This is a genomic window from Paractinoplanes rishiriensis (assembly GCF_016862375.1).
Taxonomy (GTDB): Bacteria; Actinomycetota; Actinomycetes; order Mycobacteriales; family Micromonosporaceae; genus Actinoplanes; species Actinoplanes rishiriensis.
This window is the reverse complement of the sequence record NZ_BOMV01000089.1, coordinates 1-114,041: the sequence shown is the minus strand read 5'-3', so window position 1 is coordinate 114,041 and position 114,041 is coordinate 1. Positions and strand designations below refer to the sequence as shown.

97 protein-coding genes and 3 pseudogenes (1 of these 100 running past the window's edge) are annotated in these 114,041 nt (G+C 72.2%); 49 read left to right on the top strand and 51 right to left on the bottom strand.

All coding sequences use genetic code 11. The annotated features are described in order from the left end of the window. The 3 genes in view from Ari01nite_RS40940 to Ari01nite_RS40930 are tightly spaced (at most 57 nt apart) and all read left to right on the top strand, a layout consistent with a single transcriptional unit that may run on beyond the window. Positions 1-2,983 carry the 3' portion of a putative bifunctional diguanylate cyclase/phosphodiesterase gene (locus Ari01nite_RS40940; RefSeq protein ID WP_203788863.1) on the top strand. 71 nt of this gene lie to the left of the window's left edge, so the window shows 2,983 of its 3,054 coding nt (coding positions 72-3,054); the start codon falls outside the window, past its left edge; its stop codon occupies positions 2,981-2,983. 57 nt (positions 2,984-3,040) lie between these two features. Further along, a complete protein-coding gene (locus Ari01nite_RS40935; RefSeq protein WP_203788861.1) occupies positions 3,041-3,700 on the top strand; it encodes a GNAT family N-acetyltransferase in 660 nt (219 codons plus the stop codon). Between the two features lie 48 nt (positions 3,701-3,748). Continuing rightward, the gene (locus Ari01nite_RS40930; protein WP_203788858.1) at positions 3,749-4,900 is read left to right on the top strand and encodes a cellulose binding domain-containing protein; all 1,152 of its coding nucleotides are present in this window, start codon (positions 3,749-3,751) and stop codon (positions 4,898-4,900) included. 15 nt (positions 4,901-4,915) lie between these two features. Here the strand turns inward: Ari01nite_RS40930 and Ari01nite_RS40925 are convergent, their stop codons facing one another. The 3 genes from Ari01nite_RS40925 to Ari01nite_RS40915 are packed head-to-tail and all read right to left on the bottom strand — an operon-like array spanning position 4,916 to position 8,526. Beyond that, positions 4,916-6,712 carry a cellulase family glycosylhydrolase gene (locus Ari01nite_RS40925; protein ID WP_203788856.1) on the bottom strand — a complete coding sequence of 599 codons (1,797 nt, stop codon included), beginning with the start codon at positions 6,710-6,712 and terminating at the stop codon, positions 4,916-4,918. A gap of 21 nt (positions 6,713-6,733) precedes the next feature. After that, complete coding sequence (locus Ari01nite_RS40920; protein ID WP_203788854.1) at positions 6,734-7,390, bottom strand: response regulator transcription factor; 657 nt, start codon at positions 7,388-7,390, stop codon at positions 6,734-6,736. Next, complete coding sequence (locus Ari01nite_RS40915; protein ID WP_203788852.1) at positions 7,387-8,526, bottom strand: sensor histidine kinase; 1,140 nt, start codon at positions 8,524-8,526, stop codon at positions 7,387-7,389. Before Ari01nite_RS40915 ends, Ari01nite_RS40920 begins: the two co-directional genes overlap by 4 nt. A 72-nt stretch (positions 8,527-8,598) precedes the next feature. On the opposite strand from Ari01nite_RS40915, the gene Ari01nite_RS40910 reads away from it, so the two are divergent. From Ari01nite_RS40910 to Ari01nite_RS40890, 5 genes are all read left to right on the top strand, one after another. Continuing rightward, positions 8,599-9,189, top strand: coding sequence for a TetR/AcrR family transcriptional regulator (locus tag Ari01nite_RS40910; protein WP_203788850.1), 591 nt, complete (start codon positions 8,599-8,601; stop codon positions 9,187-9,189). A gap of 64 nt (positions 9,190-9,253) precedes the next feature. After that, on the top strand, positions 9,254-10,414 hold the full coding sequence (locus Ari01nite_RS40905; RefSeq protein ID WP_203788848.1) for an alkaline phosphatase PhoX: 1,161 nt from the start codon (positions 9,254-9,256) through the stop codon (positions 10,412-10,414). A gap of 10 nt (positions 10,415-10,424) precedes the next feature. Further along, a complete protein-coding gene (locus Ari01nite_RS40900; protein WP_203788846.1) occupies positions 10,425-11,684 on the top strand; it encodes an alpha/beta fold hydrolase in 1,260 nt (419 codons plus the stop codon). Between the two features lies 1 nt (position 11,685). Further along, positions 11,686-12,240 carry a GNAT family N-acetyltransferase gene (locus tag Ari01nite_RS40895; protein ID WP_203788844.1) on the top strand — a complete coding sequence of 185 codons (555 nt, stop codon included), beginning with the start codon at positions 11,686-11,688 and terminating at the stop codon, positions 12,238-12,240. Positions 12,241-12,760: 520 nt separating this feature from the next. Then, complete coding sequence (locus Ari01nite_RS40890; protein ID WP_203788842.1) at positions 12,761-13,291, top strand: RBBP9/YdeN family alpha/beta hydrolase; 531 nt, start codon at positions 12,761-12,763, stop codon at positions 13,289-13,291. Positions 13,292-13,300: 9 nt separating this feature from the next. Here the strand turns inward: Ari01nite_RS40890 and Ari01nite_RS40885 are convergent, their stop codons facing one another. The 3 genes from Ari01nite_RS40885 to Ari01nite_RS40875 are packed head-to-tail and all read right to left on the bottom strand — an operon-like array spanning position 13,301 to position 16,461. Continuing rightward, complete coding sequence (locus Ari01nite_RS40885; protein WP_203788840.1) at positions 13,301-15,172, bottom strand: ABC transporter permease; 1,872 nt, start codon at positions 15,170-15,172, stop codon at positions 13,301-13,303. Positions 15,173-15,175: 3 nt separating this feature from the next. Continuing rightward, on the bottom strand, positions 15,176-15,895 hold the full coding sequence (locus Ari01nite_RS40880) for an ABC transporter ATP-binding protein (RefSeq protein WP_203788838.1): 720 nt from the start codon (positions 15,893-15,895) through the stop codon (positions 15,176-15,178). Then, the gene (locus Ari01nite_RS40875; RefSeq protein ID WP_239163449.1) at positions 15,892-16,461 is read right to left on the bottom strand and encodes a PadR family transcriptional regulator; all 570 of its coding nucleotides are present in this window, start codon (positions 16,459-16,461) and stop codon (positions 15,892-15,894) included. The genes Ari01nite_RS40880 and Ari01nite_RS40875 overlap by 4 nt, the downstream gene beginning before the upstream one ends. A 125-nt stretch (positions 16,462-16,586) precedes the next feature. Between Ari01nite_RS40875 and Ari01nite_RS40870 the strand changes: the two genes are divergently transcribed. Then, the gene (locus tag Ari01nite_RS40870) at positions 16,587-17,081 is read left to right on the top strand and encodes an SRPBCC family protein (protein ID WP_203788836.1); all 495 of its coding nucleotides are present in this window, start codon (positions 16,587-16,589) and stop codon (positions 17,079-17,081) included. Positions 17,082-17,092: 11 nt separating this feature from the next. Here Ari01nite_RS40870 and Ari01nite_RS40865 read toward each other — a convergent pair whose 3' ends face one another. Beyond that, the gene (locus Ari01nite_RS40865; protein WP_203788834.1) at positions 17,093-18,730 is read right to left on the bottom strand and encodes a PAS domain-containing protein; all 1,638 of its coding nucleotides are present in this window, start codon (positions 18,728-18,730) and stop codon (positions 17,093-17,095) included. A 113-nt stretch (positions 18,731-18,843) separates the two neighbouring features. On the opposite strand from Ari01nite_RS40865, the gene Ari01nite_RS40860 reads away from it, so the two are divergent. Beyond that, positions 18,844-19,311, top strand: coding sequence for an NUDIX domain-containing protein (locus Ari01nite_RS40860; RefSeq protein WP_203788832.1), 468 nt, complete (start codon positions 18,844-18,846; stop codon positions 19,309-19,311). 100 nt (positions 19,312-19,411) lie between these two features. After that, on the top strand, positions 19,412-19,945 hold the full coding sequence (locus Ari01nite_RS40855; RefSeq protein ID WP_203788830.1) for a GNAT family N-acetyltransferase: 534 nt from the start codon (positions 19,412-19,414) through the stop codon (positions 19,943-19,945). Here Ari01nite_RS40855 and Ari01nite_RS40850 read toward each other — a convergent pair. From Ari01nite_RS40850 to Ari01nite_RS40835, 4 genes are all read right to left on the bottom strand, one after another. Continuing rightward, positions 19,925-20,635, bottom strand: coding sequence for a GNAT family N-acetyltransferase (locus Ari01nite_RS40850; RefSeq protein ID WP_203788828.1), 711 nt, complete (start codon positions 20,633-20,635; stop codon positions 19,925-19,927). The genes Ari01nite_RS40855 and Ari01nite_RS40850 overlap by 21 nt on opposite strands. 38 nt (positions 20,636-20,673) lie before the next feature. Next, the gene (locus Ari01nite_RS40845) at positions 20,674-21,672 is read right to left on the bottom strand and encodes a hypothetical protein (RefSeq protein WP_203788826.1); all 999 of its coding nucleotides are present in this window, start codon (positions 21,670-21,672) and stop codon (positions 20,674-20,676) included. A gap of 134 nt (positions 21,673-21,806) precedes the next feature. Further along, on the bottom strand, positions 21,807-22,445 hold the full coding sequence (locus tag Ari01nite_RS40840; protein WP_203788824.1) for an adenylate/guanylate cyclase domain-containing protein: 639 nt from the start codon (positions 22,443-22,445) through the stop codon (positions 21,807-21,809). Between the two features lie 139 nt (positions 22,446-22,584). Next, the gene (locus Ari01nite_RS40835) at positions 22,585-25,158 is read right to left on the bottom strand and encodes a CHAT domain-containing protein (protein ID WP_203788822.1); all 2,574 of its coding nucleotides are present in this window, start codon (positions 25,156-25,158) and stop codon (positions 22,585-22,587) included. 370 nt (positions 25,159-25,528) lie between these two features. Here Ari01nite_RS40835 and Ari01nite_RS40830 point away from each other — a divergent pair, with 370 nt between their 5' ends. From Ari01nite_RS40830 to Ari01nite_RS40820, 3 genes are read left to right on the top strand one after another with little or no spacing between them, the layout of a single operon-like run. Then, positions 25,529-26,155 carry an RNA polymerase sigma factor gene (locus Ari01nite_RS40830; protein WP_239163447.1) on the top strand — a complete coding sequence of 209 codons (627 nt, stop codon included), beginning with the start codon at positions 25,529-25,531 and terminating at the stop codon, positions 26,153-26,155. Further along, on the top strand, positions 26,127-26,624 hold the full coding sequence (locus tag Ari01nite_RS40825) for a hypothetical protein (protein ID WP_203788884.1): 498 nt from the start codon (positions 26,127-26,129) through the stop codon (positions 26,622-26,624). Before Ari01nite_RS40830 ends, Ari01nite_RS40825 begins: the two co-directional genes overlap by 29 nt. 27 nt (positions 26,625-26,651) lie before the next feature. Then, positions 26,652-28,079, top strand: a complete 1,428-nt coding sequence (locus Ari01nite_RS40820; protein WP_203788820.1) for a S8/S53 family peptidase — start codon at positions 26,652-26,654, stop codon at positions 28,077-28,079. On the opposite strand, the gene Ari01nite_RS40815 is transcribed toward Ari01nite_RS40820, so the two are convergent. The 3 genes from Ari01nite_RS40815 to Ari01nite_RS40805 all read right to left on the bottom strand — a co-directional run bounded on the left by Ari01nite_RS40815 (position 28,076) and on the right by Ari01nite_RS40805 (position 35,281). Beyond that, positions 28,076-29,467 carry a WD40 repeat domain-containing protein gene (locus Ari01nite_RS40815; protein WP_203788818.1) on the bottom strand — a complete coding sequence of 464 codons (1,392 nt, stop codon included), beginning with the start codon at positions 29,465-29,467 and terminating at the stop codon, positions 28,076-28,078. The genes Ari01nite_RS40820 and Ari01nite_RS40815 overlap by 4 nt on opposite strands. 81 nt (positions 29,468-29,548) lie before the next feature. Continuing rightward, a complete protein-coding gene (locus Ari01nite_RS40810; protein WP_203788816.1) occupies positions 29,549-34,231 on the bottom strand; it encodes a PDDEXK-like endonuclease domain-containing protein in 4,683 nt (1,560 codons plus the stop codon). A gap of 27 nt (positions 34,232-34,258) precedes the next feature. After that, complete coding sequence (locus Ari01nite_RS40805) at positions 34,259-35,281, bottom strand: oxidoreductase (RefSeq protein ID WP_203788814.1); 1,023 nt, start codon at positions 35,279-35,281, stop codon at positions 34,259-34,261. A 63-nt stretch (positions 35,282-35,344) separates the two neighbouring features. Between Ari01nite_RS40805 and Ari01nite_RS40800 the strand changes: the two genes are divergently transcribed. Further along, positions 35,345-35,689: a MerR family transcriptional regulator gene (locus tag Ari01nite_RS40800; protein ID WP_203788812.1), complete on the top strand. Its 345-nt coding sequence runs from the start codon at positions 35,345-35,347 to the stop codon at positions 35,687-35,689. Positions 35,690-36,047: 358 nt separating this feature from the next. Here the strand turns inward: Ari01nite_RS40800 and Ari01nite_RS40795 are convergent, their stop codons facing one another. Further along, positions 36,048-37,151: a winged helix DNA-binding domain-containing protein gene (locus Ari01nite_RS40795; RefSeq protein ID WP_239163446.1), complete on the bottom strand. Its 1,104-nt coding sequence runs from the start codon at positions 37,149-37,151 to the stop codon at positions 36,048-36,050. A 46-nt stretch (positions 37,152-37,197) separates the two neighbouring features. Between Ari01nite_RS40795 and Ari01nite_RS40790 the strand changes: the two genes are divergently transcribed. The 3 genes from Ari01nite_RS40790 to Ari01nite_RS40780 all read left to right on the top strand — a co-directional run bounded on the left by Ari01nite_RS40790 (position 37,198) and on the right by Ari01nite_RS40780 (position 39,233). Then, on the top strand, positions 37,198-37,482 hold the full coding sequence (locus Ari01nite_RS40790) for a hypothetical protein (protein ID WP_203788810.1): 285 nt from the start codon (positions 37,198-37,200) through the stop codon (positions 37,480-37,482). Between the two features lie 61 nt (positions 37,483-37,543). After that, the gene (locus Ari01nite_RS40785) at positions 37,544-38,041 is read left to right on the top strand and encodes a hypothetical protein (RefSeq protein WP_239163445.1); all 498 of its coding nucleotides are present in this window, start codon (positions 37,544-37,546) and stop codon (positions 38,039-38,041) included. 22 nt (positions 38,042-38,063) lie between these two features. Continuing rightward, positions 38,064-39,233, top strand: coding sequence for a hypothetical protein (locus Ari01nite_RS40780; RefSeq protein ID WP_203788806.1), 1,170 nt, complete (start codon positions 38,064-38,066; stop codon positions 39,231-39,233). 14 nt (positions 39,234-39,247) lie between these two features. Here Ari01nite_RS40780 and Ari01nite_RS40775 read toward each other — a convergent pair whose 3' ends face one another. Next, a complete protein-coding gene (locus Ari01nite_RS40775; protein ID WP_203788804.1) occupies positions 39,248-40,684 on the bottom strand; it encodes a flavin-containing monooxygenase in 1,437 nt (478 codons plus the stop codon). Positions 40,685-40,724: 40 nt separating this feature from the next. After that, on the bottom strand, positions 40,725-41,486 hold the full coding sequence (locus Ari01nite_RS40770) for an alpha/beta fold hydrolase (RefSeq protein WP_203788802.1): 762 nt from the start codon (positions 41,484-41,486) through the stop codon (positions 40,725-40,727). 60 nt (positions 41,487-41,546) lie between these two features. Between Ari01nite_RS40770 and Ari01nite_RS40765 the strand changes: the two genes are divergently transcribed. The 4 genes from Ari01nite_RS40765 to Ari01nite_RS40750 all read left to right on the top strand — a co-directional run bounded on the left by Ari01nite_RS40765 (position 41,547) and on the right by Ari01nite_RS40750 (position 47,307). After that, complete coding sequence (locus Ari01nite_RS40765) at positions 41,547-43,199, top strand: FAD-dependent oxidoreductase (protein ID WP_203788800.1); 1,653 nt, start codon at positions 41,547-41,549, stop codon at positions 43,197-43,199. 240 nt (positions 43,200-43,439) lie between these two features. Then, on the top strand, positions 43,440-44,432 hold the full coding sequence (locus Ari01nite_RS40760) for a neprosin family prolyl endopeptidase (RefSeq protein WP_203788798.1): 993 nt from the start codon (positions 43,440-43,442) through the stop codon (positions 44,430-44,432). Between the two features lie 242 nt (positions 44,433-44,674). Next, the gene (locus Ari01nite_RS40755; RefSeq protein ID WP_203788796.1) at positions 44,675-46,105 is read left to right on the top strand and encodes a cellulose binding domain-containing protein; all 1,431 of its coding nucleotides are present in this window, start codon (positions 44,675-44,677) and stop codon (positions 46,103-46,105) included. Continuing rightward, the gene (locus Ari01nite_RS40750; protein WP_239163444.1) at positions 46,102-47,307 is read left to right on the top strand and encodes a cellulose binding domain-containing protein; all 1,206 of its coding nucleotides are present in this window, start codon (positions 46,102-46,104) and stop codon (positions 47,305-47,307) included. Before Ari01nite_RS40755 ends, Ari01nite_RS40750 begins: the two co-directional genes overlap by 4 nt. Before the next feature lie 40 nt (positions 47,308-47,347). Here Ari01nite_RS40750 and Ari01nite_RS40745 read toward each other — a convergent pair whose 3' ends face one another. Both Ari01nite_RS40745 and Ari01nite_RS40740 read right to left on the bottom strand, forming a co-directional pair. Continuing rightward, entirely contained in the window at positions 47,348-47,848 is a 501-nt protein-coding gene (locus Ari01nite_RS40745) for an RICIN domain-containing protein (RefSeq protein ID WP_203788794.1), read from the bottom strand. After that, positions 47,821-48,264, bottom strand: a complete 444-nt coding sequence (locus tag Ari01nite_RS40740; protein WP_203788792.1) for a hypothetical protein — start codon at positions 48,262-48,264, stop codon at positions 47,821-47,823. The genes Ari01nite_RS40745 and Ari01nite_RS40740 overlap by 28 nt, the downstream gene beginning before the upstream one ends. Here Ari01nite_RS40740 and Ari01nite_RS51740 point away from each other — a divergent pair. Continuing rightward, a pseudogene (locus Ari01nite_RS51740) lies at positions 48,263-48,982 on the top strand (DUF7134 domain-containing protein); the annotation flags it as partial. The gene Ari01nite_RS40740 and the pseudogene Ari01nite_RS51740 sit on opposite strands and share 2 nt — an antisense overlap. 78 nt (positions 48,983-49,060) lie before the next feature. On the opposite strand, the gene Ari01nite_RS40730 reads toward Ari01nite_RS51740, so the two are convergent. From Ari01nite_RS40730 to Ari01nite_RS40710, 5 genes are all read right to left on the bottom strand, one after another. Next, on the bottom strand, positions 49,061-49,852 hold the full coding sequence (locus Ari01nite_RS40730; protein ID WP_239163452.1) for an inositol monophosphatase family protein: 792 nt from the start codon (positions 49,850-49,852) through the stop codon (positions 49,061-49,063). Positions 49,853-49,864: 12 nt separating this feature from the next. Next, positions 49,865-50,305 (bottom strand): VOC family protein, encoded by a 441-nt coding sequence (locus Ari01nite_RS40725; protein ID WP_203788788.1) that lies wholly within the window; start codon positions 50,303-50,305, stop codon positions 49,865-49,867. Positions 50,306-50,394: 89 nt separating this feature from the next. After that, positions 50,395-51,345: a helix-turn-helix transcriptional regulator gene (locus Ari01nite_RS40720; RefSeq protein WP_203788787.1), complete on the bottom strand. Its 951-nt coding sequence runs from the start codon at positions 51,343-51,345 to the stop codon at positions 50,395-50,397. Between the two features lie 8 nt (positions 51,346-51,353). After that, positions 51,354-52,352 (bottom strand): AraC family transcriptional regulator, encoded by a 999-nt coding sequence (locus Ari01nite_RS40715; RefSeq protein ID WP_203788785.1) that lies wholly within the window; start codon positions 52,350-52,352, stop codon positions 51,354-51,356. 92 nt (positions 52,353-52,444) lie between these two features. Then, positions 52,445-53,131 (bottom strand): TetR/AcrR family transcriptional regulator C-terminal domain-containing protein, encoded by a 687-nt coding sequence (locus tag Ari01nite_RS40710; RefSeq protein ID WP_203788783.1) that lies wholly within the window; start codon positions 53,129-53,131, stop codon positions 52,445-52,447. 54 nt (positions 53,132-53,185) lie between these two features. Here Ari01nite_RS40710 and Ari01nite_RS40705 point away from each other — a divergent pair, with 54 nt between their 5' ends. The 5 genes from Ari01nite_RS40705 to Ari01nite_RS40685 all read left to right on the top strand — a co-directional run bounded on the left by Ari01nite_RS40705 (position 53,186) and on the right by Ari01nite_RS40685 (position 62,769). Next, a complete protein-coding gene (locus Ari01nite_RS40705) occupies positions 53,186-53,866 on the top strand; it encodes a DUF4386 domain-containing protein (RefSeq protein WP_203788781.1) in 681 nt (226 codons plus the stop codon). A gap of 52 nt (positions 53,867-53,918) precedes the next feature. Further along, the gene (locus Ari01nite_RS40700) at positions 53,919-54,437 is read left to right on the top strand and encodes a PadR family transcriptional regulator (protein ID WP_203788779.1); all 519 of its coding nucleotides are present in this window, start codon (positions 53,919-53,921) and stop codon (positions 54,435-54,437) included. After that, positions 54,434-55,162 carry an ABC transporter ATP-binding protein gene (locus Ari01nite_RS40695; RefSeq protein WP_239163443.1) on the top strand — a complete coding sequence of 243 codons (729 nt, stop codon included), beginning with the start codon at positions 54,434-54,436 and terminating at the stop codon, positions 55,160-55,162. The genes Ari01nite_RS40700 and Ari01nite_RS40695 overlap by 4 nt, the downstream gene beginning before the upstream one ends. A 3-nt stretch (positions 55,163-55,165) precedes the next feature. Then, entirely contained in the window at positions 55,166-56,953 is a 1,788-nt protein-coding gene (locus tag Ari01nite_RS40690; RefSeq protein WP_203788775.1) for an FtsX-like permease family protein, read from the top strand. A 131-nt stretch (positions 56,954-57,084) separates the two neighbouring features. Beyond that, positions 57,085-62,769, top strand: a complete 5,685-nt coding sequence (locus Ari01nite_RS40685; RefSeq protein ID WP_203788773.1) for a hypothetical protein — start codon at positions 57,085-57,087, stop codon at positions 62,767-62,769. A 218-nt stretch (positions 62,770-62,987) separates the two neighbouring features. Here Ari01nite_RS40685 and mmsB read toward each other — a convergent pair whose 3' ends face one another. The 3 genes from mmsB to chvE are packed head-to-tail and all read right to left on the bottom strand — an operon-like array spanning position 62,988 to position 66,891. Further along, complete coding sequence (mmsB, locus tag Ari01nite_RS40680) at positions 62,988-64,235, bottom strand: multiple monosaccharide ABC transporter permease (protein WP_203788771.1); 1,248 nt, start codon at positions 64,233-64,235, stop codon at positions 62,988-62,990. Beyond that, positions 64,232-65,764 (bottom strand): multiple monosaccharide ABC transporter ATP-binding protein, encoded by a 1,533-nt coding sequence (mmsA, locus tag Ari01nite_RS40675; RefSeq protein ID WP_203788769.1) that lies wholly within the window; start codon positions 65,762-65,764, stop codon positions 64,232-64,234. Before mmsA ends, mmsB begins: the two co-directional genes overlap by 4 nt. After that, positions 65,761-66,891: a multiple monosaccharide ABC transporter substrate-binding protein gene (gene chvE / locus Ari01nite_RS40670; RefSeq protein WP_239163442.1), complete on the bottom strand. Its 1,131-nt coding sequence runs from the start codon at positions 66,889-66,891 to the stop codon at positions 65,761-65,763. Before chvE ends, mmsA begins: the two co-directional genes overlap by 4 nt. Positions 66,892-67,128: 237 nt before the next feature. Between chvE and Ari01nite_RS40665 the strand changes: the two genes are divergently transcribed. Together Ari01nite_RS40665 and Ari01nite_RS40660 are read left to right on the top strand one after the other, a co-directional pair. Next, on the top strand, positions 67,129-67,626 hold the full coding sequence (locus Ari01nite_RS40665) for an ArsR/SmtB family transcription factor (RefSeq protein WP_203788766.1): 498 nt from the start codon (positions 67,129-67,131) through the stop codon (positions 67,624-67,626). Then, entirely contained in the window at positions 67,623-68,651 is a 1,029-nt protein-coding gene (locus tag Ari01nite_RS40660; protein WP_203788764.1) for a serine hydrolase domain-containing protein, read from the top strand. The genes Ari01nite_RS40665 and Ari01nite_RS40660 overlap by 4 nt, the downstream gene beginning before the upstream one ends. Here Ari01nite_RS40660 and Ari01nite_RS40655 read toward each other — a convergent pair. Then, entirely contained in the window at positions 68,648-69,154 is a 507-nt protein-coding gene (locus Ari01nite_RS40655; RefSeq protein ID WP_239163441.1) for a TetR/AcrR family transcriptional regulator C-terminal domain-containing protein, read from the bottom strand. The two genes, Ari01nite_RS40660 and Ari01nite_RS40655, sit on opposite strands and share 4 nt — an antisense overlap. A 41-nt stretch (positions 69,155-69,195) precedes the next feature. Here Ari01nite_RS40655 and Ari01nite_RS40650 point away from each other — a divergent pair, with 41 nt between their 5' ends. Continuing rightward, a complete protein-coding gene (locus Ari01nite_RS40650) occupies positions 69,196-69,411 on the top strand; it encodes a hypothetical protein (RefSeq protein WP_203788871.1) in 216 nt (71 codons plus the stop codon). On the opposite strand, the gene Ari01nite_RS40645 is transcribed toward Ari01nite_RS40650, so the two are convergent. The 4 genes from Ari01nite_RS40645 to Ari01nite_RS40630 form a co-directional block, all read right to left on the bottom strand. Next, positions 69,393-70,667 (bottom strand): APC family permease, encoded by a 1,275-nt coding sequence (locus Ari01nite_RS40645; RefSeq protein WP_203788763.1) that lies wholly within the window; start codon positions 70,665-70,667, stop codon positions 69,393-69,395. The genes Ari01nite_RS40650 and Ari01nite_RS40645 overlap by 19 nt on opposite strands. Before the next feature lie 46 nt (positions 70,668-70,713). Continuing rightward, positions 70,714-71,640, bottom strand: a complete 927-nt coding sequence (locus tag Ari01nite_RS40640) for a sensor histidine kinase (protein ID WP_203788761.1) — start codon at positions 71,638-71,640, stop codon at positions 70,714-70,716. Continuing rightward, on the bottom strand, positions 71,637-72,494 hold the full coding sequence (locus Ari01nite_RS40635; protein ID WP_203788759.1) for an MEDS domain-containing protein: 858 nt from the start codon (positions 72,492-72,494) through the stop codon (positions 71,637-71,639). The genes Ari01nite_RS40640 and Ari01nite_RS40635 overlap by 4 nt, the downstream gene beginning before the upstream one ends. Before the next feature lie 101 nt (positions 72,495-72,595). Continuing rightward, positions 72,596-73,759 carry an LCP family protein gene (locus tag Ari01nite_RS40630; RefSeq protein ID WP_239163440.1) on the bottom strand — a complete coding sequence of 388 codons (1,164 nt, stop codon included), beginning with the start codon at positions 73,757-73,759 and terminating at the stop codon, positions 72,596-72,598. Between the two features lie 162 nt (positions 73,760-73,921). Here Ari01nite_RS40630 and Ari01nite_RS40625 point away from each other — a divergent pair, with 162 nt between their 5' ends. From Ari01nite_RS40625 to Ari01nite_RS40605, 5 genes are all read left to right on the top strand, one after another. After that, the gene (locus tag Ari01nite_RS40625; protein WP_203788755.1) at positions 73,922-74,866 is read left to right on the top strand and encodes a glycosyltransferase family 2 protein; all 945 of its coding nucleotides are present in this window, start codon (positions 73,922-73,924) and stop codon (positions 74,864-74,866) included. Beyond that, positions 74,856-75,971 (top strand): glycosyltransferase, encoded by a 1,116-nt coding sequence (locus Ari01nite_RS40620; protein WP_203788753.1) that lies wholly within the window; start codon positions 74,856-74,858, stop codon positions 75,969-75,971. Before Ari01nite_RS40625 ends, Ari01nite_RS40620 begins: the two co-directional genes overlap by 11 nt. Before the next feature lie 493 nt (positions 75,972-76,464). Beyond that, positions 76,465-76,977 (top strand): glycosyltransferase, encoded by a 513-nt coding sequence (locus Ari01nite_RS40615; protein WP_203788751.1) that lies wholly within the window; start codon positions 76,465-76,467, stop codon positions 76,975-76,977. After that, complete coding sequence (locus Ari01nite_RS40610) at positions 76,962-77,624, top strand: glycosyltransferase (RefSeq protein WP_203788749.1); 663 nt, start codon at positions 76,962-76,964, stop codon at positions 77,622-77,624. Before Ari01nite_RS40615 ends, Ari01nite_RS40610 begins: the two co-directional genes overlap by 16 nt. 246 nt (positions 77,625-77,870) lie before the next feature. Continuing rightward, positions 77,871-78,392: a nucleotidyltransferase domain-containing protein gene (locus Ari01nite_RS40605; protein ID WP_203788747.1), complete on the top strand. Its 522-nt coding sequence runs from the start codon at positions 77,871-77,873 to the stop codon at positions 78,390-78,392. A 4-nt stretch (positions 78,393-78,396) separates the two neighbouring features. On the opposite strand, the gene Ari01nite_RS40600 is transcribed toward Ari01nite_RS40605, so the two are convergent. After that, positions 78,397-79,110 carry a DinB family protein gene (locus Ari01nite_RS40600; RefSeq protein ID WP_203788745.1) on the bottom strand — a complete coding sequence of 238 codons (714 nt, stop codon included), beginning with the start codon at positions 79,108-79,110 and terminating at the stop codon, positions 78,397-78,399. Positions 79,111-79,178: 68 nt separating this feature from the next. Here Ari01nite_RS40600 and Ari01nite_RS40595 point away from each other — a divergent pair, with 68 nt between their 5' ends. Beyond that, a complete protein-coding gene (locus Ari01nite_RS40595) occupies positions 79,179-79,871 on the top strand; it encodes a 4a-hydroxytetrahydrobiopterin dehydratase (RefSeq protein WP_203788743.1) in 693 nt (230 codons plus the stop codon). 26 nt (positions 79,872-79,897) lie between these two features. On the opposite strand, the gene Ari01nite_RS40590 is transcribed toward Ari01nite_RS40595, so the two are convergent. Both Ari01nite_RS40590 and Ari01nite_RS40585 read right to left on the bottom strand, forming a co-directional pair. Further along, positions 79,898-81,325 (bottom strand): hypothetical protein, encoded by a 1,428-nt coding sequence (locus Ari01nite_RS40590; protein ID WP_203788741.1) that lies wholly within the window; start codon positions 81,323-81,325, stop codon positions 79,898-79,900. Then, a complete protein-coding gene (locus Ari01nite_RS40585) occupies positions 81,325-82,158 on the bottom strand; it encodes a hypothetical protein (RefSeq protein WP_203788739.1) in 834 nt (277 codons plus the stop codon). Before Ari01nite_RS40585 ends, Ari01nite_RS40590 begins: the two co-directional genes overlap by 1 nt. A 192-nt stretch (positions 82,159-82,350) precedes the next feature. Between Ari01nite_RS40585 and rho the strand changes: the two genes are divergently transcribed. After that, positions 82,351-83,478, top strand: a complete 1,128-nt coding sequence (gene rho / locus Ari01nite_RS40580; protein WP_203788737.1) for a transcription termination factor Rho — start codon at positions 82,351-82,353, stop codon at positions 83,476-83,478. On the opposite strand, the gene Ari01nite_RS40575 is transcribed toward rho, so the two are convergent. Both Ari01nite_RS40575 and Ari01nite_RS40570 read right to left on the bottom strand, forming a co-directional pair. Beyond that, on the bottom strand, positions 83,468-84,082 hold the full coding sequence (locus Ari01nite_RS40575; RefSeq protein WP_203788735.1) for a putative glycolipid-binding domain-containing protein: 615 nt from the start codon (positions 84,080-84,082) through the stop codon (positions 83,468-83,470). The two genes, rho and Ari01nite_RS40575, sit on opposite strands and share 11 nt — an antisense overlap. Positions 84,083-84,240: 158 nt before the next feature. After that, positions 84,241-86,124, bottom strand: a complete 1,884-nt coding sequence (locus Ari01nite_RS40570) for a pectate lyase-like domain-containing protein (protein WP_203788733.1) — start codon at positions 86,122-86,124, stop codon at positions 84,241-84,243. Positions 86,125-86,308: 184 nt separating this feature from the next. Here Ari01nite_RS40570 and Ari01nite_RS40565 point away from each other — a divergent pair, with 184 nt between their 5' ends. Together Ari01nite_RS40565 and Ari01nite_RS40560 are read left to right on the top strand one after the other, a co-directional pair. Further along, positions 86,309-87,262 carry a LacI family DNA-binding transcriptional regulator gene (locus Ari01nite_RS40565; protein WP_203788731.1) on the top strand — a complete coding sequence of 318 codons (954 nt, stop codon included), beginning with the start codon at positions 86,309-86,311 and terminating at the stop codon, positions 87,260-87,262. Between the two features lie 40 nt (positions 87,263-87,302). Further along, on the top strand, positions 87,303-87,899 hold the full coding sequence (locus Ari01nite_RS40560) for a GNAT family N-acetyltransferase (protein WP_203788729.1): 597 nt from the start codon (positions 87,303-87,305) through the stop codon (positions 87,897-87,899). Here the strand turns inward: Ari01nite_RS40560 and Ari01nite_RS40555 are convergent. Beyond that, positions 87,872-89,233 carry an FAD-binding oxidoreductase gene (locus Ari01nite_RS40555; RefSeq protein WP_203788727.1) on the bottom strand — a complete coding sequence of 454 codons (1,362 nt, stop codon included), beginning with the start codon at positions 89,231-89,233 and terminating at the stop codon, positions 87,872-87,874. The two genes, Ari01nite_RS40560 and Ari01nite_RS40555, sit on opposite strands and share 28 nt — an antisense overlap. 235 nt (positions 89,234-89,468) lie before the next feature. Between Ari01nite_RS40555 and Ari01nite_RS40550 the strand changes: the two genes are divergently transcribed. Further along, positions 89,469-90,071 (top strand): hypothetical protein, encoded by a 603-nt coding sequence (locus Ari01nite_RS40550; protein WP_203788725.1) that lies wholly within the window; start codon positions 89,469-89,471, stop codon positions 90,069-90,071. 1 nt (position 90,072) lies between these two features. Continuing rightward, positions 90,073-91,482 carry a hypothetical protein gene (locus Ari01nite_RS40545; RefSeq protein WP_203788723.1) on the top strand — a complete coding sequence of 470 codons (1,410 nt, stop codon included), beginning with the start codon at positions 90,073-90,075 and terminating at the stop codon, positions 91,480-91,482. Here Ari01nite_RS40545 and Ari01nite_RS40540 read toward each other — a convergent pair. From Ari01nite_RS40540 to arsM, 3 genes are all read right to left on the bottom strand, one after another. Beyond that, complete coding sequence (locus tag Ari01nite_RS40540) at positions 91,434-92,216, bottom strand: metallophosphoesterase family protein (protein ID WP_203788721.1); 783 nt, start codon at positions 92,214-92,216, stop codon at positions 91,434-91,436. The genes Ari01nite_RS40545 and Ari01nite_RS40540 overlap by 49 nt on opposite strands. Further along, positions 92,216-93,559 (bottom strand): diacylglycerol/lipid kinase family protein, encoded by a 1,344-nt coding sequence (locus tag Ari01nite_RS40535; protein WP_239163439.1) that lies wholly within the window; start codon positions 93,557-93,559, stop codon positions 92,216-92,218. Before Ari01nite_RS40535 ends, Ari01nite_RS40540 begins: the two co-directional genes overlap by 1 nt. A 91-nt stretch (positions 93,560-93,650) precedes the next feature. Further along, positions 93,651-94,415: an arsenite methyltransferase gene (arsM, locus tag Ari01nite_RS40530; protein ID WP_203788719.1), complete on the bottom strand. Its 765-nt coding sequence runs from the start codon at positions 94,413-94,415 to the stop codon at positions 93,651-93,653. A 133-nt stretch (positions 94,416-94,548) separates the two neighbouring features. Here arsM and Ari01nite_RS51735 point away from each other — a divergent pair, with 133 nt between their 5' ends. Together Ari01nite_RS51735 and Ari01nite_RS40520 are read left to right on the top strand one after the other, a co-directional pair. After that, complete coding sequence (locus Ari01nite_RS51735; protein ID WP_203788717.1) at positions 94,549-94,773, top strand: ArsR family transcriptional regulator; 225 nt, start codon at positions 94,549-94,551, stop codon at positions 94,771-94,773. Positions 94,774-95,035: 262 nt separating this feature from the next. After that, on the top strand, positions 95,036-95,566 hold the full coding sequence (locus Ari01nite_RS40520; protein WP_203788715.1) for a P-loop nucleotide/nucleoside kinase family protein: 531 nt from the start codon (positions 95,036-95,038) through the stop codon (positions 95,564-95,566). Here Ari01nite_RS40520 and Ari01nite_RS40515 read toward each other — a convergent pair. The 7 genes and pseudogenes from Ari01nite_RS40515 to Ari01nite_RS40480 form a co-directional block, all read right to left on the bottom strand. Beyond that, positions 95,538-96,272: a hypothetical protein gene (locus Ari01nite_RS40515; RefSeq protein ID WP_203788713.1), complete on the bottom strand. Its 735-nt coding sequence runs from the start codon at positions 96,270-96,272 to the stop codon at positions 95,538-95,540. The genes Ari01nite_RS40520 and Ari01nite_RS40515 overlap by 29 nt on opposite strands. A gap of 22 nt (positions 96,273-96,294) precedes the next feature. After that, a complete protein-coding gene (locus Ari01nite_RS40510; RefSeq protein WP_203788711.1) occupies positions 96,295-96,750 on the bottom strand; it encodes a hypothetical protein in 456 nt (151 codons plus the stop codon). 232 nt (positions 96,751-96,982) lie between these two features. Beyond that, positions 96,983-97,180, bottom strand: a complete 198-nt coding sequence (locus Ari01nite_RS40505; protein ID WP_203788709.1) for a hypothetical protein — start codon at positions 97,178-97,180, stop codon at positions 96,983-96,985. Between the two features lie 61 nt (positions 97,181-97,241). Continuing rightward, a complete protein-coding gene (nrfD, locus tag Ari01nite_RS40500; protein ID WP_203788707.1) occupies positions 97,242-98,177 on the bottom strand; it encodes an NrfD/PsrC family molybdoenzyme membrane anchor subunit in 936 nt (311 codons plus the stop codon). Between the two features lie 73 nt (positions 98,178-98,250). After that, positions 98,251-99,102 carry a 4Fe-4S dicluster domain-containing protein gene (locus tag Ari01nite_RS40495; RefSeq protein WP_203788705.1) on the bottom strand — a complete coding sequence of 284 codons (852 nt, stop codon included), beginning with the start codon at positions 99,100-99,102 and terminating at the stop codon, positions 98,251-98,253. Between the two features lie 13 nt (positions 99,103-99,115). Then, positions 99,116-102,331, bottom strand: a pseudogene (gene fdh, locus Ari01nite_RS40490) (formate dehydrogenase); the annotation flags it as partial. Between the two features lie 10 nt (positions 102,332-102,341). Beyond that, complete coding sequence (locus Ari01nite_RS40480) at positions 102,342-103,838, bottom strand: FAD-dependent monooxygenase (RefSeq protein WP_203788699.1); 1,497 nt, start codon at positions 103,836-103,838, stop codon at positions 102,342-102,344. Positions 103,839-103,999: 161 nt separating this feature from the next. On the opposite strand from Ari01nite_RS40480, the gene Ari01nite_RS40475 reads away from it, so the two are divergent. Both Ari01nite_RS40475 and Ari01nite_RS40470 read left to right on the top strand, forming a co-directional pair. After that, the gene (locus tag Ari01nite_RS40475) at positions 104,000-105,418 is read left to right on the top strand and encodes a hypothetical protein (RefSeq protein ID WP_203788697.1); all 1,419 of its coding nucleotides are present in this window, start codon (positions 104,000-104,002) and stop codon (positions 105,416-105,418) included. A gap of 46 nt (positions 105,419-105,464) precedes the next feature. Next, positions 105,465-108,725 (top strand): NACHT domain-containing protein, encoded by a 3,261-nt coding sequence (locus tag Ari01nite_RS40470; protein ID WP_203788695.1) that lies wholly within the window; start codon positions 105,465-105,467, stop codon positions 108,723-108,725. Here Ari01nite_RS40470 and Ari01nite_RS40465 read toward each other — a convergent pair. Then, a pseudogene (locus tag Ari01nite_RS40465) lies at positions 108,719-109,303 on the bottom strand (radical SAM protein); the annotation flags it as partial. The gene Ari01nite_RS40470 and the pseudogene Ari01nite_RS40465 sit on opposite strands and share 7 nt — an antisense overlap. Positions 109,304-109,786: 483 nt before the next feature. Here Ari01nite_RS40465 and Ari01nite_RS40460 point away from each other — a divergent pair. Beyond that, complete coding sequence (locus tag Ari01nite_RS40460; protein ID WP_203788867.1) at positions 109,787-110,563, top strand: alpha/beta fold hydrolase; 777 nt, start codon at positions 109,787-109,789, stop codon at positions 110,561-110,563. Then, positions 110,560-111,354, top strand: coding sequence for a MerR family transcriptional regulator (locus Ari01nite_RS40455; protein ID WP_203788693.1), 795 nt, complete (start codon positions 110,560-110,562; stop codon positions 111,352-111,354). The genes Ari01nite_RS40460 and Ari01nite_RS40455 overlap by 4 nt, the downstream gene beginning before the upstream one ends. Positions 111,355-111,634: 280 nt before the next feature. Here Ari01nite_RS40455 and Ari01nite_RS40450 read toward each other — a convergent pair whose 3' ends face one another. Next, on the bottom strand, positions 111,635-112,240 hold the full coding sequence (locus Ari01nite_RS40450; protein WP_203788691.1) for a TetR/AcrR family transcriptional regulator: 606 nt from the start codon (positions 112,238-112,240) through the stop codon (positions 111,635-111,637). 80 nt (positions 112,241-112,320) lie between these two features. On the opposite strand from Ari01nite_RS40450, the gene Ari01nite_RS40445 reads away from it, so the two are divergent. Then, the gene (locus Ari01nite_RS40445) at positions 112,321-113,484 is read left to right on the top strand and encodes a serine hydrolase domain-containing protein (RefSeq protein WP_203788689.1); all 1,164 of its coding nucleotides are present in this window, start codon (positions 112,321-112,323) and stop codon (positions 113,482-113,484) included. Here Ari01nite_RS40445 and Ari01nite_RS40440 read toward each other — a convergent pair. Continuing rightward, entirely contained in the window at positions 113,432-113,938 is a 507-nt protein-coding gene (locus tag Ari01nite_RS40440) for an RCC1 domain-containing protein (RefSeq protein WP_203788687.1), read from the bottom strand. The two genes, Ari01nite_RS40445 and Ari01nite_RS40440, sit on opposite strands and share 53 nt — an antisense overlap. Positions 113,939-114,041: the final 103 nt, after the last annotated feature.

Sequence of the window (114,041 nt, the reverse complement as noted above, 5' to 3'; positions counted from 1 at the left end):
ACCGGACAGCCACCTCTACACCTGGGCACTGCTCGGCTACTCCAGTGCCGTCGCGGTGCTGGTCGGCGTACGCCTCAACCGGCCCGCCCGCCGCCTGCCGTGGTATCTGATCTCGGCGGCGCTGGTGTGCTTCACCACCGGCGACACCTGGTACAACCTGGTCCTCGCGCTCGGTGACACACCGGACTTCCCGGGCTTCGCCGACCTGTTCTACCTGATGGTCTATCCGCTGCTCACCGGCGCCTTTCTGCTGTTCGTGCGACAGCGCTCGGGTGGCGGCAGCAACCGGGACGCGCTGCTCGACGCGCTGGTGCCGACCGTCGGCCTGGGCCTGCTCTCCTGGGTGTACTGGATCGCGCCGTTCACCCGCTCGCACGAGCTGACCGTCGCCCAGAAGATCGTCTCGGTCGGCTACCCGTTCGGCGACGTGCTGGTGCTGGCCATGATGCTGCGCATGCTCACCACCTCGGGCCGCAAGCCCCGGGCCCTGGTGGCCGTCGGCATCGCCATGGTGGGCCTGCTGATCTCGGACATCTTCTACGGCCAGTCCCAGCTCAACAGCGACTGGTCGCTGGGCGGGCCGGTCGACCTCGGCTGGATCGTCTTCTACGCCACCATGGGCTTCGCCGCGCTGCTGCCGTCGATGCGCGGGCTGACCGAGCAGACCGGCACCGGCGGCGTGGACACCAGCCCGCACCGGATCATCTGGATGGCCGCGGCCGCCATGATCGCCCCGGCCGTGCTCTACATCGAGTGGTTCAACGGCCGGGACATCGAGACCATGCGCGACGGCGTGGTCGACGCGCCGGTCATCGCAGCCGCCGCGGCGGTGATGTTCCTGCTGGTCCTGGCCCGGGTGAACGGACTTGCGCTGGCCCAGCGCCGGGCCCGGGCCCGGGAGCGCGCGCTGCGCGAGGCCGGTGCCAAGCTGTTCTCGGCCGCCACCATCGAGGAGACCGTGCAGGCCGTCGAGGACGCGGTGGCCACCCTCATGCCCGCCGACCGCCCGTACGTGCTGGACCTGGCCACCGACCTGCCGGACGGCCCGGACCGGGGCGAGATCCGGCTGGTGCCCGCGGCCGACCTCCCGCCCGGCGTGTCCGCGCACGGCTTCGACACCGTGCTGTTCGGGGCGCTGCCGCTGCCCGGCGAACCGCCGACCCACGCGTACGGCCTGCTGGCCGCGTCCGGCGATGTGCTGCGCGACCTGGCCGGCTCGCTCGAGACGCTGTTCGCCCAGGTCGAGGTGGTCGTGGAGCGGATCGGCCTGACCGGCGAGGTCAACCGCCGGGACAGCGAGGCCTACTTCCGGACCCTGATCCAGAACGCGTCGGACGTGATCCTGATCGTCGGTGACGACGACGGCATCCGCTACGCCAGCCCGTCCGCGGCCACCGTGTTCGGTCACCCCGACCTGGCCGGCACCCCGCTCGCCGCGCTGGTCGCGGTCAGCCACCACCGGACCATGCACGAGGTCCTGGCCGCGGTCCGCTCCGGCCGGGGCACCCAGGACGCCCCCGACCTGTCCGCGCTGTGCGCCGACGGCCGGCTGGTCCAGGTCGAGGTGGACGGCCGCGATCTGCGGCACGACCCGACCGTCCGGGGGCTGGTGCTGACCATCAGGGACGTCACCGAGCGCCGCCGCCTCGAGGACGACCTGTCCCACCTGGCCTTCCACGACGGCCTCACCGGGCTGGCCAACCGGGTGCTGTTCCGCAACCGGCTCGAGCAGGCCTTCGCGGCCGCCGAGCGGGACGGCAGCACGCTGTCCGTGCTCTTCGTCGACCTCGACGACTTCAAGGAGGTCAACGACACCCTCGGGCACGCGGTCGGCGACGAGTTGCTGGTCACCGTCGGACAGCGGATCGCGGCCATCCTCGGTGCCGGCGGCGCGGGCACGGCCGCCCGGATGGGCGGCGACGAGTTCGCCATCATGATCGAGCGCAGCCGGGCGGCCGAGGCCGAGGACGTGGCGTCCCGGATCGTCGCGGCGCTGGCCGTGCCGGTCGAGGTCGCCGACGGCCTGGGCGGCACCCACATCATGAGCGGCGCGGCCAGCGTGGGCGTGGCCGCCAGCACCGACGCGTCCAGCGCCACCGAGCTGCTGCGGCACGCCGACCTGGCGCTGTACCAGGCCAAGGGCGAGGACAAGGGCACCTGGCAGCGGTACCGGCCGGAGCTGCACAGCGCCATGGTGCAGCGCCTCGAGACCCGGGCCGCGCTGCACGAGGCGATCGAACTCGAGCAGTTCACGCTCATGTACCAGCCGATCGTCGACCTGGAGACCGGCCTGGTCTCCGGCGTGGAGTCGCTGGTCCGCTGGCAGCACCCGCAGCGTGGGCTGCTCAGCCCGTACGACTTCATCGAGGTGGCCGAGGAGAGCGGCACGATCGTCAGCATCGGCAGCTGGGTGCTGCGCGAGGCGCTCGCCCAGTTCGCCTACTGGCGCCGGACCGAGCCGGCGGCCTCGCTGGCATACGTGAGCGTGAACGTCTCGGCCCGGCAGTTCCGCACCCCCGGCTTCGTCGACCACGTCCGGCAGGCCATCGAGGACGCGCACGCCCGGCCCGAGTGGCTGCTGCTGGAGATCACCGAGAGCCTGGTGCTGCGCGACGCCGACCAGGTCTGGGCCGACCTGCGGGTGCTGCGCGCCATGGGCGTGCGGATCGCGATCGACGACTTCGGCACCGGGTACTCGTCGCTGAGCTACCTGCGGCAGATGCCGGTGGACGTGCTCAAGCTGGACAAGTCCTTCATCGACGACATCCTGGACAGCGAGCAGCAGCACATCATGGTGGACACGATCGTCTCGCTGGCCCGCAACCTCGACCTCGCGGTGGTCGCCGAGGGCGTCGAGGACCTGGGTCAACGGACCGCCTTGGCCCGGATGGGCTGCCCGTACGGCCAGGGCTATCTGTTCTCCAAGCCGGTGTGGCCGGCCGACGTGATGCCGCTCGTGCACAACGTACGAGCTCTCGTCTGAGGGGTTTTGACGGATATTCACTAGCGGCGGCGCCCGGCACGCGGCAGGGTCAAGGGCGTGCTGGAAAATCCCGTGTGGGCCGCCCTCTCCGGGCCACAGGCCTGCTATGCCGAGGCGTCCGGCGACGCCGCCCGCTATCAGTCCGACATCTCACCGTTCGCCGCCCTCGCCGACAACGGCGACCCGGCGGCCTGGCGTGACCTGGCCACGCTGACCGACTACGCGCTGCTCACCGGCCCGTCCATCACGCCCGGCCCGGGCTGGGAGATGGCCGTCTCGGTGCCCGGCGTGCAGATGGTCGGCCACGGCATGACCGGGGTGGACGACCCCGAGGCCGTGGTCCTCTCCGAGACCGACGTACCCGAGATCCTCGACCTGGTCGAGCGGGCCAAGCCCGGCCCGTTCCGCAAGCGCACCATCGAGCTCGGCCGCTACCTGGGCATCCGGGAGAACGGCCGGCTGATCGCGATGGCCGGCGAGCGGTTCCGGCAGCCCGGCTGGACCGAGGTGAGCGGCGTCTGCACCGACCCCGAGCACCAGGGCCGCGGGCTCGGTGCCCGGCTCACGCTGGCGCTGGCGGCCAGCATCCTGGGCCGCGGCGAGCTGCCGTTCCTGCACGCCGCCGCCGACAACGACCGTGCCATCCGGCTCTACGAGCGACTCGGCTTCGAGCCCAGCCACGACGTCATCTTCGCCTCCTACCGCTATGTAGGCTGACCTGTTCGGACGTTGACACGCTTCGATGGCTTCGGAAGCGTCGTTGGCATGTCTCGACTCCGCCCTCTGGCCTGGTCGGCCGCGATGCTCCTCGCGGCCGGCGCAGTGCTGACCGCCGTGCCGGCCGGCGCGGCCACCACGCCGACACCCAGCCCACCACCGGCCAGCCCCACCCCGCCCAGCCCCACCCCGCCCAGCCCGACGCCGCCCAGCCCGACGCCGCCGTCCGAACCACCGACCTCACCCCCGCCCGGCTCGCTGCCGCCAACCGGACCCGCTGACCTGCGCGTCACGAAGGCGACCACCACCTCGGTGACCCTCGCCTGGAGCGCGGCCACGCCGGGCAGCTTCCCGATCGCCGGCTACGACATCAGCCACAACCGGGCGTTCGACGACATCATGCGGTTGCAGAAGGTCGGCAACGTCACCACGGTGACCATCACCGAGGGCATCCGGGCCACCGGCAACTACAGCTTCCGGATCATGGCCCGGGACACCGCCGGGGGCTGGTCCACCACCGGCTCCAGCGTCAGCGTGGTCACCCCCGCCTCGGACACCGCGGCCGACCAGACCCCGCCGTCGCGGCCCACCGGCCTGGTGGCCGCGAACAGCCCGGAGGGCATCGCGCTGAGCTGGTCGCCGTCCACCGACGACGTCGGCGTCACCGGTTACGACGTCTATGTGTTCGACGGCCTGTGGTACTCGGCGCTGTACACCACGGTGTCCGGCACGACCGCCACCGTGCGCCCCATCCCCGCCATGTCCAGCCTGTACGTCCGGGCCCGGGACGCGGCCGGCAACCTGTCGGCCGAGTCGAACGCCGTGCGCTCGCCGAACGTCAGCAGCCCGACTCCCCCGCCGTCCAGCAGCCCGCCGCCGGCCCCGATCTGCTCGGTCGTCTACCGCAACAGTTCGCAGTGGAACGGCGGCTTCGTGGCCGAGATCCAGATCCGGAACAACACCGGCGCCCCGATCGAGAACTGGACGTTCGGCTTCCACTTCGGCGGCGACCAGGTGGTGCAGAACGCCTGGGGCACCGGCACGTTCACCCAGGCCGGCCGCACCGTCACCGCCACACCGGCCACCTGGACCCGGGTGATCCCGCCGAACGGCACCGTCACCATCGGACTGCTGGGCCGGTGGACGACCAGCAACGCGACGCCCACCGGCTTCACCCTGAACGGCTCTCCCTGCAGTTAGGTCAGGCGGCCGGCCTCACCACGTGATGCCGGCCGCCCAGTTCAGCAGTTCGGTGCGGGCCGCGGCCAGCGCGGCCGCGTCCACCGGGCGGGTGTCGGCCGCGCCCACCACCAGCGCGACGTGCACCGTGCCCGCCGCCGAGCCGGACGCGTCCAGCAGCAGCCGCCGGGCACTGGTCGCGCCGGGCTCGGTGGTCGCCGCGATCCGGCCGGACCCGGGCGGGCCGACCACCGTGCCCAGGTCGCTGACCACCACGGTGCGGGCGGCCGGGAACGTGCCGGGCAGGTGCAACTCGGTCGGCGCCGCGATCGCTGCGGCCGGTTCGCGCCACACCAGCACGCCGTACTGGCGGCCGGACACCAGCGCCGCGATGGCCGGCAGCCGGGACGGGACGGTCAGCCACGCCTGCTGGGTGCCGGCCCCGGCCAGGCCGCTGCGGGCCAGGTCCTCGTAGCCGAAAGCCAGGGTCCGGCCGGCCACCGCGGCCGGGTAGAGCCGGTCCAGCACCCGGCGGTCCAGGCGCAGCGCCCCGTTCGCGATCACCGAGTGGTCCTCCTCGTTCCAGCCGTCGCCCTCGGTCTGCACCTTGTCCGGGTTGCCGTTCATCAGTTCGGCGTGCCGGCCACTGTAGATGTCCCAGTGCCACTGGGTGCTGGACAGCACGGTGCCGGCGCCGGCCGCACCGTTCCAGAACGAGGCACCGGACAGCCGGGAGTCGAGACCCTGGTACATGGCGCGGACCATCCACGGCGTACGGGAACTGCTGCCGGTGCCGGTCAGCGCGTTGCCGAACTCGGAGACGAAGGCCGGTGTGTTCAGCGCGGCGGCGCGGTCGCGGATGCGGTTCATGGCGGAGACGTACGTGCCGTCGCGCGCCGCGGACGGGTCGAGCGTCATCCGCGCGCCGTCGTAGTAGTGGCTGTTGAAGACGTACCGGCTGCCCAGCGGCGCGATCGTGGACAGGCCGCCGGCCTCGCCGAAGGTGGTGTTCCAGAAGACCAGCGGCTCGGCGTACAGCGGCCGGTCGGCCCAGCCGGCACCGTCCATCACCTGCCGGAACCGCTGGTAGAACGGCAACAGCCAGGTGGCCTCCCAGGTGGTGCCGGACGCGCCGTCCAGCCCGCCGTCGAACGGCTCGTTGAACGGGTCGACACCCAGCATCATCGCGAACGACGAAGCCGGCAGCCGACCGGCGAGGTAGCTCAGGGCGCTGCGGGCCTGGGCCAGGTAGGCGTCCTGGACACCGTTGCGGTTGCGCCAGAAGTCGTACATGGCAGCGCGTACGGCATTGTTGTTGAGCATGTTCTGGCCCCACAGCAGACAGATGCCGCAGGACTCGGTCGGATAGTCGACGAGGTCGATCACCCATTTCGGGGCGCCGTCGCCGGTGTACCAGCTGTCCGCATGGAACAGATGTGCGGAGTAGAGATCCTGGTGCCAGTCGAGCAGCACCCGGATGCCGCGGCTGGTGAACTGCTGGATCTGCGCGGCCGCGCGGTCCAGGTAGGCGGTGTCGATCCGGTCCCGGGCCGGCTGCACGCCCTCCCAGGCGATCGTGAAGCGGATGGCGTTGGCGCCGGTGAGTTCCCGCATCGCGGCGGCCGACGTCGCCGCGTCGGCGGTGGACTTGAACGGGAGGAAGCCGGTCTCGCGCAGCTTGGCGCTGCCCGAGACGTTGAAGCCGCGCAGGGTGACCTCGCGGCCGTGCTGGTCGAGGAAGACGGGAACGGCCGCAGCGGCCGCCGCCGGTTGGGGGGCCGCCAGGCTCGCACCCAGCAGAGTGAACACGAGTAACGCTCGCATTACCGTCATGGATAGACGGTAATCATTTGATTACGTGATGCGGTAGCCCACGCCGGGGGTCGTGTTGATGACGCCCGGGTCGCCGAGCTTGCGGCGCAGCCGTCCGATCGTCACGGTCACCGTGTTGGTGAACGGGTCGGCGTGCTCGTCCCACACCTGCTCCAGCAGATCTTCGCTGCTCAGATACCCGGGTGCGGCCCGCAGCAGCGATTCGAGGACGGCGAACTCCTTGACCGAGAGGGCCAGCGGGCGGCCGGCGCGGGTGGCGGTGCGGCCGACCGGGTCCAGTTCGATCTCGCCGGCCCGCAGGATCCGGGGCCGGGCGGCGGGCTGCCGGCGGGCCAGCGCACGGATCCGGAGCACCAGTTCCGGGAAGTGGAACGGCTTGGCCAGATAGTCGTCGGCCCCCGCGGTGAGCCCGCGCACCCGGTCGTCGGCCGAGCCCGCCGCGGTCAGCATCAGCACCATGGCCCGGCCGTCCCGCGCCGTGATCATCTGGCAGAGCGTGTCCCCGTGCAGTCCGGGCAGATCACGATCCAGAACCACGACGTCGTACGCGTTGACGTCCAGTTTCCCGGCGGCCTCCAGGCCGTCGTAGGCAAGATCGACGGCCATGCCCTGATCGCGCAGGCCCTCGGCGACGACCGCGGCCAGGGCGCGGGCGTCCTCCACCACGAGCACCCTCATCGCGGCACCTGCACGGTCGCGATCAGGCCGCCGCCGTCGCGGGCAGCGAGGTCGAGGGTGCCGCCGTGCGCCTCGGCGATTGCCGCGACGATGGAGAGGCCGAGGCCGGTACTCTCGCCGGTGCGGTCGGGGCCGAGACGCTGGAACGGGCGGCCGAGCCGGGCCACCTGCGCGGGGTCGAGGAGCGGGCCGGTGGACTCGACGGTCAGGGTGGTGGCGCGGACGGTGACCCGGATCCGGCCGCCGGGGACGTTGTGGCGGAACGCGTTGTCGACGAGGTTGCCGACCATCCGGGCCAGGAGGACGGGGTTGCCCCTGACTACCGCGTCGCCCGGGGTCAGGTCGGCGTGAATTTTGACGGCGGCGGCCCGCGTGTCAGCGATGGTTCGCCTCCTGCCGAACATTTCCGATTTGTCCGTTAGGGCGCCAGTTTCTGTCTCGGCGGGTTTGTCGGTTACGGCGGCGAGGGCCAGGTCGGCCAGGGAGACCTCGGTGCGGTCGTCCAGGGCGCCGTGCTGGGCGCGGGCCAGCAGCAGGAAGCCCTCCAGCAGGCGGTCTACCTGGTCCAGTTCGGTGCGCAGGCGGCCGGCCAGCCGGTCGGTCTCGGGCGGGATCGGGCCGGGCTTGGCGAGCGCCACGTCCAGCGAGGCGCGCATGGTGGCGAGCGGGGTGCGCAGCTCGTGCGAGGCGTCCGCGACGAACCGGCGCTGCGCCGCGAACGACTCCTCAAGCCGGCCCAGCAGGTCGTCGATGGTGTCGGCGAGCGCCTTCACCTCGTCGGCCGGGCCGGTCACGGCGAGGCGCTCGTGCAGGTTGTCGGCCGAGATCCGGCGGGTCGCCGCGGTGATCACCCGGAGCGGGCGCAGCACCCGGCCGGCCAGCAGCCGGCCCACCAGCACCGCGAGCACCAGCATCACCAGCAGCGCCAGGGTGACTCCGGCGAGCAGCTGGCGGTTGCGGATCTCGTCCTGCTCGGCCAGCATCCGGCCCACCTCCTCGCGGGTGGGCGGCTGGCCGTACGGGGTGGCCCGGGTGGTGTTGCGCAACCCGAACGCGGCGACCAGGACGAGAAGCCCGGCCGAACAGATCAGGAACATCGCGCCGTACAGCAGGGTGTAACGCAACCGGACGCCCATCCGCCCAGCATGCACGGCCGGGCCTAACAGCGGCATGACGTCGCGCGGACCTGTGTGTAGCCTGTCAGGCCCATGGGGGACACACCGTCGTACCGTGAGTCGAATCGCGCCCGGTTACGCGAGGCGCTGATCGCTGCCGCCCGCGACCTGACGGTCGCCCGCGGCTGGGACGGCGTGCGGATGGTCGACGTGGCGAAGGCGGCCGGGGTGAGCCGCCAGACGGTCTACAACGAGTTCGGCGGCCGGGGCGGGCTGGCCGAGGCGATCGCGATCAGCGAGGTCGACAGCTTCGTCGGGCGGGTCCGCGACGAGCTGCGGCGGCACGGCTCCGACGCGTACGCGGCCTGCCGCGCCGCCAGCGTGCTGACCCTGCGGGAGGCGGCCGCCAACCCGCTGGTCCGGGCCATCCTGACCAGCGGCCGGGGCGGCGCCGACGAGCTGCTGCCGTTCCTCACCACCCGCTCCGACATCGTGCTGAACGCGGGCGTCGCGGTGCTGACCCAGTGGGCCCGGGAAAGCCTGCCGGCGACGCCGCCGGAGACGCTGGCCCGGGCCGTCGACGCCGTGGTGCGGCTGACGGTCAGCCACATCATGCTGCCCCGGGACACGCCGGAGGGCACCGCGGCCACGCTCGCCGGGATCTTCGTACGCCTGCTCCATTAACTCGCCGCCCGATGTTAATCGCACGCTCAGCCATTGGACGATCACGCACAGCTACGGTCCAGCCATGGACCGACGTACTCTCCTGCGCGCCACGGTAGCCGGCGCCGGCGGCCTGGCCCTGCCGTTCACCGCCTGGCCGGCCGCCTACGCGGGACCCGCACAGACCGCCACCGGACCCTACGGACCGCTACTGCCCGCCGACGCCAACGGCATCCAGTTGCCGGCCGGCTTCACCAGCACCGTGATCGCCCGCTCCCGGCAGACCGTACCCGGCACCTCGTACGTCTGGCACGACGCCCCCGACGGCGGCGCTGTCATCCCGAACGGCAGCGGCTGGGTCTACGTGTCCAACGCCGAGGTCAGCTCGCCGGCCGGCGGCGGCGCGTCCCGGATCGCCTTCGACAGCACCGGCAAGCCGATCGGCGCGTCCCGGATCCTGTCCGGCACCAACAACAACTGCGCGGGCGGCAGCACGCCGTGGAACACCTGGCTGTCCTGCGAGGAGGTCACCCTCGGCCGGGTCTTCGAGACCTACCCGCTGGGCGGCACCGCGGTGGTCCGCCCGGCGATGGGCCGCTTCAAGCACGAGGCGGCCGCGGCCGACCCGGTGCGCAAGGTGATCTACCTGACCGAGGACGAGACGGACGGCCGCTTCTACCGGTTCGTGCCCTCGGCCTGGGGCAACCTGTCGGCCGGCACGCTGCAGGCGTTCGTGGCCGGGACCGCCACCTCCGGCACGTTCCGCTGGGTCACCGTGCCCGACCCGGACGGCTCCCCCACCGCGACCCGCCACCAGGTGTCCGGCGCCAAGGTGTTCAACGGCGGCGAGGGCTGCCACTACGCCGGCGACAAGGTCTGGTTCACCACCAAGGGCGACAACCGGGTGTGGCAGGTCAACCTCACCGCGGGCACGTACGAGCTGGCGTACGACGACAACCTGGTGAGCGCCGGCAGCGCCCCGCTCACCGGTGTCGACAACGTCACCGGCAGCACCTCGGGCGACCTGTACGTGGCCGAGGACGGCGGTTCCATGGACATCTGCGTGATCACCCCGGCCGGCAGCATCTCGGTGTTCCTGCGGCTCACCGGCCACGGCTCGTCCGAGATCACCGGCCCGGCGTTCACCCCGGCCGGCAACCGCCTGTACTTCTCGTCCCAGCGCGGCACGTCCGGCTCGTCGTCCGGCGGCATCACCTACTGCGTGACCGGGCCGTTCCGCACCTAATCTGGGAGGCATGATCGCCAACCCGGGACTCCGCTTCACCGATCACACCGTCACCGTGCCGCTCGACCATGGGCGGCCCGGTGCCGGCACCATCGAGGTCTTCGCCCGTGAGGCGGTGGCCGCCGACCGGGCCGGGGACGACCTGCCCTGGCTGCTCTTCCTCCAGGGCGGGCCGGGCGGCAAGTCGCCGCGGCCGGTCCGGGCCGAGAGCTGGATCGCCCGCGCCGTGCGGACCCACCGGGTGCTCCTGCTCGACCAGCGTGGCACCGGGCGCAGCACCCCGCTGGTCGGGCGCACGGTGCGCGGCATGTCCGGCGCGCAGCTGGCCGCGTACCTCAAATGGTTTAGAGCGGACAGCATCGTGGCCGACGCCGAAATCCTGCGGCAGCGAGTGGCCGGCGGCGTCGCCTGGGACACGCTCGGCCAGAGCTACGGCGGCTTCGTCACCATGACCTACCTGTCCCAGGCGCCGCAGGGCCTGCGGCACTGCTTCGTCACCGGCGGGCTGCCGGGCATCACCGCGACCGGCGATGACGTGTACGCGCGCACGTATCCGCGGGTGGCGCGGCGCAACGCCGAGTATTACCGGGCCTACCCGGAGGACGCGGCGGCGGTGCGCCGGATCGCCGACCACCTGACCGCGGAGGATGTACGACTGCCGGACGGCGACCGGCTCACCGCCGAGCGGTTCCGGTTCCTCGGCAACCTGTTCGGAATGAGCTACGGCTTCGCCCAGGTGCACTGGCTGCTCGACGAGGCGTGGCACGGCGACGAACTGTCGGACACCTTCCGCTACGAGGTCATGCGGCTCACCGGCTTCATCGACACACCGCTGGCCGCGCTCCAGGAATTCACGTACGGCCAAGGCAGTGCACCCACCGGATGGGCCGCGGCCCGGGCCATCGGACGCTACCCGGAGTTCGCGGCCGGCGCCGACCCGCTGCTGTTCACCGGCGAGATGATGTACCCCTGGATGTTCGAGCAGATCGCCGCCCTGCGCCCGTTCGCGGGCGCCGCCGACATCCTGGCCGCCACCACCGACTGGCCCCCGCTCTACGATCCGGAGAGGCTGGCCGCGAACGAGGTGCCGGTCTGCGCCGCGGTCTACTTCGAGGACCTGTACGTGGATGCCGGCCTGTCGCTGGACACCGCCGCCGCGGTCGGCAACGTGCGCACCTGGGTGACCAACGAGCACGAGCACGACGGCCTGCGCACCGGCGGCGAACAGGTGCTGGGCCACCTGATGGACATGGCCGCCGGGCTGCGCTGAGATGTCCCTCCTCTTCCGACCGGCGACGGGCGCCGACGCCGACCGGGTCGCGGCCCTGCACACCGACAGCTGGCAGCGGCACTACCGCGGCGCCTACACCGACGACTACCTCGACCGGGCCGCCGCGGACGACCGCCGGCAGGTGTGGACGGCCCGGCTGGGGACGCCCTCGCCGGCCACCGCGACGATCCTGGCCGAGCAGGACGGCGAGCTGGCCGGCTTCGCGCACGTAATCTTCGACGACCACGCGACCTGGGGCAGCCTGGTCGACAACCTGCACGTGGTGGCCCATCGGCACCGCGGCGGCATCGGCCGGCAGTTGCTGTCCCGGGCGGCCGCGGCGGCGGTGACCGGTGCGTCCGCCGCGGGCGTCCACCTGTGGGTGCTGCGGCAGAACACGGCGGCGCAGGCCTTCTATCGCGCATGCGGCGCGGTGTGCGTGGAGACCGGGGTGGCATCGGCACCGGGCGGCGATCCGGCGCATCTGCGCGGCGCTCCCGAGAAGCTGCGGATGGCCTGGCCGGACGCCGCGGTGCTGGCAGCCGGCGCGGGCTAGCTCGCAGGCCCGGAAGGGCGGGCCGACGACGACCCAGCGACACGTACGTGATTGTCGCGGGCTCACTCTCCTTGCGAACCATTTGCAGTTCGCAATGTTCTGGGTATGGCGCCGGGAAGAATGCGATGATTCAGCGAATTCTGGAGAACACCGGGCTTAACGAGCGTGATCGCGCTTTCATCAACGCCCAAGAAATCTGGCATTATTGAGGACTGGCTTCCCCGCGGTCGGCGGGGAGATAATTGGCCATGACACAACTCTCATTGTTCAGCCGGGTTGAATTAGCCGCAATGCGCGTCCACGCAAAGTCTGGCGAGCGGAGTTCGCCTGCCGATATCCTCCGGCGCGACCAGCAGCGTCGCCGCGACCATGGCAAGGCGCGACGCCACGCCGCGCGTATTTACCAGACATTTCAGCAGTCCTGCAGCGGTGAAATGCCCCGCATTCCGGGAGAGGCGGGCTGCGGGCCGCAGTAAGGGCTGATTCGCGGTCGGCTCGCGCAGGCTTTAAGATCGGCGCGGTGACGCGACATCTTCTTGTGCCGGGGCGTGGGATTCCAGGGCCGGAGCATTGGATGCGCCGGTGGGCGGATGCACGTCCCGGATATCGGTGGGCGCCCGAGCCTCCGAAGCCGCCGCTCGTTCTTCGGCAGCGGGTCGCGGCGCTGGATGCGGCGGTCAGCGGATCGGACGAGCCGGCGATACTCATCGCGCACAGCGCCGGCTGTATCACCACCGTGGTGTGGGCGGCTCGCCATACCGGACCGGTGCGCGCTGCCTTGCTGGTCACGCCGCCGTACATCGACGGGGCTGAGCCGGACGAGCCCGGCGACGTTCCGTGGGTGGTGCCGCGTGGCCGATTGCCGTTTCCCGCGGTGCTCGTCGCCAGCCGGACCGATCCGTATACGTCCTTTGCACAGTTCGAGCAGTTCGCTGCGGACTGGGGTGCGGAGCTGGTCGACGCCGGCGACGCCGGCCACCTCGACACCGCCGGCGGCTTCGGTCCGTGGCCGGACGGCGAACGGCTGGTCACTGAACTGGGAGACCGATGACGCGAAGCCTCAAGTGCTCTGCAGGATCTCGCCGGCCGGGCGGCTGGCGCCGAACCGGGCCGGCACGGCCGTGCAGATTGCGATCACGCTCACGGTGCCGAGCAGCACCGCGGTCAGCTGCCACAGTGGCGGTACGGCCAGCGGGTCGTCGTCGAGGATCTGGGCCAGGCCCAGGCCGCCGGCCACGCCGAGCAGTGCCCCGGCCAGCGCGGGCAGCAGCTGCGCCGCCGACAGGCCGGCGCTCACCTGGGCCGGGGTGGCGCCGAGCGCCCTGGCCAGCGCCGCGGGCCGCCGGGTGTCCAAGGTGGTGGCCCAGGTCAGGCAGATCGTGTTGACGATTGCCTGCACGGTCAGCATCAGCGTGACCACCAGCAGGCCCTGGGTCACCGCGATCCGTGGGTCGGCGCCGGGTGCCGCCTCCGCGAAGCGGTTCGCCCGGACCGCCAGCGCGCTCACGATCCCGGTGACGGTCACCGCCACCGCGAAGACGCTCAGCCACGTGCGGCGCGGGCGGCGGGCCGCGATCCGGATGCCGAGCAGCAGCGGCACCGGCAGGCGGGCGGAGAGCGCGATCAGGCGGCCGTTGCGGGTGGGCGGGCGGGCACTGTCGGCGAGTGCCTCGATGGTGCCGGTCCGGGCTGCCCGGACGGCCGGGACGAAGGTGGCCAGCGCCGCGATGCCGACGGCGGCCGCCATCACCAGGGCGATCGTGGCCGGCGTGAACGGCGCAGGGTCGGCCCGGCCGAGCAGGCCGGCACCGGGTTCGGTGAGCAGCGGGGCGAGCAGCCGGCCGGCGGTCAGGCCGGTGCCGGCGGCCAGCACGGCGATCACCAGGTGTTCGGCCAGCAGCACCGCGGCGACCAGGGCCGGGGTGGCACCGACCGCCTTGAGCAGGCCGACCCGGCGCACCTGGTCGGCCATCCGCCCGCCGACCAGCACCACGATGCTGGCCAGCGCCAGTAGCACCAGCAGCCAGCTGCCGACCAGCAGGCTGAACCGCTTGGCCTCGAACACCCAGGCGTTCGCGCCTTGGATGTCCTGCCAGGTCACGGGCGCCATGGCGGTGGTGTCACCGGCCGCGACGTGCGCGGCGGCGAAGGCCGGCGCGGCGTCCGGGTCGGCGAGGCGCAGGTTCAGCAGATAGCCGAGCGGGCGATCCGCGGCCAGGGCCTGCGTGTCCGCCTCGGTGAGCCAGATCAGGCCGGCCGGGCCGATGAAGAAGCCCTCCTGCCCGGCGCCCGCGGTGCGCGGCTTCGTGACGTTGCCCGGCCGCGCCGTGCCGTCCGGCGGCTCCGGTATCGCCGGGTGTGCGGATCCCCAGAAGCACGGCGAGAGACAAAATTTCGGGTACGGGGTGGCCGCCGCGCTCACCGCGACACCGGCCACGGTGAACGGGCGCCCCCCGATGTCGATCCGGTCGCCCACCTCCGCGCCGATGGCCCCGGCGAAGCTCGCCTCCAGCACGGCGCCGCCCGGTGCGGCCCAGTCGCCGGCCGTCAGACTCGGCGCGTCGACCGGGGCCGACCTGGTGTCCCGGCCCTGCAGCCAGGCGTGCACGCTCAGGCCGTCGGTGGTCACCCTCCGTTGGGTGTACGGGTATGGCCCGCTGGACGCTGTCACGCCGGGCTCGCCGGCGAGCCGCGCCAGCTGGGCCGGGTCCACCGTGGCGCCGGGCCGGGGCGCGAGCCCGACCTGGACGTCCGGCCCGGCGGTGGCTGCCCGGGTGCTGTGGTACGGCTCGTCGGTCACCCCGCGCAGCATCAGCCCGAGGCTCAGCGTGGTGGTGGCGGCCGCGATGGCGAGCAGCAGCAGCGCCGCCTCGCCCGGCCGTTTCCGCAGGTCGCGCAGGGCCAGCCGGCAGATCACCAGGATGCGTCCCATCGCTCAGCTCTCCAGCCCGGCCAGCCGGCTCAGCCGCACCCCGGTGCCGTGCGTCAGCCGGGTCTCCTCGACGAACACGCCGTCCCGCATCGAGATCAGCCGGTCGGCGGTGGCCGCGACCCGCGCGTCATGCGTGACGATCACCTGGGTCTGTCCCTCCGACCGCAGTGACTCCAGCAGCCGCAACACGTCCACGGTGGCCGCGCTGTCCAGGTTGCCGGTCGGCTCGTCGGCCAGCACCACCAGCGGCGCGTTGCTCAGCGCCCGGGCCACCGCCACCCGCTGCCGCTCGCCGCCGGAGAGCGCCGCCGGCAGCCGGCCGGCCAGGTCGGCGAGCCCCACCCGCTCGAGCAGCTCACCGGCCCGGCGGCGGGCGCCGGCGGGCGGCTGACCCGCCAGCAGGGCCGGCAGCTCCACGTTCTCCACCGCGGTCAGCTCGTCGACCAGGTGGAAGGCCTGGAAGACGAAGCCGATGGTGGACTGCCGCAGCTTGGCGAGGGCCCGCTCGCTCAGGCCGTCGACGCGCCGCCCGTTCGCCCAAACCTCGCCGGCCGTGGGTCGCTGCAGCCCGCCGAGCAGGTGCAGCAGCGTGGACTTGCCGCAGCCGCTCGGCCCCATCACGGCCACCGTCTCGCCCGGCGCGACCTCCAGGTCCACGCCCGCCAGCGCGGGCACCAGCCCGTACGTCATATGGAGGTCGTGCCCCCGCAGCACCGCCCTCATGATCGCTGCCCACCCCAGAACCGCGCACACGCCTCCAGCCAGTGCAGATCGGCCTGCAGGCGAAGGACCACGCCCTCCAGCAGCAGCCCGGCCACCGACCCCGGCGGTTCGGCGAGCGCCGCCCGCTGCACCGCGGCCAGTTCGGCGAGCACCGCATGCCGCTGCCCGTCCACGATCCGCGCCGGATCACCCAGCCTCGCCGCGGCCGCCGCGACCAGCTTGAGGTGGAACTCGGCCGGCGCCGGCTTCGGCCAGCTGGTGTCCGCCAGCCAGCCGGCCACCCGGTCGCGGCCGGCGCCGGTCAGCGAATAGACCTTCCGCTCCGGGCGGTCACCCTGCCCGACCCGTTCGGCACCGACCAGCCCGGCCCGCTCCAGCCGGTTGAGGGTCACGTAGACCTGACCCTCCTTGAGCGCGTCGGCCAGTGGCCCGAGCACGAGCTGCAGGTGAGCGCGCAGCTGATAGGCATGGCTGGACTCCTTGGCCAGCAGCGCGAGCAGCACCTCCTGCACCACGCCGAGCTGGACACCATGCGACGGCTCCGCCGCAGCCACATTTCCGGGCACGGACACCCTCCCTAACCGTTAGGGATAAGCTAAACCGTTAGGGGTGCCTCGTCAACGCCCGGCTGGAACCTCGCCTGCCGGTTCCCGATAATGACCGTCCTCCCTCGAGAACCTGGAGCGTCGCCATGAAGTACACGGTGTCGATCGAGATCGCTCTGCCGCTGGAGAAGGTGGCCCAGCTGTTGGCCGACCCGGCACACCTGCCGATGTGGCTGCGGGGCCTGGTACTGCACGAGCCGCTCCACGGCACGCATGGACACGTCGGCACCAAGTCACGGGTCGTGCTGCAGACGGGGCAGCAGCAGTTCGAGGGCACCGAGACCGTCACGCGCCGGGAACCGGAGGACCTGAGTGCGATCCCGAGCGGCAGCATCGTCCATTTCGAGCGCGAGATCGTCGGCAAGGGCATGTGGAGCGCCGCGCGCGAACGGCTGACCGAGGCCGGTCCGGAGAAGACGCTCTGGACGAGCGAGAACGAGTACCGGTTCAGCGGCGTGCTGATGCGGCTGGTGGGACTTCTGATGCCGGGCGCCTTCCGCAAGCAGTCGCTGCAGCACATGCAGGACTTCAAGGCGTTCGCCGAGCAGGGCAAGGACGTCCGCGAAGAAGCGGAGGGCTGACCGGCTGACCACTAGTAGCGGAACTTGTGCCGAGCGCTGCGCCGGTTGACCCGGGCCGGTAACTCGTCCAGGTTGTCGCCATGGGACCGCTGCTCGTCCGGCTCATGGCCCTGGGTGAAATCCCGCATGGTCACCACGAAGCCCTGGACCAGCCGGTCCTCGCGCAGGTCGCGGTACGTGGCCTCGACCAGCACCTGGCTCTCGTCCGCCCGCAGCAGCGAGCAGTACACCACCCCGTCGCCGGAGCCGCGGAGGGCCTGACGCAGCTGGTCGCGATCGTCCGGATGCACCAGATCGTCGAGGGTGGCCAGCGGCGGAAGATCGTCGGTGCCGAGCAGCTCGCGCAGCGACGGACTGGCGTACCGGATGCGCTGGTCCTCGTCGATCACCACCATGATGTCCGCGCTGTTCCGGATCACCGCACGCAGATAGAGGTCACTGTCGCGGCGGCCGACCGCCTCCACCAGGGAGACGCGGTCCAGCGCGAGCGCCGCCTGACCAGCCAGCACCTCGAGGGTGTCCCGGGTGGCGGTGAGGGTGTCCCGGCGGCCCACCAGGATCAGGGCGCCGCCGCTGGGCCGGGCGACGGCGAGCGGCTCCAGCCAGAGCGGGCAGACCAGCGTGACGTAGTCGCGGTCCGCGCCCTCGATCCACCAGCTGCGGGACGGCGGGCCGGCGCCGGGGCCGGGCACCGTATCGGGCGTGAACTGGCGGTCGTCGACGGCGAATTCGGTGCTACGGAGCGCCTCCGGCGGCATGAGCTGGGCGATCGCGGCTCGGACGGCCTCGTCCACGGCCGCGGTGTCGGCGGCGGCGACCAGCGCGGCGCTCGCCTGCCGCAGGCCGCGCTCACGCGTCAACGCCTGGCCGTTCAGAGTCACCGAGTCGGTCAGCCGCGTGATGGTCAGCAGAAGCGTGATCGCACCGGCCACGGCGATCACCACGCCGTCGCCGACCGTGCCGTTGACCGCCTCGATCAGCAGGACCACCGGCGGCGTGGCGACGGAGATGCCCAGCAGCGCCGCCCAGTGCCCGCGCCACGGGCTCGGACGCGGCGCCGCGGGCTCGGTCAGCCGCACCATCGACGGGTGCAGCGCGGCGGCGCCCCAGGCCAGGTAGAGCACCACGAACCCGGACTCGCTCAGCCGGCCCGGCCACAGCGGCTGCACGATGTCACTGACCAGCACACCCACCGCACCGATGACCAGCAGCGCGGCCGACAGATTGCGGCCCACGGCGACCAGCACGCGGGCGACAACCGCGAGGAGCAGCAGGGCTCCGATGACGTACGCCCCGGAGATCTGTCCGATCCGGCCCGCGTCGCCGACGACGAACACCCAGACCACCAGCAGCGTCGAGCACCCGAGTGCGAGCAGGTCGATGAGCCGGGCCCGGTCGACGAGAATCGCACCGATCCGGGTCAGCTGCAGCAGACCGCAGGCGACCAGCACGAACATGGCGTAGAAGCAGACGTCGGCCACGCCGGGCCGGCCCAACGCGGTCAGCACGTCGCCGGCGGTGCTCGCCACGATGGCGCCGGCGAGCAGCAGCCAGGGACCGATCCGGGCCGGTCGGTGACGGCGGACCCCGTAGGCGATGGCGGCCGCGCTGCCGAAGCCCAGCACGGCCCATTCGATGGCCCTCAGCACGCCTAACTAGTACCAGTGGGGTCGCTGTGTGTCCATGTCGCTATCTACGTAGCGCTATGACTCGCGGCATTGGCACACTTACGGGTGGAGCAGAACGCGGCTATTGTTCCGTAGTGGTTATCTCCTCGCACCTGGCCCGGCTGCGGGCGATGATCGGCCACGAGTTGATTCAACTACCGTCGGTGTCGGTCATCGTGGTTGACGATCGGGCGCGGCTCCTGCTGGTGCGTCATGCCGGGCACCGGGACGGGTGGGCGGTGCCCGGCGGCGCGGTCGACATCGGCGAGTCCCCGGCGCAGGCGGCCGTACGGGAGATCCGCGAGGAGACCGGCTTCCAGATCGGCCGGCCGCGGCTGCTGGACGTGCTCGGCGGCGCCGACTACGAGGTGACCTATGCCAACGGCGACCGGGTCGCCTACGTCACCGCCGTTTACCAGGCAGGCATCGCCGGCGGGACGCCGGTCCCCGACCGGGAGGAGATCAGCGAGCTGGGCTGGTTCACCCCGCGGGAGCTCCCCGGCACGGAACTCAACCGGTTCGCCCGGGCGTTGTTGCGGGCCACCGGCCACCTCGCCACCTGACGGCACCGCCGGCCATCGCCCGGGAGTTGCGCAGCCTCGCCGGCGCGTGAGCCGGGAATATCGATGTCCCCGGCCGGCGACCTGCGCTACGTTCGCCGCCATGCTCTTTCGCCTGGAACAGCCCGGTGACCATGACGCGGTCGGTGAGCTGCACCGCGCCGCCTTCGGCGACCACGGCACCGTGGTGGCCGAACTGGTCGGCGCGCTGCGCCGCGACGACCCGGCAGCGCTGTCGCTGGTCGCCGAGGAGGACGGCGCCGTCGCGGGGCACGTCATGTTCAGCCGGGCCTGGCTGGACGCGCCGCGGCGGATCGTGCCGGTGCAGACCCTGAGCCCGATCGCGGTGGCGCCGCAGCGGCAGCGCCGCGGCCTCGGTGGCGCGCTGATCCGGGAAGGGTTGAGCCGGGCCGTCGTTCCGCTGGTGTTCCTCGAGGGCGACCCGCGCTACTACTCGCGGCACGGCTTCCGGGCGGCCGGCGAGCTCGGTTTCCGCAAGCCGTCGCTGCGGATTCCCGATCCGGCGTTCCAGGTCCATCCGCTTCGGGGGTACGAGGAGTGGATGACCGGGACCTTCGTCTATCCCAGCACCTTCTGGGAGCACGACTGTGTGGGGCTACGCGATCCGGATGCTTAGCTGCGTGCCCAGTTCGCGGAAACCGAGTGCCAGCGCCACCCGCCGGGAGTCCGCGGGGCGGGCCCGCCACTGCGGCAGCAGGCCGGCGGCCAGCGCGTCGGCCACCGCCGCGGCGCCGACGATCTTGGCCAGGCCGCGGCCCCGGTGTCCGGGGACGGTGAGCACGCTGACGTGGGCCGTGTCGCCCGGCCAGCGACGGTGTCCGGCGGCGGCCGTCAGCCGGTCGCCGTCGCGGACCACAAAGGCCGGTGAGGTGATGTCGGCCAGGCCGCATTCCTCGGCGTCGGCCACCGGCACCGCGGTGAGCAAGGTCCACATCGCCGGGTCGGCGGCGGCCAGCACCTCGAAACCGCCGTCCGCGGGCGGGCGGAACTCCGCCGCGCCGCAGTAGGCGAGGGTGGCCGGGCCGAGCACTTCGGCCAGCGGTATCCGGCCGGCCAGCACCGCCGGATCGGTCCAGGCCGCGGCGGGCAGTCCGGCCAGGGCCTGCCGCACGACCGCGGCGGTGGCGTCGTCGGGCGCCGTCAGTATCGCCTCGTCGCCGAGGGTCACGATGCCGGCCCAGCCGGGCGGGCACAGCGCCGACCGCGGCGACACCGCGACGCCCGGGATCGAAGCGCCGAAGGACACGGGCACACCGGCCAGCCGGACCCAGAGCTCGCGGGCTCGGCGCAGGACGTCATCGACCATGATCATCATGATGGCACGGCGCGGGCACCCGAACCGGCTCAGATCAGCGCGGCCGGCAGGTCCGAGGGAGCGGACCAGAAGCCTGCCCGCAGGCCGGGCACGACCTTCGCGCGGATCTCGGCCTCGGTCATGCGCTCGCCGACCGCCTCCTTCACGGCGCCGACCACGAAGTCCTCCTTCTTCTGATCCGGCTCAGGGTTGAGGCCCTTGATCAGGTTTTGCCGGACCGATGTGACCGCGTAGCCGGCCAGCAGCAGCAGGGCCACCACCATGCCGGTCGACAGGACCACCTGGGTGGTCCCGGTGACCAGCGAGGAGACGCTCAGGGCGATGACGATGACGAGGCCGCCCGCGGCGCCCACCGCGATCATCGCGGAAACGAGCAGGCCCACGACGAGGACCTGGCTCCGGTCATCCCGCACCGCCTGGAGCACCAGAGGGGCCACGCCCACCAACGCGACGGCCAGCGCGCTGCCGATGGTGATGACCGACAGAACCCCCGGCGTGTCCTCGCCGGTGACCGACTTCAAGAGGTCGGCGGTGCCGAACAGCCCCGTGAACACGGCGGTGACCAGCGTGACGTTGGATGCCCAGCTCTCCTGGAAGCTCCACTTCGCCCCCAGACCCGGCAACGGTCTGAGCCAGGACACCCATTCGCCGGCCGGTTGACCCGGCAGCTTCAGCTTGATCAGCTTGTACGACGCCCATCCCGTCACGACTACGCCCAGGCCGCCCAGCAACGACCACAGGAAGAAAACCATCAGTCCCCAGTCGGGGTCGGCCGCTTTCGGACGCTCCGCTGACACGAGGAAGGAAGAGTCACCCACCGCGAGGGTGAGCGCCACTGTCTTGCCTTCCGGGAAGTCGCAATTGTCGAAGGAGAACTGAACTTCCTGCATACGCGCGGCGGGCACCTCGGCCGGATCCGCGGAGGCTGTGCATCGCTCCCCGCCCTCGGTCGTGGTGAGAGTGACCCGCTCGGCCTGCTCCGTGAGGTTGATCAACGAGTACGACACCGTGTCGGCGTCCTCCGACATCGTCGCCTCGCCGGAACCCAGGATGAAGCCGGCCGGCGCGGCGTCCGCGGTGGCCGGGAACAGCACCGAACAACTGACAGCGACCAGGGCGGTAACGACGAGACGCTTCATGGCATGGCTCCAGCTCGGGTGGATCACCGGTTATCGGAGATATGTTGCGCCGCTTCCCGCGTGCGCAGCGCGTCGTTGGCGCAGGTTGCGCCGTGCACCACGATTTCCTGCGCCATGCCCTTCAAGTGCGCATGGAGGATCGTGGCGGAACCGTCCGCCCAGGTCTCGAGAATGCGTTCGCCGCCGCGCCGGGCGGCCTGCGGGCCCACGTACACCGTGCTCGGTCCGGCCAGGTCGCACAGCCGGGCGGCCACCGTCACCGCGCGTCCCCACACCCCGAAGCTGGCGGATTGCCACGGCGGGCTGACCAGCACCTCGCCGCACTCGACACCGGCGTGCGCCGGCAGGCTCAGGGGTGCCTGCCTGCTGGCCAGCACCGCCATCAGGCCGGCTTGCACCGCGCACGTCACCTCGTCGTCGGCCGCGGCCCGGGCAGGCGCCGAGCCCAGGCCGAAGACCGCCATGAACCCGTCGCCCAGAACCTGCTGTATCAGCCCCCCGTATTCGGTGACCAGCAGGGCAAGCTCGTCCAACATCGGTGCCACGCGCTCGTAGACGGTCTCCGGCGGCACGGATTCCACGAGAGCGGTGAACCCGCTCAGGTCAACGAAGAGTACGGCGACGTGCCGCCGCACCAGGCCGGTTCGGTCGTGAGTCGACATCAAGGCTTGCATCGGTCCCCCTCGCCCGTCGTACGAGTGATGGAGTCCGGGGAATGGCGCGCTGATACACATCGGCGCCACATCTGCCCGAACGTCGAGCAGGACTGGACTGGACGCGTTCCGAGGGCTGGGAGGCTGCTCACGCGGCACCGTACGCGGTGAAGGTGCACCAGTTGACGTACGCGGCCGGGTTCTGCCGGTCGAGGCCCTGCCGGGCCTCGAACAGCGCTCGCGCAAGGGTGCGCCCGGCCCGCAGTCGTTCGTGCAACAACACCATGAGGTCGGCAGCGGCGACGTCGGGAACCGCGGTGACGCTGGCGACGACGCCGGCCGTACCCCGGGCGAGGACCGCGCTGACGAAACCGAGTACCTCGTCGCCGGCGTAGCTGACGTCCGCCCCTGACTCGCACGACGCGAGCACCAGCCGGTGCGGTGCCACCGCTCGCGTCTCCAGCTCCTGCAACGTGAGTGGTCCGTCGCTGAGCGACAGGGACGAGAACAGCGGATTGTCGGCGCGTAGCTGGCCGTGACATGCCAGATGAGCCAGGTCGGCACCGTCGAGAAGGCGGAGGACGGCCCCAGCGGTGCTGGCCGGCGGCGTGAGCGCGACCGCCTGCGGATAGAGCCGCCGCAGCCGGGCGATCTCGGCGGTGGCGCCCGGCAGATCCGGCCCGGCGACGAGGACGGTCGAGTGATTCCGGGCGGTCCCGGTGGTCGCCTCGAGGCTGCGTGCCCAGAGCCGCGCCGACGGCGCGAGGGAGACCGGCGCATCGTGCAGCGCGGACCACGGCGTGCTGTGCAGGTCGCCCGCCGGCACGACCACCAGTTCGGCGTCGCCGGGCAGGCACAGCGGGGCCAGCAGCATCGCGCGGAGACGGTCGAGGCGCAGGTCGGCGCTGAGCCGTGCGGCGTGCCACGAGGACTCGGACCGCGGCTGCGTCAGCCGCCGCAGCGCGAAGAACAAGGCCCGGGTCTGATCGAGGACGGCACCGACCGGGCCGAGGCGCACCACCCGGCTGCGGCGCGATTCGACGGCCACCGCCACCAGTTCGTCACCGAGCATGCCGTACTCGACCAGCACCCGGCCGCCGAGCGAGTCCCGCAGCCGGGCGGGCACAGCGGTCACGTGCGCGCGGTCGGCGGCGAAGCTGCTGCGCCACGTCGCCCGGCGGATCCGGCCCTCGATGGCCACCTGCCGGGTGAGCAGCGTGCCCAGCACCTCGCCGGTGTGCCCGCCGTGCTGGCCCAGACCGCCGAGCTCGGCGTGCACCGCCCGCAGTTCGTCGAGCTGGTCCTGCAGGTGGCCGAGATCGGACGGCTCGACCGGCAGCAGCGCCGCCGCGCGGGTGCGTTCCATCCAGGCGAGGACCTGTCGTGCGCCGCCCCGGTTCATGGTGACCTCGAGGCCGAGCTGCCCGAGCTCGGTGCCGTGGCCGGAGGCCAGAGCACGCAGCTCTGCCGACGGCAGCGCGATGCGGTGCCGGCTGAGATCGTCCAGCCCCGTCCGGCAGTGCGCGAGCACCTCGTCTGCGCGGCCGAGCAGCCGCGCCGCGAGCGCCGCCGCCAGCCGGCCGCGCAACCGGATCAGGATCGGGCTTCCGCGGGCGAGGTCGGCGGCGCGACGGAACAGGCTGACCGCCACAGCGGTGCGCCCGACGCTCGCCGCGACCCGGCCGGCGAGGAGGTGGGCGTGCACCGTGGTCGCCGAGATCCCCGCGGCCTCGAGCGCCCGGCACACCCGTCGGGCATGTCGCAGGTCGGCAACGCTCGGCGGGTGTGCCATCGTCCGGATCTCGAGGTCGACCAGGGCCGCGCGCGCCTTCCAGGCCGCGCGTCCTTGCCGGGCGAAGCTGTGCACCGCCGCCGCCGCGGTGCGTTGCGCCTCGTCGAGGTCGCCGGTGAGCATGGCGAGCTGGGCCACCCGGAGCTCTGCTTCCGCGCCCATGAGCGGAACCTCGTTCTGCCGGAACACCGCGGCGGCCAACCGGGCCGCCTCGGCCGCCTCGGGTACCAGCCGCAGATCGATCAGCGCATCGGCGTATTCGACGTACTGCTCCCCCAGCGGCAGCCCGGCGGCCTGGAACGCCCGGGCGGACTCCTCGAACAGCCGGAGCCCTTCGGCCAGCCGGCCGGCCTGTACGGTCGCCCAGGCCCGCGTCTCGGCCACCATCGCCACCAGTGCCGGACCGACCTCGCCAGCATGGTTCGCCGCTTCGTGGAGCCGGCGCATGCCTTCGGTATGCCGCCCGCGTAGCACCTCGATGATGGCCAGGTTGTTGGCGGCGATCGCTCGAATGCGCTGCGGCACGCACCGGCGTGCCAGCAGGTTGCGGTAGGCCGCCGCCGCGGCGGCGGACCGGCCGACGTTCTGATCCAGAACCGCCCGCTGGAAGGTCAGCTCGGCGAGCCGGTCGGGGGCGACGGTATCGGCGGCGACGTCGAGGTCACGGTGGGCGGCGCCGAGGCGGCCCAGCTCCTGGTTGACCGCGGCGCGGCTCATCAACACGTCGGCCAGCGCCTGGTCCAGGCCGTGCCGGCGGGCGAGCCGGACCGCCTCGTCGAGCAGCCGCTTCGCCTCGCCGTCGGCAAGCCGGGCGCGTTCCGCCCAGGCCAGCGCGCGGATCGCCAGCACCAGAGCCTCGGAGGGACCACCGCGGCGCACCCTTCGCACCAGGGCGGCAGCGACCGGCCGGAACCGCTTGGGGTCTGCCACTACCGCCTCATGCACACGCCGAGCGTGATTCACGAGATCGATTGAAATATCCACATCGCGCATGCAATCAACTCCCCTCCATCGATTCGAAAAGATCGGGGATCAATAACGCGTTTGTGCATTTGGTGGCACGTCCCGGTACCCGGCCATCGACAGCGTACGTAGCACGCCCGGCCGCCTCAAACGATTTGGCAACCGATCATCAACAGCGCAACAAGCCGCCGAAACATCTGATTTATAGGCGGCACCGCGTTGTCAGTCAGCCGACAGATGGTGGCATTGGCGCGCGGTATCACCAAGGGGCCCGCTGAACTCCGTTGTCATAGGAGCAGTGGTTCCGGTGCTCCGTCCTTCGGCGGAAGGAGAGTTCGTGGGAATCGTGTACGGCGACCTGGCCAGCCTGGTGCGGGGCACCATCGACGGCGACGAGGAGGGCTGGAACCAACTGGTGCGCCGGTACGCCGGCCTGGTAGCCGGTGTCATCCGGCGGCACCGGATACCCGACGCTGACCTCCAGGACGTCAGCCAGCTCGTGTGGCTCCGCTTGATCGAGCATCTCCGGCAGATCCGGGAGCCCGCCGCCCTACCGGGGTGGATCGCCACCACGACGGGCCGCGAGTGTCAGCGGTGGCTGCGCGCCAACAGCCGGAGCCTGCCGGTCGATCCCGAAACGATGAACCGGCTGGAAGCCGCCGACGACCGCGTCGGCGACTCGCTGCTGCACGCCGAGCGGCACCAGGTGCTCGCGGACGCTCTGACCGAGCTGGAACCACAGCAGCAGGAACTGTTCATGCTGCTGGTCGCCGATCCACCGTTAACCTACGCCGAAATCAGCCGCATGATGCACATTCCGATAGGGAGCATCGGGCCGACCCGCAACCGGATCCTCGACAAACTCCGCACCAGCACGGCCGTCACAAATTATTTGCAGGCCAACGATGATGTCGCACCGACGGGGGGTGGACGAGATGCTTTCGCGGGATTGGAACAACGATGACGCATTCATGGACGACCTGAGCGAGAGCCTGCGGCCCAGCCCGGTCGAGCAGCGGGTCATCGACGCCGCGTCCGGACTCCTGGCCTGGCGGCTGCGGGCCGATGACGACCTGGCAGCTCTGCTCTACGACTCGTACCTCGACGAATCCGCCTCGATCCGGGCCGGGACGCACGGCGAACCGCAGACGCTGGTCTTCGGCCACGGACCGGTCCAGATCGAAATCGAGGTGAGCGACGGCGGCATCGAGGGCCAGCTCATACCGCCACGACCGGGCGTCGTCCGGCTCTGCACGATCGCCGGGACGCGGACCGAAACAATCGTCGACGAGGTCGGATGTTTCTCGTTTCCGCCGGTGCATCAAGGACCGATCCGGCTCGAGTGCGTGATTAGCGGGGGCAATTACCTCACCGAATGGATCAGTGTCCGTGCGAGCCGCATCGGGGGAGACGCCTTCTCCGAAGGCCAATGACATCGTCCAAGAGAGGGTGAAAGTGACATGGGCAACGGGTACTACTTCGATGGCGATTATCCCGAGCAGTATGAGGACCAGATCGACCACCTGCAGGACCTTCTGCGCCGTCAGCTCCACGAACTGGAGAAGAACGATCCGGCCCAGGACGCCGCTACCATCGGCTTTCTGCGTGGGCGCCGGAGCAGCCAGCGCGATCTGGTGCAGATCGAGATCGCGAACCTGGAACGCCCCCGGGTCCTGGTTGCGAGCCGGGAGGTCATCCTCGACGCCGCCGAGTGGTCGAAGCCGGAGGTGCAGGACGAGGGCCGCAAGGCCGGATTCAACGACCACGGCGGAGTCTGCGGGCGGTTCGTGCGGCTGGTGAACAGGCGCACCCACCGGAGCGAGGCCGCGGACCGGATCACGAAGCAGGGGCAACGGAACACGCTCGCCGTGACCGCATCGGTCGGCAAAGGGATCGGTGGGCCCGATCCGGTGTCCAACCCGTTGCCCGCCGAGTCGAGGACCTTCGAGAGCTACCGCGAATCCGCTCCGGCGGCGGCGTCCGACCGGTCGCCGATCGTCGCCGTCATCGACACCGGCATCCCCGGCGATGCCCAGGACGGGCTGCCCACGATGATCCGCAACGACGGATGGCTGCACGACGTGCCGCGTAACGACACCAACCGCGACCTTCTCGACAGTCTGCCGGAGCGGGACGGCTACCTGGACTACCAGGCCGGCCACGGCACGTTCGTCGCCGGCGTGGTGGCGCGGGTCGCGCCCCGGGCGGAGGTCCGCGTTTACCGCGTGGCGGACACCGACGGCTTCGCCGACGACATCGCGGTCGCCGACGCCCTACGACGGGCGGTCGCGGACGGCGCAACCGTGATCAACCTGTCGCTCGGTATGGTCACCTGCCACGACGTGCCCCCGCCGGCCCTCGCCGAGGCCGTCCGGGAGGTCACCGCCACGGGTGACGTCGTCATCGTCGCCGCGGCCGGCAACTTCGGCGACGACACGAAGTGCTGGCCCGCCTGTTTGCCTGAGGTGATAACGGTCGGCGCACTTGTCGAATCGGAGGAAGTCGGTGAGAACGCCCCGGCTGGGCGCACCGGGAAGTTTGAGACGGCCCGATGGTCGAGCTGGGGTGACCACGTCGACTTCTGGACGGTCGCCGAGGGCGTGCGGTCGACCTTCGTCACGGGATGCGAATCGCCGCTGTTCGACAACCAGCCGGCGGTCTTCCCGGAGAACGCCTGGGCGCTGTGGAGCGGCACGTCCTTCGCCGCGCCACAGATCGCCGGCGCCATTGCCCGCATCCGGTACGAGCTGGGTAAGACGCTGCCCGAGGCGGTCGACTTCCTCCGCGTGCAGGGGGCAGCGGTCAGGGACGTGGACGGGAATGTCAAGGCCGGCAAGGGATTGCGAATCCTGTCCGGAATTCCGGTCCCGCGAGACCGGGACGCCTAGCCGGCGTTCAGTGCGCCGTCCGGGCCCAGCGCCAGAATGGCCAGCTCGCCGCGGTGGTCGGTGGCGGTGAGCCGGTGCCGGTCCAGGCGGGTGAGGGCGGCGATGCCGTACGCGAACTCGCCGATCAGCCGCGGGCCGGTGGGCCGGGCCGTCCAGTCCAGCCCCCAGGAGTAAAGGCGGAAGTCGTACGAGGCGGCGACCACCACCGGTGCCTCGGGGGTGCCGAGCACGGCCACCGCCTTGACCGGTTCGGGGGCGTGCAGGGTGATGGCGCGTTCCCCGGTCAGGTCGCCGTCGGACAGCACGTGCACCCGGATGGTGCGGTGCGCGGCCGACGCGACCAGGCGGTCGTCCACGGTGGCCACCGCGGTCACCCGGCTGTCGTGCTGCCACAGCGGCTGGCGGGTGCCGGCCGGGCCGATCGTGACGATGCGGCCGGTGGCCGAGACCACGCCGTCGCGGAACGGGGCCACCGGGTCGGCCGGCTGGGTGCTCGGCGGCAGCCCGGCCCCGGCGCCGGTGGCCAGGTCGAGCAGGTGCGGGCGGCGGCCGAAGGTGGCAGCCGCGATCGCGCTGCCGCCGACCGCGAGCGAACGCGGCCACAGCCGGTCGTCGGTGCGGCGCCACTGTGGCCGGCCGGTGGTGTCCAGCGACAGCAGTGCCGGGTCGTAGGTGGCGGCGATCAGGCTCCGGCCGTCGGCCGACCAGGTGACGCCGCGCAGCGGGGCGTCGCCGAGCCGCAGTGAGCGCACCGGAGCCAGGCTCGCGTCCAGCAGTTCCAGCGAGCCGTCGCCGCCGGCCAGCGCGAGCGTGGTGCCGTCCGGCGACCAGGCGCAGTCCTCGACCGTGGCGGTCGGCAGGTAGGTGATGCGGCCCGGGTCGCGCCACAGGTCGCGGACCGCCACCAGGCCGTCGGCGCCGACCGTGGCGACCAGGCCGTGCGGGCTGACCGCGAGCCGCACGCAGTCGTCGAGTTCGCCGAGGTAGCTCTCGTCGAACGCGTTCCAGACCGCGGCCCGGCTGTCGTCGATGAGGCAGAGCAGGTGCTGGCCGTCGGGCATCCAGGCCACGCCGGTCACCACGCCGGGGTGTCCGGCCAGGACCTTCATCTGCGACGGCGGCCGGTCGTCGACGACCCGCCACACCCCGACCGTGCCGTCCGCGGCGCCGGTGGCCAGCAGGTCGGCGGCCGCCGGGTTGAACGCCAGGGCGGTGACCGCGGAGCGGTGCCCGAACTCGGTGAGCAGAAACGGCCGGGACGCGTCGCTGGTGTCCCAGACGATGACGCTGCGGTCGTGTGACCCGCTGGCGAGGCGCCAGCCGTCGGCGCGGAAAGCTACGCAGCTGACCGGCGCCGCGTGCGCTGGGCCACTTGTTCCGTCGGTCACGCGAACAATGCTGGACACCAAGTCGACCCGAGTCAATACAGTCGACATGAAAGATCAAGATGTCCAATGCATCGACGAGATTCAGGATACCGGGGCCGGTTGGAGCAGGTCGGGGCGGCGGTACGGGGCACGGCCGGGCAGTGCCTCGGCGGGCCGCGGAGGCTGCGCCGCGACCGCCTTCTCGATCGCCGCGCGCAGCCGGCCCTCCTCCTCGGCCCGGTCCCGGTACCACGCGGTCCCCCACACCCGGTACAGGTTCCAGCCCAGGTCGCGCAAAACCTCGGCGCGCAGCCGGTCGCGGTCCCGGGCCGCCGGGCAGGCGGCGTACATGGCGCCGTCGCACTCGATGCCGAGCGCGTACACCTCGCCCTGCTGTCCGGGGTGGCAGACGCCCAGGTCGATGCGGTAGCCGGCGGAGCCGATCCGGGGCCGCACCCGGTAGCCCCAGGACTCGACGGTCTCGCGCACCGACGTCTCCAGCGGTCCCTCGGCGCCGGCCACCGCCGGCTCCGCGATGCTGCCGCGCTCCGCGAACTCCAGGTACGCGGCCAGATGCCGGGCGCTCTCGTGGGCGTCCTCGGGGATGTCCCGGGCCCGGATCGAGGTGACGATCTCGACCCGCTGCCGGGCCCGGGTGATCGCCACGTTCAGCCGCCGCCAGCCGTTCGGGCGGGTCAGCGCGCCGAAGTTGGTGCTCATCCGGCCGTGCTCGTCGTACCCGTACCCGATCGAGAAAATCATCACGTCGCGCTCGTCGCCCTGCACCGACTCGAGGCTCTTGACGAAGAAGCCGTGCAGACGGTCGCCGTCCAGCCCCTCCAGCCCGGCCCGCTCCAGGGCCGCCTCGATCGCCTCGGCCTGGGCCACCGAGAACGTGACCACGCCCAGCGACAGGTCCGGCCGGGTGGTGAGGCTGCGCACGATCCGGGCGGCCACCACCTCGGCCTCGATCGGGTTGTCCCGCCCGGCGCCGCGGCGGTAGACGCCGTCGGCCGGGATCAGCTCGACCCCGCTGTCCGGGCCCTCCGCGTTGGCGGCCGGGAAGGTGATCAGCCGGCCCTGGTAGAAGGCCTGGTTGGCGAACGCGATCAGCGCCTCGTGCCGGCTGCGGTAGTGCCAGGACAGACCCAGGCCGGGGAACGCGCCGCACGCCTTGGCGAGCTCCAGGATGGACTGGAAGTCGGTGACGTCGGTGCCGGCCTCCCGCGAGTCCACCGTGGTCTCGAAGAACGAGGTGGGCGGCAACTGCTTGTCGTCGCCGGCCGCGACCAGGGCCGCGCCGCGGTAGATGCAGTTGATCGCGTCGGCCGGGGTCACCTGGGAGGCCTCGTCGAACAGCACCACGTCGAAGGTGAGGTCCGGCGGCAGGTACTGGCTGACCGCGAGCGGCGACATCAGGAAACACGGCTTCATGGCGAGCACCGCGGTGCGGGCGCGCGCGATGAGGTCGCGTACGGCCAAATGTCTTGCCTCTTTCATGCCCTCCCGGCGCAGCAGGCCGGTCTCCTCGGCCGGCAGACCGGCCGCGCGGCGGGCGGTGAGCACCTCGGCGATCCGGCGCGGCGCCGACGCCACCAGGTCGGCGTCGCGCTGCCGGAACTCGTCGACCAGGTGGCTGCGCTCCTCGGCGCGCACCGGGTGCAGCCGTGCGTCGCGGTGCAGGATCTCGTCGGCCCAGGCGCGCAGCAGCGCCCGCTCCAGCGCCGGCCGGATCTGCTCGGCCGGCACCTGCTGGGCGGCGCAGAAGTCGACCGCCATGTCCAGGCCGAACCCGGCCAGTTCGGCGCGGGCGGCCAGGTGGGTGAACCACTCGTCCTGCCCGCTGCTGTCCGCCCGCAGCCCGGCCAGCAGCGCCTCGCCGCGGCCGTAGTCGTCCAGCGCGGCGGCCAGCGCGGGCCGCCGGTTCGCGGCGAATGCGCCGGTCACCGCGTCCCGGGCCTGCTCCCAGGTGGTGACCCGGGCGGTCAGGTCACCGGGCGGGCGGGCGGCGGCCAGCGCGGACGCCTGCGCCGCGGTCAGCGGCCGGTCGGCACCGGTGGCCAGCCGGCGGGCCGCGGCGGCCCACTCGACGGCGGCGGCCGCGGCGGACTCGTCCACGTCGTCGGCGGCGTCCGGCAGCGCCTGCCGGGCGTCCAGCACGGCCTGGCGCAGCGCGGCCAGCCGGCGGGCCGTGGCGAGATCCAGGGCCCGGCCGGTGGCCTCGTCGAACGCGGTGACGTACCCGGCCGCGGCGGTCAGCGGTTCCACGTTGGCGCGCAGCCAGGCGGCGGCCTCCCGCACGTTGCCCTGGGCCAGGTCGGGCCGGGCGCCCGCCTGCCACCGGGCGATCGCGTCCTGCACCGCGGCGGCGGTACGCAGCAGGCCGTCGTCCGGGTGCTCGGCGCAGACGTGCCCGACGACCGCGGGCACGGCCTGCGGCGGGGTCCAGCTCAGCACGTCGTTCGCGACCTGGAGGGCCTCCTGGACGGCCCCGAAGTCGGTGGCCTCACGCCGCCAGTACCGGCCCAGCGCGGCGGCGTGCTCCCGCTCCAGCGCGGCCAGGTCGTGCCGCGCGGCCCGCCAGGCGATCGCCGTGCCCAGGTGGGACACGGCGTCGGCCGGCGACACCGAGGGCAGCGCGAGCGCGGCCACCGTCTCGTAGTCGCGGCGGTACGCGCCGAACAGCTTGCGCCACCCGCGGTGCACCCGGGTGAGCCGGTCGGCGAGCTGCTCCACCGGCTGGTCCACCACCGTCTCCCGGAAGAACCGGCGGGCCTGCCCCTCGGCCGCGGCCAGCGTGTCGAGGCCCCGGCGCAGCGCGGCCGCGGCGGCGGACACCCGGGCCGGCGCGCCGGCCTCGAACCAGGACGCCTCCGGCCGGTGCGGGCGGCGGCCCAGCTCGGCGATCGCCACCGCCCGGGACACGTCGGCGAAGGTGACCGCGGCCGGCAGGGTGAGCGCGTCGGTGACCCGGGCCAGGTCGCGCAGCCGGTCGTCGAGCATGGCGGCGTCGGCGGCGCAGCGGGCGGCCAGGGCGGCGGCCGCCGCGGCGGTCAGCGGCGCCGGGTCGACGGCTTCCGGCCGCAGCTCGGGCGGCTCCACGACCGGCAGGTCGCGCGGCTCGGGCAGCTCGTCCCAGTCCACGCCGGCCGCGTCCCGGCAGGCGGCCCGGCACTGCCGCACCCCGGCCAGCCGGCGGCTGCGGTCGGCCGCCGCCCGGCGCACCGGCTGCAGGGTCGGCGCGGTCAGCCAGTCGTCCGCCACGCCCGCGGGCCGGTTGGCGGCGGCCTCGGCGAGCGCGGCCAGCGGGCCGGCGTCGGACGGGCGGGTGCGGCCGAACGCGGTGGCCAGTCCCGCGTTGCGCCCGGTGGCCCGGGCCAGTTCGCGCAGGGCGTGCTCGGCGCGCTGGAGCCGGCCGTCCAGCGGGTCGCGGTCCTGGACGTCGCGCCAGCCGAAGGCGTCGCCCTGCGCGGCCGGGCGCCAGGAGCGGGCCAGCCGGTCGGCCGCGTCGCGCACCCGGGCCAGCGCGCCGGGGGTGGGCGCCACCGGGTCCGGCGCGGGCGCCACCGGCACCCCGGACAGCCGGGCGCACCGGCCGAGCAGCTCGTGCAGGCTGATGCCGAGCGGCTGGCGGACCTCGTTCATCGCCGCCGCGTACCCGGACAGGCGCTCGCGGACCTCGCGGCTCTCCCCCGCCGGACCGCCGGGCGGCAGGGCCGGCGCCTCGTCGGCCGCGGCGGCCAGCACCCGCGCCACCTCCTTACGGGTGGCCTTGTGGCTGTGCAGTTCGAGCAGCCAGCCGTCCAGACCGGCGGCGGCCAGCCGGTTGCGCACCACCTCGAGGGCGGCGGCCTTCTCCGAGACGAACAGCACCCGCTTACCGGCGGCGAGCAGGCAGCCGATCATGTTGGCGATGGTCTGCGACTTGCCGGTGCCGGGCGGCCCGTCCAGCACGAAGCTGTGTCCCGCGACGGCCGCGGCGATGCAGGCCCGCTGCGAGGCGTCGGCGTCCAGCACCAGCGGGACGTCCTCGGGCGGGGCCAGCCGGTCGATGTCGGCGGGCGCGATCGGGGTGAAGCCGGGTTCGGCGTCCCGGGCGGCCAGCGCGCGGATCAGCGGGTGCGCCAGGATGCGGTCCTCGTTGTCGTGCAGGTCCCGGTACATGGCCTCCTTGTGGAAGCTGAACGTGCTCAGCAGCACGGTCTCGTCGGCGTGCCAGCCGGTCCGGCCGGCGACCGCCGCTCGTACCCGGGTCAGAAATTCCCCGAGATCCAGCGTGACCAGCGAATCCACCGCCGGCAGCTGCACGCCGAGCAGGCGCATCCGCAGCACCAGGGCCGGGTTGACGACCGGGTCGTCGTCGCGGGCCCGCAGCCGGGGCAGGTCGGCCGGCCCCTGCGCGGTCAGTTCGACAGGCAAGAGCAAAATCGGGCTGGTGTACGAGGTGTCGTCCTCATCCTGCCAGTGCAGGGTGCCGATGGACAGGTGCAGCGCGTCCACGCCCCGGTCCAGGAAGTCCTGGCGGCTCTTGCGCATCAGCTTGCGCAGCACCGGCCCGAGCGCCGCCGGGGCGAGGCCGGTCCGGAAGAACTCGCCCTCCCCCGCGAAGCCGTGCTCACCGCCGGACCGCAGTGCCCCGACGATCACCGCCGGCGGCGGCCCCGCGATCTCCACCATCCCGGTCTCGGACCGCCGGAAGTTGATCAGCCGGTTCCCCGCGTCCAGGTTGACCAGGCCGTCGCGCCATGAGCGCAGGGCGGCGCGTACCTCGTCCTCGGGCGTCATGCCCCGATTTAACCTGGTTTTTCAACCTCAGAAGTACGTTTCCTCATCACTCTTGCGGTAGTCCCGGATCTCCCCGAACCGTCCCGAGGCCGCCAGCCGCACCCAGCCCGGGTTGCCGAGGAGGATGCGACCGAGCGCGACCAGGTCGAACTCGCCGTCCTCCCGGCGGGCCGCCAGCTCGGCCAGCCGCGCCGGGTCGTGGTGCAGCCCGACCGACCCGACGGTGATCGTGGGCAGGCCGGTGAGGTGCTTGGCCCAGCCGGCGAGATTGCGCCGGTCGCCGTCGAAGGCCGGCTCCCAGAACCGGCGCTGCGAGGCGTGCAGGACGTCGGCGCCGGCCGTCACGAAGCTGTCCAGGACGGTGGCGAGCTCGGCCGGCGTGTCCGCGATCCGGGCGCCGAAGTCGCGCTCCTTGAACTGCGAGAACCGGACGACCAGCGGCATGCCCGCCGGCATCTCGTGGCGGACCGCGCGGATCACCTCGGCGGGGAACGCGGCCCGGTTCCGCACGGTGCCGCCGTACCGGTCCGTGCGGCGGTTCGACAGCGGCCAGAGGAACTCGTCGAGCAGGTAGCCGTGCGCGGCGTGGATCTCGATCGCGTCGAAGCCGGCCCGCACGGCGGTGCGCGCGCCGCCGGCGTACGCGTTCAGCAGGATTTCGAAGTCCTTGCCTTTCATGCTCATCGGAGTCCAGGCGTCGCGGCCGCGCTCACTGCCCTGATGCCAGAGTTGCGCCGCGATCCGCCCGCCGGCCGCGTGCACCTCGCTGGTGACGAGACGCCAGCCCTGCTCGGCCGGGCCGCGGGTCAGCCGCGGGACGTCGGTCTCGTGGCCGGCACTCGGGTGGTCGACCAGGATGCCCTCGGTGATGATCAGCCCGACGCCACCCTCGGCGCGGCGCCGGTAGTAGGCGGCCACCTCGGCGGTCGGCACCCCGCCCGGCGAGTGATACCGGGTCATCGGCGCCATCGCGAACCGCCCCCGCAGCGGCAGTCCGGCGATCGTCACGGGCTCGAGGAGGCTGGTCAGCGGTGCCATCGTCGCGGTCATGCCGGTACGGTAAAACCTCACACGGATGTCAGGGGCAAGCGTTCTGTGACACGGGAGACATCGATGCGGATCGGGGATCTGTCGGCGGCGACCGGGGCGAGTGCGCGCTCGCTGCGGTATTACGAGGAGCAGGGCCTGCTGGCGAGCGATCGCAGCGCGGGCGGGCAGCGGCACTATCCCGACGATGCTGTGGAGCGGGTGGCGCTGATCCAGTCGCTGCTGAGGGCGGGCCTGAACAGCACGACGATCCACGACGTGATGCCGTGCATCACGGACGAGGCGATCCGGACTCCGTGGCTCGCGGCCCGGTTGCGGGACGAGTTGGCGCGGGTGGAGGAGCAGATCGAGGCGCTGCACCGGACGAGGGAGATTCTGGCCGGCTTGGTGGACGAGTACGCGGTTTCCTGACAATGCCGCTCCGGGCGGTGCACGACCCGCCGCCGTCACATCGCGAGCGTCGGGAATTGCCGCTTCCAGCGAAGACCCGGCCCCACAAGATCCGAACGAAACCGCAGTGTTGTCGAATCCCGGTGCCCGCCGAGCGCCATCCCCCAGGATCGAGACCAAGGACGCCCGCCACCGCGATCTTGTGCAAATCCGGCACCCCACAACACTCAATTCCACACGGTCGAAATAGGGAGCAGGCGCCGCCGCGATCATGTTGACTTCTGGTGCCTGCAGAACGGGACTTCGACAAGATCGCGACGTGGCATTCCGGGAACCGCTGGCGCTGCACGAAGGGGACGACCCCGCGGGCGCTGCGGGATCAGGACATGGCCGGGGACCGGTAGACCGCGCCGACCCGGAAGCCGTCGAGCCACTCGGTCAAGCGGGCCGCCTCAGTGGCCAGCGCCCGGGACTCCGGCCCGGACACCGGCTCCAGCAGCCGCAGCTGGACGACGCCGGACGGGTTCTGGACCCAGCAGCCGACCACCCGGCCGTCCACCCACGCGGTCGTGCCGGCGTTGCCACGGGTGTCGAAGAGCTGGGCGCGATGTGGGCCCAGGTAGAAGTCGCGGCCCTTCCAGCCCATCACGGTCGGGTCGAGGACCGGCAGCAGGGCGGCCCACGGGGGCGGCGAGCGGACCGGGTCCAGGTCGTCCGGCAGCAGCCAGCCGGTTTCGCCGCCGTCCAGGGACACCGGCTCCGCCGCCAGGGTGGCCAGTGCCGCGCGTACGGCTGCCTTGGTGGAGCCCAGCCACCACACGATGTCCTCCTCGGTGCCGGGGCCGAACGTGTGCAGCCAGCGCCGCACTATCTCGCGGTAGCCCTCGTCGGGGGTCAGGGACGGTGGGACGGTGCCCAGCCAGTGCTGCATCAGGGTCCAACGCGGGCGGGCCGTGTGCCAGCCGCCGGTGTTCTCGCCGCGCACTATGTCGGCGGTCAGGCCCAGGTTGTTGAGGACTCGGTAGGCCGGCCACATGTCGGTGGGTGGCTTGTCCAACAGCGGCGCGGCCCGGCGGATCTCCGGAGTGGTGCGGCCACCGCCGGCCAGCGCCGCCAGTACCGCGGCGCGGGCCACGTCCAGCCAGTCCGGGTCGCAGCGCAGCGCGTGGGCTCGTTCGAGGGCGGCGCTCCGGGCGGACGCGCTCGGCCACACGGCCGGCAGCAGGTCGCGCGGGAACACGAACAGCGTGCGCCGCATCGCCAGTTGCTTCACCAGCGCGCGGTCGGTGTAGAGCGCGCGGTCGAGATCGGCGGGCCGGAAGCCGGCGACGCGGGCCCAGCAGGACAGGTAGACCGTGGCCGGCTCGGTGGCGTGCAGGACGGTCATCGCCGTGGTGGCGGCCGCCGGGGTCGGCGCGGGCACCGCCAGCGCGTGCCGGACCGCCAGCCGGGCCCGGCGCTCGTCGTCGGACACGTGACGCACCGCGCAATCGTTGCAGAAAAACCGGAAGCAGCCGAGGATCTCCGGCATGCCACGCCACCCGGTCGCGTCCTGGATGACGGACCTGCGCCGGATGCTGAACGAGTGGGACTTCGCCGGCACCGGCGCGGACGACGAGTACGACTGCCTGGTCGGGCCGCTGCTCGCCGAGCTGGCCGACGGCGCGGACGCGGACGACATCGCCGACTTCCTGGCCGACGAGATCGAGGACCACTACGGCCTCGACCCGGACCACGTGGACGTGCCCGCGTTCGCGGCCCGCGCCGTCGGCTGGTGGGCCGACCGGGCGCCCGCTCTGGACACCGGGTCGTAAGATCCGCCCCGAAGGACCGCGGGGACGGGGGTCGGCGATGCGGGGGCACGTCGGTTGGTGGATGGCGGCGGTAGCCGTGCTCTCGTTCGGCTGCGCGTCCCCGGGGACGGGGACGGGGGCGGCGACTCCGGCGGAGGGCAGCCCGTCGCCATTCCTCCTGCCCACCCCGGCCGGGCCGGGCGACGCCGCGCCCAACCACGCCGACAACAACGCCTGGAAGCAGCGCGCCGAACTGACCGCCGCGCAGAAGCGGGCCGGCGAAAAGCTGGCCGGGCAGCTGAAACCCAGGCTGGAGAAGCTGCGGAAGGCCGGCGACTTCCGGCCCACCGAGACCCGCGAGGTGCTCCTCGATCTGGGCGCCGACCCGGACACGCTGATCGTCACGCCGATGCGGGTGCCGGAGTGGTGGACCGCGAGCACCCCGCCGGAGGGCGCCTTCTTCGCGGTGCAGTCCGCCGAGTTCGGCTGCCTCATCGGAGACGTGCGGCCGGAACGCGTGCTGGTCGAGGTCCGCGGCGCGAACCCGGAGTTCGGCTGCGTCGAGCCGCACACCCATTGACTCCCGGCGATAGCTTGGCGGCATGCGAAAAACTCTGTCCTGGCCGGTGGCTCTGATCGCCACGGTCGCAATCGGACTGACCGTCGCGCCGGTGCCGGCGGCGAGCGCCGCGCCGGTGGCCGCCAGCACCACCACGGAGCGCGACCGCAAGCTGCGGGAGCGGATCGCGCAGCTGCTGCCGGCCAACCACCGGGCCCGGATCGCCGCGCTCGAGGACCGGCTCAACGTCACCGACGGCGACCTGCGGGAGCTCGCCGAAAATGTGATCGACCCGGACGACTACGTCTGCGAGGACACCGAGCTGTTCCGGTGGCTGGACGCCAGCATCGCGGACTGGACCGCCGACGACGTCGAGAACGTCCTGCTCGTGCTCACCCTCAACCTGGTGTTCCTGGACGCCCTGCTGTTCCCCGAGCCGGCCCGGGAGCGGTTCTTCGGCATGGACGGCGAGTACACCGGCAAGCTGCAGCGCTCGTTCCGGACCATGAAGCGGTTCTGGGACATCGACGGCTCCGGCATCGAGCTGGTGCCGGCGCACGGCAGCGTGCTGCTGGACACCGCCCGGATGACCCGGTTGCTGACGCTGGCCCTGGAACTGCCCGAGGCGGAAGCGGCCGAGGTGGCCGCCGCGCTCGCGGTCATCGTCGACCAGCCGCAGTACGACCACGGTGACCACCCGCTGTTCACCTTCAACGCGTTCGCGTACGACTCGCTGGGCGAGGAGATCCCGGGCGTCGGCGTGCCGACCAACAAGGTGCTGATGGGCGACGGCATGCTCGAGGGTTTCCGGGCCATCGGGCTGTCCGACGTGGCGCCGAACGCGGTGCTCGGGCACGAGTACGGGCACCACATCCAGTTCCAGCGCAACCTGTTCGAGTCGCCGCTGACCGGGCCGGAGGCGACCCGCCGCACCGAGCTGATGGCGGACAGCTTCGGCTCCTACTACGTCTCCCACCGCAAGGGCGACAACCTGCGCTGGCACCGTTCGCGCAAGGTGCTCGAGACGTTCTACAACATCGGGGACTGCTTCTTCGAGGACCCGAACCACCACGGCACGCCCAACCAGCGGATGCGCGCCGCCGACTGGGGTGCCGACCTGGCCGTCCGCTCGCGCGGCGTACACCCGACTTTGAAGTTCGCCCGCCTCTTCGAAAAGAAGCTGCCGGTGTTCGTGGCACCGGACGCCGGATAACTACAGCCGGATAGCTACAGATAGTCCGTGCGCTGGAGCCGGGACGTCCGGCGGCGGTACTCGGCCGCCATGCCCGGCCAGTTGGTGACGATCCGGCCGGTGGCGTTGCGGTACCAGCTCTGGCAGCCGGTCCACACGCTGCCGGCCAGCCGCCGCTGGATCTCGGCGTCGTAGGTCGCGGTGAGTTCGGGGCGCACCTCCAGGGCCGCCCCGGACCCCGCGATCCGCCGCACCGCCTGCACCAGATAGGCCGCCTGCGTCTCGTGGAAGTAGAGCACCGAGGTGTTGCCCGTGTTGGTGTTCGGGCCGTAGATCAGGAACAGGTTGGGAAAACCCGGAACAACAAGGCCCAGGTACGCGTACGCGCCGTCGCGCCATCGTTCGGCCAGGGCGACGCCGCCGCGCCCGGTGATGGTCATCGGGGCCAGGAACTCGGTGGCCGCGAAGCCGGTCGCATAGACCAGAACGTCCAGATTGTGATCAGTGCCGTCGGCAGTGCGGACGCCGCCCGCAAAGAGTGAAACGATCTTCTCGGTGACCAGCGAGACGTCCGGGCGGGCCAGCGTCGGCAGCCAGTCGCTGGTGAACAGCACCCGCTTGCAGCCCATCGGCTCGGCCGGGGTGATCCGTTCCCGCAGCCCCCGGTCGCGCACCTGCCAGCGCCGCTGCGCCGTGGAGACCCCGCGCAGGAACGCCCCCGCCGCCCGGCCGCCGATGATCGCGTGCCCGGTCACGATGGTCATCGCCCAGGTGAGGGCCCGGGGCAGCCGCATCAGCGCGGGCACCCGGCGGTAGGCGAGCCTGCGGGCGGCGCCGTAGCGGCGGTTCGGCTTGGGCAGCGTCCACGGGGCGGTGCGCTGGAACACGGTCACGTGCGCGGCCCGGCCCGCGATCGCCGGCACCAGCTGGATGGCGCTGGCCCCGGTGCCGATCACCCCGACCCGGCGGCCCTCGATCGCCAGGTCCGGGTCCCACCGGGCAGTGTGCAGGGCGGTGCCGGCGAACGAGTCCGCACCGGGCAGGCTGGGCATGGCCGGCCGGCTCAGCTGGCCGGCCGCGGGCACCAGCACGTCCGCCACGTATTCGGTGCCGCCGGCGGTGGCCACCCGCCAGACGTTCGACGCGTCGTCCCAGGTCGCGCCGGTGACCTCGGTGCCGAACCGGACCCGGGAAGTGATGCCGTGCCGGTCGGCGGTGCGTTCCGCGTACGCCAGAATCTCCTGGTGCGGCGGGAAGCGCCGGGACCACTCGGGGTTGAGCGCGAACGAGTACGAATAGAGCGGCGCCGGCACGTCGCAGGCGCACCCCGGGTAGACGTTGTCCCTCCACACCCCGCCGACCCGGTCCGCCTTCTCCAGCAGCAGCACGTCGTCGAACCCCGCACGGACCAGCGCGACGGCGGCGGCGATCCCGCCGAGCCCGGCCCCGATGATCACCACGCGCGGGTTCATGCCGCCGAACGTAGCAGCCTATTGGCATTGTGCCAATAGATCAGGATGCCTCCAGCAGCAGGCGCGCGCAGGTGCGCGGATCGTCCGCGAACGGCAGGTGCCCGCAGCCGTTGAGGCGTACGTGCCGGGCGTGCGGCAGCACCTGCCGGGCGCGCTGCGCCTGCCGGATGGGAAGCACCAGGTCACGGTCGCCCCAGGCGATGGTCACCGGCAGCCCGGTCGGCTCCTCGGTGAGCCGCCAGCGCCCCAGCCGGCGGCGGGCCTTGGCGAAACCGGGCGCGGCGATCAGGGCCCGGGCGTCGGCCACGCAGTCGTCCGGCGACAGCTCGGCCGGCTTGCCGTAGAACAGGCCGCACAGCGCGGTCCGGCCCGGCCGGGTGCGCATCAGCGCGGGCAGCGCCGGGCCGAGCGCGGTGCCGCCGGCCCGGGCCGCGGTGACCACCGCCCGGCACCAGGTGGCCTCGGCCCGGGTGAAGAACCCGACCGGCGAGAACGCGACCACCGAGCGGGCCAGGCCGCGCCGGCCGAGTTCGAGCGCGATGCCGCCGCCCAGCGAACTGCCGCCCACCGCGGGCCGCTGCACGCCGATCTCGCGCAGGAAGGCGGCCACCCGGTCGGCCAGGTACGGCACCGAGCCCGAGCCGCCGTCCGGCGGGGTGTCACCGAACCCGGGCAGGTCCAGCGCGATCACCTCGTGCTGTTCGGCGAGCCGGTCGAGCAGCGGCGACCACACCTGCCAGCGACTCCCGATGCCGTGGATCAGCACGATCGGGCTGCCACTGCCGCGGCGGTGGTGGTTCACGGACGCCTCCATTTATCGACACTTATTGACAGCCCGCCAACAACGATGTCACCGTACGCCATGGCGCATGACTTCGACGTCGTCATCATCGGATCCGGCTTCGGCGGCAGCGTGAGCGCGCTGCGCCTGACCGAGAAGGGTTACCGGGTGGCGGTCCTCGAGGCCGGCCGCCGGTTCGCGGACGACGAGTTCGCCCGCACCTCGTGGCGGCTGCGCCGCTATCTCTACGCACCGGCCATCGGTTGTTACGGCATCCTGCGCCTCACCCTGCTCCCCCACGCCATGGTGATGTCCGGCGCCGGGGTGGGCGGCGGGTCACTCGGCTACGCGAACACACTCTACGAGCCGCCCGACGCCTTCTTCAACGATCCACAGTGGTCAATGATCACGGATTGGAAACGCGAGCTCACCGCGGCGTACGACCAAGCCAGGCGGATGCTGGGGGTGACCACCAACCCGGTCGAGACGGCGGCCGACCGGGCCTTGCGCGCGGTCGCCGACGAGATGGGCGTCGGCCACACCTACCGGCCCACGCCGGTGGGCGTGCTCTTCGAACGGGACACCGCGGACCCGTTCTTCGGCGGCGCCGGCCCGGCGCGCAACCCCTGCACGCTGTGCGGCTCCTGCATGACCGGCTGCCGGGTGGGCGCCAAGAACACGCTGACCAAGAACTACCTGCACCTGGCCGAACAGGCGGGCGCCGAGGTCCGCCCGCTCACCACCGTCACCGACGTGCGCCCGCTGGCCGGCGGCGGATTCGCCGTGCGTACCCGCAAAACCGGCGGAATCACCCACCGCAACCTGACCGCCGGCCAGGTCGTCTTCGCCGCCGGTGCCCTAGGCACCCAGCGGTTGCTGTTCCGCCTGCGCGACCGCGGCCGCCTGCCGCGCGTCTCCCCCCGCCTCGGCGAACTCAGCCGCACCAACTCCGAGTCGATCCTCGGCGCCCGGACCCGCCGCCGGGACGCCGACTTCAGCCACGGCGTGGCCATCACCTCCTCGATCCACCCCGATCCGGCCACCCACATCGAGCCGGTCCGCTACGGCCCCGGCAGCAACCTGCTGGCCCTGCTGTCCACCGTGCTGATCGACGACACCGGCGGCCGCTCCCGGCTGCGGGCCGGCCTGCGCGAGCTGATCCGCGACCGCCGCAACCTGCGCCTGCTGGTCAGCCCGCGGCGCTGGTCCGAGCAGACCATCGTGATCCTCGGCATGCAGCCGCTGGACAACTCGATCACCCTGCACACCCGCCGCGGCCTGCTGGGCCGGCGTCTGCGGAGCCGCCCCGGCGTCGGCGAGCCCAACCCGGTCTGGGTGCCGGCCGCCCACGACGTGGCCCGCCGGGTGGCCCGCGAGATCGACGGCGTCCCGCTGGGCGCCGCCACCGAACTGATCGGCCGCCCGGTGACCGGCCACTTCATCGGCGGTTGCGCGATCGGCGCCGACCCGTCCCACGGCGTGATCGACCCGTACCACCGCCTCTACGGCCACCCCGGCCTGCACGTGATCGACGGCGCCGCGGTGGCCGCCAACCTGGGCGTCAACCCGTCCCTGACGATCACCGCCCTGGCCGAGCGGGCGGTCGCGATGTGGCCCAATCACGGCGATCCGGACCCGCGTCCCGCTCTTGGAGACCCGTACCGGCCGGTCGCCGCGGTACTCCCGAACCATCCGGTGGTTCCGCCTTCTGCGCCGGGCGCGCTGCGTCTCTGATTTGGCGGTACGCCCGCCGCCGGCGTGCCTGGAGGCCTGACCGATGTGGTGGGTGGCCCGGCGCCAGCATCGCGCCGAACTGCTGACCGCCGCGGCGCCGCAACACGTCAATCACATATCCATCCTGTCCGGTCTATTACTCCGCACGCCGGTCCGCTCCCGTAACATGACTCGCCGCTCGGCTTCCCTCGACTTACCACTCGCTCCCCGGCCTCGGCCGCGAGTCCTTGGAGGACGAAGGTGTCTAACCTGACCCATAAGTTGCGCGCCGCGCTGCTCGTCGGCGCCCTCGCGATGCTGGCCGGTCTGGCCGCGCCGGCCACGGCCAACGCCGCCGGCTCGTCGGACCCCACCAACGAGGAGGTGCTGAGCTGGGAGCGCACCACCCCGGCCAGCCTCCCGGAGAACTGGACCAAAGCACCCCGGAAGAACGCCAACGACAAGCCCGTCCCGGGCGTCAAGGGCCCGAAGACCCCGCCGGCCCCACCGCGACCACGCACCAAGGCTGGCTCCTTCGCGCTGTGCCCCGGCTGCACCTTCCACGACGGCGGCGTGGACGGGCACACCGGCACCCTGCCGACCGGGTTCTACGCGAACCTGGAGGTGGAGGCGCCGGTCCTGGACACCGCCGCCTCGGACAACTACACGCTGACCGAGATCGCGGTGGAGAAGAGCGTCAACAGCGCACGGCAGATCGTCGAGTGCGGCTGGGCGGTCAACCAGAGCGTCTTCGGCAACACCCAGACGCACCTGTTCGTCAGCGCCTGGGTGAACGGCTCGTTCCTCGGCTGGGGCACCGGCTTCACCGACAACGCCGCCAACACGACCCACAACCACGGCACCGTGCTCAGCACGAACGTGTTCCAGCGCTGCGGCATCCAGTACTTCAACGGCGACTGGTGGGTGTGGTTCGGCACCACCACCGGCGTCGGCGACTGGGTCGGCTACTTCGCCGGCTCGAACTGGACCGGAGCATCACCGACGGTCACCACCTTCACCAACAACGACACCAGCCACGCCGTCGGCCAGGTGAACGCGGACAACGACCCGACCTGCACCGACATGGGCGACGGGGTGATCGGCTCGGCCTCCAGCGGCGCGTACATCGCCTCGACCTCCAACGTCGGCGGCACCACCTCGGCGATGACCTGGTCGGAGAGCCCGGCTTACACCGGATTCGACGTCGCCGGCCTCAGCGCCCGGACCGCCCGGTACGGCGGCCCCGGCTGCTGACCCGGACCTGACGAAAGCAGCGCGGCCGCCGGTCCTCCCCTGGGCCGGCGGCCGCGTCGCTCGTCTGTCCGCGGCCCGGCGAGGCTTCAGCCGGCGGGGGACAACAACTTTTTTGAGTGACGTTCATATTTTGCGATGACGGTCGCTGCGGTCGGATATCGACAGGTGCCGATGATAAGGTCCGACAGTTCGGTCAAGGTCAACTTGTCGCCGCCTGACGCAGCGAAGGGAAGCACACCCCCATGCCTACCTGGAAAGGAGCGCGGCGGGCCGTCCTCGGTGCCGCGCTCGGTCTCGGACTGACCGTCGCGGTCCTGACGAACCTGCCGGCCGCCAGCGCGGCGGTCGGTGACGGATCGCCGTCCGATACGAACATCAGCTTCGTCGGCCGATGGAACACCTCGAACGCCAGCGCCTACGTGCCGTACTGGGCCGGCGCGTACCTGCGGGTCGGCTTCACCGGTAAGACGGTGAAGCTCAAGCAGCGCAACACCATCCAGCTGTGGGCGAGCATCGACGGCAAGCCGTTCACGTCGTTCACCGGCTCGGGCACGATCAACCTGACGCCCACCGCGCTGGCCGCCGGCAACCACACGCTGATCGTCAGCTACCGGCAGGTGGCCGGCTCGTACACCGGCGACGCGGTGTTCCAAGGGCTGGTGCTGGACTCGGGCGCGAGCACGTTCAAGGCGCCGGCCCGCAGCAAGCTGGTCGAGTTCGTCGGTGACTCGATCACCGCGGGCGCGACCAGCAGCCAGCTGGCGGTCACCGACTACGCCTTCGTGACCGGCGAGCGGCTCGGCGTCGACCACACCCAGATCGCGATCGGCGGGATGTGCCTGGCCGAGACGACCGACGGCTGCTGGGCGCACGAGACCCGGTACTGGATGTCGTCCGGCGGGCAGGTCGGCACCGACCAGTGGAACTTCGCCCGCTACCGGGCCGACGCGGTGGTCATCAACCTGGGCACCAACGACCGCAGCCACGGCGTGACCGGTCCCGACTTCCAGGCGAAGTACACCACCTTCCTGCAGAACGTCCGGGCCAAGTTCCCGGCCGCGAAGCTGCTCGCGCTGCGTACCTTCATCGGCCGCTATGCCGCCGAGACGCAGGCGGCGGTGCAGGCGCGCAACGCCGCGGGCGACGCCAACGTGTTCTACATCGACACCACCGGGTGGCTGCCGGCGGACGGCCTGAGCGACTCGGTACACCCGAACGACAAGGGCCACCTGGCGATCTCGGACCGGCTCGGCCCGGTGCTCACCGAAAAGCTGAGCACGACGACACCCCCGACCACCACTCCGACTACAACCCCGACTACAACCCCGACCACGAGCCCGCCGCCCGCGGCGGGCGCCTGCACGGTCACCTACGCCAAGACCGGCGACTGGGGCACCGGCGCCCAGTTCGACGTCACGATCCGCAACACCTCGGCATCCGCCGTCAACGGCTGGACGCTGCGCTGGAGCCTCCCCGCCGGCCAGCTGATCAGCCAGTCCTGGAACGCCACCGCCAGCCAGTCCGGCACCACCGCGTCGGCCGTCAACGCCGCCTGGAACGCCGCGATCCCGGCCGGCGGCTCGGCGAGCTTCGGCCTCATCACCACCGGCAACCAGGGCGGCGCGACCGGTTTCGCCCTCAACGGCACCGCCTGCACGGGAGCGTCCGCATGAACACCACCCGACGGCGTCTCGCCGTGAGCGCCACCGCCGCCCTGGTGGTCCTGGCCGGCATGTTCGGCATCACCACCGCCCGGGCCGCGGCCGCCGGCTGCAGCGTCGACTACAAGATCACCAACCAGTGGACCGGCGGCTTCGGCGCCGACGTCACCATCACCAACCTCGGTGACCCGGTGAGCGCCTGGACCCTCGGCTGGACCCTCGCGTCCGGGCAGGGCATCAGCCAGGCCTGGAACGCGAACGTCACCGTCACCGGCAGCGCGGTGAGCGCCACCAACGCCGGCTGGAACGGCTCGGTCGGCACCGGCGGCAAGGCGGGCTTCGGCTTCAACGGCACCTTCACCGGCAGCAATCCGGTGCCCACGTCGTTCACCCTGAACGGCACCGCCTGCACCGGCGCGGCGGCGACCACCACTCCGCAGACCCCGTCGCCCACCCCGTGCACCGGCCCGAGCACGCCGGCTCCCACCCCGAGCACCCAGCCGGCCGTGAAGATCTGGATGGCCGGCGACTCCACCATGGCCAACGCGAGCGCCTGCCCGATCGGCTGGGGCAACCAGTTCGCGCCGTACTTCAACACCAGCGTCACCGTGCAGAACAGCGCGGTCGGCGGCCGCAGCATCCAGACCTGGCTCTACGAGGGCAACGTCACCAGCACCAAGAACGCGGCCGGCGAGTGCACGCTGAGCTCCACCGCGTACAGCTCCCGCTGGAACGCGATGCTGGACGCGAGCACCGGCATGAAGCCGGGTGACTACCTGTTCATCCAGTTCGGCATCAACGACGGCGACACCAACTGCCCCCGCCACGTCGGCACCGCCCGCTACACCGAGTTGCTGAACGTGATGGCCCAGGCCGCCAAGGCCCGCGGCGCCAAGCCGATCTTCATCACCCCGGTGGCCGCGATCCGGTGCAGCGGCAACTCGGCCGTCGGCAACCGCGGCTTCCTCACCGAGACGAAGAACGCCGCGACCGCCAACGGCGTACCCCTGATCGATCTGCACACCCGCAGCGTCGCGCTCTACAACTCGCTCGGCCTGTGCCCGAACAACGGCGACTACACCACCGGCGCGGTCGGCGCCTTCTTCTGCAACGACCACACCCACTTCGAAGCCGCCGGCGCCCGCCAGATCGCCGGCCTGATCGCCACCGCCCTGCGCGAGCAGAACATCCCGCTGTCCGCCTACCTGAAGTAACCGCCCCGCGGGGGAGCCTCCGTGGCTCCCCCGCGGGCGCTCAGTTCGGACGGAAACGGAACTGCTGGTGGTAGCCGTTGTTGCAGTCGTACTGGACGGCCCAGCCCCACGAGATGTCCAGGCACCTGTTGCTCCATCGGTTGATCAGCTCGTAGTAACCGCCGTCGGTGAGCACCAGCCGCCAGTGCCGGTTCGTGCCGGCGTAGCCGCACGGCTGATGGTTGACGTGCGCCCAGTTGTCCAGCGCGGCACCCTCGACGTCCAGGCACGTGTCGTAGGCGACGGTGCGCACGTAATACCACTGGCTGGCCGGGTAGGTCGGGTAGAGCGCCCACCGCTGGTCGACCTCGGTGCCGCAGGCGGCGGTCCGCGCCTGGCTGCCCTTCGGGATGAACCCGGTGAGGCAGTGTCCGCTGTGCCGCGCGACGATCTGGTGTGTCGCCCACTGCGGGAGCGGCGTGGCAGCAGCGGCGGCGTTCCCGGCCGACAGCAGGGCCACGACGGCGAGCAGGGTCACGCCGATCTGACGGACACTTCGCACAGTTCTCTCCTTTGCAGATGGATTCCGGTTCCGCCCCAGACGAGGGCCAGTCCCGCCGCCTGGACGATCTGGCCGGCGAGATTGCCGGCGGTGAGCACCACGACCGCGGCGACCGGCAGCGTCAGGCTGCCGATCAGCGGCAGGTACCGCAGCGGGGCCGGCCAGACCCGGGCCCGCAGGATCCAGGACAACGGCCTCAAACCACAAAAAGCCTTGGCCGTACGCCCGGCGCCGAGCGCGCCGGTCGACCACGCGGCGGACAGGAAGCCCGCGAGCCCGGCCTGATAGGCGAACCCGCCGAGGATCTCGAGGGTCTCGGTCTGGCCGATCTCGGGACGCGCGACCAGCAGGGTGGTCGCCCAGGTAACAGCGCCGGCGGCAAGGACCAGGCCACCGGCTTTCGTCGTACGTGTCATGGCAGGCACCGCAAAAGAGTGGGCGGCGGCAGCGGCCGGGCGCATCGGCGGCGCCGCCGATCCTCGTCTCGGCGGCACAGCCGATCCGGTGCCGGGAAAACCGCCGTACGTTGATCCGGTGAAGTCACCCGCGGATCTGGCCGCCGCAGCGGCGCTCCTGGTCGTCGGCCTGATCGACGCCGCCATGACGTCGCCGGAGGTCGCCGACCGGGGCCGGCAGGCGCTGCTGACCGTCGCCTACTGCGCGCCGCTGGCGGTGCGGCGGCGCTGGCCCGTGCCGGTGCTGGCCGCCGTGACCGCGGCCGGCCCGCTCACCGTCGTGGTCAACCGGGAGGGCGGGCTGATCACGTACGTCCTCGCCCTGATCGTGGCCGCCTACACGGTGGGACGGCACTGCGGACCGATCGCCACGCTCTGGGGCCCGGCCCTGACCATCGGGCTGAACGGGGCCTTCTACGCCCTGGTGGTGGAGGACAGCGCGTTCTCCGACTACGCGGCCAGCGCGGCGGTGTTCGGCGGGGCGTGGGCGGCCGGCTACGTCATCCGGCAGCGCGAGGCGCACATCGTGCACCTCGCCGACGAGGCCGAGCGGCTGCGGAGGCACCGGGCCGAGGAGGCCGACCGGGCGGTCGGTTCGGAACGCATCCGGATCGCCCGTGAGTTGCACGACATCGTCACCCACCACCTCACCGTGATCAGCCTCAAGACCCAGGCGGCGGTCAACCGGATCGGCAAGGTGGTGTTCTCGCGCACTCTGGACGCGGCGCCGTGGGTGGGACGGCGCCGCCCACGTGCGCTACGCCGTCGGTCGCTGAAGGGCCGCGCGTACCCGCTCGGACAGGGCCGGCCACAACGCCGGAGCCGCACCGATGGTCAGCTCGGTGGAGAATTCCTCGCCGTGACCGCCGAGGACCACGCCGGCCTCCCGGGCGATCAGGGCGCCGGCCGCGATGTCCCAGAGCTTGGTGTCCAGGGCCAGGCCGCCGTCCAGCCGGCCGGCGGCCTGGTACGCCAGGTTGAGCGCGGCCGGCAGCCGGCGGATGTCGCCGGACAGCGGCAGCAGCTCGCGGATCACCCGCCCGGCGCGTTCCTTGGTCTCCGGCCCGGGCTGGAAGCTGACGCCGACCAGCGCCTCGGCCAGCGGCGGCCCGCTCGACGCCGTGATCTTCGCGCCGTTCAGCAGCGCCCCGCCGCCGTCGACGGCGCTGAACGTCTCGTTCGCGACCGGCTCGTGCACGACCGCCATCCGGGCCTGCTCGCCCTGGTAGAGCGCGATGCAGACCGACCACGGGCCGGTGCGGCTGATGTAGTTGCGGGTGCCGTCCAGCGGGTCGACAACCCAGGTCCAGCCACTCGTGCCGGGCCGGCCGTGGCCCTCCTCGGCCTGCACGGCGTCGTCCGGCCACGCGGCCCGGACGGCGTCGACGATGAGGCGCTCACTGGCGATGTCGACGTCGGAGACGACGTCGTTGGCGTGCGCCTTGGTCGCGCCCACGACCAGGGTGTCGCGCCGCTCCAGCTGCAACCGGCCCGCGCATACGGCCAAGCTGGCGGCGAGGTCGCCGGCCGCAAGAAGATCTCGTTCCATCACCCACCGAGGCTAGCCGAGCTCCTCGGCCAGCCCGACGATGAGGCCCTCGGGGCCGCGCAGGTAGCAGAGCCGGTAGAAGTTCTCGAACCGGGCCACCTCGCCGACGAGTTCGGCACCGTGAGTGCGCAGCCGGGCGATGACGTCGTCGAGGTCGTCGACGGCGAACATGACCCGGCGGATGCCCAGCGTGTTGACCGGCGCGTCGGCCGGCTCGCTGCGGACCGCCCGCGGCTGGTGGAACGTCGTCAGCTCGATTTTGCCCTGGCCGTCCGGGGTGCGCAGCATCGCGATCTCCTGCCGGACGTCGCCGATGCCGATGACCTGTTCCACCCAGCGGCCCTCGACCGGGCCCCTGCCCTCCAGTTCCATGCCGAGCTCGACGAAGAACGCGATGACCGCGTCGATGTCCTCGACGACGATGAGAACGTTGTCCATCCGGCGGATCGTCATGCCGGGTCTCCCTCCAGTGGTTGAGCAGCCTTCCACCCGGGAGACGGAGCTGCCGCGCGGTTCTCGACATCCACCACGCCTGGCGGCGGTCAGTGGCGGCGCAGGGTGGCGGCGGGCGAGATCCCGTACGCGGCGCGGTAGGTCGCGACGAACCGGCTCTGGTTGCTGAAGCCCCACCGCATGGCGACCTCGATGACGCTGGTGGTGGCCGGATCGGCGGCGCGCAGGGCCTGGTGCACCGCCTCGAGCCGCACCCGGCGCAGGTAGGCCATCGGCGTGGTGTTCAGGTGACTGCGGAAGGCCAGTTGGATGGCGCGGACGGTCACGAACGCGCTGGCGGCGATGTCGGCGACGGTGATCGTGCGGTGTGCGTTGTCGTCGATGAACGCGATCGCCCGCCGCAGCGCCACCGGGTTGGCGTCGTGCCGGTCCTCGATGGTCGGGTCGGTCAGCCGGTTGTTCGGGAAGACCGCCAGCGCGGTGGCCACCAGCAGCCGGGCCGCGCCGTCGGCGATCAGCGGGTACGCCTCGGCCCGGAGATCGGTGAAGGTGGCCCGGACGAACGCGTGGGTCCGGCCCCAGATCCGGGCGGCCTGCGGCGACACCGGCACGTCGCTGGTGAACCGGACCGGTGCCGGCGTGCGGCCCGGCGCCGTCTCGGCGATCCGGCCGGGCAGGTCCGGGTCGAGGACCGCCGTGGTGAAGTCGGTCCCCTGGCAGACGGCCGTGTACGCGTGGTCGTGCGGCACCGGGATGAAGGCGTCGCCCGGCCCGTAGCCGCGCTCGTGGCAGCCACCCGGGTAGACGACGCTCCCGGCCCGGACGTGGCAGATCACCACCACACCGAGCGGGTTGGCGCGCAGCCCGAAATCAAGGCCGAGATTGATCTGGTCGAGCCGCACGCCCGGCGTGATCGGGGTCAGGTCCAGGCGGAGCCTGGTGTCGCCACGGTCGGCGTCGATGCGGATGCCGCCGCCGTAGCTGTCCCCGAGGATGTGCTCGGCGAGCTCGATCTCCGTAGTCTTGAAGACCTGGCCCACGACGACCCCTATCTGTTGAGGGTTTCGCCGGGTGACACGCCGAACCGGCGACGGTAGGCGAGGACGAACTGGGCCGGGTTGGCCCAGCCCCAGCGGCCGGCGGCGGTTTCCACGGTGAGGCCGCCGCGCGGGTCGGCCGCCGCCAGATCCTGGCGGGCGCGTTCCAGCCGGACCCGGCGCAGGTATCCGGTCACGGTGGTGTCGAGATGACGGTGGAAGGCGTGTTGCAGCCGGCGCGCGCTGAGCCCGGCCGCCACGGCGATCTGCGCCGTCGTGATCGGCTGGTCGGCGTGCGCCTCGATGAACTCCGCGGCGGCGCGGACCGCGGCCGGCGGCACCCAGCCCGCGCCGCGCAGGTAGAACGCGGACATGGCGGTGTTCGGGAACGTCTCCAGCAGCGCCGCGGCCGCAACCCGGGTCATCTCCTGGATCACCAGCGGGTGGATCTCGCTGGCGCCGGAGCCGACCAACTGGTCACAGAGGAACCGCGAGGTGCTGGTGAAGATCTGCTGCTGGTCCGGCGACAGCGGGCCCATCGACTCGAACCGCAGCTCCACGCCCGGCATGTCAGCGTGTTCCGCGGCCAGGTCGGCCACCGCCTCCCAGGGCACCTGCACCATCGCGAAGTCGCAGTCGTCGCCGAAGAACGTGAACGGCTCGTCCGGCGGCACCAGGAACACCTCCCCGGCGGTGAAGGTGTGCGAGTCCCGCCCGGTGGCCAGCTCGCCGCACCCGCGTAGCGCGGCCATCCCGATCGGGCGCCCGTCCGGCGCCGATTCGGTGGTGTGCCACTCCGCACCGGACCAGTTGAGCGCCGCGACGTTGAGCGAGCCCGCCATCGCGGTGCGCATCGTGGCGCTGACCAGCGCCGGATCGGGACACCGGAACCAGGCCCGGTGCGGCACGTAGACCCGGGATATCAGGTCGACGACCGCGTCCATCTCGCGGGTCGCCGTCTCCACCCGCTCGACCGGCACCATCCCGGTGCTCACGCTTTCGCCCGTCATGCGATCTCCCGCGAGTCTCGCGCGACGTCAAACACTCCTACCGCCAGACCCTACTCAGCCGGCGCGCTCGACGCGTCACCCGGAAGAAGGGTTCAGCCGTCCGCGCTGCGCAGCCGGTCGAGGCCGTCGAGCAACAGGTCCACGGTGAACTCGAACTCGGTCTGGCTGTCGCACCAGCCCAGCACCGGATCGGTCGCCGCGTGCATCTCGGCGTGCATCATCGCCATCAGGTGGGGCACCACCGCCGCCATCGCCGCGAGGTCCGCCTCGGCCGACTCGGGTTCCAGGGCGCCGCCGGAGGCCGCCGGGCTGAAGGTCTCCTGGGCGAAACCCAGCGGCAGGCTCCCGAACGCGTGCAGCGCGCGATGCGCCAGCCGGTGCGAGAACCCGGCCCCGGTCAGCGTGCCGACGATGCGGTCGTAGTACGCGTACAGGCCCATTGGGATGGACCGGCGCGTGCCGAGCAGGCCGGGCGCCCACGGATGGCGCAGCATCACCTGGCGGGCGGCCAGGAACTGGCCGCGCAGCGACGCCCGCCAGTCGTCAGCGCCCACCCCGCTCGCCGCGGCGCAGATCTCGGCGACCACCGTCTCGGCCACCCCGTCGAGCAGGGCCTCCTTGGCGGGCAGGTGGTGGTAGAGCGACATCGCCTCCACGTCGAGGATGCCGGCCAGCCGGCGCATGGTCAGCGCGTTGAGCCCGTCCGAGTCGGCCAGGCCGACCGCCGCGGCCAGCACGCGTTCGCGGGTCAGCGGCGGCCGGGACGCCCTGGTTGCCATCCCCACACCTTACAACGTATGGTTCCCTTACAACGTAAGGCTGGAGGAGCCGCCATGCATCCACTGGTCCGCACCGCCCGCATCACCGGGCTGCTCTACCTCGGCCTGGCCGTCTCGGGCGCCCTCGGCTTCCTGATCACCCGCCCCCGCCTGTTCGCCACCGAGCCCGCCGGCACGCTGGCCAACCTCACCGCCCACCCCGCCCTGGCCCGGGCCACCGTCGCCTTCGAACTGCTGACCGTCCTGACCCATGCCCTGGCCGCCGCCTGGTTCTACCGCCTCTTCCATCGCGCCGACCGTTTCGCGGCCGCCGGCGTGGCCGCGTTCGGCCTGGTCAACGCCGTCACCGTCCTGATCAGCACGGCCCTGCTCGGCACCGCCGCCGAGATCGCCCGCGACCCGTACGGCGACGCCGCCTCGACGGTCCAGACGCTCTTCCAGGTCAGCGGTCACCTGTGGACGGCCGGCGCCCTGTTCTTCGGCCTGTGGCTGATCCCGATGGGCTGGTGCGTGCTGCGCTCCGGCTGGATGCCCCGCCAGCTGGGCTGGATCCTAGTGGGCGGCGGTGTCGGCTACGCGCTGAGCACCTTCCTCGGCTACCTGGCCCCGGGCGCGCCGCTGGTCGCCGACCTCCTGGTCATCCCGGCCACCGCCGGCGAGTTCTGGATGATCGGCTACCTGCTGATCCGCGGCGTCCGCAAGCAGGTGCCCGAGGTCGTCCTGGCAACGGGTTGACAAACCCGCACGGCTAACCGTTAGATGTCATAGCTAACGGTTAGGGGGAACCATGCAGCAGGAAGTAGTCCTGGCCATGCTGGCCAAGGAACCCACCCACGGCTATCAACTCCGCGCGCGCCTCCGCGACGCCCTCGGGCCGCTGGGTGAGGACATGAACGCCGGCCACGTCTACGTGACGCTGTCCCGGCTGGAGAAGGCCGGTTTCCTGGCCACCGAAGCCACCGCCGAGCGTTCCGACCGTAAGGTCTACGCGCTGACCGCGGCCGGGCAGCAGCGGGTCGCCGAGTGGATCGCGGACGTCGGCTGGCCGCGGCCGGATCTGGCCGAGTTCCATCTCAAGCTGATCGCCGCGGCGGCCGCGGGGCTCGCCGATCCGGTCACCATCGTGGACACGCAGCGCCGCGAACTGCTGCGCCGGCTGCGGGAGGCGCAGCGCGCCGCGATGGCCGAGCCGGCGCACTCCGACGCGGCACTGCTGCTGGAGGGCATCGTGCTGCGGCTGCAGGCGGACCTGCGCTGGCTGGAGGCGTGCGAACAGAACTGGACCCACCGAAGGAGCGCATCGTGAGCACGCTGAGCGGACGCGGGCTGCGCAAGGAGTACGGCCGGGACGCGGGACTCGTGCGCGCCGTGGACGAGGTCGACGTGGAGATCGCCGCGGGTGAGACCGTCGCCGTGATGGGGCCGAGCGGCTGCGGCAAATCCACCCTGCTGCACCTGCTCGGCGGGCTCGACCGGCCCAGCGGCGGCGAGGTGTGGCTGTCCGGCCGGCGCATCGACAACGCCGGCGAAAAGGCGCTGGCGCGGCTGCGGCGTACCGAAATCGGGTTTGTCTTTCAGGCCTTTCACCTGATGGAGGAGCTGACCGCGATCGAGAACGTGGAACTCTCGGCCCTCCTCGCCGGGCGCTCGCCACGGGCCGCCCGGCGCCGCGCCGTGGAACTGCTGGAGCGGGTCGGGCTGGGCGAGCGGGCCGGTTTCCTGCCCTCGGCATTGTCCGGCGGGCAACGGCAGCGGGTCGCCGTGGCACGCGCGCTGGTCAACGAGCCGACCGTGGTGCTGGCCGACGAGCCGACCGGAAACCTGGACAGTGCCGCCACGCTGGACGTGCTGAACCTGTTCGAGAGCCTGCACCAGGCCGGGCAGACGCTGGTCATCGTCACCCACGACGCCCGGATCGCGGCCACCGCCGACCGGCTGATCTCGATGCGGGACGGCGTGCTGGTGGACGAGACCCGGCTCTCCGGCGGCACCTCGGGCCGGCTCGGCGCGCTCGCCGGACTGGAGGACTGACCGGTGGGCCTGCTGCTGCTCGTCTGCCGTCTCGCCGCTCGCGACCTGCGCCGGCGCGGCGTCGAGACCGCATTGTTGCTGCTCGCCGTCCTGGCCGCCACCACGACGCTGACCCTGGGGCTGGTCCTGCGCGACGCGGCCGCCGATCCGTACCAGACCACCCGGGAGGCCACTCGAGGCCCGGACGTGGTCGCCTTCGCTGACGCCGCCGAGCTGGAAAAGTTGACTACCGCCGCGGGCGTTGCCGAGCACAGTGGCCCGTTCCCGGTCGCCGGGGCGAAATTCCAGGCATTTGGCCGTACGTCGGACGTGCAGGCGATCGGCCGGGACGCGGCACCCGCCACCGTCGACCAGCCCGCGCTGACCGACGGCGACTGGGTCAGCGACGGCGGCGTGGTGCTCGAGGCCTCCTTCGCCGCGGCCTACCGGGTCAAGGCGGGCGACCCGATCGCCCTGAACGGCCGGTCGTTCCGGGTCGCCGGCGTGGCGGTCACCGCGGCGATGGCCCCGTACCCCGCCTCGACCTGCCTGGTGCCCACCGGTTGCGTCAGTGGCGCCGTCACCGGCAAGCAGCTGCCGCCGGACCTGCTGAAGACCCCCGGCCTGATCTGGCTGACCCGGGCCGACGTGCAGCGCCTCGGCGCCGTCACGGCCGTGCTCAACCTGCGGCTGGACGAGCCCGGCGGCGCCCAGGCGTTCGTCGAGAGCCGCTCGGAAAGGATGGGCCTGACCACGTCGTCGGAGATCCTGGCCGAGGCCACCGAGCTGGCCCGTGACTCGCAGATCCTGCTGCTGATCGGCGCGTGGCTGCTCGCCCTGCTCGCGGCGGCCAGCCTCGCGGTCCTGGTCGGCGGCCGGATGGCCGACCAGACCCGGCGGGTTGGCCTGCTCAAGGCGGTCGGCGGCACGCCCGGCCTGGTCGCGGCGGTGCTGCTGGCCGAGTTCGTGCTGGTGTCCCTGGTCGCCGCCGCGGCCGGCCTGGCACTGGGCGCGCTGACCGCTCCCCTGCTCACCGGCGACAGCGCCGGCCTGATCGGCAGCGCGGGCACCCCGTCGCTGACCCCCGCCACGGTCGCGGTGGTGATCGCGGTGGCGCTGGCCGTGGCCGTTGCGGCGACCGTCGTGCCCACCCTGCGCGCGGTCCGGTCCAGCACGGTCAGCGCGCTGACCGACGCACCCCGCCCACCCCGCCGGGTGGGCTGGCTGATAGCGGTCTCGGCCCGCCTTCCGGTCACGCTCCTGTTGGCCGTACGCCTGGCAGCCCGCCGCCCGCGCCGGCTGGCGCTGGCGGTCCTGGTGGTCGCCATCACGGTCAGCGGCGTCTACGTGGCCCTGATCCTGGACGGCTTCCTGACCAGCGACCCGCAGGCCACCGGCTACGTCGAGTCCCAGGTGGCGGTGCTGCGCCGGGTTCTGGGCGTCTGGATGATCATCCTGCTGGCGCTGGCCGCGGTGAACGCCGTAGTGATCGCCTGGGCCACGGTCCTCGACAACCGGCACGCGTCCGCGCTGACCCGAGCCCTGGGCGCCACCCCCGGCGAGGTGTCCGCGGCCCTGGCCGCCGCCCAGGTCCTGCCCGCCGTGGCCGGCGCGATCCTGGGCGTGTTCCCGGGCGGCGTCGCCCTGTTCGCCGCCATCATGGCCATCACCGGCGGCGACGGCGACCGGGCCACGGCACCGTCTCTGTGGCAGCTGGCCGCGGTGGCCCTGGCCACCGTGGTCGTAGTGGCCGGCCTGACCGCGATCCCGGCCCGGCTCGGCGGCCGCCGCACGGTGTCCGAGACCCTTTAGTCCGAACACGCCTGACGGGCCTTCCCGCATGAGGGGAACAGCCGGTCCGCTGATTGTCCGAAGTGTTCGGCTGCCAGGGCTCGGCCGTTCGGCCGCGTGTCAGGGTTGTCGCGGTCGGTGATGATGGGACGGTGGCTAGGCGGATTCCCCGGCTACGGTCCGGGACGGTCGCGGCGTTCGCGGGGGCCGGCCTGCTGCTGGCGCTCGTCGCGTTCCTGCTCAATGAGGGACTCGACCGCGCCGACCAGTGGTCCAGTGTGCTGGCCGGAGCGGCGGCGCTGGTCAGCCTGACGATTTCGGCATATGGGTGGGCATCCGGCGGGTGGGCATCCGGCGGGCGGGCGCGGGCCGAGACGGTGCCGGTCGCGACGCCCTGGGGCACATTCCGGGTGCGGGCCGAGGTGCCGCGGCTGATGGCGGCGCAACTGCGGGCGGCGCAGTCCGTGCCGTACCGGGTGCCCGGTCAGGCCGGGCTGCCGATGGCGGCGATGTACGTCCGGCAGGACCTGGAAAGCCTGCGCGGGCCGGCCGGCGCCGAGCCGGGTGAGCTGGCCGCGGTGGAGCGCATCGAGGAACGCCGCACCGGGCAGACCCGGCTGCGGGTGATGCCGGCCGCGCGGCCGGTCGAGCAGGTGCTGGGCCGGCACCGGCATCTGCTCGTCGAGGGCGGGCCCGGGCTCGGCAAGTCGAGCCTGGCCCGTGACCTGGCGGGACGGCTGGCGCGGGCGTGGCTGCCCGGCGACGGCGACGGTACGCCGGCCGCCACGCCGGTGCTGCCGCTGCTGGTGTCGGCGCGCGCGCTGAGCCGGCACCGGGCACTGTCGTGGACCGCGGCGCTGGCCCGCGCGTACGCCGACGGGCTGGGCCAGCACGCCGACGAGGTGCCACCGGCCGACCTGCTGTCCACGGTGCCGGACGGGCTCACCTGGATGGTCATCGTGGACGGTCTGGACGAGGTGACCGGCACGCAACGGGAGGCGCTGGTCGACGTCATCGCCGAGCGCATGGCGCAGCCCGGCCAGGCCTACCGGATCGTGCTGCTCAGCCGGCCGCTCGGCGGTGCGGTCCGGCAGCGGATGCTGGGCGCCGGCGTCGGGATGTACACGCTGCTGCCGTTCAGCCGGACCGCGCTGCACGACTTCGCGGCCACCGCGTTCGCCACCACCCACGGCGACCAGCCGGCCGATCTGACCGCCCGGTTCCTGCGCCAGCTGCGCGCCGCCGACCTGGACGAGGTGGCGGCCATCCCGCTGCTGGCGACGATCGCGCTTACCGTGTTCGGCGCCGACCCGGGCCGGGGCCTGCCCCGCACCCGGTTCGGCCTGTACGAGCAGTACATCGCCATTCTGGCCGACGCCAGCGGTGGCCGCCGCCGCGACCTGCGCGCCCGGCTCAGGCAGCGGCTGGCCGGCACACCGGGCGGCCCGGCCGGGGTGGAGGCGGTCTTCGACCACGTGCAGTCCCTGGTGGAGCACCTGGCCCTGGTCCAGGTCGGCACCGAGGACTCGCTGCTGCGGGCGGCGTCCGACTGGTGCCGGGACGCCGGCCTGACCGGCCCGGCCGCACCGTGGGCCGCCGACCTGGTGGCCGACGTCCTCACCGGCACCGGCCTGCTGACCCGGCGCGGCACCGACCTGGCGTTCGTGCACCACACGTTCGCCGAGCACTTCGCGGCCGACCACTTCGCAACCGGTCTGCCGGCCGCCTTCGACCATCGCGACCCGGTGTGGCGCACGTGGATCGACCGCGGCCTGAACGGCGAGGATCTGGCCACCGCGGTGCTGGTCCGGTGGACGTGCCGGTCGGGGTCACCGCGGCTCGTCGACTGGCTGCAGCGGGGCTCGCAGACCCAGCAACTGCTCGCCGCCACGCTGATCGCCGACGGCGCGTCCGCCACCGAGTCCCAGGTGGCGGCCTGCCTCGAATACCTGGGCCTGCGATGGGCCACCATGGAGGGCAACCCGCACTCGGTCAAACTGCTGCGCCGCCTGCCACGGACCCCGGCGGTCCGGAGCTGGGCCCGCGAGCACGCGAACGAATCGCGGCACGGCCCCGAGTTCCAGGCGATCGCGGCCCGGGTCCTCGCCGACGACCCCGAGGTCGGCCGGGCGGACGTGGCCGCGGCCCTCCGGCGGCGGCTGGCCACGGCGCTGCTTCCCGTCGAGCGGACGGCGCTCGCCGAGACCCTGGCCGCGCTCGGCGAGCCCCACCAGCCGGATGCCGTACGGGCGCTGACCGCCGCGCTGCGCGATCCGCTGGCAACGGCACAGGAACGCACGACCACCGCCGAGGTACTGGCCTACCTCGGCGAGGCCGGCCGCGCGGCCCTGGACGACGAGTACCGGGCGATGACGGCTCGAACCGCGCTGCGACCGATCGACCGGGCGGCGATCGCGCGGGTGCTCGCCGAGGTCCGGCCGGACCGCCGCGAGGAGGCCGTGACCACCGTCCGGGCCGCGCTCGACGACCCCGGCACCTGGCGCCAGGACAGACTGCCGATCGCCCAGTTGCTGGCCGAACTCGAACCGGACAGCGGCGTCGCCAGGGAAGTGCTCCTGGCCACCGCACACCATCCCTACCTGGACTATCAGGAGCGGATCGAGGCGGCCCGGGCCCTGGCCGATCTCGGCACCGAGGAACGCCGTTCCGCCGGCCGGGCGCTGCTGGCCATCGCCGCGGTCGCGAATAAGGACACCCCGTGGGTGCGCGGGGACGCGGCCCAGCATCTCATCGATCTCGGCGCGGAATACCACGCCGCGGCGGCGGAACTCATCGGCCGGGTCCTGCGGGATCCGGCTGCGAACGCGTGGCGCTACCGGCTCTCGGCGGTAGCGCTCCTCCGGATGCCGGCCGCATTCCGCAACGACGTGCTGGCTCAGCTTCCCGCGGACCACGTCCCCCTTCCGGAGGACAACCGGGTCTGCGTGACCATCGCCCGAGCCGTGCTCGACCCCGCGACAGCACCGGTGGCGGCAGCGACCCTGCGCGGCGTCGCCGCGGACCCGTTCTCCTGTGAACGTGCCCGGCACGAGGCCGCGGTCATGCTCGCCGGCCTCGGCCCGGACGAACTCGAGGACGCCTGCGCCGCACTGACGGCCATCGCCCGGCGCGGTCCCGACTTCTGGGGTTACGCCGGCGTCTTCTGGCTGGCGATCGTGCGGCCGCAGATGCAGCCGGCCGCGGCCACGTGGCTGCGCAGGTCGCTCAGCGTCCCGCAGACGTCCCCCGGCGCCAAGGCGGTGCCGGCCCGCATGATGCTCGAAATACTTCCGGCCGAACGCGAACTCGCCGCCGCGACCTTGCTCACGGCCCTTCACTACGGACCGCTGCCACTGCACGAACACGAGGCCGGACCCGGCGCCCTGGCCGTGCTGAGCCGGGCGGCCCACCACCGGATGCTGGAGGTCCTCACCAGGGTCGCCACGGACGCCACGCTGAGTTCGCTGCACCGCATCCGGGTCTGCGGGGCGCTGGGCAGGCGCGGACCTGCCGAGCGCCGGACCGTGCTGCGGGTGGCCGGCAGCATCGCCCACGATCCGCACGAGCCCGCCCCCATCCGGGTGCTTGCCGCCGGTCTTCTCGGGCAGGCGCCCGCAGCGCGAGCGAGCGCCACCACCGCGTTGCAGGCGATGCTGGCCGACCCGCACACCCCGGCCCGCGACCGCATCGCCGCCGAAGCCGCCTGGGACCGGCTCGACGTCGACGGCCCGGATCCGGCAGCGGGCCGCCCGCACCGGATCGCCGCCGTGCAACAGATCGTGGACGATCCGGGTGCCCGGCCCGACGCGATCGTCGAGGCATACGAATGGTTCTGCCAGGTCGGTGCCGGATCTCGGGCCTCGGCGGATCTGATCGTCGAGCTGATCGCGGAGATACCGGACGGCGATCTGGTGTACCGCGCGGTCCGGCATCTCAAGGAGACCGCTGCCGCAGCCGACCGCGAGCGGGCCGTCGAGGCGCTGTCCGCACGCCTCGGCGATCCCTGCGTCTCGGCCGCCGACATCCATGCGGTCGCCATGGGTTCGTTGCTCGTCGCGCCGGAACACCGGGTCCGGCTGGAGCGGGAGCTGAGCGACGCACTGGTGCGGTGCCCGCTGCCGGCCCAGGTCGCCGGTCTGCTCCGCATCCAGGATTTCTCCGGGTTGCAGCTCAACAGCACCGTCCGGCGCGGCGCCACCGAACATCTGGCCGGGCTCAGCCGATCCGCCCATGACGACATCGATGTGCGGGTCGGCGCCGTGGCGGAACTCCATCACGCCGGGATGCACCACGAGGCGGCTGCTGCCGCAGCTCTGCTCCAGCATGACCCCCGGCTCTCCGCCCAGCGGAGATGCGTGCTGCTGTCGGCGCTCGCCCGGGTCCAGCCCGAGGGCACCGAGGCGGACCCACGGCTCACGGCGTTGGCACTCGGCGAGGAGTTTCCCCTCGACACCCGCCGCCGCGCGGCGCTCGTGGCAGCCGATCGTCCCGGCTGGCGGGCCGGGCTCCCGCCGGCGTCCACCGCCTGCACCCGGCTGGTCCTGGCGTTCGTCGACTTCCGGCTCGACCCCGCGGAGCCCGCGGTCAGTGTCGCGGTCCTGCGGGGGCTCGCTGCCGAGGGCCCGCTGCATCTGCGATGGCACGCCGCGTGCGTCCTTGCCGAGATCCACACCGGCCGGGCCCTCGCCGCCTCCGCCCTCGCCGCCCTGCTGCGCCGGCCGGACCTCGGCGTGCCGGACCGGTGCCGGATCGCCACGCTGATGGGACAGCTCGGACCGGCCGCCCGCGATCAGGCCGCGGCCGGCCTGGTCGCCGTTCTCGCAACATCCGGCCTCCGCGCCGCCGAACGCCGCGCCGCCGCCACCGCGCTCGCCGGGCTCAGCCCGGTCTACCGCGACGTGGCCGCCGCCCACCTGCTCTCCGACTCGTCCCGGGGGAAACAGCGTGCCCTGCCGTCGCTGGTCGCTCTCGCCGCCCTCAGCCCGGTGTACCGAGCCTGGGCCGTGAGGATGCTGACGGCGGTGCTGGACGACCCGGCCGCCGGCCCGGCCGACCGGCTGGACGCGGCGCTGGCCCTGTCCACCGTGTCCGGGCAGCAGTTCGACCACGGCCTGTCCGACGACGCGGTGCCGCTCCCGCTCCGCCTCCGGGCCGCCGGCCGGTTGCTCGCCGGCCGCCTGCCGGGCTGGCGCAGCGCCCTGCCGCTGCTCGAACGGGTGGCGGCCGACCGCTGCGTCCCGCTTCACCTGCGGCGGCAGGCAGCTCAGGTACTCCCCCGGCCGGCGGCCGGCGTGCTCCTCGAGATTTGCCGCGGCCCGGAGGTGCACCCGCACGACCGCCTCGAGTCGGCGATGTCGTTGTGCGCCGCCGGCCGGCACCAGCAGACGGCCCTCGAGACCCTGCGTGACCTGGCCCTGAAGCCGGACGTGCCGGCCCGGCTGCGCTGCCGGGCGGCCACCGAGGTGTACCGGCGGTCCGCGGCCGGGGCAACCGAGATGACCGCGGTGCTGCGTGAGATCCACCGCGACGAGACGCTGCCGGCGATGGTCCGCGCCACGGCCGGCCGGGACCTGGCCCGCCTGGATCCCGGGACGGCCGCGGAACTCCGCCGGGATCTGGCCGGATCTCCGCCCGGCATGCGGATCGCCGCGGCGTGGGCACTCGGTCAGGCGGACGACCGGTCCCGCCAGGAGGCCGTCGAGCGCCTGGACCACCTCGCGGCCGATCCGGCCACGCCGGCCCGTCAGTTGAGCAGAATCGCCCACCTGCGGCGGTCGATCGAACGCCTCAGCGAGCTCACCGGGATCCCCGACGACGGCTGGGCCGATCTGCGCTGAGAAAGCCGCCGGCCCTGAGCTGCCGGCGAAGCAGCTCAGGGCCGGGGAACGGGCGCGAGAACGGCGGGGGCTGTAACGCCGTGCTCAGCGGGCCCGGGTTACCTCGGAGGTAAGTCCGTGCCGACGCGGTCGACATGTGTAGTGGTCCGCCGGTGGGCAAAAGGTTGCCCCGCCCTCGAAGAAATTTCTCGAAGGCGGGGCCCGGACTTGGAACAGGGTCAGCGCGCGGCGCCGGCGCGGCGCTTCGTCCAGACGTCGAAGGCCACGGCGGCCAGCAGGACGGCGCCCTTGACCAGCATCACCTTGTCGGACTGGGCGCCGATCAGGCTCATGCCGTTGTTGATGACGCCCATGATCAGGCCGCCGGTGATGGCTCCGACCACCTTGCCGACGCCGCCCTGGACGGCGGCACCGCCGATGAACGCGGCCGCGATCGCGTCCAGTTCGAAGTTCTGGCCGGCGATCGGGTTGGCCTGGTTGAGCCGGCCCGAGAAGATGACGCCGGCCAGCGCGGCCAGCACGCCCATGTTCACGAAGATCCAGAAGACCACCGATTTGACGCGTACGCCGGAAAGGGTTGCCGCCTGGAGGTTGCCGCCCACCGCATAGATCTGCCGGCCGAAGACCGACTTGTTGGCCAGCAGCGAGTAACCCAGCACCAGGGCGGCCAGCAGCACCAGCACCCAGGGCAGGTTGCGGAAGCGGGCCAGCTGGATGACCACGAACATGACCACGACGGCGGCCACCGCGATCTTGATGAAGAACAGCGGCAGCGGGTCGACCGCCTGGCCGTAGGCGAGCCGGCCGGCCCGGGCCCGCCACTGGCTGACCACGATGCCGGCCACCGCGACCACGCCGATCAGCAGGCTGAACAGGTCGGCGCCACCGAGCACGCCCAGGCCGATGTTGCCCAGGTAGCCCTCGGTGAAGCCGTTGGCCAGGGTGCGCACCTCGTCCGGGAACGGGCCGATGCCCCGGTTGCCCAGGATGGTCAGCGTGATGGCCCGGAACAGCAGCATGCCGGCCAGCGTGACGATGAACGCGGGAATGCCGAAGTACGCCACCCAGTAGCCCTGCCAGGCACCGATCGCGCCACCGATGATCAGCGTCGCCACCAGCGCGACGGGCCACGCGATGTCGTGCTGCACCATCATCACCGAGGCGACCGCACCGGTCGCGGCCACCACCGAGCCCACCGACAGGTCGATGTGCCCGGCGATGATCACCAGGATCATCCCGATCGCCAGGATCAGGATGTACGAGTTCTGCACGATGATGTTGCTGATGTTCTGCGGCGCCAGCATGTCGCCGCCGGTGAGCACCGTGAACAGCAGCACGATCAGCGCGAACGCGATGTAGATGCCGCTCTGCCGCAGGTTGAGCGAGAACCGGCCGCGGCCGGTGCCGTCGGGGGCGGCGGGCGTGGTGTCCAGGGCGAGATCGGCATTGGTCGGTGCGACGCTCATTTGCCTGCCTCCTGTCCGGCGGTCATGAGGGTCATCAGGCCCTCCTGGGTGGCCTCGGCGCGGGGCACCTCACCGGTGATCCGGCCGGCCGAGAGGGTGTAGACGCGGTCGCAGAGCCCGAGCAGTTCGGGCAGTTCGCTGGAGATGAACAGCACGGCCTTGCCCTGGTCGGCGAGCGCGTTGATGATCGTGTAGATCTCATATTTCGCACCGACGTCGATGCCGCGGGTCGGCTCGTCGAGGATCAGCACGTCCGGGTCCGTGAAGATCCATTTGGAGAGTACGACCTTCTGCTGGTTGCCGCCGGAGAGCTTGCCGGTGATGCTCGAGACGCTCGGCGCCTTGATGTTCATGCTCTTGCGGAACTCGTCGGCGACCTTGTACTCCTCGTTGTCGTCGACCCAGCCGCGTTTCGCCAGTTTGCCGAGCGCGGCGGCGGACACGTTGCGCTTGATGTCCTCGATCAGGTTGAGGCCGTACCGCTTGCGGTCCTCCGTGGCGTACGCGATGCCGTGTCTGATCGCCTCCTGCACGGACCGCAACCGGATCTCCTGGCCGTCCTTGAAGATCCGCCCGGTGATGTTCGCGCCGTAGGCGCGGCCGAAGATGCTCATCGCGAGCTCGGTGCGGCCGGCGCCCATCAGCCCGGCGAGTCCCACGATCTCGCCGCGCCGCAGGGTGAGGTTGGCGTTGCGCACCACCAGCCGCCCGTGCTGGGTGGGGCTGTGCACGGACCAGTCCTCGATCCGCAGGATCTCCGCGCCGATGGTCGGCTCGTGCGGCGGGAACCGGTGGTCGAGGTCGCGGCCCACCATGCCGGAGATGATCTTGTCTTCGGTGAGGCCCTCGACGTCGTACGTGGTGATGGTCCGGCCGTCCCGCAGAATGGTGACGCGGTCGGCGATGGCCAGCACCTCGTTCAGCTTGTGCGAAATGATCACGCAGGTGATGCCCTGCTCGCGCAGGCCGCGCAGCAGGTCGAGCAGGTGCGCCGAGTCCTCGTCGTTGAGCGCCGCGGTGGGCTCGTCGAGGATCAGCAGCCGGACCTCCTTGGACAGGGCCTTGGCGATCTCGACCAGCTGCTGCTTGCCGACGCCGAGGTCGAGCACCTGGGTGACCGGATTTTCCCGCAGGCCGACCCGCCGGAGCAGGTCGGCGGCCGCGGCGTTGGTGCGGTTCCAGTCGATCATCCCGCGCTTGGACTGCTCGTTGCCGAGGAAGATGTTCTCGGCGATGGACAGATTCGGCGCGAGCGCCAGCTCCTGGTGGATGATCACGATGCCGCGGTGCTCGCTGTCGCGGATCCCGGAGAACCGGCACGGCTCGTCGGAGAAGGTGATCTCACCCTCGTAGTCGCCGTGCGGGTAGACGCCGGAAAGCACCTTCATCAGGGTGGACTTCCCGGCGCCGTTCTCCCCGCAGATCGCGTGGATCTCGCCGCGGAGCACCTCCAGGTTGACGTCCGAGAGCGCCTTCACGCCCGGGAACGTCTTGGTGATGCTCCGCATGCGGAGGATGGCCTCGGTCATGACCCGAGCTGGGCCTCGGTGTAGTACCCGGTGTCCACAAGCTCCTTCTTGTAGTTGGTCTTGTCCACGATCACCGACTGGAGCAGCATCGACGGCACGACCTTCACGCCGTTGTCGTAGTCCGTCGTGTTGTTGGTCTGCGGGGCCTGGCCCTTGAGCACGGCGTCGGCCATCTCGACCGTGGTCTTGGCCAGCTGCCGGGTGTCCTTGTAGATGGTCGCGTACTGCTCGTCCGCGATGATCGACTTGACCGAGGCGAGCTCGGCGTCCTGGCCGGTGACAACCGGGTACTTCTGCGCCGCGGTGCCGTAGCCGCTGGACTTCAGCGCGGACAGGATGCCGATCGAGAGGCCGTCGTACGGCGAGAGCACGCCGTCGACCTTGACGTCGCCCTTGTAGGTCGAGGTCAGCAGGTTCTCCATGCGCTTCTGCGCGGTGGCCGGGTCCCAGCGCAGGATGGCGACGGTCTTGAAGTCGGTCTGTCCGCTCTTGACGGTCAGCGTCTTGTTGTCCAGGAAAGGCTTGAGCACGCTCATCGCGCCGTTGAAGAAGAAGGTGGCGTTGTTGTCGTCCGGCGAGCCGGCGAACAGCTCGATGTTGAACGGGCCCTTGGCGCTGCCCGGCGTCCCGTCCGCGTTGAGCACCTTGAGGCCGACCAGCAGCGAGGTCGCCTGCTGCACGCCGACCTTGAAGTTGTCGAAGGTGGCGTAGTAGTCGACGTTCGGGCTGTCCCGGATGAGCCGGTCGTAGGCGATGACCGGGATCTTGTTGGCCTTCGCGTTCTCCAGCTGCGTGGTGATCGCGGTGCCGTCGATCGACGCGATGATCAGCAGCTTCGCGCCCTTGGTGATCTGGTTGTCGAGCTGCTGCGTCTGGGTCGGGATGTCGTTCTCGGCGTACTGCAGGTCGACGGTGTATCCGAGGGCCTCGAGCTGCTTTTTGACGTTGTCACCGTCGGAGATCCACCGCTCCGACGACTTGGTGGGCATCGTGACGCCGACGAGCGCGCCCTTGTTGTCGCCCGCCGCGGGCGCCTGGTCGGCGGTCTTCTCGCTGGAACCGCACGCGGCCAGCGCGGCGACAAGGGCGACGGCGGAGGCGACTGCCCCCATCCGGTTGAGTCTCATAGCGCGTAACTCCTTCGCTCGGGGGGCAGCAGCGTGCGGTCGAGTGTGAACGCTAACAACAGGCCTGTCAACGGCCGTCGGCAACGTCGGCGACATGTAGAGGAAACTTAATATCGATGCTTAGCGCAACCGTTAGCCGAGACCCAATTGTTATCGATAACAGCGGGTATCCCGGCGCGTGCTAGATCTCGAACCTATCGCTTTCTAATTCCGGAATACCGGAGTAGCGTAGGCGACATGAACGCCGACGAGATGGCACGGGAGCTCGCCAGCCTGGGCCGCCGGGTGGCCGCGCTCGAGGCCACCGCCCGCCCGCCCGCCGTCCCCGCCATGCTCGACCAGCATCTCGACGCCGACACCGTGCTCTACGCCGGCCTCGGCGGCTGGGACGGCCAGACCCTGGCGTGGCAGGTCGTCCGCGGCTGGGACGAGATCCGGTCCGCGCCGGCCGACGCCAGCGCCGGCGTGCTGGCCGCCCTGGCCAACCCCACCCGGGTCCGCATCGCGACCGAGTTGCTGCGCCGCCGGCTCACCACCGCCGAGCTGGCCCAGCGGCTCGACCAGCCCTCCCCCGGCCAGCTGTTCCACCACCTCAAGGAGTTGCTCGCGGCCGGCGTGGTCCACCAGCCCGAACGCGGCACCTACGCGGTCCGCGAGCAACACGTGATCCCGCTGCTGTCCGTGCTGTGCGCGGTGCTCGACCTGCGCCCGTCGGTGCCCTGGGAGGACTCATGATCGAGCCGGTGGAGCGGTTCCGGGCCCGGTCCGGCGCGCCGGGGGTGGCCGTGGCGCTGGTGCCCGCCACCGGCCCGGTCGACGTGGTGGCCCGCGGTGAACGCGTCCGCGGCGGCGACGACCCGGTCACCCCGGACGACCGGTGGCACATCGGCTCCTGCATGAAGGCGATGACCGCGGTGACCGTGGCCCGGTTCGCCGAGCGCGGCGAGCTGGACTGGTCCGCGCCGGTGGCGTCGCTGTTCGACGGGGACGCCGACGCCGGCTGGCGGCAGGTCACGCTGGCCGACGTACTGGTGCACACGGCCGGGATGCCGGCCAACCCGACAGCCGACCGGATGCGGGCGGCGCTGACCGATCCGGCACCGGTGACGGCGCAACGGGCACTGCTCGCGGCGGACACTCTGGCGCTTCCGCCGTCGGAGCCGGGGAGGTTCCGGTATTCCAATCTCGGCTACACGCTGGTGGGGGCGGCGCTGGAGCGGATGACCGGAAAGCCGTTCGAGGACGTACTCACCGATGAGGTACTGCGGCCGCTGGGCATCACCAGCGGTGGTTTCGGGCCGCCCGGTGACGGGCAGCCGCGCGGGCACCGGGCCCGGTGGCGGGGCTTCGGTCGCGGCCCGGCGATCGAGCCGGACAGCACGTCGCTGACATACCCGCCGGACAACCCGCCGCTGCTCTCCCCCGCCGGCCGGCTGCATTCGACCCTCGGCGACTGGGCCCTCTTCATGCGCACGTTTCTCGACCAACCCGGCCGCCTGATCGGGCCGGAGTCGATCGAGCGGATCTGCACCCCGCCCGCCGGGGTGGCCACCCAGCAGGGCATGGGCTGGTGGATTCCCACCCGCGGGCCGTTGCTGGACCGGGTGGCGTACGTGCAGCAGGGCTCGAACACCCGCTGGGTGGCCACCGCCGCCGTGTCCCGCGACCGCAGCCGGGCCGCGCTGGTCGCCTGCAACGACGGCCGCACCCGGATGTTCGGCAGCACCGTGCGCCTGGCGCTCGACGTCCTCGATTCCTAGAGGATGGCGTCCAGCCCGGCCTCGAACAGGTCGTCGTCCGGTGCGGCCCGGCCGGTCGCCTCGGTCAGCGCCGACCCGATCACATAGTTCGCCAGCACCCGGGTGATCACCGTGAGCCGCCGTCCCGCATAGCCGCCGCGGGCCAGCGCACTCTGCAGGAACTCGGTGCGGGCCAGCACGTTCGGACCCACCACCGGCCGGCCGATCAGCCCCGGCGCCCACGGGTGCCGCAGCATGGCCAGCCGCCACTCCCGGAGCAGTCCTCGAGCGTCGTCCCGCCAGTCCGCGCCGGCCGCCGGGAGCGGCACGTCACCGAAGATCCGGTCAACGGCCAGATCCAGTACGTCGTCCTTGGTCTTGACGTGCCAGTAGAGCGCCGTGGCGGTGACCGCCAGCCGGCCGGCGAGGCGGCGCATGGTGAGCCCGTGCGCCCCGCCCTCGTCGAGCAGCGCCACGGCCGTCGCGACGATCCGCTCGGTGGTCACCGGTTCCCTGTCCCGCACGGCTCCACCTTAACGGTGTTAGGTTGGTGCTCGTGGCCCACATGCGCATCCAGGTGGACAGCGACCGCGGCACCGCCCGCCGGGTCCTGGCGCTGCACCGGGCCGGCAAGGCCCACCCCGAGTCCCGCGACGCCGCCCGCGCCGAGGTGTGGCGGCTCGGGCGCACGCCGGCCGGCGAACCGGTCTTCGTCGGCGTCACCAACGGCGAGCCGGTCCGCCTGATCTACGAGATCGAGGTCTACCTGGACGCCGGGTAGACCCGGCGGCGCTTCCAGGCCACGTCGAGGCCGATGCTCACCAGGATGACGCCGAGCAGGGTCACCATCGAGGCGGGCGCGTGGATGAGATCGGTGAGCACGAACGTCACCAGGACCACACCGGCCGTGGCGACCGCCAGGATGAGCATCACGACGCTGGCGCCGGTGTCGGCGCGTACCCGGAAATGGGCGGCGGTCACCAGGATGAAGATCAGCAGGGCCACCGCGCTGCCGATCGAGGCGATCGCGGTCAGCTTGAACAGCAACGCCAGGGCGAGACAGATCGCGGCCTGGATGAGCAGGCCGTTCGAGGCCCGCCCGGTGGTCCGGGCCATCACCGGCGGGAACTGGCCGGTGGCCGCGAGCCGGTCGCTCAGGCCGGCCGCCGGATAGAGGCCGGCGTTGGTGGCACCCGCGGTGGCGAAGATGGCGGTGATCGACATCAGCCAGTAACCGGCGGTGCCGAGCGAGGGCTCGGCGGCCACCGCGAGGGCGGTGCCACCCGAGGAGATCACCTCGCCGACGGTCAGCGTGCCGAAGACGCCGACCGCGATGGCGACGTAGATGACCGTGGCGATGGCGAGCGCCAGGAACATCGCCCGGGGCAGTTGGCGGGACGGCTGGGCCAGGTCCTTGGCGGTGAACGTGATGATGCCGAAGCCCAGGAACGCGAAGAAAGTGAGCGCGACGCTGGACACGATGTCGCGCACCGGCGGATAACCGGACGGCGCCAGCAGGTCCGGCGTCATGTTCGTGAGGGTCACCACGGCGAACAGCACCAGGATGCCGAGCACCACGTACACGATCACGGTCTGCGCCCGGGCCACCAGCGTGGAGCCGACCACGTTCACCACGGTCATCGCGACGATGACGAACGCGGCGAAGAACTTGGCCCAGCCGGCGCTGCCACCGCTGAACATGTCGCTGGCGTAGCTGCCGAAGGAGACCGCGACCATCGCCGTGACGATGGCGTTCGCGGTGTACGTGAGCCAGGCCGTGACCCCGGTGACGTGGCCGTCGCCGAACCCCTTGGCGACGTACTCGAGCAGGCCGCCGGCGCTCGGATAGCGGGCGCCGAGCCGGGCGAACGAGTAGCCCTGCAGCGCCGCGACCGCCCCGGCGATCAGGAACGACAGCCAGACCGCGGCACCGGCCACCTCGCCGGCGGCGCCGAGCAGGGCGAAGATCCCCGCGCCCACCATCGACCCGACCCCGATGAACGCGGCCTGGCGCACGGACAGGTATGTCGTTGTCATCGCGGCCTCCCGGTAACGTTCTAACCGGTGGGGCAGCCGGGTCACGTCATCCGCAGAGGATGTGAATCCGGATACTGGTGGCGCCCGGCCGGGTGTGCAGCCGCACCAGGTCGCACAGCTGGTTGACCAGCAGCAGGCCGCGCCCGCTGGGCTGCCGGGCCGGCGGCGGGACCCGGCCGGCCATCGGGTCGGCCAGGTGCCCGGTGTCGTCGACCTGGCAGGCCATCAGGCCCGGCTCGGGCCAGACGGCTATCCGGCCGCCGCCGCCGGTGTGGGTGATGGTGTTGGCGGCCAGTTCGTGCGCGGCCAGCATCAGCTCGGCGGCCCGCGCGGCGGACAGCACCCCCGCTGACTGCCGGCGCACGAACGCGCGCACGTCGGCCAGGTCGGCGCCGGTGGCGTACGGCATCGTGGCGGCGCCGTCGGGCGGTGGCGGCAGCGGCACGTTGTACCGGGCCGCGGTGCGCAGCGGCTCCTCGTAGCGGTCGTTCGGCATCCGGTTGCCGTGCTCGATCAGGACCGGGTGGGTGCGCCGGGCGTCGTCGACCATGGCGGCGTCCAGGCAGCTGGTGTCGTACGGGCACAGGATGGTGGCGTCCCGGCCGGCGAAGGCGACGTTGATCAGCGCCTCGTGGGTGGCGCACGCCGGGTATTCCAGGGCGGAGCGCCCGGGCCACACCGGTTCGCCGACGATCGAGACGCGGGTGTCGGCGTGTTCCGCGGCGAACTGGAGCAGGACCGACGGGATGATCCGGCCCGGGTTGCGGCCGGACTCGCTGATGTCGGCGAACGCGACCCCGGCCTCCTCGCCGGCCAGCGCAGCGCGGAGCAGGGTCAGATGGTCGCCCGGCACCGCCACCAGCACCCGGTCGCCATCGGCGCGGGCGGCGCGGACGAAGCCGGTGGTGCCGGCCAGGTATTCGTCCGAGGTGCGGTACAGCAGGGCGGGATGGTCGAATGTGGACGCTCTCACAGCGCCTCCACGATGAGGTCCGGCACCTCGCCGGCATGGTGGAAGTCGAGCAGCCGCAGCACGGCCGGGGAGCAGCCGACCAGGCGGATCCGGCCGGCGCCGCTGTCGGCGGCGGCCACCAGGATCCGGACCGAGGCGGTGTCGGCGAAGGTGAGGTCGGTCAGGTCGACCGTGACCTCCGGCCCGCCGTCGTCGAACAGGTGCTCGACCAGGGTGGTCAGTGCGATCCGGTTGGACAGGTCGACCTCGCCGGACAGCCGCACGCCTCTCGGGTTGCGGGTGCGGGCGATCCGCAGCGAGGTGCCGGGGTCGTAAGCCGACCCGGTCGAGGCCGCGCCGTGGTGGGCCCAGGAGAGCCGGCGCAGCTCCAGAGGATCGAAGACACGGCGGTCGTACGCGCACACGCCGGCGACGTGCCCGCCGAGGAAGACGGTGTTCACCTGGGCCTCGTACCACGGCAACCGGTCCCGGCCGGGTATGCCGCGGGTCGCCCAGGTCATGTCGCCGACCACCCGGATGCCCAGGTAGCCGGCGGCCAGCGCGTCGGCGATCTGCCGGTGCCACAGCGCGATGGTGGCCTCCGGGTCGAAGTGGCCGCAGGCCAGGTACGAGCTTTCCGCGGACTGCACGATAAGCTGCCCGGCCGCGGTGGCCGGGCCGGTGCCGATGCCGTGCCGGGTCAGGCCGGCCAGCACGCTCGCCGGGTCGTCGCCGCAGTAGTGCACCTGATGGCGGGCCTGGAGCCCGGCGCGCACGAACCCGGCGATCGCCTCCATCCGGACGGCGTCGTCGTCGACGGCCCAGCAGACATGGTCACCGAGGGCGACCCGGTCCAAGAGCGGTAACCCGCCCACGATCCTCCCTAGTCATCGCCCCAGCGGGGTGCGCTAACACGGTACGCCGCGCCGGGTGCACCGGCGCTACCTCGGGAGAGTGACCGGAAAAGGCTGGCACATCAGGTCTTCGACACGTACTCCGGATTGGCCGCGGCGAACTCCGCGACGGTGTCGTTGCGGGCCGCCCGCAGCAGGGCCAGGCTGTCGTCGCTGAGCACCTCGACGCTGCCCACGCCGGGCACCTGCCGGCTGTTGAACTTGCCCTCGTTGGTCTTGAGGGTGACCAGGTCGTCCGGGTTGATGCCCTTCATCGCGAACACCCAGTCCTCCAGCGAGATGCCGCCGGAGTCGACCGTCATGGTCTGCCCGAACGCCTTGACCAGGCCGGGCAGCTTGGTCGGCGAGGCCAGCCCGTCGTCGATCGCCTGCTTGATGATGGCCTTGAAGAACAGCTGCTGGTTGCGCTGCCGGCCGTAGTCGAAGTCGCGGTTCTCCAGCAGGTCGCGCTGCCGCACGAAGTCGAGCGCCTCGGTCGGGTTGAAGCAGCGGTCGCCCTTCTCGTAGAAGTTCGCGGTCACGCCACGGACCTTGGAACGCACCGAGCCGTCCTTGTTGAGCACGTACGGGACGGCGAACTCGCCGGTCTCGTTGTCCACCCCGCGATGCACCGAGGTGACGTTCTGCTCGACCTTCATGCAGACCTTGCCGAGCACGTTGACCACGTTGCGGAAGCCCTGGAAGTCGATGATCGCGCCGGCGTCCGGGGTGATGCCGGTCAGGTCCTTGATCGTCAGCGAGAGCAGTTCGAAGCCGCCGGACAGCGCCTCCGGTCCGGTCAGGCCGCGGCTGCCGAAGAAGAACGCGGAGTTGATTTTGTTCTCACCGCCGGCGAACCGCTGCGCGCCGTTGTCGTACGCCGGAATCTCGACGAAGCTGTCCCGGGGCAGCGAGATCAGGTAGCCGGACTGGTGGTCGGCCGGAATGTGCAGCAGGATGATCGAGTCGGAGCGGGTGCCGGCCTTGGGCAGCGCGTCCTTCCGGGCGTCGATGCCGACCAGCAGGATGTTCTTGGCACCCTTGATCGACGCGCGCTTGGCCTGTGACCGCGAGGAGCCGAGCAGGGCCTGCTGCGACACCGAACTGGTGGCGGCGCCGACGGTGACCTGCAGGGCCACCACCGATCCGCCGGCCACCACGGCCAGCAGGGCACCGAGCGTGACGCACCACCGGGCCCAACTGGGGGTACGGCGGCGGCGATAGCGCACGGCGGGTCGTCTCCTCAAGATCATCTTCCTTTCGCCCGGCGATCCGTCCCTAACCAACACGGATCCGGCGGCCCGGCAGATCGGTGCTGCCCGATAAGAGTTCGGTGTGAACTTTCTGGCAGCGTCCGCGCCGCCGGTAATTAACCCGTACGCCGCCCGGCGTCCCTAACGTCCCGGTCCATGTTCTCCGCACCGGACGTCAGCGTCGTCATCCCGACGCGCAACCGCCCGGACCTGGCCGTCCGCGCCGTCCGCAGCGCCCTCGCGCAGACCCACGAGGCCCTCGAGGTGGTCGTGGTGGTCGACGGCCCGGACCCGGACACGCGCGCCAATCTGGCGGCGGTCGGTGACGAGCGGCTGCGGGTGATCGAGCTGGCCCGGCCCGGCAAGGCACCGAACGCGCGCAACGTCGGTGCCGGCAACGCCCGCGGCCGCTGGACCGCGCTGCTGGACGACGACGACGAGTGGCTGCCCACCAAACTGGAGCGCCAGCTGGAGCTGGCCGCCGCGGCGAACCGGCCGTCGCCGGTGGTCGCCAGCCGGATGATCAGCCGGACGCCGCGCGCCGACACCGTGCTGCCGCGCCGGCTGCCCGCACCCGGCGAGCCGCTCAGCGAATACTTCACCGTCCGGCGTGGCCTGTTCCACGGCGACGGATTCATCCAGACGTCGACCATCCTGGCCCCGACCGAGCTGTTGCGCCGGGTGCCGTTCACCGTGGGCCTGCGCCGCCAGCAGGAACTCGACTGGGCCCTGCGCGCGGTCCGGCACGACGACGTGGAACTGCTCTACGCCGACGAGGCCCTGGTGCTGTGGCACCAGGACGAGGACCGCGACCGGATCAGCCTGGCCAACCCGTGGCAGGACCAGCTCGCCTGGCTGCGCGGCAACCGCGACCTCTTCACGCCGCGCGCGTACGCTGCGTTCACGATGAGCGTGCTCAGCTCGATGGCCGCACCGACCCGCAGCACCCGGGTCTTCCGCGAGCTGCTCGCCGAGGCCCGCACGCACGGCCGCCCCGGCGCCCTCGACTACCTGACCTTCGTGCAGATCTGGACCCTCCCGCCCGGGCTGCGGGCGCAGGTCCGGGACCTGGTGATGGGCCGTCCGGTCGATGCCCGCTGACCCCCGGGTCGTCATCTGGCGCAGCGCGCTGCTCGGCGGCTCCGAGACGTTCGTGCGCAACCACGGCGACGCGCTGACCCGCTGGCAGCCGGTCTACGTCGGCGCGACCCGGACCGCGTCGCCCCTGTCCCGCGCCGCCGACCTGGTCGCGTTCCCCTCTCCCCGGTCTTTTCTGCGGCTGCGCCTCACCGGCAGCTCACCCCGGCTGGGCAGGCTGCTCGGCACGACCGGCGCCCGCCTGGTGCACGCCCACTTCGGCGGCGACGGCTGGCTGGTCAGCAGGGAGGCGGCGCGGCTCGGCCTGCCGCTGGTGGTCACGGTCCACGGCCATGACGTCACCAGGCAGCCGGCCAGCCCCGGCCTGCACGGCCTGCGGTACCGCCACCACCTGCGCACGGTCTTCCGCCGGGCCGCCGTGATCATCGCGGTCTCCGAGGTGATCCGCGACCGGGCCGTCGCGTGCGGCGCCGACCCCGCCAAGGTCCGGGTGCACTACACCGGCGTGCCGGTGCCCGCCGAGGTGCCCGACCGCCGCAAGGAGTGGGACGTAGCGTTCGTCGGCCGCTTCGTCGAGAAGAAGGGCGTCGACGACCTCCTCGCGGCCCTCGCTGCGCTCGGTCCCACTCGGCCCCGGACCGTCCTGCTGGGTGCCGGGCCGATGCTTTCCACGATGCGGGCGTACGCCGCGGCACTGGGCGTGGACGCGACTTTCCTGGGCGCGCAGCCGCCCGAGCAGGTGACCCGGGTGCTGACGGCGTCCCGCTTGCTGGCCGCACCCTCCCGCACCGCGCGCGACGGCGACACCGAGGGCCTGCCCACCACGGTCCTGGAGGCGGCCGCGCTGGGCCTGCCGGTGGTGGCCACCACCCACAGCGGCATCCCCGAGGCGGTCACCGACGGCGAAACGGGCCTGCTGGGTCCGGAGGGCGATCGCGCCGCGCTGGCCGCCAACCTGAGCCGCCTCCTGGCCGACGACGTGCTCCGCAAGCGCCTGGGCAGTCAGGCCCGCACCCGGGTAGCCGAACGCTTCAACCTCACTGTCCAAAGCCGCCAGTTGGAAGCCCTCTACGACGAGCTCACCCCAGACTCGCAGAACCGCCCATGATCGGGAAAATTCCCATCGCTCTCCCAGCCCTCCCAGCCCCGGCCAGCCCCGGCCAGCCCGGCCCTCCCAGCCCAGCCCCGGCCCTCCCAGCCCAGCCCCGGCCCTCCCAGCCCAGCCCCGGCCCAGCCCAGCCCTCCAGCCCGGCCCTCCTTAAGGCGAGTAAGGCCGGGGCATATCCGATAAATGCGGCTTTGAACGGATGCCATTGGGCTGCCGGGTTCAGATCTTGGCGATCCGCGGTCATCCGGAACAGCAGATCGACAACATCGCGTCGCGGACGAGCGCCAGCGGGACGTTTGCGGCCAAAGGCGTCGGCGGGCGCTGTGCCACCGGGCGGGACCTGACATCGCGACTGCACCGCACCGTGACGGAGACTCGGCCGGCGGGCAAACTCGTCAGGATTGCGACCCGGCGCCGCTCCCGCGTATCGGACGGGAGACTGGCAGGAAGCGACCCGTCAGGCCCGCCGATTTCGACCGCCCGGAGACACCATATGCGCATTTTGATCCTGACCACCGGGTCTCGTGGCGATGTCGCGCCCTTCACCGGGCTGGGGCAGCGCATTCAGCGGGCCGGCCACGAGGTCGCGCTGGCCACCCACGACCGGTTCGGGGAGCTGGTGCGGGCCTGCGGCCTCGAGCATCGGACGCTGCCCGGTGATCCGGTCGAGCTGTCCCGAGCGCGGACCGCGGCACCCTCGCCGGAAGCGGCGGCCGAGGTCTTCGCCGCATTCATCGACGAGCTGGGCGACGGGGTGCTCGCCGCCGCTGAAGATGGGGCCGACCTGCTGCTCACCGCGTTCGGGCCGGCGCCACTCAGCCGGGTCGTGGCCCGCGGGCTCGGCCTGCGGTGCCTCGGCGTCTACCTCGCGCCGGGCGTGCCCACCCGCGAGTTCCGCCGCCGGGCTGGCCGCCGGCCGGCGACAACCTCGCGGCGGGCCGGGCGGCACAGGCCCGGACCGGCGAGCTCTACGCCGGCGTGCTGCGCCGGTTGCGGGCTCACCTGAACGCGCCCGATGCCGACGACGACGCGACGATCTGCCACGGCTTCAGCCCGGAGGTCGTGCCGCGGCCCGCCGACTGGCCCGCGAACGTGCACGTGACCGGGTACTGGTGGCCGGCCACCCCGCCCCGGTGGGAGCCGCCGGCGCTGCTGGCCGACTTTCTCGCGGCCGGGCCGCCGCCGGTGTTCCTCGGCTTCGGCAGCATGACCGCGGACCAGCTCCACGACGTCGCCGGCACCGCCGTGAAACGGGCCGGGGTGCGCGCCGTCGTCCAGGCCGGCTGGGCCGGGCTCGAGGCCGCCGGAGACGACACGCTGCTGGTCGGCGAGGTGCCACACGAGTGGCTGTTTCCGCGTACGGCTGCCGTTGTCCACCACGCCGGAGCCGGCACCGCCGCGGCGGGCCTGCGCGCCGGAGTGCCCGCCGTCCCGGTGCCGGTGCTGGTCGACCAGCCGTTCTGGGCGGACCGGCTGCACCGCCTCGGGGTGGCGCCGGCCCCGCTGCCGATCCGGGAGCTGACCGCGGAATCGTTGGGCGACTCGCTGCGTACCTGCCTGAAAAATGAGACCTACCGCGACCGCGCCGCCCAGCTCGGCCACCGCATCCGCGCGGAGGACGGCGCGGGCGCCGTGCTCACGTTGATGCGGTAGCGCCGGGTTGGCATCGAGGGCGTGATACGCAGACCGGGTGAATTCCGAACCGCCCTTCTGTGAGCGAGGGGAACCGGACCCAGGCGCGCAAGCGGGTCAGCGCCGACCTCCTCCTGGTCGACCCGGTCTACAAGCCGGGCTGGGACCTGCCGGGCGGAATGGCCGAGGCCGGCGGAGGCTGCCACTCTCCTGCCGGAACGGGTCTGGCGCCGCCTGGAGCGGGCTCTGCTGATCTAATGGCGTCCTGTGGACGAGCAGACGGCGAAGCAGCTGCGGGTCATCCGCGAGGTCACCGGGCTCATGCGGGCGCACGACATTCCGGCATGGCTGTTCGGCGGGTGGGGGCTCGACGCGCGGATCGGGCGGATCACGCGGGCGCACGGTGACGTGGAGTTCTGGGTTGAGCGGGTGCACGCCGAGCGGTCGAAAGCGCTGCTCGTCGAGGCCGGCGCCGAGGCTCTGCCGACGCAGCCGCCGGAGGAGTCCTGCGAGTTCACCCTGGGCGGCGTCGCGTTCAGCACCGCCTACTTCGACCGGCACCCGGACGGCTCGTTCAGCCAGCCGCTGGGACGGTTCGCCGACTGGCTGTTCCCGCCGGGGTCCTTCGGGGACGAGCCGGTGCCGCTCGACGGCACTCCGGTGCTGGCCATGAGCGTTCGCGGCATGCTGGCCATGAAGGAGCAGTTCCCGCAGCTGCGCCACGGCCGGCCGTGGCGGCCCAAGGACATCGCCGACATGGCGGTGCTCCGGGAACTGGCCGCCGAATAGGCCGTCAGGCGGAAATCGCGTCCAGGTCGCGGACGGCGTAGCGGTGGTGCTCCCACTCCTCGTCCATGATGATGTGCAGGCACGCCAGGGTGGTCTCCGGATACTCCGGATTCCACGGGTTGCGGCGCAGCACGGTCAGCTCCTCCGGCGTGACTTTCGCCAGGTAGTCGCGCACCATCGCGACCCGGTCGGCGCGCGCCTCCAGGACCTCGGCGTACGACGGTGTCTCCGTGCTGAAGACCGCCAGGTCGTAGCCGTCGGTCTCGTATTCCGCGTGCGGCTGGCCGATCGGGTGGTAGGGGTGCTCGATCTCGAGGACCGCGCCGCGCAGCCAGGTGTCGGTGGCCATCACCAGGTGGCGCAGGGTCTGCGCGAACGACCACTCGCCGCCCACCGAGACGTCGACCGTGCCGGGCGGCATCGCGGCCACGCGGTCCAGGGTCGCCGCCCAGGTGCGCTCCAGCGCGGCCCAGGCACTGCGCAGGCCGGCCGGGTCGGTGGCCTGCCGTTCGGCGCGGCCGGGGAAGCGGCGGTTGAGCTCCGCGTCGACCAGCGGGAGCACGTCGACGCCGTTGACCCGCAGCGGCTCGCCCTCGAACAGCCACGGCGACTCGATCTCCATGCCGCCCACCAGGACGGAGCGCAGCACGGCGCCGGACAGGTCGGACCGGACGAACCGGGCGCCGCGCAGGTCGGCGTCGGCGAACTCGCGAGACATGAACTTCCCCCTACGTGCGGTGCATTCCGGACGCGGATCGTCCGGAAGCCGGATTACCGTGATCGGCCATGGACATGCTGACGGACGCGCAGATCGCCGAGAGTAGCCTGACCGACTGGCGCAAGCTGGGGCAGGGACTTCACGCCCGTTACCTGATCGGGGACTTCGGCGCGGGGGCGCGGTTCGCCACCGCGGTGGCCGAGGTGGTCGGTCACCTTCCGCGGGTGACCATCGGTTCCGGGTACGTGGACCTCAAGCTGATCAGTGACGACGCCGTCTACCGCGACGACGCGGGCGCCGCGCACCGGGTCGAGTGGGTGACCCGCAACGACGTCGAGTCCGCCCACCGGATCACCGAGATCGCCGCCGAGCACGGCCTGACCGCCGACCCGGCCGGCATCACGGTCGTCGAGCTGGCCCTGGACACCGCGCACGCCGCCACCATCGCCCCGGTGTGGGCGGCACTGCTGACCGGCAGCACCGACGCCCGGGGCCGCGGCACGATCGGCGACGACGTGCGGGACGCCACCGGACGCGTACCCATCCTGTGGTTTCAGGACACCGACGAGCACGACGCCCCGCGCCAGCGGTTCCACCTCGACGTCTGGGTGGCACCCGAGGTTGTCGCGGAGCGGATCGCCGCCGCCGTGGCAGCGGGCGCGACCGTGGTCGACGACAGCCACGCGCCCTCCTTCACGGTGCTCGCCGACCAGGACGGCAACAAGGCGTGCGTCTGCACGACGCCGGTGCGGGAGACGTAGACCCGGTCGCGGCAGCGACCACGAGGCTACTTCCGCCAGGCGCGCCGCAACGCGCGCAGCAGGCCGGTGACGGCCCGGCCCGGCGCGGTCGCCGCGAGGATCGCGTTGAGCTGCCGGGTCCGCCTCAGCTCGGCGTCGCGGGCGGCGATAGTCCGCCGGTGGAACTCGTGTTGGCTGCGCGCCTCGGCCAGCTCCCGGGCGAGCCGGTCGCGGGCCATGGCCAGTTCGCGGACGCCCGCCGGCGCCGGCTCCCCGCCGGGAACCCGGTGCGGCTCCACCTCGCGGCCGGTCATCCCGGCCAGAAGCGCGGTCAGCTCGGCCTCGTCGGCGGGTGACGGCCACAGGTGTACGTCACCGGCCGCGATGACCGCGGCCGCGAACCGGCGCAGCGCCCGCAGCGGCTCCCCCGCCGGTGCGAGGCCGTGCAGGTGGCCGTCGGCGTCCACCACGATCCGGTCGGCCGGCACCCCCGCGACCGGGCTCGCCTGCCAGGTGGTGAGGAGTTCCCGCACGGCCGGCAGCGCCCGTCGCCGGCACGCGGCCAGCAGCAGGTCGGCCAGGGTGCGGCCCAGCGGGACGGGGGTGCCGCCGCCGAGGACCCAGCGCCCGGCGGCATCACGGCGCACGACCGATGGCCCGGGCGCGATCAGCGCCGCCGGGCCGGGAGGGCCGCCCCCGGCCAGGAAGATCCAGCCCGGCGCGAGTTGCGCCGCGAGGTCGTGCCGCAGCGCCCCGACGGCCAGCCGCACGGGATCCGTAAGCACCGCCGGACCTGCCGAAAAAGCCGCGCCGACCGTGGCCTCGAGGAAGCCGCGCAAGCCCACATCCCCCAGGACCGCGTCCGAGAGCAGCACCGCCGGCTCCCCCACACCCGGATAGACGGCGTAGTCGCGGACCACCGGCAACCCGGCCGCGGCGAGGCGGGCCCGCAGCCGCCCCGGCGTGTGCGGCTCGTCGCCCTCCGCCCAGTCCGCGTCGGCGGGCGCCGCCGGGAGCGACACCAGCCGGTCCAGCCCGAACGGATTGGGCACCGTGAGCAGCAACCGCCCACCCGGGCGCAGCACGGCCACCAGCCGCGACAGCGTTTCGTCCCCGGTGCAGTCCGCGGCCTCCGCCGACCCGAGCCGGCCCAGACCGTCGAGCGCCACCACGGTGTCGTACGCCGGCACCGTGGCCAGCTTGTCCAGGCTCCCGCAGCAGATCGCCCACCCCGCCCGGGACGCGTAGCGCTCGGCCAGCGCCTCGGCGTCCGCCACCCCGCGCACCAGCAGCGTCACCGGCGCGGCCGGCAGCGCGTCGAGCAGGTCCGGATCGTGCGGCCCGGCCACCAGCGTCCGGCCGGTGACCCCGGACAGCAGTGACCGCAGCGCCGCTCCCCCGGCCGGCGCTGGGCCGTGGGTGCCGTCCAGGTCGGACCAGACCAGCATCTCGCCGCCGATCAGCTCGACCGTCATCAGGCCGCCACCCCCACCGGCATCGGCCAGCGCAGCAGGCGGCGCAGTTCGGCCGGCGGCAGCAACCGGTCGGCGCCTAGCTCGTCGACGGCGACGGCGCGCGCGACCTCCGGGTCGACCCGGGTGCCGTGCAGGGCGGCCCATTCGCGTTCGATCCGGCGCTGGCCGCCGAACGCCGAGCGCTCCCCGGCCAGCCGCATCGGGTCGCCGTACACCGCGGGCTCGCAACCGGCCAGGATGCCGTAGAGCACCGCGCTGCACAGCCGGTTCGACGCCACCCGCGCGTGCCGGCGCTGCTCGGCGAGTTGCCGGTGCAGGAAGCCGGGGTCGAGGTTGTGCCACCAGCCGCCGCGGTAGCCGTGGCAGATCACCCGGAAGCCGGCCTGCTGGTAGCGCTGCCGCAGCCGCGGGGTGCGGTACTCCTGCCAGTACAGGCACACCGTGACCGGGCCCGGCTCGGTGCGCCGGATCTCGGCGATCAGGCCGTCGTGGTCGCCGACGACGTGCTGGCCCTCCCAGCCGTGGAACGGGTAGTAGATCGTGCCCTCGCGCGGGGCGGCCGGCGGCAACGGCTCCATCGCCAGCAGATACGCGAACGGCGCGCCCACCACGTACAGCTGCCGGCGGCCCAGCGACCACGCCCGCCGGCGGGTGCGCTCGGACCAGAGGAACGACGGGATGCCGGGCACGTACTCGTGGTCGGGCGCCAGGCCGTCGCCGATGTTCCAGCCGTGCTGCAGATAGCCGTGCAGGCGGGGCGGATCGGTGTCGTCGAGTCCGCAGTAGCGCGCCAGCACATGGGAGTGGCCGTAGTAGTGGTTGGCATGATGCACGCCCCATCTCACCGCGGACAGCCGTCGGCTCGGGAAACGGGCGGTGTCCGGCGGATGCTATCTTTGACGGCAGCAGGGCCACGGATGTTGGCGCATCGCCCCCGAGGTCCCTTTCTTCCAGCCGAGAGTCACTGACCCGGCCGGTTTTCCCCACGCCGCGTCAGTCGACCCGGCCTTCTGAGGAGTTCCTCAATGACCCAAACGGCAACACGTACGCCCAAAACAGGTGAGATTCGCGCGGTCGACGCGATGCTGGACATCGTCGACGACCGGGCCTGGCTGCGCGCCGACGGCTACCTGCCCGGCCGGGCCGACATTCCGCTCGCCGGCGGCCAGACACGGGGACTGCGCCGCGGCGACCGGGTCACCGGCTTCGCCCGTATCCCCGCCCCCCGCAAGCCCGCCACCCTGCAGGTCGAGGCGGTCAACGGCCGCCCGCCGGGACGGCGGCCCGACTTCTACCAGCTCACCTCGCTCTACCCGGACCGGCGGCTGCGCCTGGAGACCGAGCCGCACCTGCTCACCACCCGGCTGATCGACCTGGCCATGCCGATCGGCAAGGGGCAGCGGGCGCTGGTGGTGGCGCCGCCCAAGGCCGGCAAGACCGTCATCCTGCAGCAGATCGCGAACGCGGTGGCCCGCAACCACCCGGAGTGCCACCTCATGGTGGTGCTGGTCGACGAGCGGCCGGAGGAGGTCACCGACATGCGCCGCTCGGTCGGCGGCGAGGTGGTGGCCGCGACCTTCGACCGGCCGCCGCAGGACCACGTCGCGGTCGCCGAACTGGCCGTCGAGCGGGCCAAGCGCCTGGTCGAGCAGGGCGCGAACGTGGTGCTGCTGCTCGACTCGATCACCCGGCTGGGCCGCGCGTACAACCTGCTGGCGCCGGGCCGCGGACGCACGCTCTCGGGCGGCCTCGACTCGACCGCGCTGTACCCGCCGAAGCGGTTCCTCGGCGCGGCCCGCAACCTCGAGGAGGGCGGCTCGCTGACGATCATCGCGACCGCACTGGTCGAGAACGGCTCGGCGCTCGACACGCTGATCTTCGAGGAGTACAAGAGCACCGGGAACGCCGAGCTGAAGCTGGACCGCTCGCTGGCCGAGTCGCGGATCTGGCCGGCCATCGACCTGTCCGCGACCGGCACCCGGCACGACGAGACGGTGCTCGGCCGGGCCGAGTCGGCGATCGTGGCGCACGTGCGCCGCGCGCTGTCCGGTCAGGACCGCCGCGACGCCCTGCAGTACCTGCTCGGCCAGCTGCGCGAGAGCCCGACGAACGCCGATTTCCTGCGCCGGGTGGCGCTGACCGTCAGCCGCTGATCCGCAGCCGGCCGGGCTGGTAGGTGACGATGCCCTCGGCGTCCAGGTCGTAGGTGGCGGCGGGACCGTCGCCGGTGACCCGCAGCCGATTTTCGCCGAAGCGCTGGAACGTCGACGGCGCCGGCACCACGGTCAGCCACGGCAGGCGGACCCGGGCCACCGGCACGGTGACCGGGCCGGAGTCCAGCCGCAGGTGACGCAGCGCCCAGCTCAGGAAGATCGGCGAGTCGGCCAGCAGCAGCACGCCCACGCCGGCCAGCCGCGCCGGGTCGTCGATGCCGGCCGCCGGACCGCCGGGTTCGCCGGACTCCTCGACGCCGGCCGTCCAGCCGGCGTCGGTGCGCGACAGCGCCAGGTTGCGCCGCCAGCCGCCGCCCTCGCAGGTGACGGTGAGCGCTCGCACGCGCCAGTCGGCATCCAGGTCGGCGTGCCAGCGGGTGGCGAACGGCTGCGAGCCGCCCACCACGGCCGAGCCGGTGACCACCGACGGGGCCGTGCCGTCGCCGAGCACGAGCTCGGTGCCGACGGTGCCGGTGCGCTGCCAGACCAGGGGTCCGGACGACCGCCGGGTGGCGGCGGGCCGCTGCGCGATGCTGAGTGCCAAGGGTCGCTCCCGTCCTCATCGACGGTGCCCGGCTCCGGGCACCCTGACACCATTGCACTATGTAACCTTTGCCGCCACTTCTCAGGGTGGTTAAGGCGGCGGGAATTTGCCGGTATATCCGGCGGGCCGGTGCCGCTGCGGCACCGGCCCGCCGCCGGTCACGGTGCGGGGTAATCGGTCACGAACACCGGCACGCCGATCTTTGTGGTGTCCGCCGCCTCGCCGACGCCGTTGACCACGTGGTCGATGGTGCCGGCGCTGAGGTTGACGGTCATCACGTGGTGCAGCCGCACACCGGGCCGGTCGGGCACCTCGAAACCGTTCTCGGTGTGGATCGACGGGTTGTTCTGGTTGAACACGTACACGCCCGCCCCGTACAGCCGATGGTTTTTGACCTTGGCTCCGACCTTGTAGCCGGCCCAGCCCTCGACGCTGCCGTTCATCCAGTCGGCCTGGGTGGGCGGGTCGTACGGCAACTCGTTCTGGTAGAGCACCACCGTGCCGCGCTCGCCGTTCCAGACCGTGTTGTACCGCTGGAAGTGCTCGACGAACAGGCCGGTCGCGGTCACGTCGTCACCGTTGATCACGGCACCGTAGCGGCCGGTGTTGGTGCGCCAGCGCTGGGTGTCACCGTTCACCCCCTCGGTGAAGCCCTCGACGCCGTGGTCGCCGCGCCACACCCAGGTGTGGTCGATCAGCACGTGGTCACTGTTGATCTCGAGTGCGGTGTCCACCTTGCCGATATGCGGGCCGCCGACCCGGAAGTACACGTCGGACAGCGTGGTCGGGTTGGCCGGGTTGCTGAAGCCCAGGCCCTTCTTCGTGCCGACCTGCAGCAGGTTCCGGGACTCCTTCAGGCCGGCGTCGATGGTGACGCCCGCGATGATCGCGCCGGGCACGTCGGCCACCTTGAGCGGGGTGGCGCCGTTGACCGCGGTCAGCGTGGCGTGCCCGATGCCGAGCACCACCTGGTTGGGCCACCGCACCTGCAGCGACTGGGCGATGTCGTAGACACCCGGCGTGAGCAGCAGATTCTTGCCGAGCAGCAGCTGCATGTTGATCAGCCACTCGGGATCGGATGGCTTCGCCACAAAAAAATCCTTGAGCGGTACGGTGCGACCGGGCGTCAACCCGTTCGCCCATGAGGTTCCGCTCGTGTTCCGGTGCGCGGAGGGCACGCGTACGGCGTAATTGCCCTTGGGGTCCACGAACAGATACGGCTTCTCCCGGCTGATCGGGGTCGTCGCGAGGGTCGTGTAGGGCGGGTCCGGGAATGCGGCGTCGTCCGGAGCGCCCTGGACGCCGGCGAACACCTGGTTCCAGACCGCGTTCGACCAGCTGTCCACCTTGCTGTTGCGGGTCAGCCACTGCTGCTGCGAGCCGTTGACCGTGGCCGGCAGGGCCGAGTCGGCGATGAAGCCGCCGCTGGCGTACTGCGGACCGGCGGTGCAGTAGTCCATCAGCGAGAACGTGCCGCCGGTGACGTTGAGCCGGCGTAGCGAGACGGCCTGCGAGACCGCCCAGAAGTTCGCGCCGGACCGGCAGCCGTCCTGGCCGGCGCCGTTGATGTTCAGCGACAGGTTGGACAGCGTGCGCCAGAAGTTGACCAGCGCGAGGCAGTTGCTGGTGCCGCCGTCGAGCAGGCACCGGTTGTAGACCTCGATCTTGCCGTTGATCACCACGTCGGCCGGCGAGGCGCCCAGGCCGGAGATCTCGGTGTAGTAGCCGACCTTGAACTGCAGCGGCTTCTCGGCCGTGCCGTAGGTGCCCGGCTTGAACAGGAAGGCGTACCGGTTGGTGCCCATCTCGGCGTCGACCTGCCGGGCGTGCGCCGCGTCGAGCTTCGCCTGGATCTCGGCGACCGGCATGCTCGGGTCGAAGACGGTCACGTTGGAGCCTAACGCCGGCCCGGCTGGTCGGCTCCCGGGTGCGGCGGAGGCGGGGGTGGTGCCGGTCAGCGAGCTCACGGTCACCACCGTGAGGCCGATGGCTAACATCCGCCCGAACTGCCGGCGGACCGTCCGCCCGGCGCGCGTCGTCATGCTAAGGGGTCCTTCCGTCACGGTCAGAAACAAACTCGAGCACAGCAGGCAATAGACGCCACGAGCATGTCAAGCGCGGTTAACCGCGCTTCGGACATCTCGGCGGTGTTCCGGAACCGAGAGTGCCCGAACGCCCTCGGATCACAGTGTTTTCGGCCGCCCGCTTCGGTGCTGTACTGACGGGGTGACAGCCGACCTCGCCGCCGTGGCGCGCCGCGCCGGCGTCTCCCCCGCGACCGCGTCCCGGGTGCTGTCCGGGCGCGGGCCGGCGTCGGCCGCGAGCCGGCAGCAGGTGCTCGCGGCGGCCGCCGAACTCGGTTACCGGCCGCACCCGGTGGCCCGGAGGCTGGCCCGCGGCACCGGCACCCGGGTGGTGTTCGGATTCCGCGACCGGCGCACCGACGTCCTGTCCGACCAGTGGGTGTGCCGGGTGGTGGCCGCGGTGGCCGAGGTCGCCGACCGGCACGGGCTCGGGGTGTCGCTGCGCCGGCTCCCGCTCGACTGCGGGCCGGACCTGGCCGAGATCGCCGCGGATCGCAGCGTGGCCGCGCTGGTGCTGGCCGGGCACGACCGCTCGGTGCGGCCGGCGATGCGCGGGCGGGTGGCCACCATCGGCGCGGCCGTCGACGGCATCCCGGGCGCCGACGTGGACAGCGCGGCCGGGCTGACCGCGCTGCTGACCCACCTGCACGCCCAGGGCCGGCGCCGGATCGCGCTGGTCGGCGGGCAGCGCTGGCTCGGCGCGGCGCGGGCACCGCGGGACGCGTACGCGAGCTTCGTGACCGCCGCCGGCCTGCCGTCCCGGACGGTCACCGGCGATTTCACCGCCGCGCGCGGACGGGCCGCCGCCCGCCGGATCCTGGACCGCTGGCCGGACACCGACGCGGTGGTCGCGGTCAACGACGCCACCGCGCTGGGCGTGCTGGCCGGCCTGGCGCAGGCGGGCGCCGCGGTGCCGCACGACATCGCGGTGACCGGGTTCGACGACCTGCCGACCGCGGACGCCGTCCGGCCGGCCCTGTCCACGGCCACCCACCCGGTGGAGCGGATCGCGGCCGCCGCCTGCACGGCCGCGCTCGGTCTCGCCCCCGGCGCGGGCCTGTTCCCGAGCCGGCCCGTGCTGCGCGAATCCGCCTGAGGCTTGCGCTGCAAGCGCTTCCACCGCCTAGCCTCGATCCGTGCCTCAGATTCGCCCCTACCGGCCCGCCGACCTGCGGACCGTCTACGACATCTGCGTGCGCACCGCCGACGCCGGCGGGGACGCGCGCGGCAAGTTCTCGTCCGACGACCTGTGGGGCGACCTGTTCGCCGGCCCGTACGTCTATCTCGAGCCGGACCTGGCGTTCGTGCTCGACGACGGCGGCCGGGCGGTCGGCTACGTGGTCGGCACCGCGGACACCGCGACGTTCGTGAGGCGGTACGCGGCCGAGTGGATCCCGCTGCTCGGCGACCGTTACCCGGTGCCGCCGCCCCCGCCGCGCACGGCCGAGCAGGACATGGTCGCGCTGCACCACGATCCGGGGCGGATGCTGGTGCCGGGCCTGGAGGGCTACCCGGCACACCTGCACATCGACCTGCTGCCGCCGTACCAGGGACGGGGTCACGGGCGGCGGTTGATCGAAAGCTTTGTGGGGGCGGCGGAAGCCCCGGGCGTACACGTCTGCATGCTGACCGCGAACGTGCGCGCCCGGGGCTTCTACGACCGCCTCGGCTTTCAGGAACTGCCGATTCCGGACCCGGTGGTCACCTACCTGGGGCTGCGGACCGGGACCTGACCCGCCCTCAGCACGTGGAGTGGGTCGAAGCGCTCGGCCACCGCGGCGAGCCGGGCCAGGGTCTCCGGGTCGTAGGAGCGGGCCAGCCGCTCGGCGCCGGTGCCCGCGGCCAGGTTGGGCAGCGCACCGCCGGTGGCCCACGGCCCCATCGCCGCGCGGACGGCGGCGGCGTGCTGCGGCACCCCCTCGATCATCGGCACCCCGATGGTGATCAGGGTGAACGCCGCGTCCCGGTGGCACAGCGCGCTGTCCGGCGCGGTGGCCAGCGCCCCGCCGAGCTGGCGCACCTCCACGATGACCTGCGGCGAGCCGGCCTCCGGACCGGCCACCGCGAGCAGCGCATCCACGGCCTCGGCGGGCAACTCGCGCAGCAGATCGGTTTCCTCGTACGCGGGCAGCGGGTCGACCGGGTCGGCGTGCACCATGCCGATGGCCGGGTACGGGATGGTCTGCACCGCGTCGATCAGCGGCAGGGCCGCGGCCCGCATCGGTGCCAGCGCCGCGGCGCCGTCCCCGGCCGTCCCGGTCCAGCCGAACCGGACCGCCACGGTGAACCGGCCGGCGAGCGGCTCCGGCACCCCGGGCAGCGGCGGCAGCTGGAGCAGCGCGACCGAGGTGGTTCCGGTGGCCGGCAGGTCCGCGCACCACAGCCGCCAGGCCTGTAGCACGGCGGCCGCGTCGGCGCCGTCGAAGTAGAGCGCGCCCGCGTACAGCTCGGGCTGCTCGACCAGGTCGAACTCGAGCGCGGTCACGATGCCGGCCGCGCCCTTGCCGCCACGGACCGCCCAGAACAGGTCCGGCTCGTCCTCGGCGGTGACCCGGCGCAGCACGCCGTCGCCGGTGACCAACTCGGCCGCGCGGACCCGGTCGGAGGCCCAGCCGTAGGTGCGGGCGACCGGGCCGAGCCCGCCGCCGGTGGTGTAGCCGACCACGCCGACCGCCGGGGCCGAACCGCAGAGCGGGGCCAGGCCGTGCGGGGCCGCCGCGTCGAGCACCTGCTGCCAGCGCACGCCGGCGCCGACCCGGGCCCAGCCGTCCGGGTGCACGACGCACTCGTCCAGCCGGCCGGTGTGCACCAGCAGGGCGCCGTCGAGCGCGTCGGCGATGCCGTGGCCGGTGGCCTGCACCGCGACCGCGAGACCGGCCGCGCCCGCATACCGGACCGCCTCGGCGACGTCCTGCGCGTCGAGGGCCTGCACCACCACGGCCGGCGTGGGCCGGACGGCGAGGTTGAATCCGCTGGTCAGGCTGGCGTACAGGTCGTCACCCGGTAGGGCGACGGCACCGGTGAGCCGGCCTCGGAGGGTGTCGAGGTCCGGGACGTACGTGGTCATTTCGGGGTGTCCTTCCCTGGCTGCGGTTGCGATGCCGGAACTCTGCCGGGCACCCCTTGTTAACGGCTTAAGGCCTACCTTGAAGGATTCTTGGACCGCGCCGCGGGGATTTGCCAGGGTGAACCCCACCCGGGTGCCCGGTGGCCGCCTCCCACCGGTCCGGCGCCTCGGCGAGCCGGGCCGGCCGATTCGCTACACTCGCGCGGCCGATGCGCTCCCGGGGGAGATGGTTTCGATGTCCACTTACGCACTGGTGACCAAGGCCGGTGCCGCGGACGTGACCGGCGCGGTCCGGGCCGGCCGGGTGGGCGGCTACGTGGCGCCCGACCTGCTGGGCACGATCGTGCTGTTCGACCCGCCGGACCGCACCTCGGCCACCACCCGCCGCCTGCTGCGCCCCGCCGCCGAACTGGTCAAACGCACCGGCGTCCCGGCCTGGCTCCTGCTCGGCGACGAGGAGATGTCCGAGGCCGTGATGATCTCGGCGGCCGGCCCGCACCACCTCAGCTGGGTGGCCGGCTGGGACCCGCCGGCCGACCCCACCGAGTATCTGGCCCACCGCCAGTCCTGGGACGCACACTGCGCCGAGGTGGCCACCGCCTACGGCGCACCCCACCGAGCCACCGAACTCAGCATGGTCCGCAACGACCCGATCCCCGGCGAGCCGCCGGCCCCGCTGGGCGACCTGCTGCGCCGTGTCTGCGCCGTCTTCGGCCTGCCGGACGTCGCGGTGGGCCGCTCCCTGCTCGACAGCGCCGAACCGGGCCTTTTCGACGCACACCGCGTGGACGTCGCCCCACCCAGCGGCGTGTGGCAACGCCTGTTCGCGCGGACCTGACGTGGACCTGTTCGTAGTCCGAGCCACCGCCCACCGCATCACCCAACTGACCCGCGCCCCAGCCCAGCCCGCAGCGCCAGCCCAGCCCGCAGCGTCAGCCCAGCCCGCTGCCCCAGCCCAGCCCGCAGCGCCGGCCGGGCAGGCCGGGCAGGCCGGGCAGGCCGGGCAGGCCGGGCAGGCCGGGCGCCGCCACGTGCTGGAGCCGTTCCGGATCCTGGCCGAGGCGGACGGCTGGTGCCGCCTCGACCGCGACCCCCGCGAGGTGGGCGCCGCGACCCGCACGGTCGCCTGCGTCCTGCGGCTCGAGGGCGACGCGTTGCGCGTGACCGCCTACTCTCCCGACGGCACGCTGGCCGGTGACGACGACGCCCCACGCCTGGCGGGTCTCCCGGACGGCACCGACCTGATGCGTCGCGCCCGCACCTTTCGCGACGCCCGCTACAGCCCCAAGGCGCGCCTCGCCGACGCCTGCCGGGCGCTGGGTGTGCCGCTCGTCCTGATGGAACCGGAGCCGACCCGCCCGCACGTCACCGTGCCGCCCACGATGCCGAACGTCACCGGACCGAACATCACCGGACCGAACGTCACCGGACCGAACGTCACCGGGCCGGGCGGCGCGGTGTCACCCAACGCCGTGTCTCCCACCGGCGTCGTGCTGGTGCGTGCTCCGGTCGCGACCGCGGCCGCCGACGCGGCGCTGACCGGCCAGTCTGCCTGGACTGTCTCCCTGGCTGCGGACTCCCTGGCTGTGGGGTGGAGCCTACACCTCTGGGACGGGGCCGGCCGCCCCGTGCCGCCGGTCGCCGCCGCTGACGCGCTGGCCCTCAACCGGCCCGCGGTGGCCTGCTGGTGGTCGCCCGAACTGGCCGGCTTCGTGGTCGTGCACCGCAGACCGGTGGCCGCGCACGAGTGGGGCGGCCGGGCACCGGTGACGCCGGAGAGCACCGCCCGGGCCGGCCGCGCACTCGCCGGCGATTTCGGCGTACCGGATCAGGCTGTCCATGTGACCGCCCTGTTGCGCCGCACGGACCGCAACCCCACCGATGCGCTGGCGGAGTTGTTCGCCCTGCTGGGCCTGCCCAGGTTTGCCCTCGCCACCGGCCCGGAGCTGGTCACCTGGGCCGCCGCCCAGCCGCACGCCGTGCACACCGAGCGCCTGGGCATGTTCGCCGCCGTCCGCCGATCGGTGCGCGCGGCACCCGCGCCCAGCACCGTCTCCCTCCGGCGTCCACTGTGGTACCGCCTGGTCAACGGCGCCGTCGCCGTGGTCATGGCACTCGCCACCGCCGGCTTAGTCCTGCTCTGGCGCGAGGGCGAGATCAACGGCTGGTGGGTCGTGCTCGGCGCCGTCACCACGCTGAGCTACGCCTGGGGCCTGCGACCCGCTCGAAGTCGCCGCCCGTCCGATTGACGCACGACCCGCCCGGTGTACCAGGTGCCGTCGTCGCTCGCATACCGCTCCCGCACCTCGATGCTGTCCGCCGTGATCCGCAGCTGGCTCCACGATCGCGGCACGTTCCGGATGCGCAGGCTGGTGGCCGTCCCCGCGATCACCACGAGCGGCCGCCCGTCGACGGTCTGCACCTCCGGCACGTGCGTGTGCCCGGCGAGCACGACATCCACTCGCGCCTCGGTCAGCGCGCGGGCGAGCCGGCCACGCCCCACCAGCGCCGCCGCCCCGGTGGCGAAGGGCGGATGGTGCAGCGCCAGCACACGCACGTCGCCCTCGGGTGCGCCGCCCAGCACCCGTACCACCTCCTGGGTCTGCCGCGCCGAGACGAACCCGCTTTTCCACCGCCACCACGGCATCGAGCGCAACCCCATCGCCGTGAGGCCCAAGACGTTGGCGATCGGCCGCGGCGAGACGTCGATCCAGCTTTCATAGCGGCCGTACGGCCGGAGCAGGCGCTCCGGGCTGACCAGCGGGACGTCGTGGTTGCCGGGCACGACGAGCAGCGGGCGGGGCAGCCGCGCGAGCAGGCGCCGCACCTGCCGGAACTCGCGGTGCCGGGCCCGCATCGTGCAGTCGCCGGTGACCACGGTGAGCGACGGGCGGCAGGCGGCGACGTCGGCCGCGATGCTGGCGACGGCCGCCGGTTCGTGGGCACCCAGATGCAGGTCGGAGAGGTGCGCCACCACCAGCATCAGGCGTCCGCGAGCGCGGCGGACGCCTGCGGGGGCCGGCCGGTGGCGAACGCCAGGCGGCGCAGCCGGGTCCAGTCGAGTTCGGGCGGCGGCGACGGCACGCCGGGGCGGTGTCGCGGCACCCGGACCCGCAACGCCGCGGGAACGACCGTGCAGTGGACCGGGGTCGGCAGGACGACCGCCTCGCCGTCGATGCCCACCGGCAGGTCCGGGGCGTCGGCGTCGATCACGACCTCGGTGGAGATGCGGCGGGTGAGCGTGCCCGGCCGCCCGCCGAACATCAGCGCGGCCGCGTCGGCGGCACCCCGCACGTGGACCGCGAGCAGCCCGAGCACCCCGCCGTCCATCCGGAAGCGGCGTCCCATGCCGGCGACGTCGTCGGTCGTGCCGTAGGGGTTGTTGCTGACCAGCACCGCCTGCGGTCCGTCCAGCGCGGTGTCGCCGGCCTGGACCCGCAGGCGTGGTCCCTGATGGCCGATGAGCAGATCGGGCAGCAGTTCCAGGGTGGTGCCGGCCTTGGCGTCGCGGTATTCGGGCCGCTGCACGATCGCCGCGTACGCCCCGAACGAGGCGTTGTTGACGAACGTCCGCCCGGCGATCCGGCCCAGGTCGACGTGCACCTCGACGCCGTCGGTGAGCGCGTCCAGGCAGGTGGACGGGTCGTCCCGGTCGAGGCCGAGGTCGAGCGCGAAGTGGTTGCGGGTGCCTGCCGAGATCACCAGGAACGGCAGCCCCGCGTCCGCCGCCACCCCCGCCACCAGTGCCTGGGTCCCGTCGCCGCCGGCCACGCCGAGCAGGTCGGCGCCGTTGCGCACCGCGTGCCGGGCGACCTCGGCGACGTCGGTTGGTCCGGAGATCACCAGGACCTCGGCCCCGAGCGAGTGTGCCTTCGCCACCAGCCCGAACCGCTCGACCTTGCCGCCGCCCGAGCGCGGGTTCATGATGAGGAACGCGCGCCGCGGCGCCGGGGTCGGGTACTCCCGAGGCTTGTTGACCCCGGCCAGCGCGGCCCGCCCGGCACCCACCATGAGGAGCCAGAGCAGCACGAAAACCACCACGACCCAGATCAGCGACGCCCGCGCGTAGAGCACGCCGACGGTGATCGGCACCGCCACCACGACGACCGCCGCGAGCCACCGGACCAGCCCGCGATGGCTGAGGAACCACCACACCCCCGCGAGCATGGCCACCGTCCCGCCGGCCGCGACCAGCAGCAGAACCACGCTGGCCCGCACCCCCGCGACGGCGAGTACCAGCACCACGGCCGCGACCGCGGCCAGGAAGGCGAGGCGCGCAAGCCAGCGCCGCCCCGACGAGTACGCGACCGGATGCAGTTCATCCACCGGATGCTCCTAAGAGGGCGATACACACCTCCCGCCAGCCTCACTTCCGCACCCACCGGCCGTCATCCCTCGCAACGGATGACCCGGCCGGTCAGGGCCGGCGGGCGCGGATGATCGCGGCGTGCATGCTGTCCGCGTACGCGCCGGTGAACTCGACGCTGGCCTCGGTGAACCCGGCCGCGACGAGCCCGTCGAGGTACTCGGTCCGGGACAGCGCTCCGGCGATGCAGGCGGACCAGTCGCCGACCACGCCGCGCTGCTCGGGCGTGAGGTGGTCCTCGGCGACCACGTCGGAGATGCCGATCCGCCCGCCGGGCCGCAGCACCCGGTGCATCTCGGCGAACACGGCAGGCTTGTCGGCCGACAGGTTGATCACGCAGTTGGAGATGACCACGTCGACGGAGGCGTCCGGCAGCGGAATGTCTTCGATGTGGCCCTTATGGAACTCGACGTTGGTGGCGCCCGCCTCGGCGGCGTTGCGACGGGCCAGGTCGAGCATCTCGTCGGTCATGTCGAGGCCGTGGGCCTTGCCGGTGGAGCCGACCCGGCGGGCCGAGAGCAGCACGTCGATGCCGCCGCCGGAGCCCAGGTCCAGGACGGTCTCGCCGGGGTTGAGGTCGGCGACCCGCAGTGGGTTCCCGCAGCCCAGGCTGGCGCGCAGCGCGGCTTCGGGCAGCTCGCCGCGCTCCTGGTCTCCGTAGAGCTGTTCGTTGCCGCACTGGGCGCCTTCGGCGGCACGGGTGGCGGCGTCGGCATAGCGGGCGCGGACCTGCTCGCGAATGGCCGCTCCGTCGCCGCCGGCGGTACCGGTGGCGGTGCCGGTGGCGCAGCAGCTCGCGGTCACGGGTTCGGTCATGGCGACCTCCTTGTTGATTTTGACGGCTGTCGAATCCGCTCCAGCCTGCCTCACGGATTCGACATCTGTCAAACTCGACGGGTGTCGAATCCAAAGGTGCCGCCGGTGACCGGGTCCCGGATGCTGCGCGCCGATGATCGCGGACCCGCTCACCGAGCCCGACGCCACGTCCCTGTGCGTGTGCGAGCTGACCGACACGTTCACCCAGTCCGCCCCGACCATCTCGCACCACCTCAAGGGCCTGCGCGACGCCGGCCTGGTGACCAGCGAACGGCGCGGCGTCGACGCGGTCCGCCCGATCCGCGACGAGATCCGCAAACGCGTCGAGGGCCCGCTCGCCAGCCTGCTCCCGGCCTGACGAAGACGGTCGCTGCTGGGGGCGTCGGTTATGGTGGCGGCATGGGTTGCTTCGCCTGCATGGAGATTCGCACCGCCGCCTAGCGGCGGTATCGCGGTTGCCGTAGACCGCGGCCTCACTGCTGGCCCGACCGGGTCAGCGCCGGGCGTACCGCCGGACCAGTGTCCGCCGGCAGCCAAGTCCCGCATGTCCCGTCGTGCTGCCGGATCGTCCTGCGTGATCCGGAGATGACGTGCGGCTCGCAACCCCCAAGCTGTTTCTGATGGTCGGACTTCCCGGCGCCGGTAAGACCACCCGGGCCGCGGAGCTCGCCGCGAAGCACCGCGCGCTGCGGCTGACCCCGGACGAGTGGATGATCTCGCTGTTTGACGGGTCGCAGCCGGACGGCAAGCGCGACCTGCTGGAAGGCCGGCTCATCGCGCTGGCCCTGCAGGCACTGCGCGTGGGCACCGGCGTCGTACTCGACTTCGGGCTGTGGAGCCGCGACGAACGGTCGGCACTGCGCTGGCTGGCGGCATCGGCCGGAGCGGCCTGCCACGTCGTCTATCTGCCCGTCGGCGAAGAGGTCCAGCGCGCCCGGATCGCCCACCGCCAGGCGACCGCGCCGCACACGACCTTTCCGATGAGCGCGGCGGACATCGGCGAATGGCGGACGCGGTTCGAGGCGCCGGATGCTGCCGAACTGGGCGGCGACATCCCCGGCCCGCCGGCGGGATGGCCGGGCTGGCCGGAGTGGGCCGCGGACCGATGGCCCTCGCTCGAGATCAGTGGGCCAGGCGCAGCAGCAGGCTGACGACCAGCACCACGGCGCCGGCCGCGAGCAGCACCCGCGGCAGCAACCGCGTCGTCGCCGCCTCGGCCCGCGCGGCCGCGCGCAACTCCTCGACCGGACGCTCGGAGACACCGCACGCCACCCCGCCGGTCGTCAGCATCAGGCCGTGGCCGGTGTGCCGGGGACGGCCCAGCACGGTGATCGGCTGGTCCACCGGCAGTCGGTATTCGGTGATCCGGTAGAAGTCGCCCCGCCGGTCGCGGATCCGCATGCCGGCGGCCTGCAACCGGGCGACCTCGTCCCGGCACCGGCCCTCCGGGACGTCGTGCCACTTCAGCAGGCCGGCGGCGAGTCCGGCGTGGATGTCCTCCTCGTACAGATGGCGGTCGAGGAGCCGCGCCGCGACCTCGACGCCCCCGACCGCGAAGGACGCGGGCTCGTCCCACCGGTAGTGGGCGGTCGGGCCCCTTGAACCCGGGTTTTGCCGGACGTCGACCCGGAACCAGGCACATTTCTCGCCGGACAGCGGGCCCACCAGCTCCGCCAGCGGGCGGACCCGGCCGGTGTGGATCATGACCCGGCCGGTGTGGGTCATGAGATGCGGCGGGCCCGGCGGTGCCGTGCCGAGCGCCCGGGCCAGCGCACCCCGGTGCCAGCCGATCAGCTGGAGCACGCCGCCGAACGCCAGCAGCCCGAACGCCGGCCAGATCAGTGCGGCACCGTCCACGCCCCGAGGGTAGATCCGCCGGTCAACGCAGCTGCTCCGCCAGCCGGTCGAGGCCGCCCCGGATCAGGCGGCCGTAGTCGTTGTCGCCCAGCACCCCGATCCCCGCCTCAGCCTCGTGCAGGTGCTTGCGGGCCCGGTCGAGATCGCCCAGCCGGCGGTAGCAGTCGGCCAGGTTGAGGTGCAGCGACGGGTACAGGCCGGCCACCGTCATCGGCACCCCGGCCTGCGCCAGCTGGTCGTCGGTGACCAGGCCCGCCGCCGCCAGCGCCCGCAGGTCCCAGACGAGTTCCTCGTTGACGTCGTCCTGGACGTCGGCCATCGAGTGCGCGAGCACGCAGACGTGCAGCGGATCGCCCTGATCGGCGCCGATCTCGTCCCAGACCTGCGCGAACAGGTCGCGCGCCGCCTCCCGCCGGCCCTGGCCGTGGTGCAGGTCGACGGCCTGGGCGATGCGGGCCATCGTCGGGTCGGCGGTCATCGGCGGTCCGGCATCCTGGTGATGAGCGGCAGGGCCAGCGCCACCGCCGCCAGCACCGTGTAGTCCTGCCCGTTCGCCTCGTACAGCGCCGCCGTCAGCAACGGTCCCACCACTCCCCCCGCACTCCGGGCCACGATCATCGCGCCTTAGGCCGCTCCCGCGTCCGGCGTACCGAAGTGGTCGGCCGCGGTCGCCGGCATCGTCCCGAAGCCGCCACCGTACGCCAGGTGGATCAGCGCCGCGAACAGGCTGAACAAGACGAACGCCGCCGCGTACGGCAAAATGCGAAGCACAGGGCCGGCAGGCCCGGCATGTCCAGGAACGCCTTCATCCGGCCGGTCCGGTCGGACAGCCACGCCCAGAACACCCGCCCGGCGCCGTTGCCCAGGCCGAGCACGCCGACCAGCGTGGCCGCGGTCGCCGCCGTCACCCCGGCGATCTCCTGCGCGGCGTCGGACGGGCTGATGGCGCCCGGCTTCCCGCCGCAGAGGTCAGCTACCTTCGAGGCGTTCCCTCTGCGGAATGACGGTGTACTTCGGATCGCGCGCCGACGCCATGCCGCCCTCGAAGATGCCGAACCGGGTCACCGCGGATGCGGCCAGCAGCGACGCGCCGGACAGCGCCGACAGCACCCGGCTGTGCCGCCCCAGCCAGGCACCGGCCACCCCGGCCGCGGTGAGCGTGCGGCCGAGTCGCAGCAGCCGGCCGGCGCGACCGGTCGCGTACGGCTCGCTGAGCAGGCCCTTCGTCGTCTCCACCCGATGCGCGCCGTAGAGCTCGAGGGCCGCGCCGAGCACCGCGAGCCGCCGGGCCGGTGCGGCGGGGGCCGCCAGCAGTCCGACACCGGCTCCGCTGGCCAGGGCACTGCCGGCAAAGACAAAGGGCAGTTCCGGGTACGCCGCGTGCCAGCTGGGCGTCGCGGTGTCGGCGAGCAGCACCGCCGTGTAGGTAGCCAGCGCGGGCGCTACGGCCGCCGCCAAGTAGCCGGCCGCGGCACCCACCGGCGGCAGCGCCCGGCGGGCCAGCCGCCAGGGCAGCACCGGCGCCGCCTCGGCCGCGGCCGCGGCACCGGCCGCCACCCCGAACGCGGTCAGGATCCAGGTGCCCATCGACATCGGCGAGGTCGGCTTGGCCACCCGCAGCATGTGGTGGAAGCGTTCCGGCCGGCCCAGATCGTTGACCAGGAAGTATCCGCTGGCGGCCAGCGCACCGAGCGCCGCGACCCGGCCGGCCCGGCGCATCGCCGGGCGGCGGGTGGCCTGCCCGCCCGCGGCCAGCAGCGACGACCCGGCGGCCAGGCCACCGGTGAACAGGTATGCCGGGATGTCGTGCTTCCAGGGCGCCGCCTTGACGATCGGCCGCCCGTAGTAGCTGCGGAAATCCGCCTTCGGCACCATCGACCGGTCGCCGCCGCCCTTGGGACTCATGTCAATGCTCCGCTGCGCTCCGCATTGCCAAGAGCCAGGACACTGAGCCTGTTAATTCGCTCGCTCCGCTCGTTCATGGGCGCCGCCCCAGGAAAGCGACGACCACCGAGGCCGCCATGGTGAGTGCGGCCAGTCCGGCCTTCTTCCACATGTCCGGCAGATCCTTCGTGGTGACGACGGGGTCGGGCGGCAGACCGTACACCTCGGGCTCGTCCAGCAGCAGGAAGAACGCGCCGTCGCCGCCCACGCCGTCGTCCTCGCTGTGGCCGTACAACCTGGCCTCTTCGACGCCGTGCTCGTGCAGCGTGGCCACCCGCCGCGCCGCCCGCTCGCGGAGTTCGCCCAGCTCACCGTACTGGATGGACTCGGTCGGGCAGGCCTGCGCGCACGCCGGGGTCAGGCCGTCGCCGATCCGGTCGTAGCAGAGCGTGCACTTCCACGCCCGCCCGTCCTCCTCGCGCCGGTCGATCACGCCGTACGGGCATGCCGGAACGCAGTAGCCGCAGCCGTTGCAGATGTCCTCCTGCACCACCACCGTGCCGAACTCGGTCCGGAACAGCGATCCGGTCGGGCACACGTCCAGGCAGCCGGCGTGCGTGCAGTGCTTGCAGACGTTCGACATCATCAGCCAGCGGAAGTCCGGCCGGGCCTGCGGCGCACCGGCCATGGCCAGCGCGTCGACCCCGGGCTGCTCCACGAAGGCCACCGCCCGCCACGAATTCGCGGTGAGGCCACCGGTGTTGTCGTAGGACTGCCCGAGCAGGTTGAACCCGTCGTCCGGGATCAGGTTCCACTCCTTGCAGGCCACCTCGCACGCCTTGCAGCCGATGCAGACCGAGGTGTCGGTGAAGAACCCCATCCGCGGCGGCGCGTCCACGTGCCCGGCGTCGACGGCCGGGTCGATCGGGCCGAAGAAGCTACCCATGGCCGCCCTCCCCGGTGAGCCCGGCCCGGTGCCGGTACTCCGCAACGTACGCCAGAAGTGACCTGCCCGTCGGCCGGCGACCGGGCTGGATGTCGCAGGTGCCGACCTTGCTCTCCTGGATCAGCACGTTCGGATCCAGGACGATGCCGATCAGGTCGTTCGCCGCGTCGCCGGTCACCAGGCCCGCACTGCCGAAGTGGTACGGGAGCCAGAGCTGGTGCACGATGCGCCCCTCGATCCGCAGCGGGGTGAGCCGCTCGGTGACCAGCACCCGGGCCTCGATCGCGGCGCGCGCGGTGATCACGTGCGCCCAGCCCAGGTGTTCCAGCCCGCGCTCGGCCGCCAGCTGCGGCGACACCTCGACGAACATCTCCGGCTGAAGTTCGGAGAGGTACGCGAGCTGCCGGCTCATCCCGCCGGCGGTGTGGTGCTCGGTGAGCCGGCTGGTGCTGAAGACGTACGGGAAAACCTCGGCGTGCAGCTCCGGCGGGCTCGGGTTGATCGGGTTGTCCGGCCGGTCGTACACCTTGCGGGTGGGGTTGGCCTGCTGGCCGTAGAGCGGGTTGCGCACCGCCGACTCGGCCGGCTCGTAGTGCGTCGGCAGCGGTCCGTCGATCAGGCCGCTCGGCACGTACAGCCAGCCCTTACCGTCGCCCTGCATGATGAACGGGTCGTCGCCGGAGATGGCCGCCACCCCGGACGCGCCCGGCGGCGGCCGGTACGACGGCGGCTTCGTCTTCTCGAAGTCGGGCACGTCCGGCCCGGTCCACTCGCCCGCCTCGGGATCCCAGTAGACGTACTTCTTGCGCTCCGACCACGGCACACCGTCCGGGTCGGCGGACGCCCGGTTGTAGAGCGTGCGCCGGTTCGCCGGCCAGGCCCAGCCCCACTCGGGCGCCACCCAGTTCTGCTCACTGCCCGGCTTGCGGCGCGCCGCCTGGTTGACGCCGTCCTTGAAAACGCCGCAGTAGATCCAGCAGCCGCCCGATGTGGAGCCGTCCGCCTTCATCTCCGCGAACGTCGACAACAGGCGCCCGCTCGCCAGGTCGTACCCGTTGATCTCCTTGAGCACGTCCTCGCCGCTCGGTTCGTCGCCGCGCCCACCACCCAGCTCATAGTCCCAGGTCAGGTTGAGCAGAGCCTGGTCGCGCCCGCGGTCGGAGCCGGCCAGCTTCTCCCGCAGGCGCCGCCCCAGGTGGTAGAAGAACCACAGCTCGCTGCGGCAGTCGCCGGGCGGCTCGACCGCCTTCTCGCGCCACTGCAGCAGGCGCTGGGTCTGGGTGAACGTGCCCTCCTTCTCCACGTGCGAGGCGGCCGGCAGGAAGAACACCTCGGTCTTGCACCGCTGCGGGACGATCTCGCCGGTCTCCACCTCGGGCCCGTTCTGCCAGAACGTGGCGCTCTCGATCAGGTAGAGGTCGCGCACCACGAGCCAGTCCAGGTTGGCCATGCCGAGCCGCTGCGCGCGCCCGTGCGCCGAGCCGACCGCCGGGTTCTGGCCAAGCAGGAAGTAGCCCTTGATCTTCCCGTCGATCATGTCGAAGACCTGCCGGTAGGTGCCGTGGTCGCCGGTCAGCCGGGGCAGCCAGCCGAATCCCCAGTCGTTCTCCGGCGTCGCGTTCGCCCCGAAATACGACTTCAAAAGGCTGACCGCGTACGCCTCGGCGTTCGCCCAGAAGCCCTTCTGACCCGGGTGCCGGATGTCCTCCACCCAGTCGGAGAACGTCGAGTGCCGCTCGTGGTGCGGCATCGGCAGATAGCCCGGCAGCAGGTTGAAAAGGGTCGGGATGTCGGTCGAGCCCTGGATGCTGGCGTGCCCGCGCAGCGCCAGCACACCACCGCCGGGCCGGCCCATGTTGCCCAGCAGCAGTTGGATGATCGCGCCGGTGCGGATGTACTGCACGCCGACGCTGTGCTGCGTCCACCCGACCGAATAGACCAGCGCGGTCGTCCGCTCCCGGCCCGAGTTGGCGGTCCAGGCTTCACAGACTTCCAAAAACTTGTGACGCGGTACGCCGCACAGCCGCTCGACGACCTCGGGCGTGTACCGGGCGTAGTGGCGCTTGAGGATCTGGTAGACGCAGCGCGGGTCCTGCAGGGTCAGGTCGCGGGGCACGTCGGCGGGCACCGGCGGGCCGTGCGACTCGTGCTGAAGTCCACCGGCGGTCTCCCGGCCGACCTGCGACTCCTCCTCCTCGGCGCCCTCGTGCTCCTGACCCGCGTACATCCAACTGCTCTGGTCGTAGGTCTGCGTCTCCGGGTCGTAGCCGGAGAACAGCCCGTCCAGGTCCTCGGTGTCCCGGAAGTCCTCGCTGACCAGCATGGACGCGTTGGTGTACGCGAGCACGTACTCCCGGAAGTCCAGCTCGTTGGAGAGGATGTAGTTGACCACCCCGCCGAGGAACGCGATGTCGGCACCGGCGCGCACCGGCAGGTAGGTGTGCGCGAGCGCGCTGGTCCGGGTGAACCGCGGGTCGACGTGGATGACCTTCGCGCCCCGGTTCTTGGCCTCGACCACCCACTGGAACCCGACCGGGTGCGCCTCGGCCATGTTGGAACCCTGGATGACGATGCAGTCCGCGTTAGCCAGATCCTGGAGGAAACTGGTGGCCCCGCCACGGCCGAAGCTGGTCCCCAGACCGGGAACGGTGGCGGAGTGTCAAATACGCGCCTGGTTCTCGATCTGGATCGCCCCGAGCGCCGTGAACAACTTTTTGATCAGGTAGTTCTCTTCGTTGTCCAGCGTCGCCCCGCCGAGGCTCGAGATGCCCAGCGTCCGGTTGAGCGGCCGGCCGTCGGCGTCGTCGTCCTCCCAGGAGGCGTCCCGGGCGGCGAGCACCCGGTCGGAGATCATGTCGAGCGCGGTGTCGAGATCGAGGCGTTCCCATTCGGTCCCGTACGCGGGCCGGTAGAGCACCTCACGCTGCCGCCGGTCACTGGTCACCAGGCTCTTGCTCGCCGAACCCTTGGGGCAGAGCCGCCCGCGCGAGATCGGACTGTCCGGGTCACCCTCGATCTGGACGACCCGGCCGTCCTTGGCGTAGACCCGCTGCCCGCAGCCGACCGCGCAGTACGGGCAGACCGAGCGGGCCACCACGTCGGCGTCCTCGGTGCGGGCCGACAGCTCGCGGGAGCGGGTGGACTGGGCGGCCGCGCCGCGACCCAGCGGGTCGGTCCCGGTCAGCTGCCGGTATACCGGCCAGCCCTCGATCCAGGTCCGGACGCCCACGAATCCGACCCTAGCCCACGGTCCGCACGGCCGCACCGCGGGCGGCTACCGGTTCGCCGGCCGCTCCCGCTCCCGCTCCCGCTCCGCCGGCCGCTACCGCTCCGCCGGCCGCTACCGGTTCGCCGGCCGCGACGGGAGCCGGTCCCGCCAGCCTCGCCAGCGCCTTCCGCAGCTCCGCCGGGTCGTCGCCGGCCCAGCCCACGTACCCGTCCGGGCGAACCAGGACCAGCGACGGCCCGGCGGCATCCCGCCCGGCGTGCGCCACCACCCGGTCCTGGAAGCCGGTCAGATCGGCCGCACCCAGCAGGACAAAACGCCCGTCCCGGACCGGAACGTCGATCCGGCGCCCGACCAGCGGGTGCTCACCCCGGGCGGCCGGGTATTCGAACCCGGTCCCGGTGAGCCGTCCGAGGAACCGCCGCCGGACGGCCGGCACCGAGAGCGCCGTGCGGGCCACCAGCCCGCGGAGCAACCGTCCCACGGCCGGCTTGATCATCGCGAGCCGGATCAGGGCGCCGCTGGTGCGCAGGACCGTGCGGCCGACCGGGTGGCGCTCGGCCTGGTAGGTGTCGAGCAGGTCCACCGGGGCCCCGCGCAGCACCGCGGCCAGCTTCCAGCTGAGGTTCGCGGCGTCCTGGAGCCCGGTGTTCATGCCCTGCCCGCCGGCCGGCGAGTGCACGTGCGCGGCGTCGCCGGCCAGGAACACCCGGCCCACCCGGTACGACGGCACCTGCCGCTCGTCGCTGTGGAACCGGGACAGCCAGCGCGCCTCGTACATCCCAAAATCCGTGCCCAGCGCGCGGCGGGTGACCGCACGCACCTCGTCGAGGCCGAGCGGTTCGTCGTCGGCCACGATGTTCCGCCGGTCCCACACGAAGACCCGGTAGTACCCGTCGCCGAACGGCGCCACGAACGCGAACGCGTCACCCACCCCGTTGACCGCCAGGGTCTCGGCCGGCGGCTCGGTGACCCGCACGTCGGCCAACATGATCGACTTCAGCACCGACTTGCCCGGGAACGGCTGGCCGACGGCCTGCCGCACGGCGCTGCGATAGCCGTCGGCGCCGACCAGGTACGCGGCCCGGTAGCGGCCCGCCGAGGTCACCACCGTCACTCCGTCGCCGTCCTGCTCCAGGCCGGTCACCTCGGCGCCGTGCACGAACGTGACGCCCGCCGCCCGCGCCCGCTCCAGCAGCAGGTTCTCCACGTGGTACTGCGGCGTGACCAGCAGATACGGGAAACGGCTCGGCAGCCCGTCGAGCCGGACCTCGACTTTCCCGAACAGCCGCAGCCGCTGCACCTGAGCCCCGGTCCCGACGAGCCGCCCGGCCAGCCCGCGCGCCTCGAGTTGCTCAAGCGTGCGCGCATGCACCCCGAACGCCCGCGACAGGTTCGAGACACTCCCGTCCCGCCGCTCCAGCACGGTCACGGCCACCCCGGCCTCCGCCAGGTCGCCCGCAAGCAGCAGACCCGTAGGTCCGGCCCCGACCACGATCACCTCAGACATGACGCCCTCCGTCTTTTGCCAACACTTGTTGACTTCCACGAAACCACCCGGCGCGGTCGATGTCAACAGCTGTTGGCCAACACATGTTGGCAGACGGTTGTCACGGCGGCTTCACCAGTCTTGACGGTTCGGCCACGATCCAGTCGAATCGACGTGTGGACGTGCCCGGGTCTCAGCCGCACAGCGACGAGGCGGCGGCCCGGAGCGCGCGCGAGGGCAATCTGCCGGTGCCGGCGGAGCCGGACCGCGTGGTTCTGACGCCGCCCGCGCCCGATCAGGGCTTCTCCTCGTGGCACACCGAGCACGACTGGCGCACCGCACCCCCGGTGATCAGGCTGCTCGACGCCGCCGTGAAATCCGGCATCGACCCCACCAAGCTGTTGTTCGACATCGCGCCGGACGACCCGGACGGCACCGCGCCGGCCGTCGCGATGGTGGCCGACAACGACCGGCACCGCGCCGCCGAGGTGATCGCCTACGTCGCCGGGAAGGGCCGGCACAAGGGCCACGAGCTGCTCCTCAGCACCGCCCGGTTGCGCCCGTTCGCCGTGCTCGAGCTGGCCCGCATCCTGCACGACGAGCACGGATTCCGGGGTCAGGACCTGGTAATTCCGGCGCTGTACGGGTGTCACGCCGCGCGCGACGCGGTGCACCGGCGACGGAACGACCCGGACGCCCGCCGCGACGCCGAGATGCGCCGCCGCAACGCCGTGGCCGACACCGCGTACTTCGTCGTCGAGATCTATCGCGACCGCCGCCAGGAGGAGCTCGCCGACGTCCTGGTGCAGGCGTTCACCGGCTCGGAACGCGGCCCGGACTGGTTGACGAAAGTGGACAGCGCCACGGCCTTCCACGCCACCTGCGACGTGCTTGAGGAGCTGCTCGGCAACCCGCGCCACCGCCGGGTCGGCGCCGACCTGCTCCAGCTGATCGGCAAGGCGGCCGGCCAGATCGCCACCGCGATGCTCACCGACGTGATCGCGTACGACGGCGGCCGGCTGCGCCACGGCCGCACCGGCGAGCCCAACCTGGCCCTGCTCACCGCGGCCGCGCCGGCCCTGACCGCCCGGTTGTTCCAGCGCTGCATGTGGGACGCCACGATGGACCGCCGGCAGCTGAACGCGCTGCTCTGCCAGCTGTACCGGGAGCGCCCCGCCGAGGCCGTCGCACTGGCCGCGGCCATGCTGGAGCGCAGCATCCCCGACCTCACCGTGATCGTCGGTGAGACCGACGAGGCGCTGGACATCGCCGGACTGCTGCTCGAACTGTTCCTCCAGCGCCCCCGCGCCACCGTCGAGCTGCTGCGCAACTGGCTGGCCCGGGCCGGCTACATCCGGCTGGCCTGGGAGGACCGCGTCATCGACGCCGAACTGGCCCCGGTCGGCGGCATCACCCAGGCGATGCTGCACACCGACCCCGACCGCACCGTCGCGCTGCTCCGCGACCTGGCCACCCGGCTACCGCCCCGCCGCCCGATCAGCCTCCTGACCGGTCTCGACGAGCCGCTGCTCTCCCGCACCCGCGACCTGCTGCGCCGCCACGCCGGCGACCACTGGAACGACCTGCGCGCGTTCACCTGACCTGTACGAACCCGGTATCCCTCGACAACGGCGTACGGAGTTGACGATGGCGGTCGAGACGCTCCTGCTGCGGGTGGCCAGCACGATCGCCACCGTCGGCGGCAAGGCCCTGGTCGCCGGCCGCCGCTCCCGGGCCGAGCGCCGGATGACCCTGGTCGAGCTGGCCGGCGCCCGCGGGCTCGGCCTGCTCCCGCAGCGGCGTCTGCACCGGCAGCTGGAGCAGCTCGCCGAGACCATCGCGGACCGGCTGGCCCCGATCGCCGAGGCTGAACTGGCCGCGATGCCGACGGCCGAACGCAACCTGGTCCTCGAGGGCGTCGCCGACGCGCTGGAGGCCACCGAGTTCACCGACGAGGTGCTCTTCGAGACCAACCTGGACGAGGCCGCGCTCGTCCGGCTCACCGCGCCCGCGGCCGGTGAGGTGCTGGCCAGGCTGGCGCTGAGCGAGGCCGGCACCGCCTTCTTCCACCGACTGATCCGCGAGGCCGTCGCGCACCTCACCGAGGTCGTGGTCACCCTGCCCAGCTTCCACCAGCGCAGCCTGCGTGAGCTGCTGGCCCGCGACAACGACATCATCGGGCTGCTGCGCCAGGTGCTGGAGCAGATGCCCCGGCACGCGGCGCTGGCCGGCGGCGACACCCCGGCCGAGCTCGAGATCGACTACCGGCGCGAGATCATCCGCAAGTTCGACCGGGTGGAACTGTTCGGCGTCACCGTGGCCGGCCCGACCCGCCGCTACCCGCTCGACGTCGCGTACCTCGGCCTGCCTTTGTCGGGGAAATCCGTGGCGGAGCAGCGACACGTCTACATCCGTGGCGACGCCGGCTCCGGCAAGACGACCCTGCTGCGCTGGCTGGCCCTCAAATGCGCGCGCGGCGAGCACGATGGCGCGCTCGCCGCCTGGAACCGCACCCTGCCGATCATGGTGGAACTGCGACGATTCGCCGAACGGGACCTGCCCGGCCCCAGCGAGTATCTGTCCGGCCTGTCCCGCTCGCTGATCGAGCGCCTGTCCGGCCCCTGGGTGCACGAGCTGCTGCGCACCGGCCGTGCCGTGCTGCTGATCGACGGCGTCGACGAGTTCCCGGCCGACCGCCGCCCGGAGCTGCACGCCTGGATCGCCGACCTGGCGCACGACTATCCGCAGGCGCGTATGGTCGTCACCTCCCGGCCGGCCGCCACCCCCGCGGACTGGCTCGCCGGCCTGGACTTCGCCCCGTCCGACCTGCAGCCGATGTCCCGCCCGCACATCATCGCCTTCGTGCGGCATTGGCATGCCGCGATCGCGCTCGAGCTGAGCGGGCAGAAGACCGCCGAGGAGATCACCGCATTCCGGTACGCGATGATCGCGGCGATCGATCGGAGCCGGCCGCTGCGGATGATGGCCACCAACCCGCTGCTCTGTGCCTTGCTCTGCGCGCTCAACTGGGACCGCCGCACCCAGTTGCCGCAGCGGCGGATCGAGATCTACCGGGCTGCCCTGGAGATGCTGCTGCGCCGCCGCGACCACGAACGGCAACTGTCGCCGCGAGTCGACATCGCTCTCGAGTACGACCACCGCCTGGCCATCCTCCAGGACCTCGCGTACTGGTTCACGCTGAACGGCTGGACCGACGTCGGGTCGGGCCGCCTGCGGTCCAAGCTCACCGCGATCCTCGACAGCATGCCGCAACTCAAGGTCAACACCGATGAGGTGTACGCCTACCTGATGACCCGGTCCGGCGTGCTGCGCGAACCGGTGCCCGGCCGGATCGACTTCATCCACAAGACGTTCCAGGAATATCTGGCCGCGGTCCGGCTCGTCGAGCAGGACGCCATCGACAGCCTGTTCCGCTACGCCGAGCGCGACGACTACCACGAGGTCATCGTGATGGCCGCCGGCTGCGCCCGGCAGCACGAGGCGGAACGCCTGATCACCAGGCTGCTCGACCTGGCCGGGCGCCCCCGCCTGACCCGGGCGCGGCGGGCCCGGCTGCGCCTGCTCGCGGTCAGCTGCTCCGAGGTCACCTCGCGCATCTCCCGCGAGGTGGCCGGCCGGATCCTGCACAACCTGGGTGAGCTCGTGCCACCCACGACTCCCGGCGCGGCTCGTGTCCTGGCCGGCCTGGGCGAGGAGATCCTGCCAATTCTCCCGGACGGCTCCCGGGACCTCCCGCCCGCCGCGGCGGCGGCGACCCTGAACACGGCCGCGCTGGTCGGCGGTCCGGCGGCGCTGCGCCTGATCGCCACCTTCCGCGCCGACCGGCGCGCGGCGGTGCACCGGGAACGCCTGGCCGCCTGGTCCTACTTCGACCCGTCGGAGTTCGCCCGCGAGGCGTTCGGGCCCAACCCGGACGGCTGGCGGATCACGATCCAAGACCCCCTGCTGCTGCCCGGCGTGCGGCACATCGGCGACCTCGGCGCGGTGCGGTGCGAGTTCACCGGTGCGGTCCCCGCCGAAGGGCTGGCCGAACTGCCCCGGCTGGAGTCACTCACCCTGCGAGCGAACCGGGACGGGCTCCCGCTCGGTTTCCTGGCCCGGGCGGCCGGCCTGACCGGGCTCGTCCTCGAGCAGTGCACCAGCCTGCGCGACTTCGAGACGATCTCCGTCTGCCGCAAGCTGCGTCACCTGGCCCTGCGGGAGTGCGGCCTGGTGATCCCCCGGACGTTCTTCCGGCGCCTGACCGAGCTGCGCGCGCTGGCCGTCGAGGGCGAGATCGTCGACCCCGGCAACCTTCTGCAGGGCCTGGCTCACCTGCAGCGCCTCGAACTGTCCGCGGTCAGCTCGCATTTCCACTCGTTCGGCCAGCTCGGCGTCCAGTCCCCGCTGGCCGCCCTGAAGCTGGCCCGCTGCCCCGGCCTGCGGCGGTTGGAAGGACTCGCCGGCCTGCCGCTGCGCGCTGTGTCGATCGTCGGCTGCCCCAACCTGGAGAGCCTGGAGTGGGTCGGCACGCTCCGCGGCCTGCGCACCCTGCAGGTGCGCAACCTGGACCATCTCGACGACTTCAGGTTTCTCGGAGAGCTGTCCGCCCTCGAGACGCTGACGTTGGAGAGTTGCGGCGCCGGCCGGCTGGCGTTCCTGCGCGGCGCTCCCCGGCTGCGCGAGCTCACGATCGTGAACACGAGCGACATCCCCGACCTGGCCACCCTGGAAAGCCTGCCGGAGCTCCGCCGGGTCCGCGTGGATCTCCGGAAGCATCTGGGCCCCGACGCCGACAGTTACATCGCGGCACTGCACCGCCGCGGCGTCGAGGTGACCACCGACGAGGACGCCGAGTCCGCGGTCGATCCCGGCGACTACGACCAGTGGTACCAGCTGGACTACTGACCGCTCGGCAGGGTGGGCAGGATCGTGCGGCTGCGGCCGTGCCGTGGATACGCCTCGGCCGCGGCGGCCAGCCGGACCGCGTGGTCGCGCTGCTTCTGCCAGTGCCCGTACAGCGCTCCCCGCAGCGACAGCCGGTCCACCTCGCGGATCGTCTCCGGGTCGACGTCGCCCGGCGGCGCGTCGCGCCACGGCGTGCCCGGTAGCGGCATGAAGGTGTGCGCGTGGATGCGGGCACCCAGGTCGGCCAGCTCGCGTGCCAGCCCCAGCGACGCGTCCACGTCACCTCGGTCCTCACCGGGCATGCCGAAGATCATGTCGACGTTGATCCGGAACCCCTGCTCGATACCGAGCCGGGCCGCGCGCTTGACCTCCTCGGCGCCGTGGCCCCGCTTGGCGGCATCGAGGACGCGATCGGACCCGGACTGGGCGCCCACGATGATGTTGTTGTTGTCGCAGTACTTCCTGACCAGGCGAAGAGCCTCCCGGGAGACGTGCTCGGGGCGGATCTCGCTGGGGAAGCTGCCGAAGAAGACGCGGCCGTTCGGGCCGATGCCCTCGCGGCAGGTGGCGAGCAGTTCTTCGACGGCGTCGAGGTTGGGCTACTCCGTCTGGCTCCCGTAGCTCAGCGCGGTCGGGGTGATGAAGCGGACGTCACGCAGCCCGCGGGCACGCCTACGCTTCCGCAGGCACGGGCCACTTTTGTCGGGCTCAGGATTTGAACCTGCGACCCCTTGTACTGGCTACAAGGGTTTTCGCGGTGTGGTCGATGAAGTCGGTCAGTCCAGGGATCTCGATGTCGCTGATCACGAACGTGGTGGGAGGTCGCGCCTCGTTGTCATCGATCTCTCACGTCGTTGTCAGCGGGTGATCTCGCAGGACTGTCAGCGAGGATGACCGCCCAGTAAGTTGATCGCGCGTACGGGCGCGTTCAGGCGACGTCAGGCGCTTGGTCGCATGCCCCCTCGGCGAATGTGCGCGATGCCTGCGCCTGGGTTTGACCTTGACCCTGGGTCAGGGTGCACGCTGAACGGGTGAGCAACTTCAACTCCGCCTGGACCGGCATGGTGCCGGTCGACGACACTGCGCTGGCCGTGACCGACACCGGTGGGCCCGGTCCTTGCGTGATCTACCTCAATGGCCAGTTCGCCAGTCAGGCGTACTGGCGGCGGGTCATCGCTGAGCTCGGTGGCGAGTACCGGCACATCACCTATGACATGCGGGCCCGCGGCCGATCGAGGCGTTCGGCCGCGGCCGCTTCATTCGAGACGCATGTCCGTGACGTCGGCAGCATCCTTGCGGCCAGGGGTGTGGACCGGGCGATTGCGGTCGGCTGGTCCTACGGCGCGGCGGTCGCGGTGCACTGGGCCGGCCGGAATCCGGACCGCGCCCTGGGGGTGGTGCCCGTGGACGGCGCTTACCCGCACGACTACCCCGACGCTCCTCCGGAACGGGTCCGGCAGTTCTGGCGCCGGATGCGCTGGCTGCTGCCATTGCTCTCCAGGCTGGGCATGGCCGCGAAGATGTCCGCCGAGCAGCATGCCCAGAGCAACATCGAGCTCATCGAGATCAGCGCCGCTCTCGGCCCGATCCTGGACGGTGTGACCGTCCCGGTCCGGTACGTCGTCGCCACGGGCGCCAACCTCGGGGGCGGCCATGATGAAATGGAAAGCGCGCGCGCCACCCTCGACCCGGTGCTCGTCCGCAACCCGAACATCACGGTGAGTGCGAAGGTTGCCAGTAACCACAGCAAGATCGTGCGCAAGGACTTCCGCGCGGTCGCGGACGCGGTTCGCGAGCTCGCCGGCACGCCACGAGCACGGGGCCGGCAGAGCGGATGACGGACGGCGTCACGATCGGCCAGGCGGCGGCATTCGCCGGTGTCACGGTGAAAGCCATCCGGCACTACCACCAGCACACGCTGATCGACGAACCCCGCCGCGACAGCTCCGGCTACCGGCGCTACGGATCGGCCGACCTGCTGCGGCTGGTCCAGATCCGGACGCTGGCCGCCGCCGGCGTACCGCTGGCCGAGATCGGGGCGATGCTCGACGCCGATCCTGGCCGGTTCGCCGACGCACTCGTTGACGTTGAACGGCGCCTCACCGACCGGATCGACGATCTGCTTGCGCGGCGTGGGACGCTGCGTCGGCTCGCCACCGGCGACCGGGCCCTGCTGCCCGATCGCGCTCTCGCCCTCCTGGACAGGGCCGCCGATCTCGGCTTGACCCCGGACGACGTGGCGACGGCCCGGGAGGGCCTGGTGCTGATCAAAGCCCTGGTGCCGGAGGGCTTCGACGACTACCTCTCCCGGATCGAGCGCGCCCTCGACGACCCTCGGTACGGGTCCTTGATCAAGCGCATGTGGCGGGCAGCCGAGTGGGAGCCGGACGACCCCCGCATCGACGAACTCGCCACGGCCATCGCCGACCACTTCCTCGCCCATCCGGCACTGCTGCCCGTCCCGGCCGGACTCCGGGCCCGCACCGACAGTGCGAGCCGGTACAGCCTGCTCACTCACCACGGACACGAGCAGAAGCCGGCCTGGACCCGGCTGACCGCGTTGATCGAGACGCGTCTGCGCTCGGCCGGCATCGACATCGCGGACCAGACTCCCTTGACTGAACTCTGAAATCGCATCCTTGGCTTCCACCGCGTAGCGCGAACGACGCCTGGCTTACCTGCGCCGCGATCGCTCACAACCTCACCGCGCCGCCGGTCATCCCGCCGCAGGCGCCGGGTCGGTCGCCCGCCAAGCGACCATCCGGACCCGGATCATCAACGTCGCCGCCCGGACCGCGCGCCGGGCCCGCATCATCCACCTGCGGGCCGAGGCTGCGACCGACAACCTGATGTGTGCACCCGGACCAGCACGTGCGATGCCGTGGGCGTCCGGCGGAGGAGTTCTGGCTTTACCGCGCCGTGCGCAGCGTTCGTACCGCGGCTAAAGAGACGTCGCGCAAGGTGCCCGCATTCGGGGCGTCGTTCCAGTGGTCGGTGGCAGCTTCGAGTGCGGCCAGGGTCGCGAGGGCTTGTACCCGTGCGTCCAGTCTGTCCGCTCGCCCGGCGGGGAGCGCCTCGACGAGTTGCTTTGCGCGGGCGCGGGCGCGGATATGTGCTGCGCCTGCGATCGCCGGGATCTCGTTGGCGAGGCGGATGCGAACCCGGACGTCCCGCTCGGTGTCTTCCGCGCGCTCTGCGGGCAGCAGCTCGAGGACGTGTTCGACCGCCGCGGGGATGTCGTAGCCGGTGCGGATCGCCGCGATGATGGCGTCGGTCAGCTCGCCCTCCGAGGGGTCCTGCAGGACCAGGTTCTCCTTCGTGGCGAAGTACCGATAGACCGTTATGACTGAGACGTCGGCCTCGGCCGCGACCTGCTCGACGGTGACGGCGTCGAATCCATACCGCTCGAACAGGTCGAGTGCGGCGGTCTGGATGCGGCGCTCGGCCTCTCGTCGTTTGCGGGCCCGCAGTCCATCTTTCTGCACCGTCGGGTCGCGGTGGTCTCTTGTTTCCATACGTCTATGCTACCTGCTATCTTTTGATAGTGACTATCAATAGTTTGGTGCGTGGACATTGTGAGGATGGCTTCGGGCCGGTGGGGGATCTCTTCGCCGACTTCCTGCGGTCGGGGCGGGATATCGGTGCGTCGCTGGGCGTCTATCGGGGTGGCCGGCCGGTGGTGGAGATCTGGGGCGGTCACGTCGACCGCGAACGGACCCGGCTCTGGGAGCGGGACACGGTGACGCCGATCGCCTCGATCAGCAAGTCGCTGGTGACCGCGGCTGTGTTGCTGCTGATCGAGCGTGGCGTCATCGACCTGGAACGGCCCATCGCTGAGTACTGGCCTGACTTCGGGCAGGCGGACAAGGCCGAGATCCCGGTGCACCTGGTGCTCGCGCATCGTTCCGGCCTCGCCGCCCTGGACCGGTCGGTGAGCAATGACGATGCGGTCGCGCTGGACACGGTGCTGCGCCGGATCGAGCGGCAACGGCTGTGGTGGAACCCCGGCAACCGGCACGGATACCACGCAGTCACCTATGGCTACATCCTCAGCGGGCTCGTGAAAGCCGTTACCGGACGTACCGTCGGACGATTCTTCGCCGAGGAGATCGCCGCCCCTTACCAACTCGATCTCCACCTCGGCCTGCCCGTCGACCAGCACGACCGGGTCGCACCCATGCTCGGGCCCTCCCAGAGCCAGGCGTTCCGATCACTGCTCAACCCGATGTGGCTGTCCTACGCGCTCGGTGTGCTCGACCGCCGATCGGTCTCCTACCACGCGACCTTCGGCGGCAGCGACGCCGGCTTCAACGACCACGCCGAACTCACCCGCTACGAGGTGGAGGACGGCTCCGCCGGCGGCGTCGGCAGGGGCATCGCCCTCGCCCGCCTCTACGCGGCGCTGATCGGACCGGTCGACGGGCACCAGCTCATCTCCGCCGATCTCATGAACACCGCCCGCCAACCGCAAGCCAGCGGACGCGACGAGGTGCTCCGGATGCGCACCGACTGGGGCCTCGGATTTCAGCTCCCCGGCGGACCCATGTGGCCCAGCGTCGGCGTCGCCGGCCTGTTCGGCCACACCGGAGCCAGCGGCTCCCTCGCCTTCGCCGACACCGAACACGAACTCGCCTTCGGCTACACACCGAACTACTGGAGCGAACTCAGCCACACCGGCCGGCAGCCGCAATTCCGATTCACGGCGCTCACCGAAGCCGTCTACGCAGCCGCTGGCATCCGGCGATGGCCAGCACGCTGATGGTCCCCGATCTTCTCCGAACCGGCGCGATGGTGCGGACGGCAACGCACCTCACCACTCTCCGGACGGCAGCAGGGCGCTTCACTACTGGACTCCCCTGGCTCGTGGGGCCGCCGCCGATTCCCAGTTGACCGTCGCCGCCTTGGCCCCAGCAATAGCCTTTGCTGTCGCTGCCCAGCCCACACGAGTGGTTGGTACCGGCGGTGAGCTGGGTGAAGGTCACCCCAGGTGGGGCGTCCACCGCCACCGGTGTCAGCTGGTCCGCGGTGTTGCCGTTACCCAACTGTCCGTAGGATCCCTGCCCCCAGCAGTAGGCCGTGCCGTCGCTGCCCAGCCCACACGTGTGGTACCCGCCGACGGTGACCTGCACGATCTGGGCGTCCGGCGGTTCAGCCACGACCGGCTCAGCAACCACCACTACGGTCAGCATCACCGCCGCGGCCACCACCGACATGCCTGACATCACAACCGCCGACCCGGTCGCGAGTAGCGGCTTCTACCAGATCTTGGGCTTCCGCGAGGAGATGAACCTGGGCTGGGTGGTCAACTTGGTCTCG

Excerpts from the sequence above, each read along its gene's own strand:
- Ari01nite_RS40660 (WP_203788764.1), top strand. The coding sequence starts at position 67,623 with ATGATCGAGCCGGTGGAGCGGTTCCGGGCCCGGTCCGGCGCGCCGGGG.
- Ari01nite_RS40665 (WP_203788766.1), top strand. The coding sequence starts at position 67,129 with ATGAACGCCGACGAGATGGCACGGGAGCTCGCCAGCCTGGGCCGCCGG.
- Ari01nite_RS40920 (WP_203788854.1), bottom strand. The coding sequence starts at position 7,390 with ATGAGGGTGCTCGTGGTGGAGGACGCCCGCGCCCTGGCCGCGGTCGTC.
- Ari01nite_RS51735 (WP_203788717.1), top strand. The coding sequence starts at position 94,549 with ATGATCGCGGACCCGCTCACCGAGCCCGACGCCACGTCCCTGTGCGTG.
- Ari01nite_RS40520 (WP_203788715.1), top strand. The coding sequence starts at position 95,036 with ATGGTCGGACTTCCCGGCGCCGGTAAGACCACCCGGGCCGCGGAGCTC.
- Ari01nite_RS40470 (WP_203788695.1), top strand. The coding sequence starts at position 105,465 with ATGGCGGTCGAGACGCTCCTGCTGCGGGTGGCCAGCACGATCGCCACC.
- Ari01nite_RS40540 (WP_203788721.1), bottom strand. The coding sequence starts at position 92,216 with ATGCTGGTGGTGGCGCACCTCTCCGACCTGCATCTGGGTGCCCACGAA.
- Ari01nite_RS40450 (WP_203788691.1), bottom strand. The coding sequence starts at position 112,240 with ATGGAAACAAGAGACCACCGCGACCCGACGGTGCAGAAAGATGGACTG.
- Ari01nite_RS40840 (WP_203788824.1), bottom strand. The coding sequence starts at position 22,445 with ATGTCGACTCACGACCGAACCGGCCTGGTGCGGCGGCACGTCGCCGTA.
- Ari01nite_RS40805 (WP_203788814.1), bottom strand. The coding sequence starts at position 35,281 with ATGACCGCGACGATGGCACCGCTGACCAGCCTCCTCGAGCCCGTGACG.
- Ari01nite_RS40900 (WP_203788846.1), top strand. The coding sequence starts at position 10,425 with ATGATCGCCAACCCGGGACTCCGCTTCACCGATCACACCGTCACCGTG.
- Ari01nite_RS40740 (WP_203788792.1), bottom strand. The coding sequence starts at position 48,264 with ATGACACGTACGACGAAAGCCGGTGGCCTGGTCCTTGCCGCCGGCGCT.
- Ari01nite_RS40885 (WP_203788840.1), bottom strand. The coding sequence starts at position 15,172 with ATGGGACGCATCCTGGTGATCTGCCGGCTGGCCCTGCGCGACCTGCGG.
- Ari01nite_RS40790 (WP_203788810.1), top strand. The coding sequence starts at position 37,198 with ATGCCACGCCACCCGGTCGCGTCCTGGATGACGGACCTGCGCCGGATG.
- Ari01nite_RS40765 (WP_203788800.1), top strand. The coding sequence starts at position 41,547 with ATGGCGCATGACTTCGACGTCGTCATCATCGGATCCGGCTTCGGCGGC.
- Ari01nite_RS40440 (WP_203788687.1), bottom strand. The coding sequence starts at position 113,938 with ATGTCGGTGGTGGCCGCGGCGGTGATGCTGACCGTAGTGGTGGTTGCT.
- Ari01nite_RS40755 (WP_203788796.1), top strand. The coding sequence starts at position 44,675 with ATGCCTACCTGGAAAGGAGCGCGGCGGGCCGTCCTCGGTGCCGCGCTC.
- Ari01nite_RS40600 (WP_203788745.1), bottom strand. The coding sequence starts at position 79,110 with ATGTCTCGCGAGTTCGCCGACGCCGACCTGCGCGGCGCCCGGTTCGTC.
- chvE (WP_239163442.1), bottom strand. The coding sequence starts at position 66,891 with ATGAGACTCAACCGGATGGGGGCAGTCGCCTCCGCCGTCGCCCTTGTC.
- Ari01nite_RS40870 (WP_203788836.1), top strand. The coding sequence starts at position 16,587 with ATGAAGTACACGGTGTCGATCGAGATCGCTCTGCCGCTGGAGAAGGTG.
- Ari01nite_RS40780 (WP_203788806.1), top strand. The coding sequence starts at position 38,064 with ATGCGAAAAACTCTGTCCTGGCCGGTGGCTCTGATCGCCACGGTCGCA.
- Ari01nite_RS40625 (WP_203788755.1), top strand. The coding sequence starts at position 73,922 with ATGTTCTCCGCACCGGACGTCAGCGTCGTCATCCCGACGCGCAACCGC.
- nrfD (WP_203788707.1), bottom strand. The coding sequence starts at position 98,177 with ATGAGTCCCAAGGGCGGCGGCGACCGGTCGATGGTGCCGAAGGCGGAT.
- Ari01nite_RS40705 (WP_203788781.1), top strand. The coding sequence starts at position 53,186 with ATGCATCCACTGGTCCGCACCGCCCGCATCACCGGGCTGCTCTACCTC.
- Ari01nite_RS40850 (WP_203788828.1), bottom strand. The coding sequence starts at position 20,635 with ATGGTCGATGACGTCCTGCGCCGAGCCCGCGAGCTCTGGGTCCGGCTG.
- Ari01nite_RS40595 (WP_203788743.1), top strand. The coding sequence starts at position 79,179 with ATGGACATGCTGACGGACGCGCAGATCGCCGAGAGTAGCCTGACCGAC.
- Ari01nite_RS40700 (WP_203788779.1), top strand. The coding sequence starts at position 53,919 with ATGCAGCAGGAAGTAGTCCTGGCCATGCTGGCCAAGGAACCCACCCAC.
- Ari01nite_RS40495 (WP_203788705.1), bottom strand. The coding sequence starts at position 99,102 with ATGGGTAGCTTCTTCGGCCCGATCGACCCGGCCGTCGACGCCGGGCAC.
- arsM (WP_203788719.1), bottom strand. The coding sequence starts at position 94,415 with ATGACCGAACCCGTGACCGCGAGCTGCTGCGCCACCGGCACCGCCACC.
- Ari01nite_RS40800 (WP_203788812.1), top strand. The coding sequence starts at position 35,345 with ATGCGGATCGGGGATCTGTCGGCGGCGACCGGGGCGAGTGCGCGCTCG.
- Ari01nite_RS40880 (WP_203788838.1), bottom strand. The coding sequence starts at position 15,895 with ATGAGGGCGGTGCTGCGGGGGCACGACCTCCATATGACGTACGGGCTG.
- Ari01nite_RS40620 (WP_203788753.1), top strand. The coding sequence starts at position 74,856 with ATGCCCGCTGACCCCCGGGTCGTCATCTGGCGCAGCGCGCTGCTCGGC.
- Ari01nite_RS40915 (WP_203788852.1), bottom strand. The coding sequence starts at position 8,526 with ATGGGCGTCCGGTTGCGTTACACCCTGCTGTACGGCGCGATGTTCCTG.
- Ari01nite_RS40775 (WP_203788804.1), bottom strand. The coding sequence starts at position 40,684 with ATGAACCCGCGCGTGGTGATCATCGGGGCCGGGCTCGGCGGGATCGCC.
- Ari01nite_RS40750 (WP_239163444.1), top strand. The coding sequence starts at position 46,102 with ATGAACACCACCCGACGGCGTCTCGCCGTGAGCGCCACCGCCGCCCTG.
- Ari01nite_RS40910 (WP_203788850.1), top strand. The coding sequence starts at position 8,599 with ATGGGGGACACACCGTCGTACCGTGAGTCGAATCGCGCCCGGTTACGC.
- Ari01nite_RS40555 (WP_203788727.1), bottom strand. The coding sequence starts at position 89,233 with ATGACCACGTACGTCCCGGACCTCGACACCCTCCGAGGCCGGCTCACC.
- Ari01nite_RS40460 (WP_203788867.1), top strand. The coding sequence starts at position 109,787 with ATGGTGCCGGTCGACGACACTGCGCTGGCCGTGACCGACACCGGTGGG.
- Ari01nite_RS40730 (WP_239163452.1), bottom strand. The coding sequence starts at position 49,852 with ATGGAACGAGATCTTCTTGCGGCCGGCGACCTCGCCGCCAGCTTGGCC.
- mmsA (WP_203788769.1), bottom strand. The coding sequence starts at position 65,764 with ATGACCGAGGCCATCCTCCGCATGCGGAGCATCACCAAGACGTTCCCG.
- Ari01nite_RS40650 (WP_203788871.1), top strand. The coding sequence starts at position 69,196 with ATGCGCATCCAGGTGGACAGCGACCGCGGCACCGCCCGCCGGGTCCTG.
- Ari01nite_RS40930 (WP_203788858.1), top strand. The coding sequence starts at position 3,749 with ATGTCTCGACTCCGCCCTCTGGCCTGGTCGGCCGCGATGCTCCTCGCG.
- Ari01nite_RS40810 (WP_203788816.1), bottom strand. The coding sequence starts at position 34,231 with ATGACGCCCGAGGACGAGGTACGCGCCGCCCTGCGCTCATGGCGCGAC.
- Ari01nite_RS40785 (WP_239163445.1), top strand. The coding sequence starts at position 37,544 with ATGGCGGCGGTAGCCGTGCTCTCGTTCGGCTGCGCGTCCCCGGGGACG.
- Ari01nite_RS40570 (WP_203788733.1), bottom strand. The coding sequence starts at position 86,124 with ATGACGACGCGCGCCGGGCGGACGGTCCGCCGGCAGTTCGGGCGGATG.
- Ari01nite_RS40510 (WP_203788711.1), bottom strand. The coding sequence starts at position 96,750 with ATGACCGCCGACCCGACGATGGCCCGCATCGCCCAGGCCGTCGACCTG.
- Ari01nite_RS40715 (WP_203788785.1), bottom strand. The coding sequence starts at position 52,352 with ATGACGGGCGAAAGCGTGAGCACCGGGATGGTGCCGGTCGAGCGGGTG.
- Ari01nite_RS40845 (WP_203788826.1), bottom strand. The coding sequence starts at position 21,672 with ATGTCGGAGGACGCCGACACGGTGTCGTACTCGTTGATCAACCTCACG.
- Ari01nite_RS40645 (WP_203788763.1), bottom strand. The coding sequence starts at position 70,667 with ATGACAACGACATACCTGTCCGTGCGCCAGGCCGCGTTCATCGGGGTC.
- rho (WP_203788737.1), top strand. The coding sequence starts at position 82,351 with ATGACCCAAACGGCAACACGTACGCCCAAAACAGGTGAGATTCGCGCG.
- Ari01nite_RS40925 (WP_203788856.1), bottom strand. The coding sequence starts at position 6,712 with ATGACGGTAATGCGAGCGTTACTCGTGTTCACTCTGCTGGGTGCGAGC.
- Ari01nite_RS40820 (WP_203788820.1), top strand. The coding sequence starts at position 26,652 with ATGGGCAACGGGTACTACTTCGATGGCGATTATCCCGAGCAGTATGAG.
- mmsB (WP_203788771.1), bottom strand. The coding sequence starts at position 64,235 with ATGAGCGTCGCACCGACCAATGCCGATCTCGCCCTGGACACCACGCCC.
- Ari01nite_RS40725 (WP_203788788.1), bottom strand. The coding sequence starts at position 50,305 with ATGACGATCCGCCGGATGGACAACGTTCTCATCGTCGTCGAGGACATC.
- Ari01nite_RS40590 (WP_203788741.1), bottom strand. The coding sequence starts at position 81,325 with ATGACGGTCGAGCTGATCGGCGGCGAGATGCTGGTCTGGTCCGACCTG.
- Ari01nite_RS40855 (WP_203788830.1), top strand. The coding sequence starts at position 19,412 with ATGCTCTTTCGCCTGGAACAGCCCGGTGACCATGACGCGGTCGGTGAG.
- Ari01nite_RS40550 (WP_203788725.1), top strand. The coding sequence starts at position 89,469 with ATGTCCACTTACGCACTGGTGACCAAGGCCGGTGCCGCGGACGTGACC.
- Ari01nite_RS40825 (WP_203788884.1), top strand. The coding sequence starts at position 26,127 with ATGCTTTCGCGGGATTGGAACAACGATGACGCATTCATGGACGACCTG.
- Ari01nite_RS40895 (WP_203788844.1), top strand. The coding sequence starts at position 11,686 with ATGTCCCTCCTCTTCCGACCGGCGACGGGCGCCGACGCCGACCGGGTC.
- Ari01nite_RS40905 (WP_203788848.1), top strand. The coding sequence starts at position 9,254 with ATGGACCGACGTACTCTCCTGCGCGCCACGGTAGCCGGCGCCGGCGGC.
- Ari01nite_RS40615 (WP_203788751.1), top strand. The coding sequence starts at position 76,465 with ATGCGCATTTTGATCCTGACCACCGGGTCTCGTGGCGATGTCGCGCCC.
- Ari01nite_RS40455 (WP_203788693.1), top strand. The coding sequence starts at position 110,560 with ATGACGGACGGCGTCACGATCGGCCAGGCGGCGGCATTCGCCGGTGTC.
- Ari01nite_RS40480 (WP_203788699.1), bottom strand. The coding sequence starts at position 103,838 with ATGTCTGAGGTGATCGTGGTCGGGGCCGGACCTACGGGTCTGCTGCTT.
- Ari01nite_RS40710 (WP_203788783.1), bottom strand. The coding sequence starts at position 53,131 with ATGGCAACCAGGGCGTCCCGGCCGCCGCTGACCCGCGAACGCGTGCTG.